Below are 112,323 nucleotides of genomic sequence, written 5' to 3'. Positions count from 1 at the left end.
GGGCAGAGCTCGGGCATGGCGTTCATCAACCTCAAACCGTGGAGCGAGCGCACCGAGCCGGGCCAGGGCGTGTTCGAGCTGGCGCAGCGCGCCCAGCAGCGCTTCTTCGGCTTCCGCGACGCCATGGTGTTCGCCTTCGCCCCGCCGGCGGTGATGGAGCTGGGCAATGCCACCGGCTTCAACGTGTTCCTCCAGGACCGCGCCGGCGTCGGCCACCAGGTGCTCAGCCAGGCGCGCGACCAGTTCCTCCAACTGGCCGGGCAGAACCCCAAGCTGGCCGGCGTGCGCCCCAACGGCCTGCGCGACGAGCCGCAGTACCAGTTGCTGATCGATGACGAGAAGGCGCGTGCCCAGGGCGTGTCGCTGGCCGAGATCGACCAGACCCTGTCGATCGCCTGGGGCGGCAGCTACGTCAACGACTTCATCGACCGCGGCCGGGTGAAGAAGGTCTACCTGCAGGGCGAGGCCTCCGCGCGGATGAATCCCGAGGACCTCGACAAGTGGTTCGTGCGCAACGCCGAGGGCCAGATGGTGCCGTTCAGCGCCTTCGCCAGCGGCCAGTGGATCTACGGCCCGCCCAAGCTGTCGCGCTACAACGGCGTGTCGGCGATGGAGATCCTCGGCGCCGCCGCCCCGGGCTACAGCTCGGGCGAGGCGATGGCCGAGGTGGAGAAGATCGCCGCCGAGCTGCCGCCGGGCGTCGGCCTGGCCTGGACCGGGCTGTCCTACGAGGAGCGTCTGGCCGGCGACCAGGCTACCGCGTTGTACGCCCTGTCGCTGTTGGTGGTGTTCCTCTGCCTGGCGGCGCTGTACGAGAGCTGGTCGATCCCGTTCTCGGTGATGCTGGTGGTGCCGCTGGGGGTGATCGGCGCGCTGCTGGCCACCTACGGTCGCGGCCTGTCCAACGACGTGTACTTCCAGATCGGCCTGCTCACCACCATCGGCCTGTCGGCGCGCAACGCGATCCTCATCGTCGAGTTCGCCAAGTCGCTGCACGAGCAGGGCATGAGCCTGGTCGACGCCGCGGCGGAGGCCTGCCGCATGCGTCTGCGGCCGATCGTGATGACCTCGCTGGCGTTCATCCTCGGCGTGGTGCCGCTGGCCGTCTCCAGCGGCGCCGGCGCCGGCAGCAAGCACGCCATCGGCACCGGGGTGATCGGCGGCATGCTCTCCGCGCTGGTGCTGGCGATCTTCTGGATCCCGCTGTTCTACGTACTGGTCTGCTCGCTGACCGAGCGCAAGCGCAAGCCGGGCGTGCAGGCCGAGAAGGAGTCCGCGCTGTGAACAAGTCGATCCTGACCCTGAGCCTCCTGCTGGGCCTCGGCGGCTGCTCGCTGATACCCGACTACCAGCGCCCCGAGGCGCCGGTGGCCGCCGCCTGGCCGTCCGAGGGCGTGTATGCCGGTGCGGCGGGCAGCGCGGCGAGCGCGCTGCCCGCCTGGCGCGGCTTCTTCCGCGACCCGGCGCTGCAGCGTCTTATCGAGGTGGCGCTGGACAACAACCGCGACCTGCGCGTGGCGGCGCTCAACGTGCAGGCCTACCAGGCGCTGTACCGCATCCAGCGCGCCGAGCTGTTCCCGCAGCTCGACGCCCGCGGCAGCGGCACCCGCCAGCGCCTGCCGGCCGACCTGACCCGCACCGGCTCCGCCGCGACCAACGGCGAGTACGGCGCCACCGTCGGCGTCACCGACTGGGAACTGGACCTGTTCGGTCGCCTGCGCAGCCTCAACCAGGCGGCGCTGGAGCAGTACTTCGCCACCGAGCAGGCGCGGCGCAGCACGCAGATCGGCCTGGTGGCCAGCGTCGCCGACGCCTGGCTGCGTCTGCAGGCCGACCGCGAGCTGCTGGCGCTCAGCGAGGAGACCCTGAAGACCTACGAGCAGAGCCTGGCGCTGACCCAGCGCAGCTTCGACGTCGGCGTCGCCTCGGCGCTGGAGCTGAGCCAGTCGCGCAGCGCGGTGGAGGGCGCGCGGGTCAACGTCGCCCAGTACCAGCGCCTGCTCGCCCAGGACCACAACGCCCTGCAGCTGCTGCTCGGCAGTGCGCTGCCGGCCGACCTGCCGGCGGCCGCGCCGCTGGAGCAGGTGCAACTGGCCGAGCTGCCGGTGGGCCTGCCCTCCGACCTGCTGCAGCGGCGCCCGGACATCCTCGCCGCCGAGCACCAGCTCAGGGCGGCCAACGCCGACATCGGTGCGGCGCGCGCGGCGTTCTTCCCGAGCATCGGCCTGACCGCCCGCGCCGGCAGCGCCAGCACCGAGCTGTCCGGACTGTTCAAGGGCGGCAGCGGCACCTGGCTGTTCCAGCCGTCGATCAACCTGCCGATCTTCACCGCCGGCAGCCTCAAGGGCAGCCTGGACTACGCCAGGCTGCAGAAGCAGGTCGAGGTGGCGCAGTACGAGCAGGCGATCCAGACCGCGTTCAGCGAGGTCGCCGACGGCCTCGCCGCGCGCAGCACCTACGTCGCGCAGCTCGCGGCGCAGCGCCAGCTGGTGGCGGCCAACGCCGAGTACCGGCGCCTGGCCGAGCGCCGCTACCGCACCGGGGTCGACAGCCAGCTGACCCTGCTCGACGCCCAGCGCCAGCTGTTCGGCTCGCAGCAGCAACTGATCGGCGACCGCCTGGCCCAGCTGTCCAGCGAGATCGCTCTGTTCAAGGCGCTCGGCGGCGGGGTGGAGTAACGTCGGGCCACGCATGGCGCGGCAGTCCCCGGCAGAAGGCGCCCCTCGCGGGCGCCTTCTGCGTTTCTGGCCGCTACTCGCGCTCGGCCAGCAGCAGGATGTTGCGCGGGGTCAGCCGGTAGTCGCAGAACTGGCCGAGCTGTACCCGATAGCCCTGCTCCTCCAGGTACAGCGCCCGGTCCAGCAGCAGCCACAGCTCCAGCGGCCGGCGGAACAGGCCGCGCACCAGCTCGAGGTTGCGCACCGCGGCCAGGCGCTGCCAGCCGGCGGCCTCCAGCGCCGTCCAGTCGCGCTCGCCGGGTGCCGGCAGCTCCTTCAGTTCGGCCAGTTCGCGGCACCAGGCGGCGAACGGCTTGTCCAGCCAGGCCGGCGCCAGCGAGGGCACCGGCAGGTAGTCGTCCACCCCGCGCAGCTCGCGCTGCAGCAGGTCGAAGGCCAGTCGGCGGGCCATCGACTGGTCGCGCTGGCGGCGTACCCGCGCCCCGGCGGTGACCGTCTCGGCCAGCGGCAGGCGCAGGTCGTCGCGGCTGAGATGCAGCGCCGAGGCCTGCGCCGGCTGCGACAGCGGCCGGTAGACGTCGGTGGCGATACGGTTGTAGCAGCAGGGCGCTACCGCCAGCTGGCGGCAGCCCTTGGCGCTGGCCAGCTCCAGCAGGCGCACGTGCAGCTCGCCGCAGGCGTGCAGGGCCACCGGGGTGTGCCCAGCTTGCAGGCGTTCGCTGGCGCCGGCGGCCAGCACGTCCTGTTCGAGGTGCCGCGCCGGCAGGGCGAGGCGATCGCTGAGGCGCTGGCCGTCCGCGACCAGCGCGGCGTCGTATTCCAGGCAGGTCAGCGGCGTGCCGGCGTGGGCCAGGCGGCGGCCCAGGTGGCCCTTGCCGGAGCACCAGTCCAGCCAGTGGCGCGGCGGCTCGCGGAACTGCAGGCGGCTGGCGAAGGCGTCGATCTGCTGCCACTTGCGTCCCGGCACGTCGACGCTGAACTGCGCCGGCAACGGCGCCACGGCGCCAGCCGGCAGGTCGCCGACCGCGGCCAGCTGCGCGGCGTGCGCGGCCAGCTGCGGGAAGGGCGCCGGGGCGTCCAGTTGCTCGGGGTGGTTGTGCACCGCGTCGGCCTGCTCCAGCGTGCGTCCGCGCAGCCAGGCGGCCAGCGCGGGGTAGTCGCGCTCCCAGCCGAGGGTCAGGGCGGTGAACGGCTTGTCGCGCCACAGCATCTGGTGTTCGCGCAGGAAGGCGTCCAGCTCGGCGAAGCGCTGGCGCAGCAGGGGGCCTTGGAGGATGTCGGACACGGCGGGCGGCGACGGGCAGTGGGCGGGCGGCGATTATAGCGGCGACGTGGTGCGCATGGCGCACCCTACGGTTCGGCGGTGGTCGCCGGTAGGGTGCGCCGCGCGCCCCAGGGCACCGCTTCTCAGCGGGCGCGCGCCGCGTCGATGCGCAGCCAGCGCTCGATGCCGCGGAAGATCCAGGTCAGGCCGATGGTGATGACCAGGTACAGCGCCCCGGCGTAGACGAAGAAGAACATCTGCTCGTAGGTGCGCGAGCTGATGGTGCGCGCCATGCCCATGATGTCGTAGAGGGTCACGGTGTAGACCACCGCGCTGGCCTTGAGCATCAGGATCACTTCGTTGGTGTAGGCCGGCAGGCCGATGCGTGCGGCGCGCGGCAGGATGATGTGCCACAGCGCCTGGCGCTGCGACATGCCCAGCGCGCGCGCCGCCTCCACCTCGCCGACCGGCACGGCGTGGATCGCGCCGCGCATGATCTCGGCGATGTAGGCCGCGGTGTGCAGGGTCATGGTCGCCAGCGCGCACCAGTACGGGTCGCGCAGGAATGGCCACAGCGCGCTCTTGCGCACCTCCGGGAACTGCGCCAGGCCGTAGTAGACGATGAACAGCTGCAGCAACAGCGGGGTGCCGCGGAAGAAGAAGATGTACGCCGAGGGCAGCGCGCGCACATGCCAGTGCCGCGAGGCGCGGGCGATGCCCAGCGGCAGGGCGACGATCAGCCCGGCGACCACGGCGATCGCCACCAGCTCGAGGGTCAGGGCGACGCCGTCGAGCATCTTCGGGGTCCATTTGACCAGCAGTTCCCAGCCGCTCATAGCTCGTTCCTCGCGATGCCGCGGCCGGCGCGTTTTTCCAGCTGGTGCAGGACCAGCATGACGATCACGGTGAGGCCGAGGTAGATGGCCGCGGCGCTCATGTAGAAGGTGAAGGGGGCCTTGGTGGCGTTGGAGGCGACGCTCGCCTTGCGCATGATCTCCTCCAGCGAGATCAGCGACACCAGCGCGGTGTCCTTGAGCAGGATCATGTACAGGTTGCCGAGGCCGGGCAGCGCGGTGCGCCACAGCTGCGGCAGGATGATGCGCCAGAAGATCCGCAGGCCGGACAGGCCGAGTGCCTGGCCCGCCTCGCGCTGGCCCTTGGGAATGGCCAGCAGCGCGCCGCGGAACACCTCGGTGGCGTAGGCGCCGAAGCACAGGCCCAGCGCCAGGGTGCCGGCGGCGAACGGATTCAGTGCCAGCTCGGGGTAGCCGAACGCCGCGCCGACGGCGTTGAGGCCGCTCACCGTGCCGTAGTAGATCATCAGCACCCACAGGGTTTCCGGCACGCCGCGCACCAGCGTGGTGTAGCCGCCGCCGAGCAGGCGCAGGGGCAGGCTGGCCGAGGTCTTGGCCAGGGCGCCGAGCAGGCCGAGGAGCAGCCCGACGCCGACGGCGGCGACGGACAGCTTGATGGTCATCCAGGTGCCGGCGGCCAGCGCCGGCCCGAAGCCTTGAAGGTCAGGAATCATGGTTTGTCGGCGGCGCGCCAGCGTGAAGATGGCGCGCCGCTAGCGGCTCAGTAGATGCTGAAGGGGAAGTACTTGTCGTTGATCTGCTTGTAGGTGCCGTCCTCGACGATCGCCTTGAGGGCGGCGTTGAGCTTGTCGCGCAGGGCGTCGTCGCCCTTGCGCACGGCGAGGCCGATCTTGTCGTCGTCGTACACCGGCTCGCCCTTGAACTCGAAGTCCTTGCCGGCGTCGCTCTTCAGCCATTCCCAGTTGACCAGCTTGTCGGCCAGCACGCCGTCGACGCGGCCGGCGGCCAGGTCGAGGTAGGCGTTTTCCTGGGTGTCGTAGAGCTTCACCTCGACCACGTCGCCGAGGTTGTCCTCCAGCCAGGTGCCGGCGATGGTGGCGCGCTGCGCGCCGATCACCTTGCCGTCGAGGCTGGCCTCGTCGGTCTTGAAGTCGACCGACTTGGGCGCGATGAACTGCAGCTTGTTGGTGTAGTACGGGTCGCTGAAGTCGACCGCCTGCTTGCGCTCGTCGGTGATCGACATGGAAGCGGCGATGAAGTCGAACTTCCTGGCGTTGAGCGCCGGGATGATGCCGTCCCAGTCGGAGGTGACGATCTCGCACTCGGCCTGCATCTTCACGCACAGCGCCTTGGCGATCTCCACGTCGAAGCCGACCACGTTGCCGCTGGCGTCGATCTGGTTGAAGGGCGGGTAGGCGCCTTCGGTGCCGATGCGCAGCTTGTCGGCGGCCAGCGCCGGGGTGGCGAGGACCAGGGCTGCGGCCATGGCCAGCAGCGAGTTGCGGATTTTCATGGGTAGGGCTCCTTGTTTGGCTGTCCGTCGCCCGGCCGCGGCGCGGGCGCGTCGGCCGAGTTGTTATTTGAGGCTAGACATGAACTGGCGGCAGCGCTCCGAGCTCGGGCTGCCGAACACCCGGTCCGGCGGCCCCTGCTCCTCGACCAGGCCCTGGTGGAGGAACACCACCTCGCTGGACACCTGGCGGGCGAAGTTCATCTCGTGGGTGACCAGCAGCATGGTGCGGCCTTCCTCGGCCAGCGCGCGGATCACGTTGAGCACTTCCTGGACCATCTCCGGATCGAGCGCCGAGGTCGGCTCGTCGAACAGGATCACCTTGGGCTCCATGCACAGGGTGCGGGCGATGGCCGCGCGCTGCTGCTGGCCGCCGGACAGTTGGGTCGGGTAGCTGTCGCGCTTGGCGGCGATGCCGACCTTGGCCAGCAGCGCCTCGGCGCGCTCGGTGGCCTCGGCCTTCGACAGGCCGAGCACGCGGCGCGGCGCCTCGATCACGTTGTCGAGGATGGTCATGTGCGGCCACAGGTTGAAGTTCTGGAACACGAAGCCGAGCTGGCTGCGCAGGCGGTTGATCTGCCGGCTGTCGGCGGCGACCAGCGCGCCGTCCTTGCCCGGCTTGAGCCTGAGTTCCTCGCCGGCGACGAAGATCTGCCCCGCGTGCGGGCTTTCCAGCAGGTTGATGCAGCGCAGGAAGGTGGACTTGCCGGAACCGGAGGAGCCGAGGATGGAAATGACGTCGCCGTCGCGCGCGGTCAGCGAGATGCCCTTGAGCACCTCGAGGTCGCCGTAGCGTTTGTGCAGGTTGCGGATTTCCAGTGCCGGAGTGGCTGCGGCCATGGGGGGATTCCTGATGTCGTTGTGCGGATCAAGCTAGCACAGCGGCCGACGCCGTCGCCATGGGGCGCCCGGGCGGCCTGCTGCGGTTTTCTGCGTGCGTTGCCGGGGCGCCTCAGCGCCGCTGCAGCAGCACGCCGCTCTCCATGTGGTGGGTCCAGGGGAACTGGTCGAACAGCGCGCAGCGCACGATGCGGTGGGTGTCGTGCAGCTGGGCGAGGTTGGCGGCCAGGGTCTCGGGGTTGCAGGAGATGTACAGGATGCTGTCGAAGCGCCGGGTCAGCTCGCAGGTGTCCGGGTCCATGCCGGCGCGTGGCGGGTCGACGAACACGCTGCCGAACTGGTAGCCCTTGAGGTCGATGCCGGCCAGGCGGCGGAACGGGCGCACCTCGTTGAGCGCCTGGGTCAGCTCCTCGGCGGACAGGCGCACCAGCTCGATGTTGCCGATGCCGTTGCCTTCGATGTTGGCCAGCGCGGCGTTGACCGAGGTCTTGCTGATCTCGGTGGCCAGCACGCGGCGCACCCGGGTGGCCAGCGGCAGGGTGAAGTTGCCGTTGCCGCAGTAAAGCTCCAGCAGATCGTCGCTGCGCTCGCCGAGGGCGTCGAAGGCCCAGTTGAGCATCTTCTGGCAGACCACGCCGTTGGGCTGGGTGAAGGCGCCTTCCGGCTGGCGGTAGCGGAAGCTCCGCCCGGCCACGCTCAGCTCCTCTTCCACGTAGTCGCGGCCGATGACGATGCGCTTGCCGCGCGAGCGGCCGATCAGGCTGACGCCCAGCTGCGCGGCGACCTGCTCGGCCTCGGCCTGCCAGGCCGCGTCCAGCGGGCGGTGGTAGCACAGGGTGATCAGCGCGTCGCCCGCCAGGGTGGTGAGGAACTCGACCTGGAACAGCTTGTGCAACAGCACCTCGCTGGCCTGCCAGGCGGCCTTCAGCTGCGGCATCAGTTCATTGATGCGCTGGCTGGCCACCGGGAACTGCTCGATCAGCACCGGGGTGTGCTTGTCGCCCTCGAACATCGCGTAGTGGCGGCCGTCCGCCTCGCGCCACAGGCGGAATTCGGCGCGCAGGCGGTAGTGCTCGGCCGGCGAGTCGAACACCTCCGGCTCGGGGGCAGCGAACGGCGCCAGCAGCTCCTGCAGGCGGGCCTTCTTCGCGGCGAGCTGGGCGGCGTAGTGGGTCGGGTCGAGGGAGGGACTGTGCATGGCGGACTCGTGTGCGAAAGGGGAAACCGGTCAGGCGAAGAAGCCCAGCTTGACCACGAACAGGATCGACAGCACCCACATGGCGCTGTTCAGCTCGCGGGCGCGGCCGCAGCACAGCTTGATCGCCGTCCAGCTGATGAAGCCGAGGGCGATGCCGTTGGCGATGGAGAAGGTCAGCGGCATGGCCAGCGCGGCGATCAGCACCGGCGCGGCTTCGCTGAGGTCGTCCCAGGCGATGTCGGCCAGGCCGCCGGCCATCAGCACGGCGACGAAGAACAGCGCCGGGGCGGTGGCGTAGTCGGGCACCGCGGCGGCCAGCGGCGAGAAGAACAGGCTGAGCAGGAACAGCGCGGCGACCACGCAGGCGGTCAGCCCGGTGCGCCCGCCGGCGCTGATGCCGGCGGCCGACTCGATGAAGCTGGTGGTGGTCGAGGTGCCCAGCGCGGCGCCGGCCATGGTCGCCGTGCTGTCGGCCAGCAGGGCGCGGCCCAGGCGCGGCAGCCTGCCGTCGGTGTCGACCAGGCCGGCCTTCTGCGCCACGCCGATCAGGGTGCCGGAGGTGTCGAACAGGTCGACGAACAGGAAGGCGAAGATCACGCTGACCAGGCCGACGTCCAGCGCGCCGGCGATGTCCAGTTGCAGCAGGGTCGGCATCAGGCTCGGCGGCGGCGCCACCACGCGGTCCAGCTCGGTCAGGCCGAGGGCCAGCGCCGCGGCGGTGACGGCGAGGATGCCGATCATCACCGCCCCGGTGACGCGGTGGTGGACCAGCGCGACGGTGAGCAGGAAGCCGAGGCCGGCGAGCAGCGGGCCGGGCTGGCCGAGGTCGCCGAGGGCGACCAGGGTGGCCGGGTGGTCGACGACGATGCCGGTGTTCTTCAGCGCGATCAGCGCGAGGAACAGGCCGATGCCGGCGCTGATCGCCGTGCGCAGCGGCAGCGGGATGCTGTGGATGATCCACTCGCGGATGCGGAAGATCGACAGGGCGAAGAACAGCACGCCGGAGAGGAACACCGCGCCGAGCGCCACCTGCCACGTGTAGCCCATGGTCAGCACCACGGTGTAGGTGAAGAAGGCGTTGAGGCCCATGCCGGGGGCGAGGGCGATCGGGTAGTTGGCCAAGAGGCCCATGACCAGCGAGCCGATCGCGGCGGCCAGGCAGGTGGCGACGAACACCGCGCCCTGATCCATGCCGGTCTTGGCGAGGATGCTCGGGTTGACGAACAGCACGTAGGCCATGGTCAGGAAGGTGGTGATCCCGGCGAGGATCTCGGTGCGCACCGTGGTCTGGTGGGCCTTGAGGTGGAACAGTCTTTCCAGCATGGGGTTCTCCGGTGCTCGGCCTGCGCGAGCGGAACGCCGGGGTCGGCGCCAACGGCGCCCCCGCTGCCTTGTGGGCGGCAGGGGCGGGAAAAAAGGCACGCATCATACCAGCGCCGCGGCGCCTGGTGAAATTCTGCCCAGCTCAGCCCTTGCGCGCGCGCAGGATGACGAACTTGGGATTGGCGCCGACCTGGCTGACCTCGCGGAACAGGCGCTTGAGCTTGGCGTGGTAGCCGAGGTGGCGGTTGCCGACGATCCACAGCTCGCCGCCGCGCCCCAGCGCGGCGTGGGCCTGCTGGAACATGCGCCAGGCGAGGAAGTCGCCGACCACCTGCTGCTGGTGGAACGGTGGGTTGCACAGCACCAGGTCCAGCGAGGCCGGCGGCTGGCCGGCCAGGCCGTCGGCGGCGCGGATGGTGACGGGGCGCCCGCCCAGCGCGGCGCGCCAGTTCTCCTCGGCCGACTGCACGGCCATGAACGACTCGTCGACCAGGGTGTACTCGGCCTCGGGATTGGCCAGCGCGCTGGCGATGGCCAGCACGCCGTTGCCGCAGCCGAGATCCGCCACCCGCGCGGGGCCGAGGCCGCTCGGCAGCAAGGGCAGGAAGGCGCGGGTGCCGATGTCCAGGCCCTCGCGGCAGAACACGTTGGCGTGGTTGACCAGCTCCAGCCGCGGCTCGTCCAGGCGGTAGCGGGTCGGGTAGGGCGACAGCGGCGCCGGCCGGGCCTCGGGCGTGCACAGCAGCAGGCGCGCCTTCTTCACCGCCAGCGAGGCCTGCACCGGGCCGAGGTACTGCTCCAGCAGGTCGCCGGCGGCGCGCGGCAGGTGCTTGAGCATGCCGGCGGCCACCACCCGCGCGCCCGCGGCGAGCTGGCCGTGCAGGCGGATCAGCTGCTCCTCGAGCAGCGCCAGGGTCTTGGGCACGCGCAGCAGCACCCAGTCGAACGGACCCTGCGGCGTCTGGCTGGCCGGCACGAACTGCACCGCGTCCGCCGCCAGGCCGTTGCGCGCCAGGTTCTTCTGCAGCGCCAGGGCGCCGAGGAAGGAGTCGCCGCTGCTGACCACCCGGGCGTGCGGCGCCAGGGCGCAGGCCAGCGCGCCGAAGCCGTCGTTGAGCAGCAGCACGCGGCTGCCTTGGGCCAGGCCCTGCGCGTGCAGGTGCGCCAGCAGGTACTCGTCGGCGGCGTCGAAGGCCTGCAGCGGGTCGTGGCGCTGCTCGGGCTGGCGCAGCAGGTCGAGTTGGGCGAAGGGGGAGACGAACAGGGGCATGGGCGGGGGATTTGCGCTATATGAAGGAAGCCGCCGCGCCGGCGGCAGCGGAGGGAGGCAAGTATGACGGCCAGCGCAGAGAAGTTCACCCGCCAGCGCCTGCTCGAGGTGTGGCGCTGGTCGCCGAGCCTGTTCAGCCTGCGCTGCACGCGCGATCCGGGCTTCCGCTTCCGCGCCGGCCAGTTCGCCCGCCTCGGCGTGCGCAAGGCCGGCGGCGGCATCGTCTGGCGCGCCTACTCGATGGTCTCGGCGCCGCACGACGAGTTCCTCGAGTTCTTCTCCATCGAGGTGCCGGACGGCGAGTTCACCGGCGAGCTGAAGCAGCTGGCGGTCGGCGCCGAGCTGCTCATCGAGCGCCAGGCCTACGGCTATCTCACCCTCGACCGCTTCGTCGACGGTCGCGACCTCTGGCTGCTGGCCAGCGGCACCGGCGTGGCGCCCTTCCTGTCGATCCTCCAGGACCCCGAGGTATGGCAGCGCTTCGAGCGCATCGTGCTGGCCTACAGCGTGCGCAGCGCCGCCGAGCTGGCCTACCAGGCGCTGATCGCCGACCTGGCGCGCCGCGAGTGGCTGGAAGGAGCGGCGCACAAGCTGGTCTACCTGCCGGTGGTGACCCGCGAAAACCTGCCCGGCTGCCTGCAGGCCCGCCTCACTGCGCTGCTCGACAGCGGCGAGCTGGAGCGTGCCGCGGGGCTGCCCATCACCCCCGGGGATTCGCGGCTGATGCTGTGCGGCAACCCGGCGATGGTCGAGGAGCTGCATGCGCGGCTCAAGGCGCGCGGCCTGCAGCTCAGCCTCAGCCGGCGGCCGGGGCAGCTGGCGCTGGAGAACTATTGGTAAAGAACTACTGGTAAAAGGCTGGTTACGTTTTTCTCGCCGGACTGTCACACGCTGGCCTTATGATGGCGGCCTTGTTTCCGATCGAATGGTTCCGATGGACAGCGACAGTAGTTGCAGGCCGCCCGTGGCATCCGCACCGCGGGTGGCCTTCTCCCCGCTCTACCCCGTCTCCTGGCGTGCTTCCTGCATCGCCGTCATCCCGTATTGCGTATGCCCGCCTGCCCCCGGTAGCGCGGGCTGCCTTCGTTCTGCCGAGAGAGTCTGACCGCTATGGAATGGATCGCCGATCCGACGGCCTGGATGGGCCTGCTGACCCTGATCGTCCTGGAAATCGTGCTGGGCATCGACAACCTGGTGTTCATCGCCATCCTCGCCGACAAGCTGCCGCCGCAGCAGCGCGACCGGGCGCGGCTGATCGGCCTGTCGCTGGCGCTGCTGATGCGCCTGGGCCTGCTGGCCAGCATGGCCTGGCTGGTCACCCTCACCGAGCCGCTGTTCGAGGTGCTCGGCCAGAGCTTCTCCGGCCGCGACCTGATCATGCTGTTCGGTGGCGTGTTCCTGCTGTTCAAGGCCACCATGGAGCTGCACGAGCGTCTCGAGGGGCATGCCCAGTACAGCACCGGCAGTCGGACCTATGCGCAGTTCTGGCCGATCGTCGCGCAGATCGTGGTGCTCGATGCGGTGTTCTCCCTGGATGCGGTGATCACCGCGGTGGGCATGGTCGAGCAGCTGTCGGTGATGATGGTCGCGGTGATCATCTCCATCGGCCTGATGATGGTGGCCAGCAAGCCGCTGACCGCCTTCGTCAACGCCCGCCCGACGGTGATCATGCTGTGCCTGGGCTTCTTGATGATGATCGGCTTCAGCCTGACCGCCGAGGGCTTCGGTTTCCACATTCCCAAGGGCTACCTGTACGCGGCGATCGGCTTCTCGATCCTCATCGAGGTGTTCAACCAACTGGCCCGCCACCGCCGCAAGCGCAGCCTGCAGGAGGGCGCGCGCAGCCACCGCGAGCGCACCGCCCACGCCGTGCTGCGCCTGCTCGGCGGCAAGCCGGTGGCCGCCGACGAGGTCGGCGAGGAGATCGCCGACCTGCTGGAGGGCAGCGATGCCGGCGCGGCCGAGCCGTTCGACCGCCGCGAGCGGGTGATGATCAGCGGCGTGCTGCACCTGGCCGAGCGTTCGATCCGCACGGCGATGACCGAGCGCCACGCGGTCGACCACATCGACCTGGAAGCCGGCGCGGCGCAGATCCAGCAGGCCCTGCTCGAATCGCCGCACTCGCGCCTGCTGGTGCTGCGTGGTGGTGCGGTGGACGAGCCGCTCGGCTACGTGCACAAGAAGGAACTGCTCAGGGAGCTGCTGCGCGGTGCGCAGCCGGACATCGAAGGCCTGCTGCGCGCGCCGCTCAACCTGCCGGACAGCTGCACGGTGCTCGGCGCGCTGGAGCAGATGCGCGAGGCCCAGGCCCACGTGGCCTTCGTGGTCAACGAGTTCGGCGAGTTCCAGGGCCTGTTGACTCTCACCGACATCCTCGAGGCGATCGCCGGCGAGCTGCCGGATGCCAGCGAGGTGGCGGGCCCGGACATCGAGCCGTGCGCCGAGGGCTACCGGGTCAGCGGCGCCATCAACCTCAGCCTGCTGCGCGAGCGCCTGGGCTTCCAGGCGCGGCCGACCGAGGACTACCAGACCCTCGCCGGCCTGGCGCTGAGCCTGCTCGACCGCCTGCCGGCGATCGGCGACGCGCTGGAGTTCGCCGGCTGGCAGCTGCGGGTGATCGAGGTGCGGGAGCGAAGGGTCAGTCGCCTGCTGCTCAAGCCGCCGGCCCAGATGGCGTGAAAGCTGCTGCGCTTGCTCATGCTGCGTTGAAATCGGCTTCGGACAGTGGCTTGCCACTGAACGCCCGCAAGGGCGGCCCCGAAGGGGCGAGCGCAGCGAGTCATGCTCATTTGCAACCAGCAAACTCCGCTTCCTCAGCCGATTTCGCGGGGCCGCCCAGGCCTTGCCTGACCTGCGCTCGCGACGCTTTCACACCATCTGGGGGTATGGCTCAACAAGGCCAGAAACGACAACGGCGCCCATCGGGCGCCGTTGTGCGTTGTGCGGAAGGGCTATTTGTTCTGCTGCGCCTTGAGCAGGTCGCGGATCTCGCAGAGCAGCTCCTGGTCCTTGGTCGGTGCCGGCGGCGCGGCGGGGGCGGCCTCCTCCTCGCGCTTGAGCTTGTTGATCGCCTTGATGCCGATGAAGATGGCGAAGGCGATGATGGTGAAGTCGATGATGGTCTGGATGAACTTGCCGTAGGCCAGCAGCACCGCCGGCGTCTCGCCCTCGGCGGCCTTGAGGGTGATCGCCAGATCGCTGAAGTCGACCCCGCCGATGATCATGCCCAGCGGCGGCATGATCACGTCGCCGACCAGCGACGAGACGATCTTGCCGAAGGCGGCGCCGATGATGATGCCGACCGCCATGTCGATCATGTTGCCCTTGACGGCGAAGGCCTTGAATTCTTGCAGCAGGCTCATGGTTCACTCCCTGAGGTTTGGATTGCGGCCAGTATAGTCCGAGCGTGGCGGTTGGACATGCGCTGCGCTGGGTGGTTCAGCCGCCGCGGGCGGCCTGGCGCAGGCGCTCGGCGATCTGCTCGGTGAGGGTCACCCGCTGGTTCTTCAGGGTCTGCAGGGCCGCGTCGTCGAGCGGCTCGCGGCCGTCCTCGACGGCGTAGATGCGCTTGTCCAGCGCCTCGTAGCGTTCGGCCAGCTGGCCGAAATGGCTGTCGCTGGCCAGCAGCGCGCGCAACTGCTCCTGATGCTCGGGGAATTCGCGGTGCAGTGGATGACGTGCGTGGGGCATGACGATCACTCCCGGCTGGATGAGGTCCCTTGAGCCTAGCTCATCGGCCGCCGGCGTCATGGCATCGGCTCAGTGGGTCGGCGGGTTGATCAGGTAGCTCAGCAGCTCGTCCTCGCCATCGGCCGGGAAGATCGGCACGGCGCGCAGCGGCAGCTGCGCCAGCAGGGCCTGCCAGAACGCGCAGGCCTGGGCGTCCTGGCGGTAGAAGCGCACCACCCAGGGCGTGCCGTCGCCCATCAGCTGGGCGACCAGGGCGCGGCCGATGCCGTGGCGGCGGTAGCGGCGCAGGATGAACAGGTCGGCGAACTCGGCCGCGTCGATGCCCGGCAGCTCGCAGCGCTCGATCAGCAGGAAGCCGGCGATGAAGCCGTCGGCGAGGATCAGCCGGGCGCTCCAGCCCGGCTCCTGCCAGTAGCGCGCCAGGTGCTCCTCGTGGATGTAGAAGCGCCCGTCGGTCTCGACGTCCTCGCCTTCCCAGTCCGACGAGTCGTAGGCGTAGAACTGGTAGAGGTTGCGGATCAGCGGCAGTTGCGCGGCGCTGGCGGGGACGAGCTGGATCTGCATGGCGGGGCGACTCGGGCGCGGACGGAGCGCTATTATCGCGCTTTTCCGGACGGAGACCGCCATGGCCAAGGCCAAGCGCATGTACGGCTGCAGCGAGTGCGGCGCCACCTTCCCCAAGTGGGCCGGCCAGTGCGGCGAATGCGGGGCGTGGAACACCCTGATCGAGACCGTGCTGGAGGGGACGGCGACGCCCAGCGGCCGCGGCGGCTGGGCCGGCCAGCAGGCCAACGTCAGGACCCTCGCCGAGGTCAGCGTCGAGGAGACGCCGCGCTTCTCCACCGCCTCCAGCGAGCTGGACCGCGTGCTCGGCGGCGGCCTGGTCGACGGCTCGGTGGTGCTGATCGGCGGCGACCCGGGCATCGGCAAGTCGACCATCCTGCTGCAGACCCTGTGCCGCATCGCCGAGCGCATGCCGGCGCTGTACGTCACCGGCGAGGAGTCGCAGCAGCAGGTGGCGATGCGCGCGCGCCGCCTCGGCCTGCCCGAGGACAAGCTCAAGGTGATGACCGAGACCAACATCGAGACCATCATCGCCACCGCGCGCCAGGAGAAGCCGCGGGTGATGGTGATCGACTCGATCCAGACCATCTTCACCGAGCAGCTGCAGTCGGCGCCGGGCGGCGTCGCCCAGGTGCGCGAGAGCGCGGCGCTCTTGGTGCGCTTCGCCAAGCAGAGCGGCACCGCGGTGTTCCTGGTCGGCCACGTCACCAAGGAAGGTGCGCTGGCCGGCCCGCGGGTGCTCGAGCACATGGTCGACACCGTGCTGTACTTCGAGGGCGAGTCGGACGGCCGCCTGCGCCTGCTGCGCGCGGTGAAGAACCGCTTCGGCGCGGTCAACGAGCTGGGCGTGTTCGCCATGACCGACCGCGGCCTCAAGGAGGTCAGCAACCCCTCGGCGATCTTCCTCACCCGCGCCCAGGAGGAGGTGCCGGGCAGCGTGGTGATGGCCACCTGGGAGGGCTCGCGGCCGATGCTGGTGGAGGTGCAGGCGCTGGTCGACACCAGCCACATGGCCAACCCGCGCCGGGTGACCCTCGGCCTCGACCCCAACCGCCTGGCCATGCTGCTGGCCGTGCTGCACCGCCACGGCAGCATTCCCACCTACGACCAGGACGTGTTCCTCAACGTGGTCGGCGGGGTCAAGGTGCTGGAGACCGCCTCGGACCTGGCGCTGCTCGCCGCGGTGATCTCCAGCCTGCGCAACAAGCCGCTGCCGCACGACCTGCTGGTGTTCGGCGAGATCGGCCTGTCCGGCGAGATCCGCCCGGTGCCCAGCGGCCAGGAGCGCTTGAAGGAAGCCGCCAAGCACGGCTTCAAGCGCGCCATCGTGCCCAGGGGCAACGCGCCCAAGGAGTCGCCGGCGGGGCTGGAGGTGGTGGCGGTGACGCGCCTGGAGCAGGCGCTGGATGCGCTGTTCGAGTAGCGCCGGCTAGCCGCGCAGCAGGGCGCTCAGCTCGCGCTCGAGCAGCTCTCGGCTGCCCAGGTTGAGCTCGATGAGGCGGCGCAGGTGGGTGATCGAGTCGAGGTCGATCTCCCGGCAGTAGAAGCCGAGCAGGTCGTCGCTCTGGTGGGCCAGGCTCACCGTCATGCGCACCTCGACCTGCGGGGCGAGCTGGAGACTGGCGTGGATCGCGGTGTCGGGCTGCATTGCCCAGCCGGCCGGGCGGCTGACCAGCAGGCCCTTCAGGGACAGGTCATGCAGCTGCACGGTCCAGCGCTGCGCGCCGTGCCGCAGTTCGGCGTCGGCCTCGAAGGGGATGCGCTGGAAACGGCGACGCTCGTGGGACTGCTCGGGCATGACGGGGCTCCTCGATGGTTTGCGGCGGCACTATAAGCCATGTCGGGTCGGTGCGGCTGGGGTGCGGGCAAAAAGAAACCCGGCCGGGGCCGGGTTTCTTCAGTGCGCAGCGTGAGCCTTACTTGCCGTACACCGGCAGGCGGGCGCAGACGGCCTTGACCTTCTCGCGCACGGCGTCGATCACCGACTCGTCGCCCATGTTCTGCAGGATGTCGCAGATCCAGCCGGCCAGCTCGCGGCACTCGGCTTCGCCGAAACCGCGGGTGGTCACCGCCGGGGTGCCGATGCGCAGGCCGGAGGTGACGAAGGGCGAACGCGGGTCGTTCGGCACGGCGTTCTTGTTGACGGTGATGAAGGCGCGACCCAGGGCGGCGTCCGCGTCCTTGCCGGTGATGTCCTGCTTGATCAGGCTGAGCAGGAACAGGTGGTTCTGGGTGCCGCCGGAAACCACGTCGAAGCCGCGCTCGACGAACACCTCGGCCATGGCCTGGGCGTTCTTCACCACCTGCTGCTGGTAGGCCTTGAACTCGGGGCTCAGCGCTTCCTTGAAGCACACCGCCTTGGCGGCGATCACGTGCATCAGCGGGCCGCCCTGGCCGCCCGGGAACACGGCGGAGTTCAGCTTCTTCTCGATCTCCTCGTTGGCCTTGGCGAGGATCAGGCCGCCGCGCGGGCCGCGCAGGGTCTTGTGGGTGGTGGTGGTGACCACGTCGGCGAACGGCACCGGGTTCGGGTACACGCCGGCGGCGACCAGACCGGCCACGTGGGCCATGTCGACGAACAGGTAGGCACCGACCTTGTCGGCGATCTCGCGGAAGCGGGCGAAGTCCAGCACCTGCGAGTAGGCGGAGAAGCCGGCGATGATCATCTTCGGCTGGTGCTCGACGGCCAGGCGCTCGACCTCGTCGTAGTCGATCAGGCCGGTTTCCGGGTTCAGGCCGTACTGCACGGCGTTGTAGATCTTGCCGGAGAAGTTGACGCTGGCGCCGTGGGTCAGGTGGCCGCCGTGGGCCAGGCTCATGCCCAGCACGGTGTCGCCCGGCTTGACCAGCGCCTGGAACACCGCGGCGTTGGCCTGGGAGCCGGCGTGCGGCTGGACGTTGGCGTAGTCGGCGCCGAACAGCTCTTTGGCGCGGTCGATGGCCAGCTGCTCGACGATGTCGACGTATTCGCAACCGCCGTAGTAGCGCTTGTGCGGGTAGCCTTCGGCGTACTTGTTGGTCAGCACGCTGCCCTGGGCTTCCATCACCGCCGGGCTGGTGTAGTTTTCAGAGGCGATCAGCTCGATGTGCTCTTCCTGGCGCTGGGCTTCTTGCTCCATGGCGGCAAACAGGTCGGCGTCATAGCGGGCGAGGGTCAAATCACGGCTGAACATGGCGGTCCTCTGGGGATCGGGGCGAATAGGGAGATAAGAGCGGTATTCTACCCGAATGCCGCCGGGCTGGCACATGAATGGGCGTCACGCGTCAGACAAGCGGCCCTCATGCGCCCGCCGCGGCCCGCCAGTCCCGCTGGTTTGCCCTGTCCGGCGCATTCGGGTAGCTTTGCGCCACGCGTGCGAGGCCCCTGCGGCGCGGAGTTCGCCGCCGGCCTTGCCCCCACCGTCGTCAACCATTCAGGTCCGTCATGGCTCAATACGTTTTCACCATGCATCGGCTCGGCAAGGTCGTGCCGCCGAAGCGTCAGATTCTCAAGGACATCTCCCTGTCGTTCTTCCCCGGCGCCAAGATCGGCGTGCTCGGCCTGAACGGCGCGGGCAAGTCGACCCTGCTGCGCATCATGGCCGGCGTCGATACCGAGTTCGAAGGCGAGGCCCGGCCGATGCCCGGGATCAAGATCGGCTACCTGCCACAGGAGCCGCAGCTCGATCCGGAGAAGAGCGTGCGCGAGATCGTCGAGGAGGCGGTGGGCGAGATCAAGCAGGCCCAGGCCCGCCTCGACGAGGTGTACGCCGCCTACGCCGAGCCGGACGCCGACTTCGACGCGCTGGCCGCCGAGCAGGCCAAGCTGGAAGCCATCCTGCAGGCCGCCGACGGCCACAACCTCGAGCGCCAGCTGGAAGTCGCCGCCGACGCCCTGCGCCTGCCGGCCTGGGACGCCAGGATCGAGCACCTCTCCGGTGGCGAGAAGCGCCGCGTGGCGCTGTGCCGCCTGCTGCTGTCGGCTCCCGACATGCTGCTGCTGGACGAACCGACCAACCACCTGGACGCCGACTCGGTGGCCTGGCTGGAGCGCTTCCTCCACGACTTCCCCGGCACCGTGGTGGCGATCACCCACGACCGCTACTTCCTCGACAACGTCGCCGGCTGGATCCTCGAACTGGACCGTGGCGAGGGCATCCCCTTCGAGGGCAACTACTCGCAGTGGCTGGAATCCAAGGCCGCCCGTCTGGCCCAGGAGGCCAAGCAGGAAGCCGCCCATGCCAAGGCGATGAAGGCCGAGCTGGAGTGGGTGCGCCAGGGGGCCAAGGCCCGCCAGGCCAAGTCCAAGGCGCGCCTGCAGCGTTTCGAGGAGATGCAGTCGCAGGAATTCCAGAAGCGCAGCGAGACCAACGAGATCTACATTCCGGCCGGTCCGCGCCTGGGCGACAAGGTCATCGAGTTCAACGGCGTGAGCAAGGGCTACGGCGATCGCCAGCTGATCGACAACCTGACCTTCAGCGTGCCCAAGGGCGCCATCGTCGGGGTGATCGGCGGCAACGGCGCGGGCAAGTCGACCCTGTTCCGCATGATCCTCGGCAAGGAGCAGCCGGACGCCGGCAGCATCGACATCGGCGAGACCGTGCAGATCGCCAGCGTCGACCAGAGCCGCGAGCACCTCGACGGCAGCAAGACCGTGTGGGAGCAGGTCTCCGACGGCTTCGACATGATCAAGGTGGGCAACTACGAGGTGCCCTCGCGCGGCTACGTCGGTCGCTTCAACTTCAAGGGCGCCGACCAGCAGAAGTTCGTCAAGGACCTCTCCGGCGGTGAGCGCGGGCGCCTGCACCTGGCGCTGACCCTCAAGCAGGGCGGCAACGTGCTGCTGCTCGACGAACCGTCCAACGACCTCGACGTGGAAACCCTGCGCGCCCTGGAAGAGGCGCTGCTCGACTTCCCCGGCGCGGCCATCGTGATCTCCCACGACCGCTGGTTCCTCGACCGCATCGCCACCCACATCCTCTCCTACGAGGACGATGCCCAGGTGTACTTCTTCGAAGGCAACTACACCGAGTTCGAGGCCGACCGCAAGAAGCGCCTCGGCGACGCGGCGGCCCAGCCGCACCGGGTGCGCTACAAGAAGCTGGCCTGAACGGCCGCCGGATGAAGAAACGGAGCCTCAGGGCTCCGTTTTTTCTTGCCGGCCTCTGGCTGCACGCCAGTCGAGCATGTCAGCCGAGCATCTCCAGCTCCGGCGTCGTGGCCGCCTTGGGCTGTTCCCCGGCGCCATCGTGCAGCATCACCCGGTTGCGCCCGGCGTGCTTGGCGCGGTACAGCGCGGCGTCGGCGTCGCTGGCCAGCGCCTTGGCCTCCTGTTCGCCGTGCAGCTCGGCGATGCCGCAGCTGAAGCTGCAGCTCAGATCCTGCGCCTGGGTGGGGAACTTGATCTCGGCGAAGCGCCGGCGGATCTCGTCGAGCACCCGCGCCGCGGTGGCCGCGTCGGTGTCCGGCAGCACCACGGCGAACTCCTCGCCGCCGTAGCGGCCGATGTGGTCGGTCTTGCGCAGGCGCTGCTTGAGGAACAGCGCCAGGCTCTTGATCACCCGGTCGCCCATCGGGTGGCCGTAGCGGTCGTTGACCTGCTTGAAGTGGTCGATGTCGAGCATGGCGAAGGCCAGCGGCCGCTGCTCGCGGCGGGCGCGCACCCGGGCGTCCTCGAGCAGCTGGAGGATGTGGGTGTGGTTGTACAGCCCGGTCAGGCTGTCGCGCACCATGCGCGCCTTGAGGTTGCGCGCACGGGCGGCGCGGTTGCGCACGGTGGCGATCAGGTGGCGGGCCTTGATCGGCTTGGTCAGGAAGTCGTCGCCGCCCTCGCTCATGGCGTCGAGCTGCTTGTCGATGTCGCCCTCGGCCGACAGGTAGATGATCGGCACGCTGACGTAGCGCTCGTGGTGGCGGATCACCTTGGCCAGCTCGGTTCCCAGGCACTCGGGCATGTACATGTCGAGGATGATCAGGTCGGGCTGGAACTCGCCGAGTTCGGCCATCACGCGGATCGGGTCGGTCAGGCTGCGGGTGATGATCCCGGCGCTGTTGAGCATGCGCTCGGTGAAGATGGTCTGCGCCCGCGAGTCGTCGACGATCAGCACCTTGTAGGGTTCGTGCTGGGTCAGCCGGGTCAGGTCCTCGAGGCGTTCGAGCAGGGCCGAGGCATCCAGGCTGCCGCAGAAGAAGTCCTCGCCGCCGGCGCGCACCGCCGCCAGGCGGGTGCGGGTGTCGGCCTCGTGCTCGCTGAAGAACAGCACCGGCAGCTTTTCGCCCAGGCCCTGCTGGGCTTCCTCGATCAGCAGCAGGCCGCCGCCGGCTCCGGCGAAGTCGATCTCCATGACGATGGCCGCCGGGTGGCGCTGGCGCATGGTCAGGCGGAAGTCGTCGGCGCCGTCCAGCGGCAGCGCGGTGAAGCCGAAGAACTCCAGCTGGCGGGCCAGGCGCTCGCTGCGCTCGGCGTCGCACAGCCCCAGGTAGATCGGCTTGCGCAGGCGGCTGAGGATGCCCGCGTCGCAGTCGTCGCCCTGGCGCAGGCCGGTGCGCGCCAGGCGCTGCATCAGGCTGTCGAGCTCGCTGATCAGGTGGCTGCTCAGGCGGCCGCGGTTGGCGTCGACGGCCTGCAGGCACTGCTCGATGGCGGCGGCCAGCTGGACGTGGCGCGGCTGCTGGAAGCGCTCGGCGAAATGGCCGAGGCGCCGGGTGGCGGCGCTCAGCTGGGCCATGTAGGTGGTGTTCCACTCGCTGCGCTGCAGGCTCAGCCACAGCTCGAGCACTTCGCGCGCCTGGTGGATCACCCGCTGGGCGAAGTGCTGCTTGAGGCGATCGCTGCTGTGCTCTTCGTGCTCGTTCATGCTGCCGGGTTCCGTGGCTGAGTGTCGGCGTGCAGGGTTTCCGCTGACTGCGGTCACCGGTCCTTTGAACGGCTCAGTATAACCTCGCAGTGTTGCCGGAATGCGTCGATTGTCGCATTCCGATGGTGCCTTGTGGTGGCGGCGCTGCCGTTGATCGGCGTCAGTGCAAACCGGCGGCGGGCCGTCCAATTGAAGACGATGCCGATCCTGCGGAGCAGCCGGGATGGCCGCCATTGCCGCCCCCCATGCCGCCCTCGATGCCCTGGCCTCCGAGCGGCGCAGAGCTGAGCCGCTCGAGACTGGCCCCGGCCGCCGGTTGCAGCCGTTCTTGTCATTCCCTGGCTGCGGGTCAACAATCGGCGGCAGTCCGCCCGTCGTCGCGCTGCGCTTGCCCGCCGCCCGGCCGGGTCGCCCGGCGCGGCCGCTCGCCGCGCCTGCCCGTCACCTGTGTGGAACCCCCTCGATGGCCGATTTCCAGCAATCCCTGCGCCTGCTGCCCGAGCAGCTGGGCAGCCAGTTCAGCGCCGAGCTGCTCAACTTCAACAGTACCGACGAACTCGAGCCGTTCCGCGGCGTGCTCGGCCAGGAGCGCGCGGTGGCCGCCCTGCAGTTCGGCGTGGCCATGCCGCGCCCCGGCTACAACGTGTTCGTCATGGGCGAGTCGGGCACCGGGCGCTTCTCCTTCGTGCGCCGCTACCTCAAGGCCGAGGCCAAGCGCCAGGTCACCCCGTGCGACTGGGTCTACGTCAACAACTTCGACGAGCCGCGCGAGCCGCGTGCGCTGCGCCTCGACCAGGGCAGCGCCCAGGGGCTGATGGCCGACATCGACCAGTTGATCGACAATCTGCTGGCCACCTTCCCGGCGGTGTTCGAGACGCCCACCTACCAGCAGAAGAAGAGCGCCATCGACCGCGCCTTCAACCAGCGCTACGACCGCGCCCTGGATATCATCGAGAAGCAGGCCCTGGAGCGCGGTATCGCCCTGTACCGCGACAGCGCCAACATCGCCTTCACCCCGATGCAGGACGGCAAGGCGCTGGACGAGGCCGAGTTCGCCCAGCTGCCGGAAGCCGAGCGCGAGCGCTTCCACGACGACATCGCCGAGCTGGAGGAGCGCCTCAACGAGGAGCTGGTCGGCCTGCCGCAATGGAAGCGCGAGTCGAGCAACCAGCTGCGCCAGCTCAACGAGGAGACCATCACCCTGGCCCTGCAGCCGCTGCTGGCGCCGCTGTCGGCCAAGTATGCGGAGAACGTCGGCGTCTGCACCTGGCTGCAGGCCCTGCAGCTCAACCTGCTGAAGACCGTGGTCGACCAGCTGGTCGAGGACAACCGTCCGGATGCGCAGAAGCGCCAGGGGCTGGTGGAGTTCTATGCGCCCAGCCTGGTGGTCGGCCATGTCCACAACGGCGGCGCGCCGGTGGTGTTCGAGCCGCACCCGACCTACGACAACCTGTTCGGCCGCATCGAGTACAGCTCCGACCAGGGCGCGCTGTACACCAGCTATCGCCAGCTGCGCCCCGGTGCGCTGCACCGCGCCAACGGCGGCTTCCTGATCCTCGAGGCCGAGCGGCTGCTCTCCGAGCCGTTCGTCTGGGACGCGCTCAAGCGCGCCCTGCACTCGCGCCAGCTGAAGATGGAGTCGCCGCTGGCCGAGCTCGGCCGCATCGCCACCGTCACCCTCACCCCGCAGGTGATCCCGCTGCAGGTCAAGGTGGTGATCGTCGGCTCGCGCGAGGTCTACTACGCCTTGCAGGACCTCGACCCGGACTTCCAGGAGCTGTTCCGCGTGCTCGCCGACTTCGACGAGGACATCCCGCTGCTCGAGGACAGCCTCGAGCAGTTCGCCCAGCTGCTGAAGACGCGCACCTCCGAGGAGGGCCTGGCGCCGCTGACCAACGATGCCGTGGCGCGCCTGGCGACCTACAGCGCGCGCCTGGCCGAGCACCAGGGGCGGCTGTCGGCGCGCATCGGCGACCTGTTCCAGCTGGTCAGCGAGGCCGACTTCATCCGCCAACTGGCCGGCGAGGCGCTCACCGACGTCGGCCACATCGAGCGCGCGCTCAAGGCCAAGGCCACCCGCACCGGCCGGGTATCGGCGCGCATCCTCGACGACATGCTGGCCGGGGTGATCCTGATCGACACCGCCGGCGCCGCCATGGGCAAGTGCAACGGCCTGACCGTGCTGGAAGTCGGCGACTCGGCGTTCGGCGTGCCGGCGCGCATCTCCGCCACCGTCTATCCCGGCAGCTCGGGCATCGTCGACATCGAGCGCGAGGTCAGCCTCGGCCAGCCGATCCACTCCAAGGGGGTGATGATCCTCACCGGCTATCTCGGCAGCCGCTACGCCCAGGAGTTCCCCCTGGAGATCTCGGCGAGCATCGCCCTCGAGCAGTCCTATGGCTACGTCGACGGCGACAGCGCCTCGCTCGGCGAGGTGTGCACGCTGATCTCGGCCCTGTCGCGGGTGCCGCTCAAGCAGTGCTTCGCCATCACCGGCTCGATCAACCAGTTCGGCGAGGTGCAGGCGGTCGGCGGAGTCAACGAGAAGATCGAGGGCTTCTTCCGCCTGTGCGAGGCGCGCGGCCTCACCGGCGAGCAGGGGGTGATCATTCCCCACGCCAACGTGTGCAACCTGATGCTCGACGAGCGGGTGATCCAGGCGGTGCGCGCCGGGCAGTTCAGCGTCTACGCCGTGCGCACGGTGGACGAGGCGCTGAGCCTGCTGGTCGGCGAGCTGGCCGGCAGCGCCGACGAGTGCGGCATGTTCCCCGCCGGCTGCGTCAACGCGCGGGTGGTCGAGCGCCTGCGCGAGATCGCCGAGATCGAGGAGGAAACGGAAGCGGAGGAGGGCGAGAGCGCCGCCAGGGACGAGCCCCAGGCCAGGAGCCCGGCCGCCGCGCAGCCGCCGCGCCAGGCCCGTCGTCGCCGCTACTGAGACGCCCCGGGCGCGTTCTGGCGGTTTTCTGTACAGCCGGCCGCGGGCTGCCGCGGCTGGCCGGTTGCGCCCATCTGCCCCCGTCTCATGCACAAGGTTATCCACAGATCGCGGGGATAACTGGCGACTTTCCAGCAGGGCCCCGGGCGACTAGGATCAAGTCAGGACCCTGCGAGGAGAGTCGCCATGTCGCGTCACTTCTGTCTGACCCGGCGCAGCCCGGGCATCGTCACGCGCATCGAATGCACGATCCGCCCGCTGGCCGGTGGCCAGGGCCTGTGGACGCTGCTCTGCGCTGCCGGCCTGAATGCCTGCCAGCCCTCGGCGGTCAAGGCGCAAGGCCCGTTCCACGGCCTCGCCGAGGCGCAGGAGGTGCTCGCCGAAATCGTCGAGAATCTGCACAACCAGGGCTATCAGACGGTCGCCGAACCGCCGATCTGGTGCCTGCACCTGCAGGCCGAACTGCGCCGGCAGAATGCCGGGCGCGGCCATCCGGCCGGCGGCTTCCGCCTGGTGCCCTAGGACGGCAGCCGCCGCTCGGGCCAGCTACGCACGGCCTGCCGTTCGTCGTCGTGCGCCATTCATCCAGAATCCTTCCACACAGTTATCCACAGCCTGCGGCGCTGCCCGGGCTGCAGGAAGGAGCGGACGGGCGGTATACTCGCCGCTCCCTTGTTCACCGCCGTGCCCCTTTCATGGAACGACTCATCGAAAACACCATGTACGCCGCGCGCTGGCTGCTGGCGCCGATCTATTTCGGCCTGTCGCTGGCGCTGCTGGCCCTGGCCCTGAAGTTCTTCCAGGAAATCTTCCACGTCCTGCCCCACGTGTTCGAGCTGGCCGAGGCCGAGCTGATCCTGGTGCTGCTGTCGCTGATCGACATGGCGCTGGTCGGCGGCCTGCTGGTGATGGTGATGTTCTCCGGCTACGAGAACTTCGTTTCCCAGCTCGACATCGCCGACGGCAGGGAGAAGCTCGAGTGGCTGGGCAAGATGGACGCCGGCTCGCTCAAGCTCAAGGTGGCCTCGTCCATCGTGGCGATCTCCTCGATCCACCTGCTGCGCATGTTCATGGACGCGCAGAAGATCCCCAACGACAAGCTGCTGTGGTACGTGATCATCCACATGACCTTCGTGGTCTCGGCCTTCGCCATGGCCTACGTGGACAAGCTGACCAAGCACTGACCCGGCCTTGCGTGCTCCCGCCACCGCCCGTCTCGCCTCCGGCAGACGGGCGGTGGCGTTTTTGCCTTGCAGAAGCGTCTTGCTGTACGAATGCTGTACGCTATGTGCTTTGCGTATAGATATGCTGCGAGGTGGCCGCCCCATGAACCTGCACGATGTATCCAGGCATGCCCGGACCGGGCGCGCGGTAGCCCCGGAGGGCGACATCCGCGTTCGCGAAGCGCAGCTGGACGGCCGTCCGCCGCGTCTGGCCGTCGGGCCGTGAGCATCGCCGCCCTGCGCCTGGTCCTCGGCGACCAGCTGTCCTTCGACCTGGCTGCGCTGGACGGCCTCGATCCGGCGCGCGACCGCGTACTGCTCGCCGAGGTGGCCGAGGAAGCCGGCCACGTGCCGCACCATCCGCAGAAGATCGCCTTCCTGTTCAGCGCCATGCGCCACTTCGCGGAAGGCCTGCGCGAGCGCGGCGTGGCGGTGGACTACGTGACCCTCGACGATCCGCACAACAGCGGCTCGCTGGCCGGCGAGCTGGCGCGCTTCGCGGCCCGGCACCGGCCCCAGAGCATCCACGTCACCGAGGCCGGCGACTGGCGGGTCGAGCAGGCGCTCAAGGCCAGCGGCCTGCCGATCGTCTGGCATGCCGACATCCGCTTTCTCTGCGCGCGCGCCGAGTTCGCCCGCTGGGCGCAGGGCAAGAAGCAGCTGCGCATGGAGTTCTTCTATCGCGAGATGCGCAAGCGGACCGGCCTGCTGCTGCACCCGGACGGCACGCCCGAGGGCGGCGCCTGGAACTTCGACGCCGACAACCGCAAGGCGCTGCCCCGCGGCCTGCGCGGCCCCCTGCCGCTGCGCTGCGCGCCGGACGCCATCAGCCGCGAGGTGCTGGCGCTGGTGGCCGAACGCTTCGCCCACCACTACGGTCGCCTCGACGGCTTCGACTATCCGGTGACCCACGCCGAGGCCGAGCAGCTCTGGGCGCATTTCCTCGATTTCGGCCTGGCCGCCTTCGGCGACTACCAGGATGCCATGGCCGAGGGCGAGCCGTTCCTGTTCCATGCCAGGATCGGCGCCGCGCTCAACGTCGGCCTGCTCGACGTGCGCCGGCTGTGCGCCGACGTGGAAACGGCCTACCGGCAGGGGCGGGTGGCGCTGAACGCCGCCGAGGGCTTCATCCGCCAGCTGATCGGCTGGCGCGAGTACGTGCGCGGCATCTACTGGCTGCAGATGCCGGACTACGCGCAGCGCAACGCCTTCGCCAGCACGCGGGCGCTGCCGGAGTTCTACTGGAGCGGGCAGACGCGGATGAACTGCCTGCGCCAGGTGATCGGCCAGACCCTCGAGCACGCCTACGCCCACCATATCCAGCGGCTGATGGTCACCGGCAACTTCGCCCTGCTCGCCGGCATCGCGCCGCCGGCGCTGTGCGGCTGGTACCTGGCGGTGTACATGGATGCCTTCGACTGGGTGGAGCTGCCCAACGTGCTGGGCATGGTGCTGCACGCCGACGGCGGCTACCTGGGCTCCAAGCCCTACTGCGCCAGCGGCCAGTACATCAGGCGCATGTCCGACTACTGCCAGGGCTGCGCCTACAAGGTGAGCGAAAGCACCACGGACGACGCCTGCCCGTTCAACGCGCTGTACTGGCACTTCCTGATCCGCCACCGCGACCGGCTGGAGGGCAATCCACGGATGGGCATGGTCTACCGGAACCTGGCGCGCATGGACGAAGCCAGGCGCCAGGCACTGTGGCAGCGCGGCGAGGCGCTGCTGGCGCGGCTGGATGGCGGGGAGGCGCTGTGAGGAAGAAGGCCGATCTGCCGGTGAAGGTCTGCGCGGTGTGCGGCCTGCCGTTCGCCTGGCGCAGGAAGTGGGCGCGCTGCTGGGACGAGGTGCGCTACTGCTCGGAGCGCTGCCGGCGCGGGCGCGGCAGGACGGGGTAGCCGGCGCCAGCCTGCGCTGCCCGGGCGCCGGGCGTCTGTGCTAGTCTGCCCGGCCTTTTCACCCCTTGCGTGGAGTTCCCATGTCCCAACTCGACCTTTCCACCGACGAAGCCCGGGTCAGCTACGGCATCGGCCGTCAGCTCGGCGGCCAGCTGCGCGACAACCCGCCGCCCGGCGTCAGCCTGGACGCCATCCTCGCCGGCCTGGCCGACGCCTTCAGCGGCGCCGACAGCCGCGTGGCCAACGACGCGCTGACCGCCAGCTTCCAGGTGATCCGCGAGCGCATGCAGGCCGAGCAGGCGGCCAAGGCCGAGGCTGCCGCCGCCGCCGGTCGCGACTACCTGGCCGAGAACGCCAAGCGCGAGGGCGTCACCGTGCTGGCCTCCGGCCTGCAGTTCGAGGTGCTGGTGCAGGGCGAGGGCGCCAAGCCGAGCGCCGACGATCACGTGCGCACCCACTACCACGGCACCCTGATCGACGGCACCGTGTTCGACAGCTCCTACGAGCGCGGCCAGCCGGCGGAATTCCCGGTCGGCGGCGTGATCCCGGGCTGGGTTGAGGCCCTGCAGCTGATGAACGCCGGCAGCAAGTGGCGCCTGCACGTGCCGAGCGAACTGGCCTACGGCGCCCAGGCGGTCGGCAGCATCCCGCCGCACAGCGTGCTGGTGTTCGACGTCGAGCTGCTGGACATCCTGTAAGGTCGTTCACGATCTGCTGCGCGTCGGCCATGCTGCGTTGCGATCGGCTTCGGACTGCTCATTTACAACTCGTAAACTCCGCGTCCTCAGCCGCTCGCGCCTTGCCTGGCTCTAGCTCGCGAGATCGTGAGCTTCCCGCGCCTAGCTGGGAAAGCGAAAACGCCCGTCGCGGCCAGGCCGGACGGGCGTTCTGTCGTGTGCGGGAAGCTCAGTGGGTGCGCGCGACGGCGAATTCGGTCAGCTCCACCAGGGCGTCGCGGTACTCGCTGGCCGGCAGCACGTCGAGGCTGGCGATGGCCCGGGCTGCGTAGTCGCGGGCCTTCTGCGCGGTGTAGTCGAGGGCGCCGGCGGCTTCCACGGCGGCGCGGATGCTTTCCAGGTCTTCGATGCCGCCCTGCTGGATGGCCTTGCGCACCAGCGCGGCCTGCTCGGGACTGCCTGCGCGCATGGTGTGGATCAGCGGCAGGGTCGGCTTGCCCTCGGCCAGATCGTCGCCGACGTTCTTGCCCAGGGTGGCGGCGTCGCCGCGGTAGTCGAGCAGGTCGTCGACCAGTTGGAAGGCGACGCCGAGGGCGTCACCGAAGGTGCGCAGCGCATCGACCTGCGCGGCGCTGGCGCCGGCCAGCAGCGCGGCGCTGTGGGTGGAGGCCTCGAACAGCATCGCGGTCTTGCCGCGGATGACCTCCATGTAGATCTCCTCGGTGGTGCTGGCGTCGCGGATCTTCGACAGCTGCAGCACCTCGCCCTCGGCGATCACCCGGGTGGCGTTGGCCAGCACCTGCATCACCGGCAGCTCGCCGAGCTCGACCAGCATCTCGAAGGAGCGCGCGTAGAGGAAATCGCCGACCAGCACGCTGGGCGCGTTGCCCCACAGCGCGTTGGCGGTGGAGCGGCCGCGGCGCATGCCGGACTTGTCGACCACGTCGTCGTGCAGCAGGGTGGCGGTGTGCAGGAACTCGATGGTGGCGGCCAGCAGCTCGAGGCGCTCGCCGCGGGCGCCGAGGGCGTTGCCGGCCAGCAGCACCAGCAGCGGACGCAGGCGCTTGCCGCCGGCGGAGGTGATGTAGTCGCCGATCTTCTCCACCAGCGGCACGCGCGAGGCGAGCTGGCGACGGATGATGCCGTCGACGGCGGTGAAATCGTCCGCCACCACGCGGTAAAAGGCCTGGGGTTGCATCGGCTGACAGGGCTCCTCTTTAATTGCGCGGCATGCTAGGTGTCGGGTCCGGCACTGTCAAGGCGAGCCGGAGGCGCACTTGCCAGGCCGCGCGGCCTTGCGTACAATCGCCGGCCCGAACATCCCTGGCATTCCCTGCCTTACGCAATGCAGTGGCGACCCTTCCGGCGCCATGCAGCCATGCTGGCCAATAACTCCTCCACCAAAGCGCCAGGTGAGCAGGTCTAACGGAGACATCCCATGTACGCAGTAATTGTTACCGGCGGCAAGCAATACAAGGTCGCTGAAGGCGAATTCCTCAAGATCGAAAAGCTCGACGTGGCGACCGGCGAAAGCGTGGCTTTCGAACAGGTCCTGCTGGTCGGCAACGGTGACGACGTCAAGATCGGTGCTCCGGTCGTCGAAGGCGCCAAGGTGACCGCCGAAGTGATCGCCCAGGGCCGTCACGACAAGGTGCGCATCATCAAGTTCCGTCGCCGCAAGCACCACATGAAGCGTCAGGGCCACCGTCAGTGGTTCACCGAAATCAAGATCACCGGCATCCAGGCCTGATCCCCCTCTTTTTCCGGAGTATTGACTCATGGCACACAAAAAAGCTGGCGGTTCTACCCGTAACGGCCGCGATTCCGAAAGTAAACGCCTTGGCGTGAAGATGTACGGCAGCCAGGCCGTCGTTGCCGGCAACATCCTCGTGCGTCAGCGCGGCACCAAGTTCCACGCCGGCGTCGGCGTCGGCATGGGCAAGGACCACACCCTGTTCGCCAAGGTGAACGGCGTGGTGAAGTTCGAGACCAAGGGTGCCTTCGGTCGCAAATACGTGAGCATCGTGACCAACTGATCGCGCGCTTGCCGAAAAAGCCCTGTCTGCCGACAGGGCTTTTTTATTTGTACTTCCCTTGCTCTAATGACCCGCCGATGGTGGGAGGCGTTACCCATGAAATTCGTCGATGAAGTGTCCATCCATGTGCAGGCCGGTGACGGTGGCAACGGCTGCATGAGTTTTCGCCGCGAAAAATTCGTGCCATTTGGTGGTCCGGATGGCGGCGATGGCGGTGACGGCGGCTCGATCTTTCTCGAGGCCGACAGCAACCTCAATACCCTGGTCGATTACCGCTACACCCGCCGCTTCGATGCCCAGCGCGGCAAGAACGGCGGCAGCAAGGACTGCACCGGGCACAAGGGCGAGGACCTGGTCCTGCCGGTGCCGGTCGGCACCACGGTGATCGATGCCTCCACCCAGGAGATCATCGGCGACCTGACCCAGCCCGGCCAGCGTCTGCTGGTGGCCAAGGGTGGCTGGCATGGCCTGGGCAACACCCGCTTCAAGTCGAGCACCAACCGGGCGCCGCGGCAGACCAGCCATGGCAAGCCGGGCGAGGCGCGCGACCTCAAGCTGGAACTCAAGGTGCTGGCCGACGTCGGCCTGCTCGGCATGCCCAATGCCGGCAAGAGCACCCTGATCCGCGCGGTGTCCGCCGCCAAGCCCAAGGTCGCCGACTACCCGTTCACCACCCTGGTGCCCAACCTCGGCGTGGTCAGCGTGGGCCGCCTGAAGAGCTTCGTGATCGCCGACATTCCCGGCCTGATCGAGGGTGCTTCCGAAGGCGCCGGTCTCGGCATCCGCTTCCTCAAGCACCTGGCGCGCACCCGTCTGCTGCTGCATCTCGTCGACATGGCGCCGCTGGACGACTCCGATCCGGCCGAAGCCGCCGCGGCGATCATCAACGAGCTGGGCCGCTTCAGTCCGGCGCTGACCCAGCGCGACCGCTGGCTGGTGCTGAACAAGGCCGACCAGTTGCTCGACGAGGAGCGCGAGGAGCGCATGCGCGAGGTGATCGCGCGTCTCGACTGGCAGGGCCCGGTCTACGTGATCTCGGCGCTGGAGCGCGAGGGCACCGACAAGCTGTGCGGCGACATCATGAACTACATCGACGAGCGCACCCGGCGCATCGCCGAGGAGCCGGAGTTCGCCGAGGCGATCGCCGCACTGGACCAGCAGATTGAGGACGAGGCCCGCGCCCGCCTGCAGGCGCTCGACGATGCCCGCGCCCTGCGCCGCGCCGGCGTGCGCAGTGCCGACGAGGAGGTCGAGGAGGAAGACGACTTCGACGACGAGGACGACGAGGACGGTCCGGAGATCTTCTACGTCCGTTAAGAGCCTGTCGCGATCCCCGGCCCGGCGCAGCCGCCCGGGCGCCGGGATCGCATGACCGACGCGGGGCCGCCTGCGGCTCCGCTCAAGCTGAATTGCAAGGTTGCAGAACATGCGTGAGAAGGTGAGCAAGGCCCGCCGCTGGGTGGTGAAGATCGGCAGTGCGCTGCTGACCGCCGACGGCCGCGGCCTCGACCGCGGCGCCATGGCGGTGTGGGTCGAGCAGATGGTGGCGCTGCGCCGCGCCGGCGTGGAGCTGGTGCTGGTGTCCTCCGGGGCGGTGGCGGCGGGGATGAGCCGGCTGGGCTGGAATGCCCGGCCGAGCACCATCCACGAGCTGCAGGCCGCCGCCGCGGTGGGCCAGATGGGCCTGGTGCAGGCCTGGGAATCCAGCTTCGCCGAGCACGGCCTGCAGACCGCCCAGGTGCTGCTGACCCACGACGACCTCTCCGACCGCAAGCGCTACCTCAACGCGCGCAGCACCCTGCGCACCCTGGTCGACCTCGGCGTGATCCCGGTGATCAACGAGAACGACACCGTGGTCACCGACGAGATCCGCTTCGGCGACAACGACACCCTGGCCGCGCTGGTCGCCAACCTGGTCGAGGCCGACCTGCTGGTGATCCTCACCGACCGCGACGGCATGTTCGACGCCGACCCGCGCCACAACCCCGACGCCCAACTGATCTACGAGGCGCGCGCCGACGACCCCAGCCTCGACGCGGTGGCCGGTGGCACCGGCGGTGCCCTCGGCCGCGGCGGCATGCAGACCAAGCTGCGCGCCGCGCGCCTGGCGGCGCGTTCCGGGGCCAACAGCATCATCGTCGGCGGGCGCATCGAGCGCGTGCTCGACCGCCTCAAGGGCGGCGAGCGCCTCGGCACCCTGCTGACCCCCGAGCGCGGCCGCCATGCCGCGCGCAAGCAGTGGCTGGCCGGCCACCTGCAGATGCGCGGCGCCCTGACCCTCGACGCCGGCGCGGTGCGCGCGCTGGTCGAGCAGCGCAAGAGCCTGCTGCCGGTGGGCGTCACCGCGGTGGAGGGCAACTTCCGCCGCGGCGAGATGGTCGCCTGCCTCGGTCCGGACGGCCGCGAGGTGGCCCGCGGACTGGTCAACTACAGCGCCAGCGATGCCCAGCGCATCGCCGGCCTGGGCACCGAAGCCATCGAGCAGGTGCTCGGCTACATCGACGAGCCGGAGCTGGTGCACCGCGACAACCTGGTACTGGTGTGAGGACGATGATGACCGCTAGCAAGCTGCTCAGGCCGCTGGCCGCCGCCCTGGCGCTGCTCGCCGCTGGCGCGCAGGCCGAGACCATCGGCGAAGTGTCGACCGTGTTCAAGCTGCTCGGCCCCAACCACAAGATCGTGATCGAGGCGTTCGACGATCCCAAGGTGGAAGGGGTGACCTGCTACCTGTCGCGGGCCAAGACCGGCGGCATCAAGGGCGGCCTGGGCCTGGCCGAGGACCGCGCCGAGGCGTCGATCGCCTGTCGTCAGGTCGGGCCGATCCGCTTCCGGGAGAAGCTGGAGGAGGGCGAGGAGGTGTTCCAGGAACGCACCTCGCTGGTGTTCAAGACCATGCAGGTGGTGCGCTTCTTCGACGCGAAGCGCAACACGCTGGTGTACATGGTCTACAGCGACCGGGTCATCGAGGGCAGCCCGCAGAACTCGGTCACCGCCATCCCGATCCTGCCGTGGACGAAGGCGGCGAACTGATTGCGCTGGCGTAGGGTGGGTTAGGCCGAAGGCCGTAACCCACCGAGCCGGTCGCGAGGCCGGCCATGGCGATGCCTGGCGGCATCGATGGTGGGTTACGCCGCTGCGCGGCTAGCCCACCCTACGCAGGCAGCAGAAACAAAAAAGCCGGTCGGGTTGCCCCGACCGGCTTTTTCACGTCCGCAGTTCCCGTCAGAAGCCGACGTTCTGCACCAGCGCCAGCAGCGGCTGCGGGTAGACGCCGAGCAGCAGGGTCAGGCCGGCCACCGCCAGCAGCATGACGCCGCCGGTCTGCTGGGCCCAGTGCTGCGGCGCATCGCGGCGCTGCAGGCTGGGCTCGACCAGGAACAGGCTGACCATCACCCGCAGGTAGTAGTACACGGCGATGGCGCTGCCGAGGATCAGCGCGCCGAGCAGCCACCACTGCTGGTTCTCGACGCCGGCGGCGACCACGTAGAACTTGCCGATGAAGCCGGCGGTCAGCGGGATGCCGGCCAGCGACAGCATCATCACCGCCAGCACCGCGGTCAGGTACGGGCGGCGCCAGAACAGGCCGCGGTACTCGAACAGCGCGTCGGTGTCGCGGCCCTGGTAGGGGGTGGACATCAGGGTGATTACCCCGAAGGCGCCCAGGCTGGTCAGCACGTAGGTGAGCAGGTAGACGCCGATGGCCTCGCTGGCGAGGCCCTTGCTGGCGATCAGGGCGATCAGCAGGTAGCCGAAGTGGGCGATCGACGAGTAGCCGAGCAGGCGCTTGAGGTTGCTCTGCAGCAGCGCCAGCAGGTTGCCGACCAGGATCGAGGCGATCGCCAGCAGGCTGAGCAGCTGGCCCAGCCAGCCGTCGGCGAAGGCCGGCGACACCTGGTACAGACGCAGCAGCACGGCGAACACGGCGACCTTGCTGGCGGTGGCGAGGAACGCCGACACCGGCGCCGGGGCGCCCTCGTAGACGTCCGGAGTCCACAGGTGGAAGGGTGCCAGCGACAGCTTGAAGGCCAGGCCGATCAGCATCATGCCCACGCCGATCTGCACCAGCTGGCCGAGGCCGTCGGCGGCCAGCGAGGCGCCGATGCCGGCGAAGCTCAGGCTGCCGGACTCGGCGTACAGCAGGGCCATGCCGAACAGCAGGAAGGCCGAGCCCGCGGCCGACAGCACCATGTACTTGATGCCGGCTTCCAGCGAGCGGCGGTTGAAGAAGGCGTAGGCGATCAGGCCGTAGGTCGGCACCGACAGCAGCTCTAGGCCGATGAACAGGCCGGCCAGGTGCTGAGCGCTGACCAGCACGATGCCGCCGGCGCAGGCCAGCAGCATCAGCAGGTACAGCTCCTCGCGGTTGCCCGGGTAGCCCTTGCCCGACGCGCCGCCGAGGTAGGCGTGGGTCAGGGTCAGGCAGGCCAGGGTGGCGGCGATGATCAGCGCGCTGTAGTAGAGGGCGAAGCTGTCGATGCGCAGCAGCGGAGTGACTTCCAGCGGCGTCACGCCGAGGGCGGGGAGGATCGCCAGCAGGGCCAGGTTGAGGCCGGCCACCGAGAGCAGGAAGGTCTGCCCGTGGTGGCGCTTCCAGGCGATCGCCAGCATGACGATGACGGCGGTGGCGCCGGTGACCAGCAGCGGCAGCAGGGCGGTCAGGTGTTGAGTGGTGAATTCCATGGCGTGACTTACCGGGCCGATTCGAGTTGGGAAGAGGCGGCGCCCAGCCAGTGCTGCACGCCCTGCATGCTGGCGGCCGAGGTATCGAGCACCGGCTGCGGGTAGACGCCGAGCAGGATCAGCAGCACCGCCAGGCCCAGCACCATGACCAGTTCGCGCAGGTTCAGGCCGGGCAGGGCGCTCTCGGCCTTGGCCGGGCCGAAGTAGGCGCGGTGGATCATGCACAGCGAGTAGACCGAGCCGAACACCAGGCCGGTGGCGGCCAGCACGGCGATCCACGGCTGCACCTGGAAGGTGCCGAGCAGGATCAGGATCTCGCCGACGAAGTTGCCGGTGCCGGGCAGGCCCAGCGCCGCGGCGGCGAAGAACAGGCTGATCGCCGGCAGCCAGGGCATGCGCCCCCACAGGCCGCCCATGGCGCGGAAGTCGCGGGTGTGCAGGCGCTCGTAGAGCTGACCACAGAGGATGAACAGCGCCGCGGCGGACAGGCCGTGGGCGATCATCTGCACCACCGCGCCCTGCAGCGCCAGCTGGCTGCCGGAGTAGATGGCGATCAGCACGAAGCCCATGTGCGACACGCTGGAGTAGGCCACCAGGCGCTTGATGTCGCTCTGGCCGAAGGCCAGCAGCGCACCGTAGCCGATGGCGAACACGCCGAGGCCCATGGCGATCGGCGCGAACTCCGCCGAGGCGTTGGGGAACAGCGGCAGGCAGAAGCGGATCAGGCCGTAGGCGGCGGTCTTCAGCAGGATGCCGGCCAGATCCACGGAGCCTGCGGTCGGCGCCTGGGCGTGGGCGTCCGGCAGCCAGGAGTGCACCGGCACCACCGGGAACTTCACCGCGAAGGCGGCGAAGAAGCCGAGCATCAGCAGGTACTCGGTGCCCGGGGCCAGCTCGGTCTGCAGCAGTTCGCCGTAGCTGAAGGTCAGCTCGCCGCTCTGGCTGTAGTGGACGAAGGCCAGGGCGAGGATCGCCACCAGCATGATCAGGCCGCTGGCCTGGGTGTAGATGAAGAACTTGGTGGCGGCGGTGATGCGGCTCTTGCCGCTGCTGCCGCTATGACCCCAGAGCGCGATGAGGAAGTACATCGGCACCAGCATCATTTCCCAGAAGAAGAAGAACAGGAACAGGTCGATGGCGAGGAACACGCCGACCACCGCGCCGAGGATCCACAGCAGGTTGAGGTGGAAGAAGCCGACGCGCTTGGTGATCTCCTTCCACGAGCAGAGTACCGAGAGCACGCCGAGCAGGCCGGTGAGGACGATCATCAGCACCGACAGGCCGTCCAGCGCCAGGTGGATGGAGATGCCGAAGCGCTCGATCCACGGGATCTGGAACTCGCTGGCCCAGGCCAGCTCGCCGCCGGGCGCCGGGGCCAGGCTGAAGTCGGCGCTGCCCCACAGCCACAGGCCGAGGACCAGCAGCAGGGTCATGCTCAGCAGCGCGATCCAGCGCGGCAGGACGGCGCCGAAGCGCTCGGCCTGCCAGCACAGCAGGCCGCCGATGAAGGGAATCAGGATTAGCCAGGGCAGAATCATGACGGGCCGTTTTCCTTAATTCAGAAGCAGAAGGGCAGCGAGCACGAACACGGCCCCGCCGACGATGGAGGTGGCGTACCAGCGCAGGTTGCCGGTCTGGCTCTGGCGCAGGGCGAAGTGGCCGCCGCGGGCGAGCAGCGGCAGCAGGCCGATGCTGAGGTCGACCGGGTCACGGTTGAGCAGGCGGCAGAGCAGCAGGTAGGGCTGCACGAACAGCTTGTCGTACAGCCAGTCGAAGCCCCAGGCCGCGAACCACCAGGCGCCGAGCAGGCGGCCCGGCGCGCTCTGCGCGACGCTGGTCACCAGGCGGCGCTGGCCGAGGAACAGCAGCGCGGCGATGCCGATGCCGAGCACCGCGATGGCGCCGGACAGCAGCTCCAGACCGTGCTTGGCCTCGCCGCCGGCATGGCCGACGCTCTGCGGCAGCACGCCGGCCAGCGGCGGGGTGATCAGCGCGCCGACGAAGGTCGACAGCACGATCAGCGCCGCCAGCGGCAGGTTGTGGGCGAGGCCGTGGCCGGCATGCGCCTCGGTCTTCGCCTCGCCGTGGAAGGCGATGAAGATCAGCCGGAAGGTGTAGATCGAGGTCAGGAAGGCACCGGCCAGACCCGCGTAGAGCAGGCCGCTGTGGCCACTGGCGAAGGCTTCCCAGAGGATCTCGTCCTTGGAGTAGAAGCCGGCGGTCAAGAGCGGCAGGGCGGCCAGCGCCGCGCCGCCGACGATGAAGCTGGCATAGGCCAGCGGCAGCTTCTTCCACAGGCCGCCCATCCGGAAGATGTTCTGCTCGTGGTGGCAGGCGTGGATCACCGCGCCGGAGGCGAGGAACAGCAAGGCCTTGAAGAACGCGTGGGTCATCAGGTGGAAGATCGCCGCGTCCCAGGCGCCGACGCCGAGGGCGAGGAACATGTAGCCGATCTGGCTCATGGTCGAGTAGGCGAGGATGCGCTTGATGTCGGTCTGCACCAGGGCGGCGAAGCCGGCCAGCACCAGGGTCACGCCGCCGACGATGCCGACCAGCTCGAGGATCTCCGGGGTGAGCAGGAACAGGCCGTGGGTGCGGGCGATCAGGTAGACGCCGGCGGTGACCATGGTCGCCGCGTGGATCAGCGCCGAGACCGGGGTCGGGCCGGCCATGGCGTCGGCCAGCCAGGTCTGCAGCGGCAGCTGGGCGGACTTGCCGACCGCGCCGCCGAGCAGCATCAGGGTGGCCAGCCACAGCCAGGTGTCACCGGCCGCGTACTTCTGCGGTGCCAGCACCAGCAGCTCCTGGATGTTCAGGGTGCCGAGGTTGAGCAGCAGGATGAACAGGCCGATGGCCATGAACACGTCGCCGATGCGGGTGACGATGAACGCCTTGAGCGCCGCGTTGCCGTTCTTCACTTCCTTGAAGTAGAAGCCGATCAGCAGGTACGAGCACAGGCCCACGCCTTCCCAGCCGAAGTAGAGGAACAGCAGGTTGTCGCCCAGCACCAGGAACAGCATGCTGGCGATGAACAGGTTGGTGTAGGCGAAGAAGCGCGAGTAGCCCTCCTCGCCGCGCATGTACCAGCTGGCGAACAGGTGGATCAGGAAGCCGACGCCGGTGACCACGCCGAGCATGGTGACCGACAGGCCGTCCAGGTACAGGGTGAAGTTCGGCGCGAAGCCGGCGACGTTCATCCACTGCCACAGCAGCTGGGTGTAGACGCCGCCTTCCGGCGGCGCGACGTTGAACTGCCAGATGACCCAGGCGGCGGTGAGCGCCGACAGGCCCACCGAGCCGACGCCGATCAGCGCGGCCAGGTTCTCGGACAGACGGCCGCGGGAGAAGGCCAGCAGCAGCCAGCCGAGCAGCGGGAACAGACAGGTGAGGAATAGTAGGTTCATCCGCGCATCTCGCTGGCAGCGTCGATATCGAGGGTATGGAAGCGGCGATGCAGCTGCAGCAGGATCGCCAGGCCGATGCTGGCCTCGGCGGCGGCCAGGGTGATCACCAGAATGAACAGGATCTGCCCGTCGGGCTGGATCCAGCGGCTGCCGGCGACCACGAAGGCCAGCGCGCAGGCGTTCATCATCACTTCCAGGCTCATCAGCACGAACAGGATGTTGCGCCGCACCATCAGGCCGACCAGGCCCAGGCTGAACAGCACGGCGGCCAGGGCAAGGCCGTGCTCCATGGGAATCGCATTCATGCGGTGGGCTCCTTGGCTTCGGGGCGGCCGAGGTGGTAGGCGGCGACCAGCGCTGCCAGCAGCAGCATGGAGGCCAGCTCTACCGCCAGCAGGTAGGGACCGTACAGGTGGACGCCGACCGCCTTGGCGTCGACGGTCTCGGTGCCGATGGCGGCGCCGCCGGCATCGCCCAGCAGCACGTACAGCAGCAGGGCCAGCAGCGCGCCGGAGAGCAGGCCGGGGCCGACCCAGGCGCCGGGCGTCAGCCACGCGCGCTCCTGCTCGGCGGTGGCCGGGCCGAGGTTGAGCATCATCACCACGAAGACGAACAGCACCATGATGGCGCCGGCGTAGACGATGATCTCCAGCACGCCGGCGAAGGGCGCGCCGAGGGCGAAGAAGGTCATCGACACGGCGAGCAGCGAGACCACCAGGTAGAGCAGCGCGTGCACCGGGTTGGTGTGGGTGATCACCCGCAGGGTGGCCGCCACGGCCACCCCGGCGGCGAAGTAGAAGGCGAATTCCATCTTTCTTCCGTCCTTTAAGGCAGCAGGCCTTTCACGTTGATCGGCTCGGCCTCGTTCTGGTGCGAGCCTTTCGGCTTGCCCGCGGTGGCCATGCCGGAGACGCGGTAGAAGTTGTAGTCCGGGTTCTTGCCCGGGCCCGAGATCAGCAGGTCTTCCTTCTCGTAGACGAGGTCCTGGCGCTTGTACTCGGCCATCTCGAAGTCCGGGGTGAGCTGGATCGCGGTGGTCGGGCAGGCCTCCTCGCACAGGCCGCAGAAGATGCAGCGCGAGAAGTTGATGCGGAAGAACTCGGGGTACCAGCGGCCGTCCTCGCGCTCGGCCTTCTGCAGGCTGATGCAGCCCACCGGGCAGGCCACCGCGCACAGGTTGCAGGCCACGCAGCGCTCGTCGCCGTCGGGGTCGCGGGTCAGCACGATGCGGCCGCGATAGCGCGGCGGCAGGTATACCGGCTCCTCGGGGTACTGCAGGGTGTCGCGCTTGCGGAAGGCGTGGGAGAACACCATCACCAGGCTGCGCAGCTGGGTCCAGGTACCGCAGAGGACGTCCAGAATGTATTTGAACATGGCGTGTTTTCTCCTTACTGGGCAGCCAGCACCAGGGCGCCGGTCACCAGCAGGTTGAGCAGGGTCAGCGGCAGGCAGAACTTCCAGCCGAAGGCCATCACCTGGTCATAGCGCGGACGCGGGATGGACGCGCGCAGCAGGATGAACAGCATGATGAAGAAGCAGGTCTTCAGGGCGAACCAGACGAACGACAGCTGCGGCAGGATGCCGAACGGGCCGTGCCAGCCACCGAAGAACAGGGTCACCAGGAGCGCCGACACCAGCACGATGCCGATGTACTCGCCGACGAAGAACATGCCCCACTTCATCCCCGCGTACTCGATGTGGTAGCCGTCGGCCAGTTCCTGCTCGGCCTCCGGCTGGTCGAACGGGTGACGGTGGGTCACCGCCACGCCGGCGATGAAGAAGGTGCAGAAGCCGAGGAACTGCGGGATGACGAACCACAGGTTCTGCGCCTGGTAGTCGACGATGTCGCGCATGTTGAACGAGCCCACCTGCGCCACGATGCCCATCAGCGACAGGCCCATGAACACCTCGTAGGAGAGCGTCTGCGCCGAGGCGCGCAGCGAGCCGAGCAGGGCGAACTTGTTGTTGCTCGACCAGCCGGCGAACAGCACCGCGTAGACGGTCAGGCCGGCCATGGCGAAGAAGAACAGCAGGCCGATGTTCAGGTCCGCCACGCCCCAGGTCTCGGTCACCGGGATCACCGCGAAGGCGATCAGCAGCGCACTCATGGCGACGATCGGCGCCAGGGTGAAGATCAGCCTGTCGGCGAACGGCGGGGTCCAGTCCTCCTTGAAGAACATCTTCAGCATGTCGGCGGCCAGCTGAAACAGGCCGAACGGACCGACCCGGTTGGGGCCGTGGCGGTCCTGCCAGAGGCCGAGCAGGCGGCGCTCGACGAAGCTGAGGAAGGCGCCGCAGACCACCACGGCGAGCAGGATGACGATGGCCTTGAGCACGCCGACGATCACGGCGAGCACTTCCGGAGTGAGCCAGCTCATTGCGCCACCTCCTGCAGGGCTTCGGCGAACAGCGTGCCGGCCAGCGGCGGGATGCCGTCGAAGCCGGCGGGCAGGCCGAGCAGGCCGTCGGCCAGCTCGTCGATCACCCTGAGCGGCAGGCGCAGCTCGCGGCCGCCGACCTTGAGGCTGAGCAGGGCGCCGTCGGCGAGGCCGAGACGCGCGGCGGCGTCGCTGCCGAGGGCGGCGTAGGCGGCCGGGATGCGCTCCTGCACCGGCGCGGCGCGCGAGGAAGTCTCGTCGCTGCCGAACAGGTGGTGCAGGGCGACCACCTGCCAGCGGCCGACGGCGCTGAGCGGCGCGGCCGGGGCGCTGAACCACTCGGTGCGGTTGGCCGGGGCGTCGAACAGGCGCACGCCGGGGTCGCCGGCGCGCAGGTGGCCGCCGACCTCGTCCTGGAACTTGTTCCAGGCCTGCGGCGAGTTCCAGCCCGGCGACCAGGCGAAGGGGATCTGCTGGCGGGCCTCGGCGCTGCCGGCGTAGCCCTCCATGGAGAAGGCGAATGGCGAATCGGCATCCTGCGGCTGGCGCGGCTCGTGCACGCTGATGTTGGCGCGCATCGAGGTGCGGCCGCTGTAGCGGTGCGGCTCGCGGGCCAGCTTGAGGCCCTTGATGCGGAACGCGGCCTTGGGCGCGGCAGCGACGATGCCGGCCAGCTGCGGCTGCACGGCGGCGCAGGCGGCGGTGACCTGGTCCAGCTGGGTCCAGTCGACGCGCTGACCCTTGAGGGTGCTGTGCAGGGCGTGCAGCCAGCGCCAGCCCTCGCGCACCAGGACCTCGCTGTCGTAGTAGCTGGGGTCGAACACCTGGAAGAAGCGCTGGGCGCGGCCTTCCTGGCTGACCAGGGTGCCGTCGCCTTCGGCGAAGCTGGCCGCCGGCAGCACCAGGTCGGCGCGGGCGGCGGTGGCGGTGTGCTGGTGGTCGGCGACGATCAGCACCTTGGCGGCGTTCAGCGCGGCGTCCACCTTGGCAGCGGCGGCGCGGCGATACAGGTCGTTCTCCAGCACCACCACGGCGTCGGCCTGGCCAGAGGTCAGGGCCTCCAGCGCGGCGTCGAGCGACTCGCCGCCCAGCAGGGTCAGACCGAGGCTGTTGGCCTCGGCGGCAACCAGGCTGATGCCGGCTTGCTTCTCGCGCTGCTTCAGCGCCTTGGCGATATTGCCAGCGGCTTCGAGCAGTGCCTGCGAGCCCAGCGAGGCGCCGGCGACGATCAGCGGGCGCTTGCCGGCGACCAGGGCGGCGGCGATGCGCTCGGCCAGGGCGGCGGCCTCGGCATCCAGGCCGCTGACGGCCGGGGCGCTCGGGTCGATGGCGTGGGCCACGGCGAAGCCGAGGCGGGCCAGGTCGTCCGGCGCGGCGTGCACGCACTCCTCGGCGACGTCGTCGAGGCGGGTGCTGGTGACGCTGGCGATGAACAGCGGGTTCAGTGCATGTTGCGCGACGTTCTGCACCGCCAGCTGGTGCCACTCGGGGATCTTCGCCGCGGCGGCGATCTCGGTGGCCTTGCCTCGGGCGGCCTGGCGCAGGGCCAGGGCGATGCGCGGCGCGGTCTGGGTGAGGTCCTCGCCGAGCACGAACACGGCGTCGAACTCTTCCATCTCGCGCAGCGACGGCGTCGGCAGCGGGCCGTTGTCCAGCAGCTCGCGGATCAGGCGCAGGTTGGCCAGCTCGCCGGCGGCGATGCCGCTGTAGAAGTTGCCGGCGCCGACCAGCTCGCGCAGGGCGAAGTTGCTTTCCAGGCTGGCGCGCGGCGAGCCGATGCCGATCACCTTGCGGCCCTTGAGCAGTTCGGCGGCCTTATCCAGCGCGGCGTCGATGCCGAGCTTCTGGCTGCCCTGCTGTTCATTCTGCAGCAGGGGCTGGCGCGGACGGTCCTCGCGGTTGACGTAGCCGTAGCCGAAGCGGCCGCGGTCGCAGAGGAAGTAGTGGTTCACCGAGCCGTTGAAGCGGTTCTCGATGCGACGGATCTCGCCGTAGCGCTCGCCGGGGCTGGTGTTGCAGCCGACGCTGCACTGCTGGCAGATGCTCGGCGCGAACTGCATGTCCCACTTGCGGTTGTAGCGCTCGGAGTGGGTCTTGTCGGTGAACACCCCGGTCGGGCAGACCTCGACCAGGTTGCCGGAGAACTCGCTCTCCAGCACGCCGTCCTCGACGCGGCCGAAGTAGACGTTGTCGTGGGCGCCGTAGACGCCCAGATCCTCGCCGCCGGCGTAGTCCTTGTAGTAGCGCACGCAGCGGTAGCAGGCGATGCAGCGGTTCATCTCGTGGGCGATGAACGGGCCGAGGTCCTGGTTCTGGTGGGTGCGCTTGGTGAAGCGGTAGCGGCGCTTGTTGTGGCCGGTCATCACCGTCATGTCCTGCAGGTGACAGTGACCGCCTTCCTCGCACACCGGGCAGTCGTGCGGGTGGTTGGTCATCAGCCATTCGACGACGCTTTCGCGGAAGTGCTTGGCTTCCTCGTCGTCGATGGAGATCCAGGTCTTGTCGCTGGCGGGGGTCATGCAGGACATGACGATGCGCCCGCGCTTGTCGTTCTCGTCGTTGTACTGCTTCACCGCGCACTGGCGGCAGGCGCCGACGCTGCCCAGCGCCGGGTGCCAGCAGAAGTAGGGAATGTCGAGACCGAGGGACAGACAGGCCTGCAACAGGTTGTCTGCGCCGTCGACGTCGTACGAATTGCCGTCTACGTGGATGGTGGCCATGGTTCAGGTTTCTTCTTTGCCCGCTCGCGCGGACTGGCTAATGGAATTCCGTGGTGCCGCACGCCCTCTGGGCACGCAGCGCCGGGGGCGGGGAAATGCGCCATGCGCAACGTCCCGCCACCCGGCTTGCATCCTCTTGTGCCGACGCTTCAGGCGCCGGCGATCTGTACCGCTTCGCCGCGTGCCGCGCTGCCCTTGGCCACGCCGGCCTCGAACTCCTCGCGGAAGTACTTGATCGCGCTGCCCAGCGGCTCCACCGCACCGGGTGCGTGGGCGCAGAAGGTCTTGCCCGGGCCGAGGAAGTTGACCAGGCCGAGGAGGATCTCGATGTCCTCGGCGCTGCCCTGGCCGCGCTCCAGGGCGCGCAGGGTCTTCACGCTCCACGGCAGGCCGTCGCGGCAGGGAGTGCACCAGCCGCACGACTCGCGGGCGAAGAACTCCTCCATGTTGCGCAGCAGCGACACCATGCTGACGGTGTGGTCGACGGCCAGGGCGAGGCCGGTACCCATGCGGGTACCGACCTGGCCGATGCCGGCGCTGTGCATCTGCGCGGACAGGTGCTCGGGCAGCAGGAAGCCGGTACCGGCGCCGCCGGGCTGCCAGCATTTCAGGCGGTAGCCGTCGCGCATGCCGCCGGCGTAGTCCTCGAACAGCTCCTGGGCGGTGATGCCGAACGGCAGCTCCCAGATGCCGGGATTCTTCACCTTGCCGGAGAAGCCCATCAGCTTGGTGCCGTGGTCGGTGCTGCCCGCCCTGGCCAGCGAGTGGTACCACTTGACGCCGTTGCCGATGATCGCCGGCACGTTGCACAGCGACTCGACGTTGTTGACGCAGGTCGGCTTGCCCCACACGCCGACCGCGGCGGGGAACGGCGGCTTGGCGCGCGGGTTGGCGCGGCGGCCTTCCAGCGAGTTGATCAGCGCGGTTTCCTCGCCGCAGATGTAGCGGCCGGCGCCGGTGTGCACGAACAGCTCGAAGTCGAAGCCGCTGCCCTGGATGTTGCTGCCGAGCAGGCCGGCGGCCTTGGCTTCCTCGATGGCGCGGTTGAGGTTGGCGGCGGCGTCGACGTATTCGCCGCGCAGGAAGATGTAGCCGCGGTAGGCCTTGAGCGCGCGCGCGCTGATCAGCATGCCCTCGATCAGCAGATGGGGCAGCTGCTCCATCAGCAGGCGGTCCTTCCAGGTGTTGGGCTCCATCTCGTCCGCGTTGCACAGCAGGTAGCGGGTCTTGATGGACTCGTCGGCCGGCATCAGGCTCCACTTCACCCCGGTGGGGAAGCCGGCGCCGCCGCGGCCCTTGAGGCCGGATTCCTTGACCTCGTTGACGATGTCCGCCTCGGCCATGTCCCTGAGCGCCTTGCGCGCGGCCGTGTAGCCGTCCTTGCGCTGGTACTCGTCGAGCCACACCGGCTGGGCGTCGTCGCGCAGGCGCCAGGTCAGCGGGTGGGTTTCCGGGCTGCGCGCGACGGTGTTGAGCGGACCGATGGACGTCAGGGTCTTCATGCGTAGTCCTCCAGCAGCTTGGCGACGTTGTCGGCAGTCACGTTGCCGAAGGTGTCGTCGTCGATCATCAGCGCCGGGGCCTTGTCGCAGTTGCCCAGGCAGCACACCGGCAGCAGGGTGAAGCGGCCGTCGCCGCTGGTCTGGCCGGGGGCGATGCCCAGCTGCTGCTGGATCGCGCCGAGTACCGATTCATGCCCGCCGATGAAGCAGGTCATGCTGTCGCACACGCGGATGATGTGGCGGCCGACCGGCTGGCGGAAGATCTGGCTGTAGAAGGTGGCCACGCCCTCGACGTCGCTGGCCGGGATGCCGAGCACCGCGGCGATGGCGTGGATGGCGCCGTCCGGCACCCAGCCGCGCTGCTTCTGGACGATCTTCAGCGCCTCGATGGACGCCGCGCGCGGGTCCTCGTAGTGGTGCATCTCGTGCTCGATGGCCGAGCGCTCGGTCTCGCTGAGGGCGAAACGGTCGGTCTGGATCAGGTTCTGCGAAGAAACAGGGGTCTGGCTCATTGTCAGCGGTCCACGTCAGCCATCACGAAGTCGATACTGCCCAGATAGGCGATCAGGTCCGGCACCATGCTGCCGCGGATCACCGCGGGAATCTGCTGCAGGTGGGCGAAGCTGGGGGTGCGGATCCGCGTGCGGTAGCTCATGGTGCTGCCGTCGCTGGTCAGGTAGTAGCTGTTGATGCCCTTGGTCGCCTCGATCATCTGGAAGGCCTCGTTGGCCGGCATCACCGGACCCCAGGAAACCTGCAGGAAGTGGGTGATCAGGGTCTCGATGTGCTGCAGCGTGCGTTCCTTGGGCGGCGGCGTGGTCAGCGGGTGGTCCGCCTTGTACGGGCCTTCCGGCATGTTGTTCAGGCACTGCTCGATGATGCGCAGGCTCTCGCGCATCTCGCCCATCTTGACCATGCAACGGGCATAGGCGTCGCCTTCGTGGGCCAGCGGCACCTCGAACTCGAAGTTCTCGTAGCCGGAGTACGGGCGCGCCTTGCGCAGGTCGAAGTCGAAGCCGGTGGCGCGCAGGCCGGCGCCGGTGACGCCCCACTCCAGCGCTTCCTTGGTGTTGTACTGGGCGACGCCCCTGGTGCGGCCGATCAGGATGCTGTTCTTCAGCGCGGCCTTCTCGTACTCGACCAGGCGCTTGGGCATCCAGTCGAGGAATTCGCGCACCAGGCGATCCCAGCCGCGCGGCAGGTCGTGGGCGACGCCGCCGATGCGGTACCAGGCCGGGTGCAGGCGGAAGCCGGTGATGGCCTCGACCACCTTGTAGGCGCGCTGGCGGTCGGTGAAGGTGAAGAACACCGGGGTCATGGCGCCGACGTCCTGGATGTAGGTGCCCAGGTACAGCAGGTGGTTCAGGATGCGGAAGAACTCCGCCATCATGATGCGGATGACGTCGACGCGCTGCGGCACCTTGATGCCGGCGAGCTTCTCCACCGCCAGCACGTAGGGCAGGTTGTTCATCACCCCGCCGAGGTAGTCGATGCGGTCGGTGTAGGGGATGAAGCTGTGCCAGCTCTGCCGCTCGGCCATCTTCTCGGCGCCGCGGTGGTGGTAGCCGATCTCCGGCACGCAGTCGACGATCTCCTCGCCGTCCAGCTGCAGGATGATGCGGAAGGCGCCGTGGGCCGAGGGGTGGTTCGGGCCCAGGTTGAGGAACATGAAGTCGGTGTGCTCGCCGCCGCGCTTCATGCCCCAGTCCTCGGGCCTGAAGCGCAGGGCTTCCTGCTCCAGGTCCTGCTTGGCGGCGGACAGGCTGAACGGGTCGAACTCGGTGGCGCGCGCCGGGTAGTCCTTGCGCAGCGGGTGACCTTCCCAGGTCGGCGGCATCAGCAGGCGGGTCAGGTGCGGGTGGCCGCTGAAGGTGATGCCGTAGAGGTCCCAGACCTCGCGCTCGTACCAGTTGGCGTTGGGCCAGATGCCGGTGGCGGTCGGCACGTTGAGGTCGCCCTCGCTCAGGGCGACCTTGATCATCACGTCGCTGTTCCGCTCCATCGAGATCAGGTGGTAGAACACGCTGAAGTCGGCGGCGGGCAGGCCGCGGCGCTGGGTGCGCAGGCGCTCGTCGACGCCGTGCAGGTCGTAGAGCATGACGTAGGGCTTGCTCACGTCACGCAGGAAGCGCAGCACCTCGATCAGGCGCGCGCGCGGCACCCAGATTACCGGCATGCCGGTGCGGGTGGGCTGGAGGGTGAAGGTGTCGGCGCCGAAACGCGCCTGCAGTTCGATGACGATATCCTGGTCGTCGGCCTTGTACGGCGGGACGGCCAGCAGGGTGTCTGCTGTCATGGTTCTCGATCGCTCGGTCAACGGATGGGCACGCCCGCACCTGGCGGGCGGGGGCTCATACTTCGTCGGGGCTGCGCAGGTTGGTTACCTGGATGCGTTGTTCACGGCGCACGTCGCGCTGCGCCGGCATTTCGGCGCGGTAGATGCCCTGGTCGCCAACCACCCAGGACAGCGGACGGCGCTCCTCGCCGATGGAGTCCTGCAGCAGCATCAGCGCCTGCAGGAACGCCTCGGGGCGGGGCGGACAGCCGGGAACGTAGACGTCGACGGGGAGGAACTTGTCCACCCCCTGGACGACCGAGTAGATGTCGTACATGCCGCCGGAGTTGGCGCATGCACCCATGGAGATGACCCACTTGGGTTCCAGCATCTGTTCGTACAGGCGCTGGATGACCGGCGCCATCTTCACGAAGCAGGTGCCGGCGACGACCATGAAGTCGGCCTGGCGCGGTGAGGCGCGGATCACTTCGGCGCCGAAGCGGGCGATGTCGTGGGGCGCGGTGAACGCCGTGGTCATCTCCACGTAGCAGCAGGACAGGCCGAAGTTGTACGGCCACAGGGAGTTCTTGCGCCCCCAGTTGACCGCCTTGTGCAGGACGTCTTCCAGTTTGCCCATGAAGACGCTCTTGTGCACCTGGTCTTCTAGCTGGGAGTCGGAAACGGTTTCCCGCTGGCCGATCGGATACTGGTCATTGACCGCATCCGGATCGATCCGGGTAAGTTCATATCGCATTGCCAAAGCCTCATTGTTTCAGCTTCGCCTGCCGCTTGCGGCGTGCTTCGGGCGCCCAGTCGAGCGCGCCGATACGCCAAAGGTAGACAAGACCCGCCAACAGAATTGCTATGAAAACGGTAGCTTCGATGAGGCCCGCCCAGCCGCTTTCGCGCACCGAGACGGCCCAGGCAAAGAGGAAGAGGGCTTCGACGTCGAAGATCACGAAGAGCATCGCGACCAGATAGAATTTGGCGGAGAGGCGCAGGCGCGCGCTGCCGGTGGGCACCACGCCGGCTTCGAACGGTTCGTTCTTGCTGCGCCCCCAGGCGCGGCTGCCGAGCAGGCTGGAGACGCCGAGCATGAAGGCGATCAGGCCGAAGACGCCGAGCAGGAAGACGGCGAAACTCCAGTTGTGGGCGAGCAGAGCGGTCGATTCGGTCATGCCGGAGACTCTTCGAGGGCTTTGGGCGGGCTGCGGGACGCTCTGGCGCGCCACAAGCGCGCGAAGAATGCGGCACTGTGTCGCAGCTTGCAATAAATTTTTGCAATTCTATGCCGGTTATCCGGACAAGTAAATTCATCCCTTGGAAGGGTCTCTTGCGGGGCTGGCAATAATGCGACCTGGTGTCGCAGGCAGGGTAAAAAAAGACCCCGCCGAAGCGGGGTCGAACGTGCCATGGTACGAGCTTGAAGCGTGTCGGGCTCAGACCGCCTGTCCGGGGACTCTGGCCCGGGTGACCCGGTCCACCAGATAGACCAGGCCGTGGTAGTCGATGCCGGAATGCTGCGACAGGCCGATCTCGCAGGTGCGGCTGGTGGACACCCCTTCACTGCACTGCTGCACGGCGTCCTGCAGCGAGCGCAGCGCGTGGGCATTGAGCTCCGGCTGGTTGAAGCCCTTGTCGCCGGCGAAGCCGCAGCAGTGGATGCCTTCCGGCACCACCACCTGGCGGGTGCAGCGGCCGACGATGTCGATCAGCCCCTGCGCCTCGCCCAGGTGCTGGGTGCTGCAGGTGACGTGCACCGCCACCGGCTCGGCCTGCGGGACGAACTCCAGGCGGTCGAGCAGCTGCTCGCGGATGAACTTCACCGGATCGAAGATCTGCAGGCGCTCGTCGGCAAGATCCTGCACCAGGCGCAGGGTGCACGGGCTGGTGTCGCAGTAGATCGGGTCGAGGCCGCCGCGACTGGCCTCGAGCAGCGCGTCGAGCAGCTCGCGGCGCTTGGCCTCGGCCTGCTCGGGATAGCCCTTGGAGGCGAACGGCTGGCCGCAGCACAGGTTGTCCAGGTTGTCCGGGAACACCACGGCGAAGCCGGCCTTCTCCAGCAGGGCGCGGGTCTTGTCGAGCAGCGGCGTCTGCTCGGCGTCGCCGGCCGCCGGGCCCATGGCGCGCGACACGCAGGCGGCCAGATACACCACCCGCGGCTTTTCCGTCTGTTGCGGCGCGGCCGGCAACTGCAGGCGCACCGGCTGCGGCATGGCGGCGGTCCACTGCGGCAGGCGCTCGCCGGACAGCCGGCGCAGACCGGCGCTCAGCGCGGCCAGGCGCGGCGCGCCGAGCAGGCGGCGCGCCGTGTCGGCGGCGGCCAGGGTCAGGCGGGTGCCCTTGAGCGCGCTGGCGAAGTGTCCGGCCAGCCAGGTCGCGGTGCCCGGGTGATCCGCCTCGGCGGCGCGCAGCTTGCGCACCAGGTCGCCGGTGTTGATCCCCACCGGGCAGCGCTGCGCGCACAGGCCGGTGGCGGCGCAGGTGTCGAGGCCGTGGTAGCGGTAGGCGCGCTCCAGCTCGCTGGTGTCGATGCCGGCGCGCTTCCTGGCCTGGATGTCGCGCCAGATGACGATGCGCTGGCGCGGGGTCAGGGTCAGGCCGCGCGACGGGCAGACCGGCTCGCAGAAGCCGCACTCGATGCACTTGTCGACGATCTCGTCGGCGGCCGGCAGCGGCTTGAGGTTCTTCAGGTGGATCTCGGGATCCTCGGAGAGCACCACGTCGGGGTTGAGGATGCCGCGCGGGTCGAGCAGGCGCTTGATCTTCCACATCAGCTGGTAGGCCTCTTCGCCCCACTCCAGCTCGACGAAGGGCGCCATGTTGCGCCCGGTGCCATGCTCGGCCTTCAGCGCGCCGCCGAACTCCACCGCCACCAGTTGGGCGACGTCCTGCATGAACGCCTCGTAGCGGGCCTTCTCCGCGTCGCTGTCGAAGCCCTGGGTGAACACGAAGTGCAGGTTGCCCTCCAGCGCATGGCCGAAGATGATCGCCTCGTCGTAGCGGTGCTTGTCCAGCAGCGCCAGCAGGCGGTTGACGCCCTCGGCCAGCTGTTCGACCGGGAAGGTGACGTCCTCGATGATCACCGTGGTGCCGGTACGGCGCACCGCGCCGACCGCCGGGAAGGTGTCCTTGCGGATCTTCCACAGCTGGTTGTAGACCACCGGGTCCTCGCTGAAGTCGACCTGCTTTTCCACCGGGAAGCCGGCGATGGACGCCATGATTTGCGCGATCTGCTCGTGCAGCAGGCTCTGGCTGGCGGCGCGCGACTCGATCAGCAGCGCGCAGGCGCCGGCGGACAGCTCCCTGACCCACGCCGGCATGCCCTTCATGTTCTCCACCGAGCGCAGGCTGCGCCGGTCGAGCAGCTCGACGGCGGACACCGGCTGCTGGCGCAGCACCGGCACGGCGCGGCAGCAGTTCGCCACGTCGGGGAACACGATCAGCGCGCTGGCCTTGTGCGGGTAGTCCGGCACGGTGTCGTAGGTCACCGCGCTGATGAAGCCCAGGGTGCCCTCCGAGCCGACCATCAGGTGGTTGAGGATGTCCAGCGGGTCGTCGTAGTCGATGAGCGCGTTGAGCGAGAAGCCGGTGGTGTTCTTCAGCCGGTACTTGTGACGGATCCTGTCGGCCAGCGCCGTGTTGGCACGGGTCTGCCGGCCCAGCTCGGCCAGCTCGGCCAGCAGCGTGGCGTGGCTCTGCCTGAAGGCGCGCACGCTGGCCGCATCCTCGCTGTCCACCACGGTGCCGTCGGCCAGCACCAGGCGCAGGCCGGCGAGGGTCTTGTAGCTGTTCTGCGCGGTGCCGCAGCACATGCCGCTGGAATTGTTGGCGACGATGCCGCCGATCTTCGCCGCGTTGATCGACGCCGGGTCCGGACCGATCTTGCGCTGCAGCGGCGCCAGCACGGCGTTGGCCTGGGCGCCGATCACCCCCGGCTGCAGGCGGATCTGCGCGCCGCCGCCGCGGATCTCGCGGCCGTTCCAGTTGTCGCCGAGCACGATCAGCACCGAATCGCTGATCGCCTGGCCGGACAGGCTGGTGCCGGCGGCGCGGAAGGTCACCGCCACGCGCTCGGCATGGGCCAGTCTGAGCAGCTCGACCACCTCGGCTTCGGATTCGACGCGCAGCACCAGCTGGGGGATCAGCCGGTAGAAGCTGGCGTCGGTGCCGAAGGCCAGGGTGGACAGCGGGTCGTCGAAGCGCCGCTCGCGCGGGATCAGTCGCTCGACGGCGGACAGGAAGGCGGCCGGCAGACTCATGCGTCCTCCAGGATCAGCACGATCAGGTCCTTGGGTCCGTGGGCGCCGTAGGCCAGCACCTGCTCGATGTCGGCGGTCTTCGACGGCCCGGACACCAGCAGGGCGTTGGTCGGCATGCCGGCGGCCCACTGCTGTTCCTGCATCACCTCGTAGAGGTTGTCGCGGATCGTGCTGGCCCTGAGCAGGGCGAAGTGCACCGGCGGCACCAGGCTCATCAGGCGCGGCTCGTGGCGGTCCGGCCAGAGGATCAGGGTGCCGGTGGCGGCGATGGCGCCGAGGGTGCCGGTCAGACTGGCCGGGGTGTCATCGAACAGCTCGGCCTTCCACGCCTCCACCGGGCGGTCGTAGGCCTTGAGCGCCGGCAGCCCGTCGCGGCCTGCGAAGTGCGCGGCCAGCTGGGCGCCGTGGGCGGTGCCCGGGGCGATCAGCAGGCTGGGCAGTTGTTTGTCGGCGAGCAGCCGCTCGACCAGCGCCGGCCACTCGGTCGTGGTGGTCAGGTGGGTCTCGGTGTGCACCGCTTCCATCAGTTGGCGCAGGCGGTTGACGCGCTCGCCGGCCGGGTAGCGCCACGGCTCGGTCACCAGGCTCACGTCGTAGTCGTCGGCGAGCGGGCGGGTGCCTTCGAGGCTCCTGCGCAGCTTGGCGAGGATATTGGCTTTGGCAGACATCACTTGCCCTCCAGGTGCTCGCGGGCCAGCTCGTGCAGCGAGCGGGCGGCGGGTTTCGGTGCGCTGTGGTTCTGCGTCCACGGGCCGAGCTGGTTCGGCGTCAGGCCGCGCAGGCGGGTGGCGAAGAAGCCGAAGGTGCGGTACAGCAGCGGCGAGGTGTTGAGCAGCCGCCAGCCCTTCCACAGCAGGCGTTCGCCGGCCGAGTACTTGCTGCCCTGGCCGCGCATCACCCGGTGCGGGGCGTCCGGACTCTTGACGTTCTCCTCGCGCAGGCGGCGCAGCAGCGCGGGGATCGGGATCTTCACCGGGCAGACCTCGCCGCAGGCGCCGCACAGTGAGGACGCCGACGGGTGGTCCGGAGTGTTCTCCAGGCCCATCAGGTGCGGCGAGATGATCTTGCCGATCGGCCCCGGATACACGGTGCCGTAGGCCTGGCCGCCGATGCGGGTGTACACCGGGCAGTGGTTCATGCAGGCGCCGCAGCGGATGCAGTTGAGGGTCTGGCGCAGTTCGCCGTCGGCGAAGGCCTGGCTGCGGCCGTTGTCGAGCAGCACCAGGTGGACTTCCTGCGGGCCGTCCAGCTCGTCGGCCTTGCGCGGCCCGGAGATCATGTTGACGTAGGTGGTGATGCCCTGGCCGAGCGCCGAGCGGGTCAAGAGCGACAGCAGCGGCACCACGTCGCGCAGGTTCTCGACGACTTTTTCTATCCCGGTGACGGCGATATGCACCGGCGGCACGGTGGTCGACATGCGGCCGTTGCCCTCGTTCTCCACCAGCAGCAGGGTGCCGGTCTCGGCCACCGCGAAGTTGACCCCGGAGACGCCGATGTCGGCCTCGAAGAACTTCTTGCGCAGCACACGCCGACCGGTCTGGATCAACTGGTCGACGTCTTCGGTATAGGGTTCGCCGAGCCGGTCGTGGAACAGGTCGGCGACCTGCCGGGCGTTCTTGTGGATCGCCGGCATGATGATGTGGGTGGGCTTCTCGTGATCGAGCTGGATGATGTACTCGCCCATGTCGGACTCCAGGGCCTCGATGCCCTCGGCTTCCAGCACATGGTTCATGTCCATCTCTTCGCTGACCATCGACTTGCCCTTGATCACTTGCCGCGCCTCGTGGGCGCGGATGATCGACAGGACGATGGCGTTGGCCTCGTCCACCGTCTCCGCCCAGTGCACCTTCACACCGTTGCGGGTCAGGTTGGCTTCCAGCCGCTCGAGCAGCTCGGGCAGCTGCGACAGCGCGCGGGCACGCACGTGGTTGCCCATCTCGCGCAGGTGCTCGCGCTCGTGCTCGTCGGGCATCGACGCCAGGCGCTTGGCCATCAGCGAGTCCATGGCCTTGCGCATGTTGCCGCGCAGCTGGGCGTCGCCGAGGGCGGCGTGGGCGTTGTGCTTGAGTTCGCGGCTGGGAATCTCCACCGCGGGGATGCGGACCTGGCTGTTCATCGGGCACCTCCGGTGCGCTGCCAGAGGAAGCTGGCCAGGTGCTGGCCGCGCAGCGATGCGTTCTGCTTCTCGAAGGCGCCGTTGATGTTGAGCAGGCAGCCGCAGTCGGCGCTGACCACCTGGGCGGCGCCGGTTTCCTGCAGGGCGCGGGTCTTGTCGGCGACCATGGCGCCGGAGATGTCCGGCATGCGCACGCTGAAGGTGCCGCCGAAGCCGCAGCACTCGCTCTCGTGGTCGTGGTCGACGCGCTCGACCCTGGTCAGCTGGGCGAGCAGGGCGCGGCCGTGCAGGTGGGTGTTCATCTCGCGGCGCGCCGAGCAGGAGGTGTGCAGGGCGATCCTGGTCGGCGCGCCCTGGTCCTGCAGCTCGACCTTGCAGATATAGAGGAGGAACTCGGCCAGTTCGAAGGTGCGCTCGGCCAGCGCCTGGGCGCGGGCGAGGGTGGCCGGCTCGTCCTTGAACAGCTCGGCGTAGTGGTGGCGGATCATCCCGGCGCAGGAGCCTGACGGCACCACCAGCGGCCAGTCCTGTTCGAACAGGGCGAGCTGGGCGCGCGCCACCTCGCGGGCCTCGTCGGTGTAGCCGGAGGTGTAGGCCGGCTGGCCGCAGCAGCTCTGCCCCTGCGGGAAGTGCACGCGGATGCCCTCGCGCTCGAGCAGGCGGATGGCGTCCATCCCGGCCTCGGGGAAGAACAGGTCGAGCACGCAGGTGCCGAACAGGTAGACGTTGGCCGGCTTGTGCGCCGGGTACTGGCGCGGCGTCGGCAGCGGCGGCGCCACGCGGGTGGCGTTGGGCGCGGCGTTGTAGAACAGGTCGCTCATGGCGGGGCTCCGGTTGGGCCGGTTGTCCATCCAGCTTATATACAGGGGGCGGCAACGGCGAAATCCGCGCGCAGGCGGATTTCGCACGATCGGCGGTTGCCGGTCAGCGGGCGACCACCAGCGGGTCGCTGACGCCGAGCACGTAGATCGCGAACAGGGCGATCAGGCCGGTGAACAGCACGTAGTAGAAGGTCGGCCACACGGTCTTGCGCAGGGTGGTGCCCTCGCGGCCGAGCAGGCCGACGGTGGCCGAGGCGGCCACCACGTTGTGGATCGCCACCATGTTGCCGGCGGCGGCGCCGATGGCTTGCACGGCGACGATCAGCGCGCCGGAGATGCCGAGGGTCTCGGCCACGCCGAACTGGAACTGGCTGAGCATCATGTTGCTCACCGTGTTGGAGCCGGCGATGAAGGCGCCCAGGGCGCCGACGCTCGGCGCCAGCAGCGGGTAGATGCCGCCGACGCTGTCGGCCACCCACTGCGCCATGGCGATCGGCATGCTCGGCAGCTCGGCGGCGTTGACCCCGGAGTTGATCAGGATGCGCACCATCGGCACGGTGAACAGCAGCACGAAGCCGGCGCCGAGCAGCACCTTGCTCGACTCGCCGACCGCGGCGGTCAGCTCGCGCAGCTTCATGCCGTGCAGGAAGAAGGTGGCGATGACCACGGCGACCAGGATGCCGCCCGGCAGGTACAGCGGCATGAAGTCGGCCTTGATGCCCTTCTCGCCGAGCAGGTCGGGGAATACCAGCACTACCGACTTGAGCGCGGCGCCGACTTCCGGGAACACCCGGCTGATCACCAGCAGGGCGCCGACCAGCACGTAGGGCAGCCAGGCGCGCAGGGTGCTCATCGGGCGCTGGGTGAGGCTGTCGAGCTTCATCTCCACGCTGCCCAGCCACTCGCTCGGCCAGTCCTTGGCATCGGCGAAGTCCCAGGTCTTCTTCGGTACCAGGAAGCCGAAGTGGGCGGCGGTGGTGACAATGGCCAGACCAATCAGCCCGCCGGCCAGCGAGGGGAACTCCGGACCGAGGAGCACGCCGGTGGCGACGTAGGGCAGGGTGAAGGCCAGGCCGCCGAAGATGGCGAACGGCAGCACCTCGAAGCCGGCCTTCCAGCTCTTCTCCTTGCCGAAGAAGCGGGTCAGCATCAGCACCATGATCAGCGGCATCAGGGTGCCGACGGTGGCGTGGATGATCGCCACGTTGCTGGTGATCAGCTGCAGGAACTGCTCCCAGCTGGAGCCCTGCTCGACCAGGCGCGCGCCGAGGCTGGCGGTGTCCAGGCCGCTGTTGACGCCGATGATGATCGGCGTGCCGACCGCGCCGAAGGACACCGGGGTGCTCTGCACCAGCATGCCGAGCAGTACCGCGGCCAGCGCCGGGAAGCCGATGGCCACCAGCAGCGGCGCGGCGATGGCCGCCGGGGTGCCGAAGCCGGAGGCGCCCTCGATGAAGCAGCCGAACAGCCAGGCGATGATGATGGCCTGGATGCGGCGGTCGGGGCTGATGGTGGCGAAGCCGGCGCGGATCGCGGTGATGCCGCCGGAGTGCTTGAGGGTATTGAGCAGCAGGATGGCGCCGAAGATGATCCACAGCACGCCGATGGTGATGATCAGGCCCTGCACGGTGGAGGCGAGCACGCGGTTGAGGCTCATGTCCCACACGTACAGGCCGATGCCGGCGGTGAGCAGGTAGACCAGCGGCATGGCGCGCTTGGCCGGCCAGCGCAGGCCGACCAGCAGGATGGCGGCGAGCAGGATCGGGGAGAAGGCGAGCAGCGCAAGGATTCCGGGTTGCATGGCGATACCTCGGATCAGCGCGCGGTGCGCAGGCAGGTGGACAGGGTGTAACGGGCGAGCGGAGCAGACATGGCTGGACCTCGTTGGCCGGTTCTTGGACTTGTTGGCCTGAATTGGTAATACCAATTTACAGGCGGCGCCGGTCAGGTTAAAAAGTCAGCGGGGATGCTGTCAATTCACCCCGCTACGACTTTCGTCGGGCGGCGCCGCTCTGTAAGGTTGGCGCCGACGGCGCTAGGCTTGCCGGCCGCCCCGATGGGGCGGGCGTTTGGTGGTCAAACCAGTGGAGAGGGGAGCAATGGGATTCGGTCCGGTTCGGCAGCGCCGTCTGTCGGATGACATCGTCGAGCGCCTCGAGGCGATGATCCTCGAGGGCTCGCTCAAGTCCGGCGAGCGCCTGCCGCCGGAGCGCGCGCTGGCCGAGCAGTTCGGCGTGTCGCGGCCCTCGCTGCGCGAGGCGATCCAGAAGCTGGCGGCACGTGGTCTGCTGGTCAGCCGCCAGGGTGGTGGCACCTTTGTTGCCGAGGCGCTCGGCGCGACCTTCAGCGATCCGCTGCTGCAGCTGCTGGAGACCAGCAGCGAGGCGCAGCGCGACCTGCTGGAGTTCCGCCACACCCTGGAGGGCGCCTGCGCCTACTACGCCGCGCAGCGCGCCACGCCGGTCGACCACGCGCGCCTGCGCGAGGCCTTCGAGCGCCTGCAGGCCTGCTATGCGGCGTCGCGGCCGGGCGGTGGGGCGGAGGAGGGGCTGGCCGACGCCAGCTTCCACCTGGCGATCGCCGAGGCCAGCCACAACGCCGTGCTGCTGCACACTATCAAGGGGCTGTTCGACCTGCTCAAGCGAAACGTGGTGACCAATATCGGCGGCATGTACGCGCAGCGCGGCGAGACCCGCGAGATGCTGATGCGTCAGCACCGCGAGCTGTACGAGGCGATCGTCGAGGGGCGCGCCGAGGACGCGCGGGCGATTTCCAGCCGGCACATCCACTACGTGCAGGAGGTGCTGGCCGAGGTGCAGCAGGAGGCACGGCGCGAGGCGCGGGCGCGGCGCCGGCAGGGCTTGCCGGAGGGCTAGGCAGGGGCTGGCGCCGACCGCGGAGGGCGGCGCCGGGCAGGCTCAGTCGTCCTTGCCCTTGCTGCGGATGGCGCGCTGGATCTCGCGGTCGGAGTCGCGCTCCTTCGCCACGGCGCGCTTGTCGAATTCCTTCTTGCCCTTGGCCAGGGCGATCTCGCACTTGACCAGGTGCTTCTTCCAGTACAGGGCGAGGGCGACGCAGGCGTAGCCCTTCTGCTGCACGGCGCCGAACAGCTTGCCCAGTTCCTGCTTGTGCAGCAGCAGCTTGCGGGTGCGCGTCGGGTCGGCGATGACGTGGGTGCTTGCGGCGTTCAGCGGAGTGATGTGGCTGCCGAACAGCCAGGCCTCGCCGTCCTTGAGCAGCACGTAGCTGTCGGTGAGCTGGCCCTTGCCGGCGCGCAGGCTCTTGATCTCCCAGCCTGCGAGGGCGATGCCCGCCTCGAAGCGCTGGTCGATGTGATAGTCGTGCAACGCCTTCTTGTTGAGGGCGATGGTGCCGGCGGGGTGTTTTTTCTGTTTAGCCATAGGCCGCGCATTATAGGGACTTGCCGCGCGCAGCGCCATGCGTCTCGCGCGGTGTGGCGCTTGAGCCGTGCCGGCGAAATCCGGACAATGCGCGGATATTTTCCGGCGAGTCCTGCATGAGCACGCACATCCAACGTTCGGCCCTGCTGCCCTATCCGGCGCAGGCGCTGTATGACCTGGTCAACGACGTGGCCAGCTATCCGCAGTTCCTGCCCTGGTGCTCGGCGACCGAGGTGCTGGAGAGCGGCCCGACGCGCATGCGCGCCACCCTCAAGGTGGGGCGTGCCGGGATCAGCCAGCAGTTCACCACCTGCAATACCCTGGTGCCGGGCGAGTCGATCGAGATGAAGCTGGAGCAGGGGCCGTTCAGCGCCCTGTACGGCCTGTGGCAGTTCCAGGCGCTGAGCGACAGCGCCTGCAAGATCACCCTTGACCTGACCTTCGACTACTCCGGGGCGCTGGTCAAGGCCACCCTCGGGCCGTTGTTCAACCAGGCGGCGACCACCATGGTCGACGCCTTCTGCCAGAGAGCCAGGCAGCTGTATGGATAAGCCGGACAGCATCGCGGTGGAGGTGGTCTACGCCCTCGCCGACAGGCAGAAACTGCTGCGCCTCAGCGTGCCGCGTGGTACCAGCATGCGCGAGGCCGCCGAGCGCTCGGGGATCGCCGCGTTCTTTCCCGGCCTGGATGTGGCCAGCGCGCCCATGGGCATCTTCGGCAAGGCGGTGCCCAGGCCGGAGGAGCGGGTGCTGGAGGAAGGCGAGCGGGTGGAAATCTACCGGCCGCTGATCGCCGATCCCAAGGAGGCGCGCAAGCAGCGCGCGGCCAAGGTGGCCAGGGCCAAGGGCGGCGAGGACGCCTGACGCCCGTAAACGCAAACGCCCGAGACAGGTCTCGGGCGTTCTGCTATCTGCGCCGGGGGGTTCACTCGGCGTCGACATCCAGCGGCGCGGGCGTCGGCACCGGCACTGCCTTGGTCTCGTCGACTTCGCGCTGGATCTGCTCGAGCAGCGAGCCGGCTGCCGGGGTGGGTTCGACGACTTCGGGCGCTGCGGGGCGAGTGCCTTCGGTCGGAGCCTGCTCGACCACCTGGGTATCGCTGTCGCTGCCGAGAATGGCCTCGTCGCGGCTCTGGCCGGGCATGAAGTCGCCGGACAGGCCGACCAGCTGGTCGTTGCCGTCGAACATCAGGCTGATGCGCTCCTGCTGGCGCGCGCCGCCGCCGGGCTGGATGCTGTACAGGTAGTCCCAGCGGTTGGCGTGGAAGGTATCTGTGATCAGCGGGTTGCCCATGATAAACCGCACCTGGCGCCGGGTCATTCCGGGGCGCAACTGGTCTATCATGTCCTGAGTAACCACGTTGCCCTGCTGGATATCGATCTTGTACACCCCCGGAAACGAACAGCCGGCGAGTGCTGCAAGTCCCAGGAAGGTGAGGCCGGTCAGCATGAGCTTGGCTTTTTGCATCGGTGGGTCTCTTCCACTATCTTGGCGGGCAACAGAAACGGGATCATACCCGCATTGAGGGGGGCTGCGAAGCGCTCCCCCGCGAGAAAGCTGAACATGGTTGAAAACAACGAACTGCGCAAAGTCGGCCTCAAGGTCACCCTGCCCCGGATCAAGATCCTGCAGATGCTGGACTCTTCCGATAACCGTCACATGAGCGCCGAGGATGTGTACAAGGCGCTGATGGAGGCTGGCGAGGACGTCGGTCTGGCCACCGTCTACCGGGTGCTGACCCAGTTCGAGGCGGCCGGCCTGGTGGAGCGCCACAACTTCGACGGCGGCCATGCGGTGTTCGAGCTGTCCGACGGTGCCCACCACGACCACATGATCAACGTCGACAGCGGCGAGGTGATCGAATTCATAGATCCGCAGATCGAGAAGCTGCAGCGTGAGATCGCCGCCCAGCACGGTTACGAACTGGTCGACCACAATCTGGTGCTCTACGTGCGCAAGAAGGACTGAGGTCCGGACCGGACGACAAGGGCGACCCCGCGGGGTCGCCCTTGTCGTTTGTGGGGGGCGCTGTTTCAGGTCCGGGCGCTGGTGATCATCTTGCGGGCGTGGGCCAGAGACTCGCGGGTCAGATCGAGGCCGCCGAGCATGCGTGCCACTTCCTCGATGCGCTGGTGCGGTCCGAGCACCGCGACTGCGGTGCGCGTCGCGTCGCTGCCGCGCTGCTTGTGCACGAACAGGTGCTGATGGCCCTGGGCGGCGACCTGCGGCAGGTGGGTGACGGTGATCACCTGGCCGCGCTCGCCCAGGCGGCGCAGCAGCTGGCCGACCACTTCGGCGGTGGGGCCGCCGATGCCGACGTCGACTTCGTCGAACACCAGGGTCGGGGTGCGCGAGGTCTGCGCGGTGATCACCTGGATGGCCAGGCTGATGCGCGACAGCTCGCCGCCGGAGGCGACCCTGGCGATGTTCTTCAGCGGCTGGCCGGGGTTGGCGCTGACCTGGAACTCCACCTGCTCCTGGCCGTGCGGCTGCGGTTCCTCGCCGGCCTGCGGCTGCAGGGCGATGGCGAAGCGCCCGCCGGGCATGCCCAGGCGCTGCATTTCCGTTTCCACCGCAGCGGCCAGGCGACCGGCGGCGTCGCGGCGCCGTGCGCTCAGTTCGCCGGCCCGTTCCTGGTAGTGGCGGGCGTACGCCGCCAGCTCCTCGCCGAGTCGCTCGATGGCTTCGTCGCCGGCATGCAGTCCGGCCAGCTCGTCGCGCAGGCGCTGCTGCAGTTCGGCCAGTTCGGCCGGCTGCACGCGGTGCTTGCGCGCCAGGCTGTAGATGCTGTCCAGGCGCTCCTCGACCTGCTGCAGGCGGCGCGGGTCGGCGTCGAAGTGGTCGATGAAGCGGTTGAGGCTGCTCACCGCCTCCTCGACCTGGATCTGCGCGCTGGCCAGCAGGGTGATCGCTTCCTCCAGTGCCGCCGGCTGGCCCTGGCCGGCGGAGAGACGCTGCACGCTGCAGCGCAGGCTGCCCAGCACGGTGCCGCCGTCGTTCTCGCTGCAGATGTCGATGACCTGGCGGCAGGCGCCGAGCAGCGCCTCGGCGTTGCCCAGGGTGCGCTGCTCCTGTTCCAGCGCTTCCAGCTCGCCGGCGCCGAGGGTGAGGTTGTCCAGCTCCTCGAGCTGGTAGCTGAGCAGCTGCTGGCGGGCGCGCTGCTCCTCGCTGCTCTGGCTCAGGCGCTGCAGTTCGCTGCGCGTCTGCCGCCAGCGCTGGGCGGCCAGCTGCACCTGGCGCGCCAGTTCGCCGGCGCCGGCGTAGGCGTCGAGCAGGCGGCGGTGGGTGTCGGGCTTGAGCAGCGACTGGTGCTCGTGCTGGCTGTGGATGTCGATCAGCAGCTCGCCGAGGCTCTTCAGGTCGCCGAGCGGGCAGGGCGTGCCGTTGATGTAGGCGCGCGAGCGGCCTTCGACGGTGATCACCCGGCGCAGGATGCACGGGCCGTCGTTGTCCAGGTCGCGTTCGGCCAGCCACTGGCGGGCCTCGGCGATCTCGCCGAGCTCGAAGCTGGCGAGGATGTCGGCCTTGTCGGCGCCGGGGCGCACCACGCCGCTGTCGGCGCGATCGCCCAGCGCCAGGCCGAGGGCGTCGAGCATGATCGACTTGCCGGCGCCGGTCTCGCCGGTGATGACGCTCATGCCGGGGCGCAGCTCGAGATCGAGCTGCTCGACGATGGCGTAGTTGCGGATCGACAGGTGCGCGAGCATGGCGCGGGACCTCGCGGGTGGTTGTCTGTGTATTTGTACAGTATGTGTTGATTTATACAGTAGTCCACTTTGCGACGGCAATCCCCCTTGAAGCCGGCGCGGGCGCCCCCATATAGCGGGCTGAATCGCGGGCAGCGCCCGACCGTTGTTTTCAAGGAGACATCCATGGCTGACGAACAGAAGCTTGATCCGCAGGGCCCCGAGGCCGAGGTGCAGGGCGAGGCAACCGCCGCCGGCGAAGACCTGGCGCAGCGCGTGCAGGCGCTCGAGGAGCAGCTGGCCGAGGCCCGTGACCAGGCCCTGCGCGCCGTTGCCGAACTGCAGAACGTGCGCCGCCGCGCCGAGCAGGACGTCGAGAAGGCGCACAAGTTCGCCCTGGAGAAGTTCGCCGGAGACCTGCTGCTGGTGGTCGACAGCCTGGAGCGCGGCCTCGAGCTGTCCGATCCGGCCGACGAGGCGCTGCGCCCGATGCGCGAGGGCATGGAGCTGACCCTCAAGGCCTTCCACGACACCCTCAAGCGCTACCAGGTCGAGGCGCTCGACCCGCACGGCGAGCCGTTCAACCCCGAGCACCACCAGGCGATGGCCATGCAGCCGAGCGACAGCGTCGAGCCGGGCAGCGTGCTCAAGGTGTTCCAGAAGGGCTACCTGCTCAACGGTCGGCTGCTGCGCCCGGCCATGGTGGTGGTCAGCAAGGCCGAATGAACCAATCGCCGGGAATGCCCTTGAAAGCCGTCGGGGCATCCCCATCTGTAGTGCCAAGCATCTGAGTCATCCGGGCAGCCGCCGTGCGGCTGCCGGAATCCAAGTTTCGGGAGAGTGAATATGGGCAAAATCATCGGTATCGACCTGGGCACCACCAACTCCTGCGTGTCCGTTCTGGAGAACGGCGTCGCCAAGGTGATCGAGAACGCCGAAGGTGCGCGCACCACCCCGTCGATCATCGCCTACACCAACGACGGCGAGATCCTGGTCGGTCAGAGCGCCAAGCGCCAGGCCGTCACCAACCCGCACAACACCCTGTTCGCGGTGAAGCGCCTGATCGGCCGTCGCTTCGAAGAGGACGTGGTGCAGAAGGACATCAAGCTGGTGCCCTACAAGATCGCCAAGGCCGACAACGGCGACGCCTGGGTGGAAGTGAAGGGCCAGAAGATGGCGCCGCCGCAGATCAGCGCCGAAGTGCTGAAGAAGATGAAGAAGACCGCCGAGGACTACCTCGGCGAGGCGGTCACCGAGGCGGTGATCACCGTGCCGGCCTACTTCAACGACAGCCAGCGCCAGGCCACCAAGGACGCCGGCCGCATCGCCGGCCTCGACGTCAAGCGCATCATCAACGAGCCGACCGCCGCGGCGCTGGCCTACGGCATGGACAAGGCCAAGGGCGACCACACCATCATCGTCTACGACCTGGGTGGCGGCACCTTCGACGTGTCGGTGATCGAGATCGCCGAGGTCGACGGCGAGCACCAGTTCGAGGTGCTGGCCACCAACGGCGACACCTTCCTCGGTGGCGAAGACTTCGACATGCGCCTGATCGACTACCTCGTCGACGAGTTCAGGAAGGAAAGCGGCATCGACCTCAAGGGCGACCCGCTGGCCATGCAGCGCCTGAAGGAAGCCGCCGAGAAGGCCAAGATCGAGCTGTCCTCCAGCCAGCAGACCGACGTCAACCTGCCGTACATCACCGCCGACGCCACCGGTCCCAAGCACCTCAACGTGAAGATCTCTCGCGCCAAGCTGGAAGCGCTGGTCGAGGACCTGGTCGCGCGCACCATCGAGCCGTGCCGCATCGCCCTGAAGGACGCCGGCATCGACGCCGGCAAGATCGACGAGGTGATCCTGGTCGGCGGCCAGACCCGCATGCCGATGGTGCAGCAGAAGGTCGCCGAGTTCTTCGGCAAGGAGCCGCGCAAGGACGTCAACCCGGACGAGGCCGTGGCCATGGGCGCCGCCATCCAGGGCGCCGTGCTGGCCGGCGACGTCAAGGACGTGCTGCTGCTCGACGTCTCCCCGCTGACCCTGGGCATCGAGACCCTGGGCGGGGTGATGACCGCGCTGATCGAGAAGAACACCACTATCCCGACCAAGAAGTCGCAGGTGTTCTCCACCGCCGACGACAACCAGAGCGCGGTGACCATCCACGTGCTGCAGGGCGAGCGCAAGCAGGCCGGGCAGAACAAGTCGCTGGGCCGCTTCGACCTCGCCGACATCCCGCCGGCGCCGCGCGGCGTGCCGCAGATCGAGGTCACCTTCGACATCGACGCCAACGGCATCCTGCACGTGTCCGCCAAGGACAAGGCCACCGGCAAGCAGCAGTCCATCGTGATCAAGGCCAACTCCGGCCTGTCCGAGGAAGAGATCCAGCAGATGGTCCGCGACGCCGAGGCCAACGCCGAGGAAGACCGCAAGTTCGAGGAACTGGTCGCCGCGCGCAACCAGGGCGACCAGCTGGTGCACGCCACCCGCAAGATGGTCACCGAGGCCGGCGACAAGGCGACCGCCGAGGAGAAGGCGGCCATCGAGACCGCGCTGGGCGAGCTGGAAGCGGCCGTGAAGGGCGACGACAAGGCGACCATCGAGGCCAAGATCAACGCCCTGTCCGCGGCGTCCGCGCCGCTGGCGCAGAAGCTGTACGCCGAGCAGGCCCAAGACGCCACCCAGCAGGGCGGCGGCGCCAAGCAGGACAAGGCGCCCGGCGACGACGTGGTCGACGCCGAGTTCGAAGAGGTCAAGGACAACAAGTAAGCGTCACGCTTGCTTCCGCCCCGGCCTGCCGCCCCTGCGGCGGGCCTGAACCGCCGCGCGGGAGCTTGCTCCCGCGTCGGCGTGTCTGGGGAAGATGAAACCGGAGTGCACGAGATCCATGGCAAAACGTGACTATTACGAGGTGCTCGGCGTCGAGCGCGGCGCCAGCGAGGCAGAGCTGAAGAAGGCCTACCGTCGCCTGGCGATGAAGTATCACCCCGACCGCAATCCCGACGACAAGGCGGCCGAGGAGAAATTCAAGGAGGCCAACGAGGCCTACGAGGTGCTCTCCGACGCCAGCAAGCGTGCGTCCTACGACCAGTACGGCCATGCCGGGGTCGATCCGAGCATGGGTGGCGGTGCCGGCTTCGGTGCCGGTGGCGCCAACTTCTCCGACATCTTCGGCGACGTGTTCAGCGACTTCTTCGGTGGTGGGCGCGGCGGTGCGCGCGGTGGCCCGCAGCGCGGCAGCGACCTGCGCTACACCCTCGAGCTGGACCTCGAGGAGGCGGTGCGCGGCACCACGGTGACCATCCGCGTGCCGACCCTGGTGGCGTGCAAGACCTGCGACGGCAGCGGCGCCAAGAAGGGCAGCTCGCCGGTGACCTGCACCACCTGTGGTGGCGTCGGCCAGGTGCGCATGCAGCAGGGCTTCTTCTCGGTGCAGCAGGCCTGCCCGCGCTGCCACGGCAGCGGCAAGATGATTTCCGATCCCTGCGGCAGCTGCCACGGTCAGGGGCGCGTCGAGGAGCACAAGACCCTGTCGGTCAAGGTGCCGGCCGGCGTCGACAGTGGCGACCGCATCCGTCTGTCCGGCGAGGGCGAGGCCGGAACCCTGGGCGGCCCGTCCGGCGACCTGTACGTCGTGGTCAATGTGCGCGAACATGCGATCTTCCAGCGCGACGGCAAGCACCTGTACTGCGAAGTACCGATCAGCTTCGCCGATGCGGCGCTGGGCGGCGAGCTCGAGGTGCCGACCCTCGACGGCCGGGTCAAGCTGAAGATCCCCGAGGCGACCCAGACCGGCAAGCTGTTCCGCCTGCGCGGCAAGGGGGTGACCCCGGTGCGTGGCGGCGGGGCCGGCGACCTGATGTGCCGGGTGGTGGTGGAGACCCCGGTCAACCTGGACAAGCGCCAGCGCGAACTGCTCGAGGAGTTCCGCAGCACCCTGCAGGGCGACAGCTCGCACTCGCCCAAGGCCAGTGGCTGGTTCGAGGGTGTGAAGCGCTTCTTCGACGATCTTTAACCGAACAGGACGGCGGCGCGGGCCGCCCTCCGGAGCAGAGTTATGCGACGTATTGCAGTGATGGGCGCCGCCGGGCGCATGGGCAAGACGCTGGTCGAGGCGGTGCAGCAGGCGCCCGGCGCCGTGCTGAGCGCGGCGGTGGATCGTCCGGACAGCAGCCTGATCGGCGCCGATGCCGGCGAGCTGGCCGGTGTCGGCCGCCTTGGCGTGGCCCTGGCCAGCGATCTCGCCCAGGTGCTGGATGACTTCGACGTGCTGATCGACTTCACCCATCCGAGCGTCACCCTGAAGAATCTCGAAGTCTGCCGCGCGGCCGGCAAGGCCATGGTCATCGGCACCACCGGCTTCACGCCGGAGGAGAAGCAGCGGCTGGCCGAGGCGGCGCGCGAGATTCCCATCGTGTTCGCCGCCAACTTCAGCGTCGGCGTCAACCTGTGCCTGAAGCTGCTGGATACCGCGGCGCGCGTGCTGGGCGACGAGGTGGACATCGAGATCATCGAGGCCCATCACCGTCACAAGGTCGACGCGCCGTCCGGCACCGCCCTGCGCATGGGCGAGGTGGTGGCCAGCGCCCTGGGGCGTGACCTGCGCAAGGTCGCGGTCTACGGCCGCGAGGGTCAGACCGGTGCGCGCGAGCGCGAGACCATCGGCTTCGCCACCGTGCGTGCCGGCGACGTGGTCGGCGACCACACCGTGCTGTTCGCCGCCGACGGCGAGCGGGTCGAGATCACCCACAAGGCCTCCAGTCGGATGACCTTCGCCAAGGGCGCGGTGCGCTCGGCGCTGTGGCTGGAAGGGCGTGCGCCGGCGCTGTACGACATGCAGGATGTGCTCGATCTGCGCTGAACGGCCCGCGGCGGCCGGCGGTCGCCTGCACTGCAAGGGTGCATGGGCTGCGGTCGCCCGGCCGACCGGCCCTTTCCGTTGGCTGATTTTTGCTCTAAAATGCCGCTTTAGTGTGTCCACTACGAGCATGCAAGCAATATGACAAAGAAGCGGGGTGATGTGGTTCTCACGTCATTCCGCTTTTTTGCAACCTGAATTTGCATGAACCGCTTCAATCTACGGGAGGTCTTCTTGACTAAGCCAGCCATACTCGCGCTTGCCGACGGCAGCATTTTCCGCGGTGAAGCCATCGGCGCTGACGGCCAGACCGTCGGCGAGGTGGTCTTCAACACCGCCATGACCGGCTATCAGGAAATTCTCACCGATCCTTCCTACTGCCAGCAGATCGTCACTCTGACCTACCCGCACATCGGCAACACCGGCACCACGCCGGAGGACGCCGAGTCGAACAAGGTGTGGGCCGCCGGCCTGATCATCCGCGACCTGCCGCTGCTGGCCAGCAGCTGGCGCAACCGGCAGTCGCTGCCGGACTACCTGAAGGAGCACGGTACCGTCGCCATCGCCGGCATCGACACCCGCCGCCTGACCCGCATCCTGCGCGAGAAGGGCTCGCAGAACGGCTGCATCCTCGCCGGCGACGACGCCACCGAGGAGAAGGCGCTGGAACTGGCGCGCAGCTTCCCCGGCCTCAAGGGCATGGACCTGGCCAAGGTGGTCAGCTGCAGCGAGACCTACGAGTGGCGCTCCAGCGTGTGGAGCCTGGAAAGCGACAGCCACCCGGAAATCCCCGCCAGCGAGCTGCCCTACCACGTGGTGGCCTACGACTTCGGCGTCAAGCTGAACATCCTGCGCATGCTGGTGGCGCGCGGCTGCCGCGTGACCGTGGTGCCGGCGCAGACCCCGGCCAGCACCGTGCTGGCGATGAATCCGGACGGCGTGTTCCTGTCCAACGGCCCGGGCGACCCCGAGCCGTGCGACTACGCCATCCAGGCGATCAAGGACGTGCTGGAGACCGAGATCCCGGTGTTCGGCATCTGCCTCGGCCACCAGCTGCTGGCCCTGGCCTCCGGCGCCAAGACCATGAAGATGGGCCACGGCCACCACGGCGCCAACCACCCGGTGCAGGATCTGGACAGCGGCGTGGTGATGATCACCAGCCAGAACCACGGCTTCTGCGCCGACGAGACCAGCCTGCCGGGCAACCTGCGCGCCACCCACAAATCGCTGTTCGACGGCACTCTGCAAGGCATCGAGCGTACCGACAAGGTCGCCTTCAGCTTCCAGGGCCACCCGGAAGCCAGCCCGGGCCCGCACGACGTGGCCCCGCTGTTCGACCGCTTCATCGCCGAAATGGCCAAGCGTCGCTGAGTTTGCCGACAGATCAACGGATTCGTGTGAGAGACCATGCCAAAACGTACAGACATTAAAAGTATCCTGATCCTCGGCGCCGGCCCCATCGTCATCGGCCAGGCCTGCGAGTTCGACTATTCCGGCGCCCAGGCCTGCAAGGCCCTGCGCGAGGAAGGCTTCCGCGTCATCCTGGTGAACTCCAACCCGGCCACCATCATGACCGACCCGGCCATGGCCGACGCCACCTACATCGAGCCGATCAAATGGCAGACCGTGGCCAAGATCATCGAGAAGGAGCGTCCCGACGCCCTGCTGCCGACCATGGGCGGCCAGACCGCGCTGAACTGCGCGCTGGATCTGGAAAAGCACGGCGTGCTGGCCAAGTTCGGCGTCGAGATGATCGGCGCCAACGCCGACACCATCGACAAGGCCGAGGACCGCTCGCGCTTCGACAAGGCCATGCGCGACATCGGCCTGGCCTGTCCGCGCTCCGGCATCGCCCACAACATGGACGAAGCCTACGGCGTGCTCGACAAGGTCGGCTTCCCCTGCATCATCCGCCCGTCGTTCACCATGGGCGGCACCGGTGGCGGCATCGCCTACAACCGTGAAGAGTTCGAGGAAATCTGCACCCGCGGTCTCGACCTGTCGCCGACCAGCGAGCTGCTGATCGACGAGTCGCTGATCGGCTGGAAGGAATACGAGATGGAGGTGGTCCGCGACAAGAAGGATAACTGCATCATCGTCTGTGCCATCGAGAACTTCGATCCGATGGGCGTGCACACCGGCGACTCGATCACCGTCGCGCCGGCGCAGACCCTGACCGACAAGGAATACCAGATCATGCGCAACGCCTCGCTGGCGGTGCTGCGCGAGATCGGCGTGGAAACCGGCGGCTCCAACGTCCAGTTCGGCATCAACCCGAAGGACGGCCGCATGGTGGTGATCGAGATGAACCCGCGCGTGTCGCGTTCCTCGGCACTGGCTTCCAAGGCCACCGGCTTCCCGATCGCCAAGATCGCCGCCAAGCTGGCGGTCGGCTACACCCTCGACGAGCTGTCCAACGACATCACCGGCGGCCGCACCCCGGCCTCCTTCGAGCCGTCGATCGACTACGTGGTCACCAAGATCCCGCGCTTCGCCTTCGAGAAGTTCCCCAAGGCCGACGCCCGCCTGACCACCCAGATGAAGTCGGTCGGTGAAGTGATGGCCATCGGTCGCACCTTCCAGGAGTCGGTGCAGAAGGCCCTGCGCGGCCTGGAAGTCGGCGCCACCGGCTTCGATCCGAAGCTGGAACTGACCGATCCGGATGCCCAGAGCATCCTCAGGCGCGAGCTGACCGTGCCGGGCGCCGAGCGCATCTGGTACGTCGCCGACGCCTTCCGCGCCGGCCTGAGCATCGACGACGTCTATGCGCTGACCAAGATCGACCACTGGTTCCTGGTGCAGATCGAGGACCTGGTCAAGGACGAGGAACAGGTCAAGACCCTCGGCCTGTCCAGTCTCGACCGCGACCTGATGTGGAAGCTCAAGCGCAAGGGCTTCTCCGACGCCCGTCTGGCCAAGCTGCTCGGCGTCACCGAGAAGAACCTGCGCAGCCACCGCCAGAAGCTCAAGGTCGTGCCGGTGTACAAGCGCGTCGATACCTGCGCCGCCGAGTTCGCCACCGACACCGCCTACATGTACTCGACCTACGAGGAAGAGTGCGAGGCCAACCCGTCGTCGCGCGACAAGATCATGATCCTCGGCGGCGGTCCGAACCGCATCGGCCAGGGCATCGAGTTCGACTACTGCTGCGTCCATGCCGCCCTCGCCATGCGCGAAGACGGCTACGAGACCATCATGGTCAACTGCAACCCGGAAACCGTCTCCACCGACTACGACACCTCCGACCGCCTGTACTTCGAGCCGGTGACCCTGGAGGACGTGCTGGAGATCGTCCGCGTCGAGCAGCCCAAGGGCGTCATCGTGCAGTTCGGCGGCCAGACCCCGCTGAAGATCTGCCGTGCCCTGGAAGAGGCCGGCGTGCCGATCATCGGCACCACCCCGGACGCCATCGACCGCGCCGAGGACCGCGAGCGCTTCCAGCAGATGGTCCAGCGCCTCGGCCTGCGCCAGCCGGCCAACGCCACCGCGCGCAGCGAGGACGAGGCCCTGGCCCACTCCAAGGTCATCGGCTATCCGCTGGTGGTGCGTCCGTCCTACGTGCTGGGCGGCCGGGCGATGGAGATCGTCTACCAGGAAGAAGAACTCAAGCGCTACATGCGCGAAGCGGTGAAGGTGTCCAACGACAGCCCGGTGCTGCTCGACCACTTCCTCAACTGCGCCATCGAGGTCGACATCGACGCGGTGTGCGACGGCCAGACCGTGGTGATTGGCGCGATCATGCAGCACATCGAGCAGGCCGGCGTGCACTCCGGCGACTCCGCCTGCTCGCTGCCGCCGTACTCGCTGCCCAAGCACATCCAGGACGAGATCCGCAGCCAGGTCAAGAAGATGGCCCTGGAGCTCGGCGTGGTCGGCCTGATGAACGTGCAGATGGCCGTGCAGGGCGAGGACATCTACGTCATCGAGGTCAACCCGCGCGCCTCGCGTACCGTGCCGTTCGTCTCCAAGTGCGTCGGCGAGTCGCTGGCCAAGGTCGCCGCCCGCGTGATGGCCGGCAAGAGCCTCGAGGAAGTCGGCTTCACCGCCGAGGTGATCCCGCCGTACTACAGCGTCAAGGAAGCGGTGTTCCCGTTCGCCAAGTTCCCCGGCGTCGACCCGATCCTCGGCCCGGAGATGAAGTCCACCGGCGAGGTGATGGGCGTGGGCGACAGCTTCGCCGAGGCCTTCGCCAAGGCCCAGCTCGGCGCCAGCGAGATCCTGCCGACCGGCGGCACCGCGTTCATCAGCGTGCGCGAGGACGACAAGCGCTTCGTCGCCCAGGTCGCCCGCGACCTGATCGACCTCGGTTTCGAAGTGGTGGCCACCGCCGGTACCGCCAAGGTGATCGAGGCCGAAGGCCTGCCGGTGCGCCGCGTCAACAAGGTGACCGAGGGCCGTCCGCACGTGGTCGACATGATCAAGAACGACGAGGTCAATCTGATCATCAACACCACCGAAGGCCGTCAGTCGATCGCCGACTCCTTCTCCATCCGTCGCAACGCCCTGCAGCACAAGATCTGCATCACCACCACCATCGCCGGTGGCCAGGCGATCTGTGAAGCGCTCAAGTTCGGTCCCGAGAAGACCGTGCGCCGTCTGCAGGATCTCCATGCAGGAATCAAGGCATGAGCAAGTTCCCGATGACCGTCCAGGGCGCGCGCGCCCTGGAGGACGAGCTGAAGCATCTGAAGACCGTGCTGCGCCCGCAGATCACCCAGGCCATCGCCGAAGCGCGCGAGCTGGGTGACCTGAAGGAAAACGCCGAATACCATGCCGCCCGCGAACAGCAGGGCATGGTCGAGGCGCGCATCCGCGACATCGAAGGTCGCCTGCAGAACGCCCAGATCATCGACGTGACGGCCATCCCCCACACCGGCAAGGTGATCTTCGGCACCACCGTGGAGATCGCCAACTGCGACACCGACGAGAGCGTGACCTACCAGATCGTCGGCGACGACGAGGCTGACATCAAGGCCGGCAAGCTCTCGGTCAGCTCGCCCATCGCCCGCGCCCTGGTGGGCAAGGAGGAGGGTGACGTGGTGGTGGTGCAGACCCCGAGCGGCAAGGTCGAGTACGAGATCGTCGAGGTGCGCCATCTCTGACGCGCTCCGCTCCCGCATGCCGCCGCGCGCCGGCGCCATCAGCTGGCGTCTGGCGCAGACCTTCTGGGTCGGCGGCCTGTGGCTGCTGTATTTCGTGCTGCTGCCGGCGCTGGAGCATTACGGTCTGGCGCCGCTGCTGCTGGAGGATATCGCCGCCAGCCTGATTCCGCTGCTGCTGGCCTTCGCCGGTTTCTGCGCGCTGCTGCAGAAGCTGGTGCTGGCCCAGGTACAGGGGATGCGCGGGTTGTGGGCGGATTTTCGCGGCCAGCTGCTGCTGGCGGTGCTGCTGCTGGTGGGTGGCTACTTCGTCGGGCCCTGGCTGGGCCTGGCGGGAGGCAGCTGGCAGTCGTTCTGCTACATGGCGGTGGCGGCCTGCGGCCTGGTGCTGGTGTTGCAGCCGGTGCCCGGCGAGCAGTGAAGGGACGGGCGCTGCCGGTGGCAGCGCCCGTTTGCGTCTTACAGCGCGTGGCGCACGATGTTGGACAGCTGGCGGTTCTGCTTGGCCGCCTTGCGGTAGACCAGCGCCATCTTGCCGATGACCTGTACCAGTTCGCAGCGTGCCTGCTGGCACAGCTCGTCGATCAGGGCGCGGCGATCATCGCGCTCGGTGAGGGCGAACTTGATCTTGATCAGCTCGTGATCGTTGAGCGCGCGCTCCAGTTCGGCCAGCACGCCTTCGGTCAGCCCGTTTTCCGCCACGATCAATACCGGATTCAGGTGGTGGCCGATAGATTTGTACTGTTTCTTCTGCTCGTTGGTGAGCGGCATAATCTGACCCTTGCGTCTGATCCAGTTGAAAGCGGCGGCTAGTGTACCCGAGTGTCCCCTGAGCCGCACAGATGAGGTACCCCGTGGCCCGTTCCAAGACCAGCCCGCGTTGGCTGAAAGAGCATTTCGACGATCCCTGCGTGAAGATGGCGCAGAAGGACGGCTACCGTTCGCGCGATCAGTATCTGCTCGCACGCGGGTTCTGCGGCGCCTAGACTGCAGGCAATGGCCCGGTGCCGGGTCAAACGACGTTACAACCCGCTCTGCCAGCAATCGGGCGGCTGTAGTAAGTTAGGTCGGTAGAGAACCGGCCGTCATGTGAAGCGGTTTCCAGGCGGGGCCGGTCAGCGAGGGTAGTCAATTGAACGACATGGCAAAGAACCTGATCCTGTGGCTGATCATCGCAGCCGTGCTGGTGACGGTGATGAACAACTTCTCCACTCCGAACGAGCCGCAGTCGCTCAACTATTCGGAGTTCATCCAGGAGGTCAAGGACGGCAAGGTCGAGCGTGTGACCGTCGACGGTTACATCATCACCGGCCGCCGTGTCGACGGCGAACCCTTCCGCACCGTGCGCCCGGCGATCCAGGACAACGGCCTGATCGGCGACCTGATCGACAGCAAGGTGGTGATCGAGGGCAAGCAGCCCGAGCAGCAGAGCATCTGGAGCCAGCTGCTGGTGGCCAGCTTCCCGATCCTGGTGATCATCGCCGTGTTCATGTTCTTCATGCGCCAGATGCAGGGCGGCGGCGGCGGTCGCGGCGGCCCGATGAGCTTCGGCAAGAGCAAGGCGCGCCTGCTCTCCGAGGACCAGGTGAAGACCACCCTGGCCGACGTCGCCGGCTGCGACGAGGCCAAGGAGGAGGTCGGCGAGCTGGTCGAGTTCCTTCGTGATCCGGGCAAGTTCCAGCGCCTTGGCGGGCGTATCCCGCGCGGCGTGCTGATGGTCGGCCCGCCCGGTACCGGCAAGACCCTGCTGGCCAAGGCCATCGCCGGCGAGGCCAAGGTGCCGTTCTTCACCATCTCCGGTTCCGACTTCGTCGAGATGTTCGTCGGCGTCGGTGCCTCGCGCGTGCGCGACATGTTCGAGCAGGCCAAGAAGCATGCGCCCTGCATCATCTTCATCGACGAGATCGACGCGGTCGGCCGCCATCGCGGCGCCGGTCTCGGCGGCGGGCACGACGAGCGCGAGCAGACCCTCAACCAGCTGCTGGTGGAGATGGACGGCTTTGAGATGAACGACGGCATCATCGTCATCGCCGCCACCAACCGCCCGGACGTGCTCGACCCGGCGCTGCTGCGCCCGGGCCGCTTCGACCGCCAGGTGGTGGTCGGCCTGCCGGACGTGCGCGGTCGCGAACAGATCCTCAAGGTGCACATGCGCAAGGTGCCGCTGGGCGACGACGTCGAGCCTTCGGTGATCGCCCGCGGCACCCCCGGCTTCTCCGGCGCCGACCTGGCCAACCTGGTCAACGAGGCCTCGCTGTTCGCCGCGCGCAACGGCAAGCGCCTGGTCGAGATGAAGGAGTTCGAGCTGGCCAAGGACAAGATCATGATGGGCGCCGAGCGCCGCTCCATGGTCATGACCGAGGACGAGAAGCTGATGACCGCCTACCACGAGTCTGGCCACGCCATCCTCGGCTGCCTGTTCCCCTCCGACCCGGTGCACAAGGTCACCATCATCCCGCGCGGCCGCGCCCTGGGTGTGACCATTTCCCTGCCCGAGCGCGACCACCACGGCTACAGCCGCATCTGGCTGCACAACAAGCTGAAGATGATCTTCGGTGGGCGCATCGCCGAGGAGATCATCTTCGGTCACGACAAGGTCACCAACGGCGCTACCGGCGATATCGGCCAGGCCACCCGCATCGCGCGGACCATGGTCACCCAGTGGGGCATGTCCGACAAGCTGGGCTTCCTGTCCTACGCCGACGAGGAGGAAGAGGTGTTCCTCGGCCGCTCGGCCGGACGCGGCAGCAACGTTTCCGCGGAAACCGCGCGGCTGATCGACGAGGAGGTGCGTGCGGTGATCGACGGCAACTACACCCAGGCCGAGCAGGCCCTGCGCGACAACCTCGACAAGCTGCACGCCATGGCCGATGCGCTGATGAAGTACGAGACCATCGATGCCGAGCAGGTCGCCGACATCATGGACGGCCGCGAGCCGCGCGAACCCAAGGGCTGGGGCGACTCCGGCAGCGGCTCCGCGGGAGGCAGCCGGCCGCAGGCCGAGGCCGGTCCGCGGGCCGACAAGCCGATCGGCGGCCCGGCCGGAGAGCACTGATCCTTCGATGAGCAAGCATCCCCACCTCGACCGGCTGCCCTGTGGCAGCCGGTTTCTCGATCTGTCCCGTCCGCAGGTGATGGGCATCCTCAACGTCACCCCCGACTCCTTCTCCGACGGTGGCCGCTTCGGTCGCCTGGATGCCGCGCTGCGGCACGCCGAGTCGATGGTGCGCGCCGGCGCCACGCTGATCGATATCGGCGGCGAGTCGACACGTCCGGGAGCACCACCGGTTTCCGAGCAGGAGGAGCTGGAGCGGGTCTGTCCGGCGGTCGAGGCCATCGCCCGCGAGCTGGACGTGATCATTTCCGTCGACACCTCCACCGCCGCGGTGATGCGCGATTCGGCGCGCCTCGGCGCCGGCCTGCTCAACGACGTGCGCTCGCTGCAGCGCCCCGGTGCCCTCGCCGCGGCGGCCGAAAGCGGCCTGCCGGTGTGCCTGATGCACATGCGCGGCGAGCCGGGCAACATGCAGGACGATCCGCAGTACCCGGACATTCATGCCGAGGTGCGCGACTTCCTCGCCGAGCGCATCGCCGCCTGCGAGGGCGCCGGCATCGCTCGCGAGCGCGTCGTGCTGGATCCCGGGTTTGGCTTCGCCAAGACCCTGGAGCACAATCTGCGCCTGTTCCAGCATCTGGAGCGGCTGCATGCCTTCGGCCTGCCGCTGCTGGTCGGCGTGTCGCGCAAGAGCATGATCGGCAAGGTGCTGGACAGGCCGGTGGGCGAGCGCCTGTACGGCAGTCTGGCTCTGGCCGCCCTGGCGGTGGCCAAGGGAGCGCAGATCATCCGCGTGCACGATGTCGCCGAGACCGTGGACGTGGTCCGCATGATTGCCGCCGTGGAATGGGCGGAGTGACGAGAACAGAAGCAGGAAGACAGGATGGCTAGAAAATATTTCGGTACCGACGGTATCCGCGGTCGCGTGGGCGAGTTTCCCATCACCCCCGAGTTCATGCTCAAGCTGGGCTGGGCCGCCGGCATGGCGTTTCGTCGCCAGGGCCACTGCAAGGTGCTGATCGGCAAGGACACGCGCATCTCCGGCTACATGTTCGAGTCCGCCCTGCAGGCCGGTCTGATCGCCGCCGGGGCCGACGTTATGCTGCTCGGGCCGATGCCCACTCCCGCGGTGGCCTACCTGACCCGCACCTTCCACGCCGACGCCGGCATCGTCATCAGCGCTTCGCACAATCCCCACGACGACAACGGCATCAAGTTCTTTTCCGGCAAGGGCACCAAGCTGCCGGACGAAGTGGAGCTGATGATCGAGGAACTGCTCGATGCGCCGATGCACGTGGTCGAGTCGGCGCAGCTGGGCAAGGCCTCGCGGATCAACGACGCCGCCGGCCGCTACATCGAGTTCTGCAAGAGCAGCGTGCCGACCAGCACCGATTTCTCCGGCCTCAAGCTGGTGCTCGACTGCGCCCACGGCGCCACCTACAAGGTCGCGCCCAGCGTGTTCCGCGAGCTGGGCGCCGAGGTGGCGGTGATCGCCGCGCAGCCGGACGGCGTCAACATCAACGCGGGAGTCGGCTCCACGCACATGGGTGCGCTGCAGCAGGCGGTACTCGAGCAGGGGGCCGACATGGGCATCGCCTTCGACGGCGACGGCGACCGTGTGCTGATGGTCGACCATACCGGTGCCGTGGTCGATGGCGACGAGCTGCTGTACATCGTCGCCAGCGACCTCCAGGAGCGCGACCGCCTGCCGGAAGGCACCGGCGTCGTCGGCACCCTGATGAGCAACCTGGGTCTCGAACTGGCCCTTGCGGCGCGCAACATCCCGTTCGTGCGCGCCAAGGTCGGCGACCGCTACGTGATGGCCGAGATGCTCGAGCGCGGCTGGGTGCTGGGCGGCGAGAACTCCGGACACATCGTCTGCAAGCAGCACGTCACCACCGGCGACGCGATTGTTGCCGCGTTGCAGGTCCTGCTGGCCCTGCGTCGACGCGAGCAGAGCCTGGCCGAGGCGCGCCACGGTCTGCACAAGTGCCCGCAGGTACTCATCAACGTGCGCTTCGGCGGTGGTCAGGACCCGGTGGCGCACCCGCAGGTTCAGGAAGCCTGTGCGCGGGTGACCGAGGCCATGGCCGGTCGCGGCCGCGTGCTGTTGCGCAAGTCGGGTACCGAGCCGCTGGTGCGGGTGATGGTCGAGGGCGACGACGAGGCAGTGGTGCGTGCCCATGCGGAAACCCTCGCTGCCCTCGTGAAAGAGGTATGTGCTTGATTTCGCTTGCCAGTTTGCCTGCGCTTGAGTAACATCTGCGCCCACTTTGGACGACGAGGTTTAGCATGCGCCGCCCCCTGGTCGCTGGTAACTGGAAGATGCATGGCACACAGGCCAGCGTTTCCGAGCTGATCAAAGGTTTGCGCATGCTGGCCCTGCCGGCGGGTGTCGATGTGGCGGTGATGCCGCCCTGTCTGTACGTGACCCAGGCAATTGCCGGGCTGTCGGGCAAGCAGATCGCCGTCGGTGCGCAGAATTGCGCGGTCGAGCCGATGCAGGGTGCGCTGACTGGCGAGATTTCCGCCAGTCAGTTGGCCGATGCGGGTTGCAGCTATGTGCTGGTGGGGCATTCCGAACGCCGCCAGTTGCTGGGCGAGGGCGATGCGATCGTCTGTCGCAAGTTCTCCGCAGCGCAGATGCATGGGTTGGTCCCGGTGCTGTGCGTCGGCGAGACGCGCGAGCAGCGCGAGGCCGGCCAGACCCTGGCGGTGGTGATGCAGCAGCTCGGCGCGGTGATCGATGAGCTCGGAGTCGGAGCCTTCGCCAGGGCGGTGGTCGCCTACGAGCCGGTCTGGGCCATTGGCACCGGGCTGACGGCGACTCCGCAGCAGGCCCAGGAGGTGCACGCTGCGATTCGCGCCCACTTGGCGGCGGAGAATGCCAGCGTGGCGGCAGGTGTCAGGATTGTTTATGGCGGCAGCGTGAAGGCCGCCAGCGCGGCCGAGTTGTTCGGCATGCCGGATATCGATGGGGGGCTGATCGGTGGAGCCTCCCTCAATGCGGACGAGTTCGGCGCGATCTGTCGTGCCGCGGGAAGCTGAAGATGCTTGAGACTGTGGTGATCGTTGTGCATTTGCTGGTGGCGCTGGGGCTGGTTGGCCTGGTGCTGGTGCAGCAGGGCAAGGGTGCCGATGCCGGCGCTTCGTTCGGTGCGGGTGCTTCGGCAACCGTGTTCGGTAGTCAGGGTTCGGCTACCTTCCTGAGTCGTTTTACTGCTATACTTGCTGCTGTTTTTTTTGCTACCAGCCTCGGTTTGGCCTTTTTTGCCAAAGACAAAGCTGATATGCTTAATCAAAGCGGTCTGCCGGATCCGGCAGTGCTAGAAGTTCCAAGCAAGCCTGCTGCAGATGATGTGCCAGTGCTTGAAGCGCAAAAGCCCCAGTCCTCGGATGTTCCGGCAACTGAAGGACAGAAGCAGTAACGGGTAGTTTGCGACAAAGAGTTTGCCGAGGTGGTGGAATTGGTAGACACGCTACCTTGAGGTGGTAGTGGCCATAGGCTGTAGGGGTTCGAGTCCCCTCCTCGGTACCAAACACGACAAAGCCCGCTGATGCGGGCTTTGTCGTTACCGGAACTTCAGTTGACCGCCAGGGGCGGGCACTGTATAGTTCATCATCTTTGACGCGGGGTGGAGCAGTCTGGTAGCTCGTCGGGCTCATAACCCGAAGGTCGTAGGTTCAAATCCTGCCCCCGCAACCAGTTTTTCAAAAGGCCCCTTTTAAGGGGCCTTTTGCTAGTTGGACAGTCTGTACCACTCTCCATTCTGGCGAGTGGTCACCTACGGGATGGGCGCTTCGCCCATTTTTTGTTTGCACAGCATGCGGAGGCGATCAGGTGTCGAGCAAGCTAGAACAGTTGCAGGCCTTGCTGGCCCCGGTAGTCGAGGCCCTCGGCTACCAGTGCTGGGGCATCGAATTCATTTCCCAGGGGCGGCACTCCCTGCTGCGGGTCTACATCGATAATCCCGATGGCATCCTGATCGACGACTGCGAAAAGGTCAGTCGCCAGATCAGCGGTGTGCTGGATGTCGAGGACCCGATCAGCGGCGAGTACACCCTGGAAGTTTCTTCACCGGGAATGGATCGCCCCTTGTTCACCCTCGAGCAGTTCGCTGCCCATGCCGGCGCGCAGGTGAAGATCAGGCTGCGCTCGCCCTACGAGGGTCGACGCAATTTCCAGGGCGTGCTGTGTGGCGTCGAGGAGCAGGATGTGGTGGTCCAGGTCGACAACCATGAATACCTGCTGCCGATCGAGTCGATCGACAAGGCCAACATCATTCCCCGTTTTGACTGAGGCGCGGATCCGGCGGATCCCAATGGATTGCGAAAGGCGAGGCGTACGATGAGCAAAGAAGTACTGCTGGTAGTAGAGTCGGTGTCCAATGAAAAGGGCGTACCGGCCGGCGTGATTTTCGAAGCGCTGGAACTGGCTCTGGCCACTGCCACCAAGAAACGTTACGAGGACGAGGTCGACGTGCGCGTGTCGATCAATCGTCACAATGGCAACTATGAAACCTTCCGCCGCTGGACCGTGGTCGAGGAAGAGGCCCTGGAGAATCCGGCGGCCGAGCTGACCCTCGCCGAGGCGCAGGAGAAGCAGGAAGGCGCCAAGGTCGGCGACCTGATCGAGGAGAAGATCGAGTCGATCGAGTTCGGCCGCATCGCCGCGCAGACCGCCAAGCAGGTCATCGTGCAGAAGGTCCGCGAGGCCGAGCGCGCCCAGGTGGTCGACGCCTACCGCGAGCGGGTCGGCGAGATCATCTCCGGAACCGTGAAGAAGGCCTCCCGCGACAGCGTGATCGTCGATCTGGGCAACAATGCCGAGGCCCTGCTGGCCCGCGAGCACATCATCCCGCGCGAGTCGTTCCGCGTCGGTACCCGCGTGCGCGCCCTGCTCAAGGAAATCCGCAGCGAGAACCGCGGCCCGCAGCTGATCCTGTCGCGCACCGCGCCGGAAATGATCATCGAGCTGTTCAGCATCGAGGTGCCGGAGATCGCCGAAGGGCTGATCGAGATCATGGCTGCCGCCCGTGACCCGGGTTCGCGCGCCAAGATCGCCGTGCGCTCCAAGGACAAGCGCATCGACCCGCAGGGTGCCTGCATCGGCATGCGCGGTTCGCGCGTGCAGGCCGTGTCCGGCGAGCTGGGCGGCGAGCGCGTCGACATCGTGCTGTGGGACGACAACCCGGCGCAGTTCGTGATCAATGCCATGGCTCCGGCCGAAGTGGCGGCGATCATCGTCGACGAGGACACCCACACCATGGACATCGCCGTGGCGGCCGACAACCTGGCCCAGGCCATCGGCCGCAGCGGGCAGAACGTGCGCCTGGCCAGCCAGCTGACCGGCTGGACCCTCAACGTGATGACCGAGGCCGACATCCAGGCCAAGCAGCAGGCCGAGACCGGCGACATCCTGCAGCGCTTCATCGACGAGCTGGAGGTGGACGAGGAACTGGCAGAGGTGCTGGTGGAGGAGGGTTTCACCACCCTGGAAGAGATTGCCTACGTGCCCATGGAAGAGATGCTCAGCATCGAGGGCTTTGATGAAGAGATCGTCAATGAGCTGCGCGCCCGTGCCAAGGATCGCCTGCTGACCAAGGCGATCGCCACTGAAGAGAAGCTCGCGGACGCCCATCCGGCAGATGACTTGCTGGAACTGGACGGCATGACCAAGGAGCTGGCTGTCGAGCTGGCCCTGCGTGGCGTGCCCACCCGCGAAGACCTGGCCGAGCAGTCGATTGACGACCTGCTCGAGATCGACGGCATGACTGAAGAGCGTGCCGGCAAGCTGATCATGGCCGCCCGAGCCCATTGGTTCGAGTAAGTGGTCGCGGCCTGAGGAGAGAAGTGCATGACGCAAGTCACGGTGAAAGAACTGGCCCAGGTGGTCGATACACCGGTAGAGCGCCTGCTGCAGCAAATGCGTGAGGCAGGTCTGCCGCACAACCGCGCCGAGCAAGTAGTGACCGACGAAGAGAAGCAGAAGCTATTGGCGCACCTGAAGAGCAGCCACGGTGAAAAGCTGGAAGAACCCAGCAAGATCACCCTGAAGCGCAAGACCACCAGCACCCTGCGGGTGGCTGGCAGCAAGACCATCAGCGTCGAAGTGCGCAAGAAGAAGACCTTCGTCAAGCCGGAAGCGGCCGAAGCGGTGGTCGCGCCCAAGCGCGAGGTGGACGACAAGCGTGTTGCCGAGGAGCGTGCGGCAGCCGAGCGCGCCGCCGCCGAGGTCGCGCGCCAGAAGGCCGAGGCCCCGGCCCCCGCGCCGGCCCGGCCGGAGTCGCGCCGGCGTGTCGACGACGCCGAGGAAGCCCGCCTGCGTGCAGTGGCCGCCCGCCAGGCTGCCGCCGAAGCTGCCGCTGTGGCGGCAGCCCAGGTCGAGGCCGCCAAGCCGGCCACTACCGAGCGCGCCAAGGAAGAGGCTCGCCGCGCGGCACCCAAGCGCAACGAGGACGACGAGCGTCGCGATCGCAAGCAGGCCCAGCATCGCCCGTCGCTGAAGGAAAAGGCGCCGACTCCGCGCGTCGCTCCGCGCAGCGATGACGAGGACGGTTTTGCCCGTCGTGGCGGCCGTGGCGGCAAGGGCAAGCTGAAGAAGCGCAACCAGCATGGCTTCCAGAGCCCGACCGGCCCGATCGTACGTGAAGTGAGCATCGGCGAGACCATCACCGTGGCCGAACTGGCCGCGCAGATGTCGGTCAAGGGCGCCGAAGTGGTCAAGTTCATGTTCAAGATGGGCTCTCCGGTGACCATCAACCAGGTGCTCGACCAGGAAACCGCGCAGCTGGTGGCCGAAGAGATGGGCCACAAGGTCAAGCTGGTCAGCGAGAACGCCCTGGAAGAGCAACTGGCCGAATCCCTCAAGTTCGAGGGCGAGGCCGCGTCGCGCGCACCGGTGGTCACCGTCATGGGTCACGTCGACCATGGCAAGACCTCGCTGCTCGACTACATCCGCCGCACCAAGGTGGCGACCGGCGAGGCGGGTGGCATCACCCAGCACATCGGCGCCTACCACGTGGAAACCGATCGCGGCATGATCACCTTCCTCGACACCCCCGGCCACGCCGCGTTCACCCAGATGCGTGCCCGTGGTGCCCAGGCGACCGACGTGGTCATCCTGGTGGTGGCGGCCGACGACGGCGTGATGCCGCAGACCCAGGAAGCCGTGCAGCACGCGAAAGCGGCTGGCGTGCCGATCGTGGTCGCGGTGAACAAGATCGACAAGCCGGACGCCAATCCGGACAACATCAAGAACGGCCTGGCCGCGCTGGATGTGATCCCGGAAGAGTGGGGCGGCGATGCGCCGTTCGTGCACGTGTCGGCCAAGGTCGGTACCGGCATCGACGAGCTGCTCGAAGCCGTGCTGCTGCAGGCCGAAGTCCTCGAGCTGAAGGCCACGCCGTCGGCCCCGGGCCGTGGCGTGGTGGTCGAGTCGCGCCTGGACAAGGGCCGCGGTCCGGTGGCTACCGTGCTGGTCCAGGACGGTACCCTGCGCCAGGGCGACATGGTGCTGGTCGGCGTCAACTATGGCCGCGTGCGCGCCATGCTCGACGAGAACGGCAAGCCGATCAAGGAAGCCGGTCCGTCCATCCCGGTCGAGATCCTCGGCCTCGATGGCACCCCGGATGCCGGCGACGAGCTGACCGTGGTCGCCGACGAGAAGAAGGCCCGCGAAGTCGCGCTGTTCCGTCAGGGCAAGTTCCGCGAGGTCAAGCTGGCCCGCGCCCACGCCGGCAAGCTGGAAAACATCTTCGAGACCATGGGTCAGGAAGAGAAGAAGACCCTCAACGTGGTCCTCAAGACCGACGTGCGCGGCTCCCTGGAGGCCCTGCAGGGCTCGCTGGAAGGCCTCGGCAACGAGGAAGTCCAGGTGCGCGTGGTCGGCGGCGGCGTCGGTGGCATCACCGAGAGCGACGCCAACCTGGCGCTGGCTTCCAGCGCGGTGATCTTCGGCTTCAACGTGCGTGCCGACGCCGGCGCGCGCAAGATCGTCGAGCAGGAAGGTCTGGACCTGCGCTACTACAACGTCATCTACGACATCATCGAGGACGTCAAGAAGGCGCTCACCGGTATGCTCGGCAGCGACGTGCGCGAGAACATCCTCGGCATCGCCGAAGTGCGTGACGTGTTCCGTTCGCCGAAGTTCGGCGCCATCGCCGGCTGCATGGTGCTGGAAGGTACCGTCCATCGCAACCGTCCGATCCGCGTGCTGCGCGACGACGTGGTGGTCTTCGAGGGCGAGCTGGAATCGCTGCGCCGCTTCAAGGACGACGTCGCCGAAGTGCGTAACGGCATGGAGTGCGGTATCGGCGTGAAGAGCTACAACGACGTCCGCGTCGGCGACAAGATCGAAGTCTTCGAGAAGGTCCAGGTAGCGCGCAGCCTCTAAGCGCCAGCGAGTGCTGCAAGCGCCAAGCCGGAAGCTCCTGTAGGATGCTTCCGGCTTGTGCGTTTCGGCTTCAGGGTTTTTTACGGATTACAGTCATGGCCAAAGAATACAGCCGCACCCAGCGGATCGGTGACCAGATGCAGCGCGAGCTCGCGCAGCTGATCCAGCGCGAGATCAAGGATCCGCGTCTGGGCCTGGTGACCCTGACCGGCATCGACGTCAGCCGCGACCTGGCCCACGCCAAGGTGTTTTTCACCGTGATGGGGCAGGACGACAACGCCGAGAAGATCGCCCTCAACCAGGAGATCCTCAAGGATGCCGCCGGTTACCTGCGCATGCTGCTCGGTCGCGCGATCAAGCTGCGTACCATCCCGCAGCTGCATTTCCTCTACGACGAGAGCGTGCGCCGCGGCGCCCAGCTGTCGGCGCTGATCGAGCGCGCGGTGGCCGAGGACCGTCGTCACCAGGACACGGACAAGGAGTAAGGCGTGGCCCAGGTCAAACGCATCCGCCGCGCAGTCAGCGGTATCCTGATCCTCGACAAGCCGCGCGGCTTCAGCTCCAACGCCGCCCTGCAGAAGGTGCGCTGGCTGCTCAACGCCGAGAAGGCCGGCCACACCGGTAGCCTCGACCCGCTGGCCACCGGGGTGCTGCCGCTGTGCTTCGGCGAGGCGACCAAGTTCTCCCAGTACCTGCTGGACGCCGAGAAGGGCTACGCCACGGTCATGCACCTCGGCGTCACCACCACCACCGGCGATGCCGAGGGCGAGGTGCTCGAGCGCCGCGAGGTGAACTTCGACCGCGAACAGCTGGAGGCCCTGCTGCCGCGTTTCCGCGGTGCCATCCAGCAGGTGCCGCCGATGTACTCGGCGCTGAAGAAGGATGGTCAGCCGCTGTACAAGCTGGCGCGCGCCGGCGAGGTGGTGGAGCGCGAGGCGCGTTCTGTTACTATTGACCGGCTCGAGCTGACCCGCTTCGCGCCGCCGTTCGCCGATCTGGAAGTCAGCTGCAGCAAGGGCACCTACATCCGCACCCTGGTCGAGGATCTCGGCCAGGCGCTGGGCTGCGGGGCACATGTCGCCGAGCTGCGCCGCACCCAGGCCGGTCCGTTCAGCCTGGCGCAGGCGATCAGCCTCGACGAGCTGATCGCCGCCCACGAGCAGGGTGGCGCCGAGGCACTGGATCGCTTCCTCCTCCCGGTGGACTGCGGTCTGGAGCACTGGCCGGCAGTGCAGCTGTCGGAGCACAGCGCCTACTACTGGCTGCACGGGCAGCCGGTGCGGGCTCCCGAAGCGCCGAAGTTCGGCATGCTGCGGGTACGCGATCACCAAGGTCGCTTCATCGGTATCGGTGAGGCGACCGACGACGGGCGCATTGCGCCGCGTCGACTGATTCGGTCCTGAGGACCGGACGAGGGTGGCTGTCAGCAGGCACGGTCACTCCTCCACTCATGAAAACGGGGTACTTCCCCGGCCTGTTACCTCAGAGGAAAGTCCATCATGGCACTGAGCGTCCAAGAGAAAGCCCAGATCGTTAACGAGTATCAGCAAGCTGCTGGCGATACCGGTTCCCCGGAAGTGCAGGTTGCCCTGCTGACCGCCAACATCAACAAGCTGCAGGATCACTTCAAGGCCAACGCCAAGGACCACCACAGCCGTCGTGGTCTGATCCGCATGGTCAACCAGCGCCGCAAGCTGCTGGACTACCTGAAGGGTAAGGACACCACTCGTTACAGCGCCCTGATCGCGCGCCTGGGCCTGCGTCGCTAAGACGTGGCTCGCCGAAGCCGGGAGCTGGCGGTTCGGAGCGACAGGTGGGCCTTGGCCCGCCTCCGCCCCGGGGCGCCAGCTCCCGGTTTTCCCAGGGCATCCACGAAAGGCCGTGGCAGTCGCCTTTCGTAGATGACTTGCCGAGCGCGCCAGCGGGCGCGACTCCAGAGCTCCAGCGATTTCCCCAAGGCAACACAGAGAAGGAAAACACCGTGAATCCGGTTATCAAGCAGTTCCAGTTCGGTCAGACGACCTTCACCCTCGAGACCGGGCGCATCGCCCGGCAGGCCAGCGGCGCGGTGCTGGTCAGCACCGACGATGTCAGCGTGCTGGTCACCGTGGTCGGCGCCAAGCAGGCCGATCCGGGCAAGGGCTTCTTCCCGCTGTCCGTGCACTACCAGGAAAAGACCTACGCCGCCGGCCGCATCCCGGGTGGCTTCTTCAAGCGTGAAGGCCGTCCGAGCGAGAAGGAAACCCTGACCTCGCGCCTGATCGACCGCCCGATCCGCCCGCTGTTCCCCGAAGGCTTCATGAACGAAGTGCAGGTCGTCTGCACCGTCGTGTCGACCAACAAGAAGTCCGATCCGGACATCGCCGCGATGATCGGCACCTCCGCCGCCCTGGCCGTCTCCGGCATCCCGTTCGACGGTCCGATCGGCGCCGCCCGCGTCGGCTACCATGACGAACTGGGCTACATCCTCAACCCGAGCTACGAGCAGCTGCAGAGCTCGCGCCTGGACATGGTGGTGGCCGGTACCGAAGACGCCGTGCTGATGGTCGAGTCGGAAGCCGAAGAGCTGACCGAAGACCAGATGCTGGGCGCCGTGCTGTTCGCCCACGAGGAATTCCAGAACGCCATCCGCGCCATCAAGGAATTCGCCGCCGAAGCCGGCAAGCCGCGCTGGGACTGGCAGGCTCCGCAGGCCAACACCGTGCTGATCGACGCCATCAAGGCCGAGTTCGGCGAGGCGATCTCCAACGCCTACACCATCACCGTCAAGCAGCAGCGCTACGCCGCCCTCGACGCCCTGCGCGAGCAGGTGATCGCCAAGTTCGCCGGTGACGGCGAAGGCCAGTTCCCGGCCGGCGAAGTCAAGGAAGTGTTCGGCCTGCTCGAATACCGCACCGTGCGCGAGAACATCGTCAACGGCAAGCCGCGCATCGACGGCCGCGATACCCGCACCGTGCGCCCGCTGGCCATCGAGGTCGGCGTGCTGGGCAAGACCCACGGCTCCGCGCTGTTCACCCGTGGCGAGACCCAGGCCCTGGTGGTCGCCACCCTCGGCACCGCCCGTGACGCCCAGCTGCTGGACACCCTGGAAGGCGAGCGCAAGGACGCCTTCATGCTGCACTACAACTTCCCGCCGTTCTCGGTCGGCGAGTGCGGCCGCATGGGCAGCCCGGGTCGTCGCGAAATCGGCCACGGCCGTCTGGCACGTCGCGGCGTCGCCGCCATGCTGCCGAGCCAGGCCGACTTCCCCTACACCATCCGCGTGGTGTCGGAAATCACCGAATCCAACGGCTCCAGCTCGATGGCTTCCGTGTGCGGCGCTTCCCTGGCGCTGATGGACGCCGGTGTGCCGGTCAAGGCGCCGGTGGCCGGTATCGCCATGGGTCTGGTCAAGGAGGGCGACAAGTTCGCCGTGCTGACCGACATCCTCGGTGACGAAGACCACCTCGGCGACATGGACTTCAAGGTGGCCGGTACCGACAAGGGCGTCACCGCCCTGCAGATGGACATCAAGATCCAGGGCATCACCGAAGAGATCATGGAGATCGCGCTGAACCAGGCTCTGGAAGCGCGTCTGAACATCCTCGGCCAGATGAACCAGGTGATCGCCAAGCCGCGCGCCGAGCTGTCGGAAAACGCGCCGACCATGATCCAGATGAAGATCGACTCGGACAAGATCCGCGACGTGATCGGCAAGGGTGGCGCCACCATCCGCGGCATCTGCGAAGAGACCAAGGCCTCGATCGACATCGAGGACGACGGCAGCGTGAAGATCTACGGCGAGACCAAGGAAGCCGCCGAGGCTGCCCGTCAGCGCGTGCTGGGCATCACCGCCGAGGCCGAGATCGGCAAGATCTACGTCGGCAAAGTCGAGCGCATCGTCGACTTCGGCGCCTTCGTCAACATCCTGCCGGGCAAGGACGGTCTGGTGCACATCTCGCAGATCAGCGACAAGCGCATCGAGAAGGTCACCGACGTGCTCAAGGAAGGCGAGGAAGTGAAGGTGCTGGTGCTGGACGTGGACAACCGCGGTCGCATCAAGCTGTCGATCAAGGACGTGGCGGCTGCCGAAGCCTCCGGCGTCTGATCGAGCTGAGCGCATGACAGAAAAGGCCCTTCGGGGCCTTTTCTGTTTTCCGGGATCGGCGAGGGCGAGGCTCAGTAGCGGCGCTGGCTGCGGATCTCGGTGAGGCGGTTGCCCTCGAAGCGCAGGAAGTAGTACATGCCGCTGCGCGGTCCGTAGATCCACTCGTCGATGCGGACCTCCTCGTAGTTGCCCCAGTCGTCGCCGCGCTGGCGGTAGCCGATGATGCTGCGGCTGGCCGGCTCGCCGCACTTCTCCTGGACCTCGAGGGCGTGATCGCCGGTGCTGATCAGGGCGCTGCCACAGCGCAGGGTGGCGGCTCCGGCCGGAACGGCGAGCAGCAGCAGGGTCAGGGGCAGGAAGGCTTTCACTGGAATCATCCCGATGGTGGCTGGGGGGCATTCTGCGGGCCGAGGCGGCCGCTGTCGATTGGACCGCGCAGTCGCATGCTCATTCGCTGTCCAGATGCAGAGGCACGACGATGCGGCCGCCGGTGCCGGCGCCCTCGACGCTACCGACATCCAGCAGGTAGATGCGCTCGTCGGCCAGGCCGCCCTGCTCGACCAGCCAGGCCTTGATCGCGCGGGCGCGGTCCTGGGCCAGCTGGCGCTGCAGCAGCGCGCTCTGCGCCCAGGAGTCGAGCACGGCCTGGCGCAGGCGGACGGCGCGCTCGGGCTTCTTCAGCTCGCGCCATTCGGCCGGCGGCTGCTGGCCGAGGCGGGCGCGGTAGATGCCCTCGAGCAGGATCGCCTGCATGTCTTCCGGCACCTGGAGCTGGCTGGCCTCGGCCGGCACCTTGTCGCCGCGCCGCTGCAGCATGCGGTACCAGGTCTCCTGGTATTCGCGGGTCAGGCGCTGTTCGGCCAGCGGCGGGCCGTCGAGCGCGGCCACGCTCATGCCCTCGACCTCCAGGCGCAGGGCCGGGCGCTGTCCCAGCGCCTTGGCCAGCTTGCCGAGGCTGGCGCGGGCCTGCTCGTCCAGTTCGCTGGAGCCGGCGGCGAAGGGCACGCTGTCGAGCGGCTCCTCGCCGCCGTCGAGCAGGCCGGCGATCAGCTTGAACGGTGCCTGCACCGCGCGCAGCATCAGGTTGCGCAGAGTCTGCCAGACGATCGGCACCACGCTGAACTCGGGATTGTTGAGGTCGCCCTGCACCGGCAGGGCGATGGCGATGTTGCCGTCGGTGTCCTTGAGCAGCGCCACCGCCAGGCGCACCGGCAGGTCGGTGGCGCTGGGGCTGTCGACCCGCTCGCCGAGCTGCAGGTCCTCCAGCAGTACCTTGTTGTCGGCGTTCAACTGGCCCTTGGTGATCCGGTAGTGCAGGTCGAGATTGAGACGGCCCTTGCGGATCTTGTAGCCGGCGAACTTGCCGGCGTAGGGCGTCAGGGTGGTCAGCTCGACGCGCTGGAAGCGGGTGGCGATGTCCAGCTGCTCCAGCGGTGCGAAGGGCGTCAGCTGACCCTTGATGCTCACCGGCGCGTAGCGGTCGACCTTGCCGCGGATGTCCACGCTGGCCGGCTTGCGCGACTGGTTGTCCAGGGTGCCGATGCGCCCGTTGAGTTGCTGGATGGCGGTGGCGAAGTTGGGGGTGAGCGAGAAGTCGGCGAAGTTGGCCGAGCCGTCGGCGATGTCGATGCCGCCCACCACCAGGTGCAGCGGCGGCTCCGGGCGGGTCGGTGCCGCCTTGGGCGGCTGCGGGATCAGCAGCTCCTTGACGTTGGTGCTGAGATCCTCGTTGATGATGAAGCGCGCGTAGGGCTGCTGCAGGCGCACGCGGTCGATGCGCAGCTGCTCGCCGTGGCGGTAGTCGAGGCCGTCGAGGTCGAGGGTCTGCCACCTGACGAAGTCGCGCCCCTTGAGGGTGTCCAGGGTGTGCAGCTGGCTGACCCTGGCCTTGCCGGCGAGGCGCAACGCCAGCGGCGCGGCGTTCTGCAGGTCGACCGCCAGTTCGGCGCCGAGCAGGCCGCTGCGCAGCTCCAGGTGGATGAACGGGCTGAGGTAGGCCTGCGCCAGGCGCAGGTCGAGGTCGCTCGCCTGCACCTTGAGCTGGCTGGCGAGCGGCCTGAGGCGCACCTGGCCGCTGGCCGCCAGCTGGCCATGGGCGCCGATGCCGCTGGCCAGCCTGAGGGTGAAGGGCTGCTCGCCAGTGCTGGTGGCATCCTGCAGGTCGAGATCCAGCGGGCCGATGTCCAGCGCCACGGCGGGGCTGGGCACGCGGTCCGCGAGGTGGGCGCGCCAGTCGCGCAGCTGGATGTCCCTGAGCTGCACCTGCCAGGGGCCGGCCGATGGCGCCGAGGCGTCCGTGCCGGCAGTCTGTTCCGTGGCCGTGGCCGGCGCGGCAGGCGTTGCACTGGCGTTGGCCGCTTCGCCGGCCGCGACCGGCTGCTCCGCCGTGCCGACGGGGCGCTCGCTGCTGCCGGCGGCCGCGGCGTGGCGCTGGAGCTGCGCCAGCTGCTGCTCGACCAGCGTCTGCCAGTCGAGGCGGCCATCCGCTTCGCGCGCGGCCCAGGCCTCCAGGCCCTGGCTGCGCAGCTGGCCGATCACCAGCTGGCGGGCGCCCAGGTCCAGGCTGGCATTGCCGGCTTCCAGGCTGGCCAGCCTGAGCAGCGGCTGCTCGCCCGGACGGTGCAGCTGCAGCGCCGCCAGGTGCGCCTGGCCGTCGCTCAGGATCAGCTGCGGTCCCGGGCTCAGACGCAGCTGGGCGCTGGCGAGGTCGAGGCGTTCGGCATCGAGCAGGGGCTGGCCATCGGCCTGCTGCAGGCGCAGGCCGCTGAGCTGCAGCTGGCTGTTGTCCAGCTGCAGATGCAGGCCCTCGCGCAGCTCGAGGCGGAAGTCGCTGGCCACGCTGGCCTGCCCTTGGGTCAGCTCCAGCGGCAGCGCGCGGCGCACGTAGGGCCACCAGGTGGTCAGGCCGATCTCGGCCACCTGCAGCCGCCCTTCGGCGCGCACGGGCTGCAGGCCCAGGCGGCCCTGCAGGTCGAGGTTGGCGCCGCTCGAGCCGCTGGCCTTGAGGCTGAACTCGCCGTTGTCCTCCGCGCGGGTGCCGATGTGGCGCAGTTCGAGGTCGAGGGCCTCGTAGCGCAGTTCGACCGGCGGCTGCGGGCGCTCGTCGAGCAGATGCAGGCTGCCGCCGCTCAGGGCCAGGCGGTCGACCAGCAGCGGGAAGGGCTCGCCGGCCGGCTTTTCTTCCGCGGCGCCCTTCGCCGGCAACCTGAACAGGCGCAGCAGGTTGAACGGCCGGTCGGCGGCGAACAGCAGCTCGACGTGCGGCCGCTCCAGCAGCAGTTCGCGCAGGTGCAGGGCGCCCTGCCACAGGCTGTCGACCTGCAGGTCGGCGTACAGGCGGGCGAAGGCCAGCTGTTCCGCCCCGGCCTCGCCCACACGCAGGCCGTGCAGGGTCAGCTCGAGGCTGAACGGGTTGAGCTCGATGCGCTCGAGGCGGGCCGGCACGGTGGCGTACTCGGCCAGCTTCTGGTTGGCCAGCTTGAGGCCGGCCCAGGGCAGCACGAGGAAGCCGAGCAGGGCGTACAGCAGGGGGGCGAGAACCAGCGCGGCGAGACCGCGTTTCAATCCTTTGGACATGGCCGGGCGCTTCTATCGGGCGTGAGCTGCCTTGGAGTATGGCATGCCCGGCCGGTTCCGATCCTTGCCGGCGCCGGCAGTTTGCCGCGGCAGGCCGGCGCCCGGCACGGTTCAGAGATGGAGGATCAGGGTCTTCAGCGGCGGGCGGCCGTCGAAGGAGGGGAAGTCGGCGGCCGGCGCCAGCACCTCGACCTCGCGCACCGGGCGGCCGTTCTTCGCCGCGCAGCGCAGCACCTGCTCGCGCCAGTCGTCCAGCTCGACCCTGGCGAGGTTGTTGCAGCACACCAGGGTGCCGCCCGCGGCGGTGGCCAGCAGCGCCGGCTTGAGCAGGCTCTGGTAGTCGCGCAGCAGGTCGACGGTGCCGAAGGCGCTGCGCGCCCAGGCCGGCGGATCGAGGAACACCAGGTCGAACTGCTCGGCGGCCAGGCGCGGGTAGCTCGGCAGGCGCTGGCCGCGGCGGTGCGCCACCGGCAGGCCGGCCAGCTGGCGGATCGCCGGGAAGTAGTCGGACTGGATGAAGTGCATTTCCGGCAGGGCCGGATTGAGCGCGCCATTCTCGCGGCCGACCGCCAGGTTGCCCTCGGCGAAGTCGAGGTTGACCACGCGGCGTGCGCCGCCGGCCGCGGCGCACAGGCCGACGCCGCAGGTGTAGGCGAACAGGTTGAGCACCGACCTGCCGGCGCTGTGGCGCCTGACCCAGCCGCGGGCGTTGCGCAGGTCGAGGAACAGCAGCGGGTCCTGTCCCGGGTGGCGGGCGCGCACCCGGTAGTTCAGCCCCCACTCGTGGCCGACCAGGTCGGCCAGCGCCTCGGGGGTAGGCTGGCAGACCGGATCCGTGCGGTCGATGCGCGAGTTGGGCTGCGAGCGGTCGTTGTACACCGCCAGCAGTTCGCTGCCGAGAAAGGCCTGGCAGGCGGCGAACAGCTCGAGCAGGGCATCGCGCTCGAGCGGCTGGTGGAAGCTCTGCACCAGCAGCTGCGGGCCGTAGCGGTCGACGGTCAGGCCCGGCGCGCCCTCCTGGCTGCCGTGGAACAGGCGGTAGCAGTCGGTGCCCTGGCCGTGCAGTTCGGCGATCAGGGCCTGACGGCGCTCGAAGGCGGCGCGCAGCGCCTGGTTCAAGGCGGACATGGCGCGTCTCCTCGGGGATGGGGAGCGGCAGTTTACCAGCGCCCGCGCGGGCTGCCGCCGCTTTTCCACGCGCCGGCGCGACGCTCAGCGGTGGATGCGCTGCTCGATCAGGTTGTCCACCACGGTCGGGTCGGCCAGGGTCGACAGGTCGCCGAGGTTGTCCAGCTCGTTGCCGGCGATCTTGCGCAGGATGCGCCGCAGGATCTTGCCCGAGCGGGTCTTCGGCAGACCCGGCGCCCACTGGATCAGATCCGGGCGGGCGAAGTGGCCGACCTCGCGGGCGACCAGCTCGGCGAGTTCCTGGCGCAGGCCCTCGCTGGGCTGGCTGTCCGTCATCAGGGTGACGAAGGCGTAGATGCCCTGGCCCTTGAGGTCGTGCGGGTAGCCGACCACCGCGGCCTCGGCCACCGCGTCGTGCAGCACCAGCGCGCTCTCCACCTCGGCGCTGCCCAGGCGGTGGCCGGAGACGTTGAGCACGTCGTCGACCCGCCCGGTGATCCACCAGTCGCCGTCCTCGTCGCGGCGCGCGCCGTCGCCGGTGAAGTAGTAGCCGGGGTAGTGCCTGAAGTAGGTGTCGAGCAGGCGCTGGTGGTCGCCGAAGACCGTGCGGATCTGGCTCGGCCAGCTGGCCTTGAGCGCCAGCAGCCCCGCTCCGGGACCTTCGATCTCGCGGCCCTGCTCGTCGAGCAGCACCGGCTGCACGCCGAAGAACGGCCGGGTCGCCGAACCGGGCTTGAGGGTGGTGGCGCCGGGCAGCGGGGCGATCATGATGGCGCCGGTCTCGGTCTGCCACCAGGTGTCGACGATCGGGCAGCGGCTGTCGCCGACCACGTGGTAGTACCACTCCCAGGCCTCCGGGTTGATCGGCTCGCCCACCGAGCCGAGCAGGCGCAGGCTCGCGCGCGAGGTCCGGCGCACCGGTGCCTCGCCCTCGCGCATCAGCGCGCGCAGGGCGGTGGGCGCGGTGTAGAAGATGTTGACCTTGTGCCTGTCGACGATCTGCCAGGGCCGCGCGGCATCCGGGTAGGCGGGCACGCCCTCGTACAGCAGGGTGATCGCGCCATTGGCCAGCGGCCCGTACACCCCGTAGCTGTGCCCGGTGACCCAGCCGACGTCGGCGGTGCACCAGAACACCTCGCCGTCGCGGTAGTCGAACACGTACCTGTGGGTCATGGCCGCGGCCAGCAGGTAGCCGCCGGTGCAGTGCAGCACGCCCTTGGGCTTGCCGGTCGAGCCCGAGGTGTAGAGGATGAACAGCGGGTCCTCGGCGTCCATCGGCTCGGCCGGGCAGTCGCCGTCGACCTGGCCGAGCAGCTCGTGGTACCAGTGGTCGCGCCCGGCCAGCCAGTCGATGCCGGCGTGGCGGTGGGCGACCACGATCACGCCGGTCACGTTCGGGCAGTCCCGCAGGGCGTGGTCGACGTTGGCCTTCAGCGGGATGCGCTTGCCGCCGCGCACGCCCTCGTCGGCGGTGATCACCAGCCGGCAGTCGGCGTCCTGGATGCGGTCGCGCAGGGCGTCGGGGGCGAAGCCGCCGAAAACCACCGAGTGCACCGCGCCGATCCGCGCGCAGGCGAGCATGGCGCAGGCCGCCGCCGGGATCATCGGCAGGTAGATGCACACCCGGTCGCCCTTCCTCACCCCCAGCAGCTTCAGCGCATTGGCCAGCCGGCAGACCTGCTCATGCAGCTCGCGGTAGCTGAGGTGGCGGGACTGTCCCGGTTCGTCGCCTTCCCAGATGATCGCGGTCTGCTCGCCGCGGCTGGCCAGGTGGCGGTCCAGGCAGTTGTAGGCGGCGTTGAGCTGGCCGCCGCGGAACCAGCTGGCCTGGCCGCGGGCGAAGTCGCCGTGGTGCACGCTGCGCCAGGGCCTGAACCAGTCGAGGAACTGGCGGGCCTGCTCGCTCCAGAACTGCTCGGGGTGGTCGATGGACTGCCGGTACAGGCGCCGGTAGTCCTCGGCGTGCAGCCAGGCATGGCGGTAGGCGGCGGCATCGACCGGGTGGGGGCGGATGTCGAACATGGCGCAGCTCCTGGAAGGCTGTCCGCGATGTCCTTCAGCGTGGACCCGGATGGGGAGCGTCGCAAGGGCGGCCCGCCGCACGGGCGGCCGCCCCGGGCTCAGCCGCGGTGGCGGGAGCGGAAGTGGTCGATCAGGCCCTGGGTCGAGCCGTCCTCGGCGGGGCTGGAGTCCTCGCCGGTGAGGCGGGCGTAGAGGGTCTTGCCCAGCTCCTTGCCCAGCTCGACGCCCCACTGGTCGAAGGCGTTGATGCCCCAGATCACGCTCTGGGCGAACACCTTGTGCTCGTAGAGGGCGATCAGCGCGCCGAGACGCTGCGGGCTGATCCGCTCGAGGACGATGGTGTTGCTCGGCCGGTTGCCGGGGATCACCTTGTGCGGCGCCAGGCGCTGCACCTCGCTCTCGGCCAGGCCGGCGGCGCGCAGCTCGGCCTCGGCCTCGGCGAGGGTCTTGCCGCACATCAGCGCCTGGCTCTGCGACAGGCAGTTGGCGAACAGCCACTGGTGGTGGTCGGCCAGCGGATGGTAGCTGGTCACCGGCACGATGAAGTCGGCCGGGATCATCAGGGTGCCCTGGTGCAGCAGCTGGTGGTAGGCGTGCTGGCCGTTGCAGCCGACCCCGCCCCAGATCACCGGGCCGGTGCCGCAGCTCACCGGGCTGCCGTCCTGGCGCACGCGCTTGCCGTTGGACTCCATGTCCAGCTGCTGCAGGTGCTGGTTGAAATTGCGCAGGTTGTGGTCGTAGGGCAGGATCGCGTGGCTCTGCGCGCCCCAGAAGTCGCCGTACCAGACGCCGAGCAGGGCCAGCAGCACCGGCATGTTGGCTTCGAAGGGCGCGGTGAGGAAGTGGCGGTCCATCTTGTAGGCGCCGGCCAGCAGTTCCTTGAAGTTGCCCATGCCGATGGCCAGGGCGATCGGCAGGCCGATCGCCGACCACAGCGAGTAGCGCCCGCCCACCCAGTCCCACATCGGGAAGATGTTCTCTTCGGCGATGCCGAACTCGACCGCCGCCTTGCGGTTGCTGGACACGGCGATGAAGTGGCGGTGCAGGTCGGCCTCGCCGGCGCCCTGGGCGAGCACCCAGCGCCGCGCGGCCTGGGCGTTCTTCAGCGTCTCCAGGGTGCCGAAGGACTTCGAGGAGACGATGAACAGGGTGGTTTCCGCGCGCAGCCTGGCGGTCACCTCGTGGAACTCGCTGCCGTCGACGTTGGCCAGGTAGTGGCAGCGCACGCCGCGCTGGGCGAACGGCAGCAGGGCCTCGGAGACCAGCTGCGGGCCGAGGAAGGAGCCGCCAATGCCGATGTTGACCACGTCGGTGATCGGCTTCTCGGTCCAGCCGCGCCACAGGCCGTTGTGGATGCGCTGCACCAGCTCGGTCATCTGCCCGAGCACCTGATGCACCCCCGGCATCACGTCGACGCCATCGACCAGCACCTTGTCGCCCACCGGGCGGCGCAGGGCGGTGTGCAGCGCCGGGCGGTTCTCCGAGGCGTTCACCGCGGCGCCGTCGAACAGCGCCGCGATGGCCGGGCGCAGCTTCATCTGTTCGGCCAGCGCCAGCAACTGCGCCAGGCTGCCCTCGTCGATCAGGTTCTTCGAGTAGTCGAGGAACAGGCCGGCCTGGCTCAGCGAGTAGCGCTGGAAGCGCTGCGGATCGGCGGCGAAGGCCTGGCGCAGGCTGAAGTCGTGCATGCGCTCGCGCTGCGCGCGCAGGGCCTGCCAGGCGGGCTGTTGGGTGGCATCCAGCGGCTTGAGGTAGTGTTCCATCGACTGACTCGGGTTTCGTTCGGCTAGGGGCGAATGCAACAAGCCCGGAGCGGGTCCGGGCTTGTCGGGACTGCACGGCAGGCGGTCAGGCCACCTGCACGGGGATCGCGTGGCTGGTGTGGCTGAGCTCGTTGCCCGGGTTGAAGTACAGCATGTACGGCTTGTGCTGGCTCAGCTCGGCCTCGCTGTACTGGGCGTAGGTGCAGATGATCAGGCGGTGGCCGACGCCGGCCTTGTGGGCGGCGGCGCCGTTGACCGAGATCACCTTGGAGCCGTCCTCGGCGCGGATCGCGTAGGTGGTGAAGCGCTCGCCGTTGTCGACGTTGTAGATCTGGATCTGCTCGTATTCGCGGATGCCGGCCAGGTCCAGCCATTCGCCGTCGATGGCGCAGGAGCCTTCGTAGTCCAGGACGGCGTGGGTCACCTGGACACGGTGCAGCTTGGCTTTGAGCATGATGGAGTGCATGGCGGGTTCCTCGTCAGGCCGTGGCGTCGAGATCCACGAGCAGGTTGTCGATCAGCCGGGTGGTGCCCAGGCGGGCGGCGGCCAGAATCACCAGCTGGCGGTCGGCGGAGGTGGCCGGGCGCAGGGTGAGCGGATTGCGGATTTCCAGGTAGTCCGGAACGAAGCCGGCATTCTGCAGCTGGGCGCCGGCCTCGGCCAGCAGGGCGGCGTGGTCGGTCTGCCCGCCACGCAGGGCCGCGGCCAGCTCGCTGAGGGTACGGTACAGCTGCGGCGCCACGGCGCGCTGCTCGTCGTCGAGATAACCGTTGCGCGATGACAGCGCCAGGCCGTCGGCGCCGCGCACGGTCGGCTCGCCGAAGATCTGGATCGGCAGGTTGAGGTCGCGCACCAGCTTGCGGATCACCGCCAGCTGCTGGAAGTCCTTCTCGCCGAAGATCGCCAGGTCGGGCTGGACCATGTGGAACAGCTTGGTCACCACCGTGGCCACGCCGTCGAAGTGGCCGGGCCGGCTGGCGCCGCACAGGCCCTCGCTGACGCCCGGCACGCTGACGATGGTCTGCCCGCTCATGCCGTCGGGGTACATCTCCTCGGCGGTCGGCGCGAACAGCAGGTTGCAGCCGGCCTCGAGCAGCTTCTCCTGGTCGGCGGCGAGGGTGCGCGGGTATTTGTCGAGGTCCTCGCCGGCGCCGAACTGCAGCGGGTTGACGAAGATGCTGGCGACCACGAAGTCGGCGCGCTGGGCGGCCTTGGTCACCAGCGCGGCGTGGCCGGCGTGCAGGTTGCCCATGGTCGGCACCAGGCCGATGCGCTTGCCTTCGCTGCGCGCGCGCGCGACGGCGGCGCGCAGTTCGCGGACGGTCTTGACGGTGATCATGCGGAGAAACCGTGTTCGGGGGCGGGGAACTGGCCGCTCTTGACGGCCTGGGTGTAGGCGGTCAGGGCGTCCTGGATGCTGGCCTGGCCGGCCATGAAGTTGCGCACGAACTTGGCCGGGCGCGGATTGAGGCCGAGCATGTCGTGGATGACCAGTACCTGGCCGTCGGTGTCGACGCCGGCGCCGATGCCGATCACCGGGATGTTCGCCGCGCGGCTGATCTCGGCGGCCAGCGCGCTGGGCACGCATTCGAGCAGCAGCATGGCGGCGCCGGCCTGCTCGAGGGCCCGGGCGGCCTCGCGCATCTCGCGGGCGCGAGCCTCGTCGCGGCCCTGCACCTTGTAGCCGCCGAACACGTTGACCGACTGCGGGGTGAGGCCCAGGTGCACGCAGGCCGGAATACCGTTCTCGGCCAGGCGCTGCACGGTCTCGCACAGCCAGGCGCCGCCTTCCAGCTTGACCATGTGCGCGCCGGCGCGCATCAGCGCCGCGCTGCTCTCCAGCGCCTGCTCGAGGGTGGCGTAGCTCATGAACGGCAGGTCGCTGAGGATCAGCGCCCCCCGGTTGCCGCGCTTGACGCAGGCAGTGTGGTAGGCCATGTCGGCGACGCTGACCGGCAGGGTACTGTCGTGACCCTGCAGGACGTTGCCGAGCGAGTCGCCGACCAGCAGCACCTCGACCCCGGCGGCGCAGGCGGCGGTGGCGAAGGTGGCGTCGTAGCTGGTCAGCATGACGATCTTCTCGCCGTTCTGCTTGAGCGTACGCAGAGTGGTGAGGGTGACATCAGCCATCAAGAAATCCTCGTGGTGCACCGCAAAAGGGCGCGGGCAAACGGTGCCTATAGTCCCGATGGGGGGCGGTGAAGTCAATCGGCGCCATTTTCTGCCGCTCTCGGCCCGTTGGCCCGTTCGAGGCGCTCCAGCCCGACGAACGGACAGTCGGCGAGCAGTGCCTGCAGCGGCTGGCCGTCGGGCAGGCGCAGATCCGGGGCGATCTCCGCCAGCGGATAGAGGACGAAGGCGCGGGCGTGCATATGGTAGTGCGGCACGCTCAGGCGCTCCTCGTCCAGTTGCAGGTCGCCGAACAGCAGGATGTCCAGGTCCAGGGTGCGCGGTCCCCAGCGCTCGGCCTTGCGCTCGCGGCCCTGCTCGCGCTCGATGGCCTGCAGGGCGTCGAGCAGCGCGAGCGGGGCGAGGTCGCAGTCCAGCGCCGCCACCGCGTTGACGTAACGCGGCTGGTCGGCCGGGCCGAGCGGGTCGCTGGCGTACAGCGAGGACACCGCGGCCAGCCTGCACTGCGGCAGGCGGCCGAGGGCTTCGAGGGCGGCCTCGAGTTGCTGCACCGGCTCGGCCAGGTTGCTGCCCAGGCCGATGTAGACGCGGGTCATCGCCGGCTCACTCCTGCCCGTGGCCGCTCGGCGCATCGCTGCGGCGCTTGCGCGGGCTGCGCCGGCGCTTGCGCGGCGCGGCCTTGTCGCGGCCCTCGCCCTCGCTGAGGGCGCGGATCATGCCGCGGCGCTCGCTGTCGCTGGCGTCCTGGTAGCGCGTCCACCAGTCGCCGAGGCCGCCGGTTTCCTCGCCGGCCTCCTCGCGCAGCAGCAGGAAGTCGTAGCCGGCGCGGAAGCGCGGATTCTCCAGCAGCAGGTCGGCGCGCTTGCCGTGGCGGCGCGGCAGGCGCTCCTGCATGTCCCAGATCTCGCGCAGCGGCAGGGTGAAGCGCTTGGGGATGGCGGTGCGCCGGCACTGCTCGCTGATCACCTCGTGGGCGGCTTCCTGCAGGGCCGGCAGCGCCGGCATGCCGCGCGCCTGCAGCGCCGCGGCGCGTGCCGGCAGGGCCGGCCAGAGCAGGGCGGCGAACAGGAACGCCGGGGTCACTGGCTTGCCCAGGCGGATGCGCTCGTCGGTGTTGGCCAGCGCCTGGCGGATCAGCGCGCCGGCGTACTCCGGTTCGGCCTTCAGCGCCGCGGCGCTGGCCGGGAACAGCGGGGCGAACAGGCCGTAGTCGCAGAGCATCTCGAAGGTGCGCTCGCCCTGGCCGGACAGCAGCAGCTTGAGCACCTCGTCGAACAGGCGCGCCGAGGGAATGTCGTTGAGCAGCGGCGCCAGGCGGCGGATCGGTGCGGCGCTGTGCTTCTCGATGTCGAAGTCGAGCTTGGCGGCGAAGCGCACCGCGCGCAGCATGCGCACCGGGTCCTCGAGGTAGCGCTGCTCGGGATCGCCGATCAGGCGCACCAGGCGGCTGCGGATGTCGTGCACGCCGCGGGCGTAGTCGAGGATGCGCTCGCTGGCCGGGTCGTAGTAGAGGGCGTTGATGGTGAAGTCGCGGCGCTGGGCGTCGTCTTCCTGGCTGCCGTAGACGTTGTCGCGCAGGATGCGCCCGCTCTCGTGGCGCGCGGCCTGGGCGCTGTCCTCGTCGTCTTCGCCCTGCGGGTGGTGGGCGCGGAAGGTGGCCACCTCGATGATCTCGCGGCCGAAGTGCACGTGCACCAGCTTGAAGCGGCGGCCGATCACCCGTGCGTTGCGGAACTCGGCGCGCACCTGCTCGGGAGTGGCGCTGGTGGCCACGTCGAAGTCCTTGGGCGTGATGCCCAGCAGCAGGTCGCGCACGCAGCCGCCGACCAGGAAGGCCTGGTAGCCGGCCTGCTGCAGGCGCTCGACCACGTTCACCGCGTTGCGGCTGATCTGCTCGCGCTGCAGCGCGTGCTGGCTGCTGCCGAGCACCTCCGGCGTGGTGCGAACGGCGCGGGCGCGGCGCAGGGGAGAACGGATGGACTGGAACAGCTTCTTCAGCATGGGCGACAGGGTACCGGGATAGGGCGGGAGCGGGGACGGCCCCGCGCGATGGTGGCGGATTCTAGCACTGGCTGGCGGCGATGGTGAACGCGGGGGCGGTAGCGGCCACCCCGGCAGGCGGCGGTGGGGCAACGCCTCAGCCGTCGGTGGCGGCGCCCGACTTGCGACGCGGGATGCCCAGGCGCTGGCGGCGCTCCCACAGGCACTTGCGACTGATGCCGAGCTTGCGCGCCAGCTCGGTCTCGGTCATGTGGTCCTGGTGCTCGAGGACGAAGTGCTGGAAGTAGTCCTCCAGCGACAGGTTCTCCGCCGGCTCGCTGCCGCTGCTGGTCGGCAGGCTGTGCAGCTCGCCGGCGAAGTCGTCCTCCAGCTCCAGCTCGACGTCGATGCCCAGCAGGTCGAGCGGGATGCTGTTGCCCTCGCAGAGGATCACCGCGCGCTCGATGGCGTTCTCCAGCTCGCGCACGTTGCCCGGCCAGTTGTAGTGGCGGATCGCCCGCAGCGCCTCGGGCGAGAACTGCAGGGCCTCGCGGCCCATGCGTGCGCACTGGCGTGCCAGGAACACGCGGGCGATGTCCAGCACGTCGTCCTCGCGCTCGCGCAGCGCCGGCAGGCGCAGCGAGATGACGTGCAGGCGGTAGTAGAGGTCCTCGCGGAACTGGCCGTTCTTGGCCAGGTTCTTCAGGTCGCGGTGGGTGGCGGCGATCAGGCGCACGTCGACCTTCTGCGACTGCACCGAGCCGACCCGGCGGATCTCGCCCTCCTGCAGCACGCGCAGCAGGCGCGCCTGGGCCTCCAGCGGCAGCTCGCCGATCTCGTCGAGGAACAGGGTGCCGCCGTCGGCGGCCTCGACCAGACCGGTGCGCCCGGCGGTGGCGCCGGTGAAGGCGCCCTTCTCGTGGCCGAACAGCTCCGACTCGATCAGGGTCTCGGGGATGGCCGCGCAGTTCACCGAGATCAGCGGCGCCTTGGCGCGCCGCGACAGGTTGTGCAGGGCGCGCGCCACCAGCTCCTTGCCGGTGCCGGACTCGCCCTGGATCAGCACGGTGGAGTCGGTCGGCGCGACCTTGCGGATCTTGCCGAACAGGTCCTGCATCGCCGCGCAGCGGCCGATGATGCCGATTTCGCCGGCGGGCTCGGCGCTGTCGCCGGCGGGCGCCGGGGCGCTGGCGCCCGGTACGGCAGCCGGTTGCTGGCGCTCGCGGAGGATGCGCGCCACCGCCTGGAGCATCTCGTCGTGGTCGAACGGCTTGGCGATGTAGTCGATGGCGCCGAGCTTCATCGAGTCGACGGCCGAGCGCAGGCTGGCATAGCTGGTCATGATCAGCACCGGCGTGCCGCCGGCCAGGCCGATCAGCTCGGTGCCGGGGGCGCCGGGCAGGCGCAGGTCGCTGACCACCAGGTCGAAGGCGGGGATGCTGTAGCGCTCCTGGGCTTCCTGCACCGAGCCAGCCTCGCTGACCTGGTACTGGTTGCGCTCCAGCAGGCGGCGCAGCGCCGAGCGGATGATGGTTTCGTCTTCGACGATGAGAATATGTGCCATGTCTGTTCAGCTCTCGCGACGTGCTCGGAAGCGTCTGGATCCTGTCGGTGCCGGTCTCTGCAGACGGCTTGGCGAGGGCGCGCCGGGCTTCCGGCGGGGTGGCCGCCCGGGCGTTGCGCGTGCAGTGTCCATCGGCTTCACGGGGTGTCGGCAGCCAGCGGGCCGCCATAGCGCGGCAGGCTGATCCGGATGCGCGTGCCGCGCTGGCGTTCCGGGTCTGCCGGGCTGTCGATGGTTATCTGTCCATAATGCTCCTCGACGATCGAATAGACCAGTGCGAGGCCCAGGCCGGTCCCTTTGCCGGGGTCCTTGGTGGTGAAGAAGGGTTCGAACAGGCGCTCGACGATCGACTGCGGGATGCCCGGCCCCTCGTCCTCGACCATCAGCTCGACGCTGTCGGCGCCGGCCTCGCTGCGCACGCGGATGGCGCCGCCGGGCGGCGAGGCGTCGCGGGCGTTGGACAGCAGGTTGATCAGCACCTGGGCCAGGCGCTGCGGGTCGCCCTCGACCCAGTGCTGCGGGTCGCACAGGTTGAAGTAGTGCACGTCGTAGTCGCGGTTGAGCGACAGCAGGCCGATCGCCTCGCGCGTCACGTCGGCCAGGCACACCGGCTCGCTGGCCTGCTGGCGGCCGCCGGCGTGGGCGAAGCTCATCAGCGACTGGACGATGCGGGTGATGCGCTTGGTCTGCTCGATGATCTGCGCGCAGGTCTCGCTGATCTCGGCGTCGCCTTCGCGCTCCTCGCGCAGGTTCTGCGCCAGGCAGGCGATGCCGGTGACCGGGTTGCCGATCTCGTGGGCCACGCCGGCGGCGAGGCGGCCGATCGAGGCCAGGCGCTCGGAGTGGATCAGGCGATCCTCCAGCAACTGGGTCTCGGTGAGGTCCTCGACCAGCAGCACCAGGCCGCTGGTGCCGGGGGCCAGCGGCTCGTCGATGGCCGCCTTGTGCAGGTTGAGCCAGCGGGTCTGGCCGTCGAGGGCCAGGCGCTGCTTGTGCAGGTGCTCGTCGGGCGCTTCGCTGAAGGCGGTGAGCAGGCCGCACCAGGGCTCGGGCAGGGTGGCCAGGCGCGAGCCGACCACGCGCTGCGCCTCGATGCCGGTGAGTTCCTCCATGGCGCGGTTCCACTTGAGGATCTCCTGGTCCTGGGCCAGCGAGCAGACCCCCATCGGCAGCTCCTGCAGGGTCTGCCGGTGGTAGCGGCGCAGGGCGTCGAGTTCGGCGGCCAGGCCGGTCAGGCGCGACTGGTAGTCCTCCAGGCGGCTCTCGATGAAATGGATGTCCTCGGTGACATAGGTGTCGTCGGCGGCCTTGTAGGGCAGGAAGCTCTCGACGATGTCCTGGGCCACGCTCGGCCCCATCAGCCCGGACAGGTTGGCCTCGATGCGGTCGCGCAGGCGGCGCAGGGCGTAGGGGCGCTGCTCGTCGAAGGGCAGGCCGAGGTCGCGCAGGGCCTGCTCCACCTCGCGCTGGGCGGTGCGCGCGCCGAGCGGCTTGGCCAGCTCGGCGGCGAATTCCTGCGGCGAGGCGGCGACCAGCTCGCGGCGCTGCGGGCGGCGCACGTTGTCCACCGCGCAGGTCTCGGCGGCGCCCTGTTCCTCGGCGCTCGGCTCGCTGAACAGCGAGACCAGGGTGAACACCAGCACGTTGACCGCCAGCGAGGCGATCGCCGCCAGGTGCCAGCTGGTGTCGTCGAGCACGTAGACCATGTCCAGCAGCGGCAGGTAGAAGCCGGGCAGGTTGCCGATCAGCGGCAGCAGCATGCTGATGATCCACACGCTGGCGCCGGCCAGCAGCCCGGCGATGAAGCCGCGGCGGTTGGCCGCCGGCCAGTACAGCACCGACAGCGCGCCGGGGAGGAACTGCAGGGTGGCGACGAAGGATACGGTGCCCAGGTGCGACAGCTCCTGGCCCGAGTCGATCAGCAGGTAGAAGCCGTAGCTGCCGGTGATGATCGCGACGATCAGGCCGCGGCGGGTCCACTTCAGCCAGCGGTAGATGTTGCCCTCGGCCGGCGGCTGGTACAGCGGCAGCACCACGTGGTTGAGCACCATGCCCGACAGCGCCAGGGTGACCACGATGAGCAGGCCGCTGGAGGCGGACAGCCCGCCGATGTAGGCGGCCAGCACCAGCCAGGGGTTGCCGACGTCCATGCCGATGCCCAGGGTGAAGTATTCCGGGCTGGTGGCGACGCCGAGCTTGAGGCCGGCCCACAGGATCGGCGGCACCGCCAGGCTCATCAGCAGCAGGAACAGCGGCAGCGCCCAGCTGGCGCTGACCAGCGCGCGCGGGTTGAGGTTCTCGGCGAAGGCCATGTGGAACATGTGCGGCATGACGATGGCGGCGGCGAAGAACACCAGCAGCAGGGTGCGCCAGGGACCTTCCTGCAGCGGCGTGTGCAGGGTGGTCAGCGCCTGCTGGTTCTGCAGCAGCCACTGCTCGAGGCCGGCCGGACCGTCGAACACGCCATACAGGGCGTACAGGCCGATGGCGCTCATCGCGCACAGCTTGACCAGCGACTCGAAGGCGATCGCCAGCACCAGGCCCTCGTGGCGCTCGCGGGTGGCGATGCGCCGCGAGCCGAAGAGGATGGTGAACAGCGTGATCAGCGCACAGAAGCCCAGCGCCACGCGGGTCTGCACGCGTTCGCCGGTGATGATGCCGATGCTGTCGGCGACCGCCTGGATCTGCAGGGCGAGCAGCGGCAGCACGGCCACCAGCATGAACAGGGTGGTCAGGGTGCCGGCCCAGGTGCTGCGGAAGCGGAAGGCGAACAGGTCGGCCAGCGAGGACAGCTGGTAGGTGCGGGTCAGGCGCAGGATCGGGTAGAGCAGCACCGGGGCGAGCAGGAAGGCGCCGGACAGGCCCAGGTAGATGGCCAGGAAGCCGTAGCCGTACTGGTAGGCCAGGCCCACCGCGCCGTAGAACGCCCAGGCGCTGGCGTACACGCCCAGCGACAGGGTGTAGACCAGCGGGTGGCGCACCAGCGCGCGCGGCAGGGGGCTGCGTTCGGTCAGCCAGGCGAGGCCGAACAGCACCACCAGATAGACCGAGCTGATCAGCAGCAGATGGGAAACGTCAAAGCTCGTCGGCATCGCGCTGGCTCTGGAGGATGAAGGTGACGACGATCAGGATCAGCCAGAGCATGTACGGCCGGTACCAGGCGCCGTTGGGGTCGATCCACCAGTCCATGATGGCCGGGGAGAACAGGTAGATCCCCACCACCAGGAGCAGGACCAGCCGGTAGATATACATGAGGTGCCTCGTCTTGGGATGCCCGGATGGTAACGGAGGTGCGGGAGAAGCAGAAGCCGGTAACGGTCGGGTTGCGCCGTCAGTGCAGCTGTGCTTCGGCGAGGCCGGTCCGGCGCGGGATGGCGGCCGGCTGCCAGTGGCGTACGCCCCAGGCCAGCACCTCGGCGGCGCTGCCCTGCTCCAGTCCTGCCGGCGGCTGCTGGCCGAGGGCGCGCAGGGCGCGGGCGAGCAGGGCGGGCGCCTGGTCGGCGGGCAGCGGTGGCGAGCGGTAGGACTTGCCGAGCTTGTGGCCGTCGGGCTGCAGCAGCAGGGGGATGTGCAGGTAGCGCGGCTGCGGCAGGCCGAGCAGTTCCTGCAGGTACAGCTGGCGCGGGGTGGAGTCGAGCAGGTCGGCGCCGCGCACGATGTCGGTGACGCCCTGCCAGGCGTCGTCGAGCACCACCGCCAGCTGGTAGGCGTACAGGCCGTCGCGGCGGCGGATGATGAAGTCGCCGACCTCGCGGGCCAGGTTCTGTGCATATGCGCCCTGCACGCGGTCGACGAAGCGGTACTCGGCATCCGGCACGCGCAGGCGGATCGCGGCGTCCGCCAGCGGCCGAGCGGCATCGCGGCAGGTGCCGGGGTAGATGGCGTGGCCTTCGAGCTGCTTGCGCGAGCAGCTGCACGGATAGGCCAGGCCTCGGTCCAGCAGGTCGGCCACCGCGGCGGCGTAGGCGCCGTGGCGGTCGCTCTGCCGTTCCACCGGACCGTCCCATTCGAAGCCGTAGGTCTCCAGGGTGCGCAGGATGGCGTCCTGGGCGCCGGGCACCTCGCGCGGCGGATCGAGGTCCTCCATGCGCAGCAGCCAGCGGCCGCCGGCGGCGCGGGCGTCGAGCCAGGAGGCGAGGGCGGCGACCAGCGAGCCGAAGTGCAGGTAGCCGCTGGGCGTGGGGGCGAAGCGGCCGGTGTAGGCGGTGGCTGGGCTCATCGGCGGGCATTCGGCTGGAAGGGCGGAGCGACAGCGGCCCGTGCCGCGCGGGTCGGCAGGGGCCGGAAACAGCACGGGGCGCCGTGGCGCCCCGTCGCGGGTCAGGAACCCAGCTGCTTTTCCTTGATCTCGGCGAGGGTCTTGCAGTCGATGCACAGGGTGGCGGTCGGCCGCGCCTCGAGACGGCGGATGCCGATCTCGACGCCGCAGGAGTCGCACCAGCCGTACTCGTTGTCCTCGATCAGCTGCAGGGTCTCGTCGATCTTCTTGATCAGCTTGCGCTCGCGGTCGCGGGTGCGCAGCTCCAGGCTGAACTCCTCTTCCTGGCTGGCGCGGTCGGCCGGATCGGGGAAGTTGGCGGCCTCGTCCTGCATGTGGTGCACGGTGCGGTCGACTTCCTCCATCAGCTGCTTCTTCCAGCCGTTGAGGATGCCGACGAAGTGGGCGCGCATCTTGTCGCCCATGTACTCCTCGCCGGGAGTCTCCTGGTAGGGCTCGAAGCTGCGGATCTGGGTGCTTTTGTCTTGGGTATTGGTCGGCATGATCTGTCCGCCTCTCACGTTCGCTGATCCCGTGCGCAGGTTGTGTCCATCAGCGGCATTTTAGCCGTCCCTGCGGTTGCAAGCGGGCGAACCTACCAGAATCGCCGGGTGGATGCCAGTCCGGGGCGCACACGCTCTGCCACGGCGTGTGACAGTTGGCTAGAATCCGCTTTTGCCCTATCGAGGAGGGCCGCATGGCTCCGTCCTACAGTGCGCGCAGTCGCGCCATCGAACCCTTCCACGTCATGGCCCTGCTGGCGCGCGCCAACGAGCTGCAGGCCGCCGGCCACGACGTCATCCACCTGGAGATCGGCGAGCCGGACTTCGCCACCGCCGAGCCCATCGTGCGCGCCGGCCAGGCCGCGCTGGCCGCCGGGCAGACCCGCTACACCGCGGCGCGCGGCCTGCCGGCGCTGCGCGAGGCGCTGGCCGGCTTCTACGCCAGCCGCTACGGGGTGAGCGTGAGTCCCGAGCGCATCCTGATCACCCCCGGCGGCAGCGGCGCGCTGCTGCTGGCCAGCGCCCTGCTGGTCGATCCGGGCAAGCACTGGCTGCTCGCCGATCCCGGCTATCCGTGCAACCGCCACTTCCTGCGCCTGGTCGAGGGCGATGCCCGGCTGGTGCCGGTGGGGCCCGAGGACAACTACCAGCTGAGCCCCGCGCTGATCGAGCGCCACTGGGAGGCCGACAGCGTCGGCGCGCTGGTCGCCTCGCCGGCCAACCCGACCGGCACCGTGCTGTCGCGCGCCGAGCTGGCCGCGCTGTCGGCCGCGCTGCGCGCGCGCGGCGGCCACCTGGTGGTCGACGAGATCTACCACGGCCTGACCTACGGCCTCGATGCCCCCAGCGTGCTGGAAGTCGACGACGGCGCCTTCGTGCTCAACAGCTTCTCCAAGTATTTCGGCATGACCGGCTGGCGCCTCGGCTGGCTGGTGGCGCCGCAGGATGCGGTGCCGGAGCTGGAGAAGCTGGCGCAGAACCTCTACATCAGCGCGCCGACCGTGGCCCAGCACGCCGCACTGGCCTGCTTCGAGGCGGAGACCCTGGCGATCCTCGAGGCGCGCCGCGCCGAGTTCGCCCGCCGCCGCGACTACCTGCTGCCGGCCCTGCGCGCGCTGGGCTTTCGCATCGCCGTCGAGCCGCAGGGCGCCTTCTACCTGTACGCCGACGTCTCGGCGTTCGGCGGCGACTCCTACGCGCTGTGCCGGCATCTGCTGGAGACCGAGCACGTGGCCATCACCCCGGGGCTGGACTTCGGCCGCCACCTGGCCGACCGCCACGTGCGCTTCGCCTACACCCAGGGCGTGCCGCGCCTGGAGCAGGCGGTCGAGCGCATCGCCCGCGGCCTGAGGACCTGGCGGCCCGATGCGCTTTGACCCGCCGCTGGAGGAGGGGCGCCTGCTGCGTCGCTACAAGCGCTTCCTCGCCGACATCGAGACCGCGGCCGGCGAGACGCTGACCATCCACTGCCCGAACACCGGCTCGATGCTCAACTGCATGGCCGAGGGCGGGCGGGTGTGGTTCAGTCGCTCGAATGATCCGAAGCGCAAGCTGCCCGGCACCTGGGAGCTGAGCGAGACGCCGCAGGGCCGCCTGGCCTGCGTCAACACCGCCAGAGCCAATGCTCTGGTCGAGGAGGCGCTGCGCGCCGGCGTCATCGCCGAGCTGGCCGGGTTCGCCGGGCTGCGCCGCGAGGTGCGCTACGGCGTGGAGAACAGCCGCGCCGACTTCCGCCTCGACTATGCCGAAGGCGTCGCCTTCGTCGAGGTGAAGAGCGTCACCCTGGGCTTTCCCGGCACGCCGGTGGCGGCCTTCCCCGATGCGCGCACCGAGCGCGGCAGCAAGCACCTGCGCGAGCTGGCCGCCCTGGCGCGCCAGGGCGTGCGGGCGGTGCAGCTGTACTGCGTCAACCTGGCGGGCGCCCGGGCGGTGCGGCCGGCGCAGGAGATCGACCCGCACTACGCCGCGGCGCTGCGCGAGGCGCTGGCGGCCGGGGTGGAGGTGCTGGCCTACGGCGCCGAGCTGTCGCCGCAGGAGATCCGTCTGGCCCGGCGCCTGGAGGTGCTGCTCTAGCCAGCGGCTACAGGGTGACCCAGATACCGCCGTCCTGCTCGCGGCAGGCCAGCGCCGCGAGGCTTTCCCCGGCGCAGGGCCCGGCCACGCACTCGCCGCTCTCGATGAGGAACAGCGCGCCATGGGTGGCGCACTGGATCAGGCTGCCGCTGTCGTCGAGGAACTGGTCGGGCTGCCACTCCAGCGGAATGCCGCGGTGCGGGCAGCGGTTGCGGTAGGCGTACACCCGGCCCTCGCGGCGCACCAGCAGCAGGCTGGTACCGGCAATGCTGGCGCCCCGGCTGGCGCCTTCGGGTAGTTGCTGGCTGTCGCACAGGCGCTGCTGATCCATTCCGATTCCCCCCTCGTGTCTGCCGATTATCCCCAGCGTCGCGCATTCCTGCCAGGTCGGGGCTGGCCGCGGCCGCTGCGGGCTCTTATCCTGCAGCGCTGATTTCCCCGGCAGAGCCTTGCGCCATGCATTCCCCCGTCCCCGGCCGCGTGCTGATCCCCGCCCTGCTGCTGCTGCTGGCGCTGGCCTTCTGGCTGGCGCTGGCGCTCGGCCCGGTGAGCCTGTCGCTGGGCGACAGCCTGCGCGCCCTGCTGCGCCTGGCCGGCCTGCCGCTGGCGGGCGCGGGGCTGGAGCAGGCCGAGCTGATCGTCGGCCAGATCCGCCTGCCGCGCGCCCTGCTCGGCCTCGCCGTGGGCGCGGTGCTGGCGCTGTGCGGGGTGGCGATGCAGGGACTGTTCCGCAACCCGCTGGCCGATCCCGGCCTGGTCGGCGTGTCCAGCGGTGCGGCCCTCGGTGCGGCGCTGGCCATCGTCGGTGCTGCGCTGCTCGGTGGCGCGCCGGCCTGGCTGGCGCCCTGGCTGCTGTCGGTCTGCGCCTTCGCCGGCGGGCTTGGTGTCACCGCGCTGGTCTATCGTCTCGGCCGCCACGACGGCGAGACGCGGGTGGCGACCATGCTGCTGGCTGGTGTCGCCGTCACCGCGCTGGCGGGGGCCGGCATCGGCCTGTTCAGCTACCTGGCCGACGACGCCACCCTGCGCAGCCTGACCTTCTGGAACCTCGGCAGCCTCAACGGCGCCAGCTACGCGCGGCTGTGGCCGCTGCTGCCGGTGGCGGCGGCTGTGGCGCTGTGGCTGCCGCGCCGCGCCGCGGCGCTGAACGCCCTGCTGCTCGGCGAGTCGGAGGCCCGCCACCTCGGCTTCGAGGTCGAGCGGCTCAAGCGCGAGCTGGTGCTGTGCACCGCGCTGGGCGTCGGCGCGGCGGTGGCGGCGGCGGGGATGATCGGCTTCGTCGGCCTGGTGGTGCCGCACCTGGTGCGCCTGCTCAGCGGCCCCGACCATCGCCTGCTGCTGCCGGCCGCCGCACTGGCCGGTGCCGCCCTGCTGCTGCTCGCCGACCTTGCCGCACGCCTGCTGCTGGCGCCGGCTGAGCTGCCGCTGGGCACCCTCACCGCGCTGCTCGGCGCGCCCTTCTTCCTCTACCTGCTGCGCCGGGAGCGATTCTGATGCTGTGCGCCGAAGGCCTGCAGGTGTGCCGTGGCGGCTGCCCGGTGCTGAGCGGGATCGACCTGCAGCTGCGCCCCGGCGAGCTGTTCGGCGTGCTCGGCCCCAACGGCGCCGGCAAGAGCACCCTGCTCGGCGCGCTGTGCGGCGAACTGGCGCCTTCCGCCGGACGGGTGCTGCTGGACGGCCGCCCGCTGGCCGCTTGGGCCGGGCGCGAGCGGGCGCAACGGCTCGCCGTGCTGCCGCAGAGTTCGACGCTGAGCTTCGCCTTCCGCGTCGACGAGGTGGTGGCCATGGGCCGCCTGCCCCATGCCAGCGGCCGCCAGCGCGATGGCGAGATCGTCGCCGCGGCACTGGCGGCGGCGGACATCGCCCACCTGGGCGGACGCAGCTACCTGGCGCTGTCCGGCGGCGAGCGCCAGCGCGTGCACCTGGCGCGGGTGCTCGCCCAGCTGTGGCCGGGCGCGGCAGGCCAGGTGCTGCTGCTCGACGAGCCGACCGCGATGCTCGACCCGCTGCACCAGCACGCCATCCTGCAGGCGGTGCAGGCGCTGGCCGCGCGCGGCGTGGCGGTGCTGGTGATCCTCCATGATCTCAACCTGGCGGCGCGCTACTGCGACCGCCTGCTGCTGCTCGCCGGCGGCCGCGTGCAGGCCCTGGGCACCCCGGGCGAGGTGCTGCAGCCCGAGCCCATCCGCGCCGTGTTCGGTCTCGAGGTGCTGGTGCAGCGCCACCCCGAGCGCGGCCATCCGCTGATCATCGCCCGCTGAGGAAGAACGTCGATGCGCATCCTGCTGCTGCTCTGCCTGACCCTGCTGGCCGCCTGCCAGTCCTCTCCGCCGTTGCCGCCGCTGCCGCAATGGCAGGGCCCCGAGGGGCGCGGGCATGCCGAGCTGGGGGCGATCGTCGACCTGCGCAGCGGCGAGCGGCTGACCCCGGCGCAACTGGTCGAGCGCCTGGCGCCGGCCAGACGCCTGCTGGTCGGCGAGCGGCACGACAATGCCGACCACCACGCCCTGCAGCTGTGGCTGCTGCGGGCGCTGGAGCGCCGCCGCGCACCGGGCAGCCTGCTGCTGGAGATGCTCGAACCCGACCAGCAGGCGTCGGTCGACGCCGTGCGCGCCCGGGTGGCGCGCAGCCAGTGGCCGGCCGACCTGCCGGCGGCACTGGCCTGGCAGAAGGGCTGGGACTGGCAGCAGTACGGTGCGCTGGTGCGCCATGCCCTGGCCCGGCCGGAGCCGCTGCTGGCCGCCAACCTGACCCGCGCCGAGGTGATGCGGGTCTATCGCGAGGGTGCGCCGTTGCCGGGGGCGTCCGCGGGTGCAGCGGCGGTGCGCGAGGCGCTGCTCGGGCAGATCCGCGAGGCGCACTGCGATCTGCTGCCGCCGGGGCAGCTGCCGGCCATGCTGGCGGTGCAGCAGCAGCGCGACCGGCGCATGGCCGAGCGCCTGCTGGCGGCGCCGACCCCGGCGGTCCTGCTGGCGGGTGGCTATCACGTACGTCGCGATCTCGGCGTGCCGCTGCACCTGGCCGATCTGGGCGCGGGCGGGGGTGTGCTGGTGCTGCAGCTGGCGGAAGTCGGCCAGCCGGTCGGTGCCGACCAGGCCGACTTCGTCTGGTACACCCCGGCGCCGCCGCCGCAGGATCATTGCGCCGGCCTGCGCCCGGCGCGCTGAGGAGGGGCCATTCCGCCAGGCAAAAAAAGGGTTCATCGCATTTTCCCGGGGAAGGCGGCCTTGATTTTCAGGAAAAAGTAATCGGCGTCCCTGAAGCCATAGGCCATGCGCTTGATCACCTTGATCCGGTTGTTCACCCCCTCCAGCAGGCTGGTGTGCATGTGGAATCGTGCACTGGCGAGGATGCCCCGGGCATAGCGCTGGAGGTTGCGGGCAAAGCGTTGTAGCGGCGCCAAGCCGCTCTCCCGGGCATGTCTCAGCCAGATTCGCCAGCGCCGCCAGCCCTCCCGCACGCTGGGCGCATACCAGACCTCCTTCAACGCATCCTTGAGCACATAGACCGTAGCCAGTGGCTGGTTGGCCGCCAGCAATTCCTGCAGCCGAACGGCATGGTCCTCCTTCAGGTTCTCCCGGTTGCGCAGCAGCAGCCAACGACTCTGTTTGACCACTTGGCGAGCGGGCTTGTCATGGCGCAAGGCATTGGCCTGGTCTACCCGGATGCGGTCGATCACGTCGCGTCCGTAGCGGGCGACCACATGGAACAAGTCGTACACAACCTCGGCCTGAGGGCAGTGCTGTTTCACTTCCAGGTCGAAGGCCGTATTCATGTCCATCGCCACAGCCTCGATCTGCTGGCAGCGCTCACCGAGTTGCTCGAAGAACG

At 68.8% G+C, this 112,323-nt stretch carries 100 protein-coding genes, 2 tRNA genes and 1 pseudogene (1 of these 103 only partly in view); 49 read left to right on the top strand and 54 right to left on the bottom strand.

Features of this window, described 5'->3' with window-relative positions; genetic code table 11:
• Both RA210_RS16545 and adeC read left to right on the top strand, forming a co-directional pair.
• Positions 1–1,284, top strand: the end of a protein-coding gene (locus RA210_RS16545) for an efflux RND transporter permease subunit (RefSeq protein ID WP_201487321.1). It extends 1,857 nt beyond the left edge of the window; only the last 1,284 of its 3,141 coding nucleotides appear in the window; the start codon falls outside the window, past its left edge; its stop codon occupies positions 1,282–1,284.
• Complete coding sequence (gene adeC, locus RA210_RS16540; protein WP_201487320.1) at positions 1,281–2,678, top strand: AdeC/AdeK/OprM family multidrug efflux complex outer membrane factor; 1,398 nt, start codon at positions 1,281–1,283, stop codon at positions 2,676–2,678. Before RA210_RS16545 ends, adeC begins: the two co-directional genes overlap by 4 nt.
• A 73-nt stretch (positions 2,679–2,751) precedes the next feature.
• Here the strand turns inward: adeC and RA210_RS16535 are convergent, their stop codons facing one another.
• The 8 genes from RA210_RS16535 to RA210_RS16500 form a co-directional block, all read right to left on the bottom strand.
• The gene (locus RA210_RS16535; RefSeq protein WP_236574786.1) at positions 2,752–3,963 is read right to left on the bottom strand and encodes a methyltransferase; all 1,212 of its coding nucleotides are present in this window, start codon (positions 3,961–3,963) and stop codon (positions 2,752–2,754) included.
• 122 nt (positions 3,964–4,085) lie between these two features.
• The gene (locus RA210_RS16530) at positions 4,086–4,778 is read right to left on the bottom strand and encodes an ABC transporter permease (RefSeq protein ID WP_136491219.1); all 693 of its coding nucleotides are present in this window, start codon (positions 4,776–4,778) and stop codon (positions 4,086–4,088) included.
• Positions 4,775–5,470 carry an ABC transporter permease gene (locus tag RA210_RS16525; protein ID WP_136491218.1) on the bottom strand — a complete coding sequence of 232 codons (696 nt, stop codon included), beginning with the start codon at positions 5,468–5,470 and terminating at the stop codon, positions 4,775–4,777. Before RA210_RS16525 ends, RA210_RS16530 begins: the two co-directional genes overlap by 4 nt.
• A gap of 47 nt (positions 5,471–5,517) precedes the next feature.
• On the bottom strand, positions 5,518–6,270 hold the full coding sequence (locus RA210_RS16520) for an ABC transporter substrate-binding protein (protein WP_136491217.1): 753 nt from the start codon (positions 6,268–6,270) through the stop codon (positions 5,518–5,520).
• Positions 6,271–6,333: 63 nt separating this feature from the next.
• Positions 6,334–7,107, bottom strand: coding sequence for an ABC transporter ATP-binding protein (locus tag RA210_RS16515; protein WP_201487319.1), 774 nt, complete (start codon positions 7,105–7,107; stop codon positions 6,334–6,336).
• Positions 7,108–7,219: 112 nt separating this feature from the next.
• On the bottom strand, positions 7,220–8,305 hold the full coding sequence (gene trmA / locus RA210_RS16510; RefSeq protein WP_201487318.1) for a tRNA (uridine(54)-C5)-methyltransferase TrmA: 1,086 nt from the start codon (positions 8,303–8,305) through the stop codon (positions 7,220–7,222).
• Positions 8,306–8,335: 30 nt separating this feature from the next.
• Entirely contained in the window at positions 8,336–9,628 is a 1,293-nt protein-coding gene (locus RA210_RS16505; protein ID WP_201487317.1) for an NCS2 family permease, read from the bottom strand.
• A 142-nt stretch (positions 9,629–9,770) separates the two neighbouring features.
• Positions 9,771–10,898, bottom strand: a complete 1,128-nt coding sequence (locus RA210_RS16500; protein ID WP_201487316.1) for a methyltransferase — start codon at positions 10,896–10,898, stop codon at positions 9,771–9,773.
• A 63-nt stretch (positions 10,899–10,961) separates the two neighbouring features.
• On the opposite strand from RA210_RS16500, the gene RA210_RS16495 reads away from it, so the two are divergent.
• Together RA210_RS16495 and RA210_RS16490 are read left to right on the top strand one after the other, a co-directional pair.
• Complete coding sequence (locus tag RA210_RS16495) at positions 10,962–11,738, top strand: ferredoxin--NADP reductase (RefSeq protein ID WP_201487315.1); 777 nt, start codon at positions 10,962–10,964, stop codon at positions 11,736–11,738.
• A gap of 270 nt (positions 11,739–12,008) precedes the next feature.
• Entirely contained in the window at positions 12,009–13,577 is a 1,569-nt protein-coding gene (locus RA210_RS16490; protein WP_201487314.1) for a TerC family protein, read from the top strand.
• 272 nt (positions 13,578–13,849) lie between these two features.
• On the opposite strand, the gene mscL is transcribed toward RA210_RS16490, so the two are convergent.
• From mscL to RA210_RS16475, 3 genes are all read right to left on the bottom strand, one after another.
• Positions 13,850–14,260: a large-conductance mechanosensitive channel protein MscL gene (gene mscL, locus RA210_RS16485; RefSeq protein WP_136489934.1), complete on the bottom strand. Its 411-nt coding sequence runs from the start codon at positions 14,258–14,260 to the stop codon at positions 13,850–13,852.
• A gap of 76 nt (positions 14,261–14,336) precedes the next feature.
• Positions 14,337–14,588: a YdcH family protein gene (locus tag RA210_RS16480; protein WP_201487313.1), complete on the bottom strand. Its 252-nt coding sequence runs from the start codon at positions 14,586–14,588 to the stop codon at positions 14,337–14,339.
• Positions 14,589–14,657: 69 nt separating this feature from the next.
• A complete protein-coding gene (locus RA210_RS16475; protein WP_136489936.1) occupies positions 14,658–15,152 on the bottom strand; it encodes a GNAT family N-acetyltransferase in 495 nt (164 codons plus the stop codon).
• Between the two features lie 61 nt (positions 15,153–15,213).
• Here RA210_RS16475 and radA point away from each other — a divergent pair, with 61 nt between their 5' ends.
• On the top strand, positions 15,214–16,575 hold the full coding sequence (gene radA / locus RA210_RS16470) for a DNA repair protein RadA (RefSeq protein ID WP_136489937.1): 1,362 nt from the start codon (positions 15,214–15,216) through the stop codon (positions 16,573–16,575).
• A 6-nt stretch (positions 16,576–16,581) separates the two neighbouring features.
• Here radA and RA210_RS16465 read toward each other — a convergent pair whose 3' ends face one another.
• The gene (locus tag RA210_RS16465) at positions 16,582–16,950 is read right to left on the bottom strand and encodes a PilZ domain-containing protein (RefSeq protein ID WP_136489938.1); all 369 of its coding nucleotides are present in this window, start codon (positions 16,948–16,950) and stop codon (positions 16,582–16,584) included.
• A 118-nt stretch (positions 16,951–17,068) separates the two neighbouring features.
• The gene (gene glyA / locus RA210_RS16460) at positions 17,069–18,325 is read right to left on the bottom strand and encodes a serine hydroxymethyltransferase (protein ID WP_136489939.1); all 1,257 of its coding nucleotides are present in this window, start codon (positions 18,323–18,325) and stop codon (positions 17,069–17,071) included.
• A 251-nt stretch (positions 18,326–18,576) separates the two neighbouring features.
• Between glyA and ettA the strand changes: the two genes are divergently transcribed.
• Entirely contained in the window at positions 18,577–20,241 is a 1,665-nt protein-coding gene (gene ettA / locus RA210_RS16455) for an energy-dependent translational throttle protein EttA (protein ID WP_136489940.1), read from the top strand.
• A gap of 79 nt (positions 20,242–20,320) precedes the next feature.
• On the opposite strand, the gene RA210_RS16450 is transcribed toward ettA, so the two are convergent.
• Positions 20,321–21,988, bottom strand: a complete 1,668-nt coding sequence (locus RA210_RS16450) for a diguanylate cyclase (protein ID WP_136489941.1) — start codon at positions 21,986–21,988, stop codon at positions 20,321–20,323.
• Positions 21,989–22,451: 463 nt separating this feature from the next.
• Here RA210_RS16450 and RA210_RS16445 point away from each other — a divergent pair, with 463 nt between their 5' ends.
• The 6 genes from RA210_RS16445 to RA210_RS16420 all read left to right on the top strand — a co-directional run bounded on the left by RA210_RS16445 (position 22,452) and on the right by RA210_RS16420 (position 28,742).
• Positions 22,452–24,923 (top strand): Lon protease family protein, encoded by a 2,472-nt coding sequence (locus tag RA210_RS16445; RefSeq protein WP_201487312.1) that lies wholly within the window; start codon positions 22,452–22,454, stop codon positions 24,921–24,923.
• Positions 24,924–25,109: 186 nt separating this feature from the next.
• On the top strand, positions 25,110–25,445 hold the full coding sequence (locus tag RA210_RS16440) for a PA4575 family protein (protein ID WP_136489943.1): 336 nt from the start codon (positions 25,110–25,112) through the stop codon (positions 25,443–25,445).
• Positions 25,446–25,618: 173 nt separating this feature from the next.
• On the top strand, positions 25,619–26,107 hold the full coding sequence (locus RA210_RS16435) for a TIGR00645 family protein (RefSeq protein ID WP_136489944.1): 489 nt from the start codon (positions 25,619–25,621) through the stop codon (positions 26,105–26,107).
• 261 nt (positions 26,108–26,368) lie between these two features.
• Positions 26,369–27,904: a cryptochrome/photolyase family protein gene (locus tag RA210_RS16430; RefSeq protein ID WP_201487311.1), complete on the top strand. Its 1,536-nt coding sequence runs from the start codon at positions 26,369–26,371 to the stop codon at positions 27,902–27,904.
• Complete coding sequence (locus tag RA210_RS16425; RefSeq protein WP_136489946.1) at positions 27,901–28,044, top strand: DUF2256 domain-containing protein; 144 nt, start codon at positions 27,901–27,903, stop codon at positions 28,042–28,044. The genes RA210_RS16430 and RA210_RS16425 overlap by 4 nt, the downstream gene beginning before the upstream one ends.
• 80 nt (positions 28,045–28,124) lie before the next feature.
• Positions 28,125–28,742: an FKBP-type peptidyl-prolyl cis-trans isomerase gene (locus tag RA210_RS16420; protein WP_201487310.1), complete on the top strand. Its 618-nt coding sequence runs from the start codon at positions 28,125–28,127 to the stop codon at positions 28,740–28,742.
• A 208-nt stretch (positions 28,743–28,950) separates the two neighbouring features.
• Here the strand turns inward: RA210_RS16420 and RA210_RS16415 are convergent, their stop codons facing one another.
• Positions 28,951–29,919: a polyprenyl synthetase family protein gene (locus tag RA210_RS16415; RefSeq protein ID WP_136489948.1), complete on the bottom strand. Its 969-nt coding sequence runs from the start codon at positions 29,917–29,919 to the stop codon at positions 28,951–28,953.
• A gap of 240 nt (positions 29,920–30,159) precedes the next feature.
• Here RA210_RS16415 and rplU point away from each other — a divergent pair, with 240 nt between their 5' ends.
• The 5 genes from rplU to RA210_RS16390 all read left to right on the top strand — a co-directional run bounded on the left by rplU (position 30,160) and on the right by RA210_RS16390 (position 33,787).
• Complete coding sequence (gene rplU, locus RA210_RS16410; RefSeq protein ID WP_136489950.1) at positions 30,160–30,471, top strand: 50S ribosomal protein L21; 312 nt, start codon at positions 30,160–30,162, stop codon at positions 30,469–30,471.
• 28 nt (positions 30,472–30,499) lie between these two features.
• Entirely contained in the window at positions 30,500–30,757 is a 258-nt protein-coding gene (gene rpmA, locus RA210_RS16405) for a 50S ribosomal protein L27 (protein ID WP_136489951.1), read from the top strand.
• A gap of 96 nt (positions 30,758–30,853) precedes the next feature.
• Positions 30,854–32,074 (top strand): Obg family GTPase CgtA, encoded by a 1,221-nt coding sequence (gene cgtA / locus RA210_RS16400; protein ID WP_136489952.1) that lies wholly within the window; start codon positions 30,854–30,856, stop codon positions 32,072–32,074.
• A gap of 109 nt (positions 32,075–32,183) precedes the next feature.
• Positions 32,184–33,302 (top strand): glutamate 5-kinase, encoded by a 1,119-nt coding sequence (gene proB / locus RA210_RS16395; RefSeq protein ID WP_201487309.1) that lies wholly within the window; start codon positions 32,184–32,186, stop codon positions 33,300–33,302.
• A gap of 8 nt (positions 33,303–33,310) precedes the next feature.
• The gene (locus tag RA210_RS16390) at positions 33,311–33,787 is read left to right on the top strand and encodes a CreA family protein (protein ID WP_201487308.1); all 477 of its coding nucleotides are present in this window, start codon (positions 33,311–33,313) and stop codon (positions 33,785–33,787) included.
• A 192-nt stretch (positions 33,788–33,979) separates the two neighbouring features.
• On the opposite strand, the gene nuoN is transcribed toward RA210_RS16390, so the two are convergent.
• The 18 genes from nuoN to RA210_RS16300 all read right to left on the bottom strand — a co-directional run bounded on the left by nuoN (position 33,980) and on the right by RA210_RS16300 (position 56,716).
• A complete protein-coding gene (gene nuoN, locus RA210_RS16385; RefSeq protein ID WP_201487307.1) occupies positions 33,980–35,437 on the bottom strand; it encodes an NADH-quinone oxidoreductase subunit NuoN in 1,458 nt (485 codons plus the stop codon).
• A gap of 8 nt (positions 35,438–35,445) precedes the next feature.
• Positions 35,446–36,975 carry an NADH-quinone oxidoreductase subunit M gene (gene nuoM / locus RA210_RS16380; protein WP_201487306.1) on the bottom strand — a complete coding sequence of 510 codons (1,530 nt, stop codon included), beginning with the start codon at positions 36,973–36,975 and terminating at the stop codon, positions 35,446–35,448.
• A 15-nt stretch (positions 36,976–36,990) separates the two neighbouring features.
• Complete coding sequence (gene nuoL, locus RA210_RS16375) at positions 36,991–38,841, bottom strand: NADH-quinone oxidoreductase subunit L (protein WP_201487305.1); 1,851 nt, start codon at positions 38,839–38,841, stop codon at positions 36,991–36,993.
• Positions 38,838–39,146, bottom strand: a complete 309-nt coding sequence (gene nuoK, locus RA210_RS16370; protein WP_136489958.1) for an NADH-quinone oxidoreductase subunit NuoK — start codon at positions 39,144–39,146, stop codon at positions 38,838–38,840. The genes nuoL and nuoK overlap by 4 nt, the downstream gene beginning before the upstream one ends.
• Positions 39,143–39,652: an NADH-quinone oxidoreductase subunit J gene (gene nuoJ, locus RA210_RS16365; protein ID WP_201487304.1), complete on the bottom strand. Its 510-nt coding sequence runs from the start codon at positions 39,650–39,652 to the stop codon at positions 39,143–39,145. Before nuoJ ends, nuoK begins: the two co-directional genes overlap by 4 nt.
• Before the next feature lie 14 nt (positions 39,653–39,666).
• The gene (nuoI, locus tag RA210_RS16360) at positions 39,667–40,215 is read right to left on the bottom strand and encodes an NADH-quinone oxidoreductase subunit NuoI (RefSeq protein WP_201487303.1); all 549 of its coding nucleotides are present in this window, start codon (positions 40,213–40,215) and stop codon (positions 39,667–39,669) included.
• Between the two features lie 14 nt (positions 40,216–40,229).
• Positions 40,230–41,219 carry an NADH-quinone oxidoreductase subunit NuoH gene (gene nuoH, locus RA210_RS16355; RefSeq protein ID WP_201487302.1) on the bottom strand — a complete coding sequence of 330 codons (990 nt, stop codon included), beginning with the start codon at positions 41,217–41,219 and terminating at the stop codon, positions 40,230–40,232.
• Complete coding sequence (gene nuoG, locus RA210_RS16350; RefSeq protein WP_201487301.1) at positions 41,216–43,939, bottom strand: NADH-quinone oxidoreductase subunit NuoG; 2,724 nt, start codon at positions 43,937–43,939, stop codon at positions 41,216–41,218. Before nuoG ends, nuoH begins: the two co-directional genes overlap by 4 nt.
• 149 nt (positions 43,940–44,088) lie before the next feature.
• On the bottom strand, positions 44,089–45,441 hold the full coding sequence (nuoF, locus tag RA210_RS16345) for an NADH-quinone oxidoreductase subunit NuoF (RefSeq protein ID WP_201487300.1): 1,353 nt from the start codon (positions 45,439–45,441) through the stop codon (positions 44,089–44,091).
• Positions 45,438–45,953 carry an NADH-quinone oxidoreductase subunit NuoE gene (nuoE, locus tag RA210_RS16340; RefSeq protein ID WP_136489963.1) on the bottom strand — a complete coding sequence of 172 codons (516 nt, stop codon included), beginning with the start codon at positions 45,951–45,953 and terminating at the stop codon, positions 45,438–45,440. The genes nuoF and nuoE overlap by 4 nt, the downstream gene beginning before the upstream one ends.
• 2 nt (positions 45,954–45,955) lie before the next feature.
• A complete protein-coding gene (gene nuoC / locus RA210_RS16335) occupies positions 45,956–47,737 on the bottom strand; it encodes an NADH-quinone oxidoreductase subunit C/D (RefSeq protein ID WP_201487299.1) in 1,782 nt (593 codons plus the stop codon).
• A 55-nt stretch (positions 47,738–47,792) separates the two neighbouring features.
• Complete coding sequence (locus RA210_RS16330) at positions 47,793–48,470, bottom strand: NADH-quinone oxidoreductase subunit B (RefSeq protein WP_090351601.1); 678 nt, start codon at positions 48,468–48,470, stop codon at positions 47,793–47,795.
• Between the two features lie 10 nt (positions 48,471–48,480).
• Positions 48,481–48,894, bottom strand: coding sequence for an NADH-quinone oxidoreductase subunit A (locus RA210_RS16325; RefSeq protein ID WP_090351603.1), 414 nt, complete (start codon positions 48,892–48,894; stop codon positions 48,481–48,483).
• A 261-nt stretch (positions 48,895–49,155) separates the two neighbouring features.
• A complete protein-coding gene (locus tag RA210_RS16320) occupies positions 49,156–51,978 on the bottom strand; it encodes an FAD-binding and (Fe-S)-binding domain-containing protein (protein ID WP_201487298.1) in 2,823 nt (940 codons plus the stop codon).
• Positions 51,975–52,646, bottom strand: a complete 672-nt coding sequence (locus RA210_RS16315; RefSeq protein WP_201487297.1) for a LutC/YkgG family protein — start codon at positions 52,644–52,646, stop codon at positions 51,975–51,977. Before RA210_RS16315 ends, RA210_RS16320 begins: the two co-directional genes overlap by 4 nt.
• Positions 52,646–54,094 (bottom strand): LutB/LldF family L-lactate oxidation iron-sulfur protein, encoded by a 1,449-nt coding sequence (locus RA210_RS16310; RefSeq protein ID WP_201487296.1) that lies wholly within the window; start codon positions 54,092–54,094, stop codon positions 52,646–52,648. Before RA210_RS16310 ends, RA210_RS16315 begins: the two co-directional genes overlap by 1 nt.
• The gene (locus tag RA210_RS16305) at positions 54,091–54,915 is read right to left on the bottom strand and encodes a (Fe-S)-binding protein (RefSeq protein ID WP_136490494.1); all 825 of its coding nucleotides are present in this window, start codon (positions 54,913–54,915) and stop codon (positions 54,091–54,093) included. The genes RA210_RS16310 and RA210_RS16305 overlap by 4 nt, the downstream gene beginning before the upstream one ends.
• A 103-nt stretch (positions 54,916–55,018) precedes the next feature.
• Positions 55,019–56,716 (bottom strand): L-lactate permease, encoded by a 1,698-nt coding sequence (locus RA210_RS16300; RefSeq protein ID WP_201487295.1) that lies wholly within the window; start codon positions 56,714–56,716, stop codon positions 55,019–55,021.
• A gap of 298 nt (positions 56,717–57,014) precedes the next feature.
• Here RA210_RS16300 and RA210_RS16295 point away from each other — a divergent pair, with 298 nt between their 5' ends.
• Positions 57,015–57,791, top strand: a complete 777-nt coding sequence (locus tag RA210_RS16295) for a GntR family transcriptional regulator (protein ID WP_136490492.1) — start codon at positions 57,015–57,017, stop codon at positions 57,789–57,791.
• A 42-nt stretch (positions 57,792–57,833) separates the two neighbouring features.
• Here RA210_RS16295 and smpB read toward each other — a convergent pair whose 3' ends face one another.
• The gene (gene smpB, locus RA210_RS16290) at positions 57,834–58,316 is read right to left on the bottom strand and encodes an SsrA-binding protein SmpB (protein ID WP_136490491.1); all 483 of its coding nucleotides are present in this window, start codon (positions 58,314–58,316) and stop codon (positions 57,834–57,836) included.
• Positions 58,317–58,432: 116 nt separating this feature from the next.
• Between smpB and RA210_RS16285 the strand changes: the two genes are divergently transcribed.
• Positions 58,433–58,867, top strand: a complete 435-nt coding sequence (locus RA210_RS16285) for a type II toxin-antitoxin system RatA family toxin (RefSeq protein WP_136490490.1) — start codon at positions 58,433–58,435, stop codon at positions 58,865–58,867.
• Positions 58,860–59,180: an RnfH family protein gene (locus RA210_RS16280; RefSeq protein WP_136490489.1), complete on the top strand. Its 321-nt coding sequence runs from the start codon at positions 58,860–58,862 to the stop codon at positions 59,178–59,180. Before RA210_RS16285 ends, RA210_RS16280 begins: the two co-directional genes overlap by 8 nt.
• Before the next feature lie 61 nt (positions 59,181–59,241).
• Here the strand turns inward: RA210_RS16280 and RA210_RS16275 are convergent, their stop codons facing one another.
• Positions 59,242–59,784 carry an outer membrane protein assembly factor BamE gene (locus RA210_RS16275; protein ID WP_136490488.1) on the bottom strand — a complete coding sequence of 181 codons (543 nt, stop codon included), beginning with the start codon at positions 59,782–59,784 and terminating at the stop codon, positions 59,242–59,244.
• A gap of 96 nt (positions 59,785–59,880) precedes the next feature.
• On the opposite strand from RA210_RS16275, the gene fur reads away from it, so the two are divergent.
• A complete protein-coding gene (fur, locus tag RA210_RS16270; protein ID WP_136490487.1) occupies positions 59,881–60,285 on the top strand; it encodes a ferric iron uptake transcriptional regulator in 405 nt (134 codons plus the stop codon).
• 65 nt (positions 60,286–60,350) lie between these two features.
• Here fur and recN read toward each other — a convergent pair whose 3' ends face one another.
• Positions 60,351–62,024, bottom strand: a complete 1,674-nt coding sequence (recN, locus tag RA210_RS16265) for a DNA repair protein RecN (protein WP_201487294.1) — start codon at positions 62,022–62,024, stop codon at positions 60,351–60,353.
• Positions 62,025–62,189: 165 nt separating this feature from the next.
• On the opposite strand from recN, the gene grpE reads away from it, so the two are divergent.
• From grpE to RA210_RS16225, 8 genes are all read left to right on the top strand, one after another.
• Entirely contained in the window at positions 62,190–62,729 is a 540-nt protein-coding gene (grpE, locus tag RA210_RS16260; RefSeq protein ID WP_201487293.1) for a nucleotide exchange factor GrpE, read from the top strand.
• 120 nt (positions 62,730–62,849) lie between these two features.
• The gene (gene dnaK, locus RA210_RS16255; RefSeq protein WP_136490484.1) at positions 62,850–64,769 is read left to right on the top strand and encodes a molecular chaperone DnaK; all 1,920 of its coding nucleotides are present in this window, start codon (positions 62,850–62,852) and stop codon (positions 64,767–64,769) included.
• A 118-nt stretch (positions 64,770–64,887) separates the two neighbouring features.
• Positions 64,888–66,015: a molecular chaperone DnaJ gene (gene dnaJ, locus RA210_RS16250; protein ID WP_136490483.1), complete on the top strand. Its 1,128-nt coding sequence runs from the start codon at positions 64,888–64,890 to the stop codon at positions 66,013–66,015.
• A gap of 42 nt (positions 66,016–66,057) precedes the next feature.
• Positions 66,058–66,861 (top strand): 4-hydroxy-tetrahydrodipicolinate reductase, encoded by an 804-nt coding sequence (gene dapB, locus RA210_RS16245; RefSeq protein ID WP_201487292.1) that lies wholly within the window; start codon positions 66,058–66,060, stop codon positions 66,859–66,861.
• A gap of 231 nt (positions 66,862–67,092) precedes the next feature.
• Positions 67,093–68,229, top strand: a complete 1,137-nt coding sequence (carA, locus tag RA210_RS16240) for a glutamine-hydrolyzing carbamoyl-phosphate synthase small subunit (protein WP_136490481.1) — start codon at positions 67,093–67,095, stop codon at positions 68,227–68,229.
• A gap of 36 nt (positions 68,230–68,265) precedes the next feature.
• The gene (gene carB / locus RA210_RS16235; protein ID WP_136490480.1) at positions 68,266–71,487 is read left to right on the top strand and encodes a carbamoyl-phosphate synthase large subunit; all 3,222 of its coding nucleotides are present in this window, start codon (positions 68,266–68,268) and stop codon (positions 71,485–71,487) included.
• Entirely contained in the window at positions 71,484–71,960 is a 477-nt protein-coding gene (gene greA / locus RA210_RS16230) for a transcription elongation factor GreA (protein ID WP_136490479.1), read from the top strand. The genes carB and greA overlap by 4 nt, the downstream gene beginning before the upstream one ends.
• Before the next feature lie 16 nt (positions 71,961–71,976).
• Positions 71,977–72,378 carry a DUF4149 domain-containing protein gene (locus RA210_RS16225; RefSeq protein ID WP_136490478.1) on the top strand — a complete coding sequence of 134 codons (402 nt, stop codon included), beginning with the start codon at positions 71,977–71,979 and terminating at the stop codon, positions 72,376–72,378.
• 38 nt (positions 72,379–72,416) lie between these two features.
• On the opposite strand, the gene yhbY is transcribed toward RA210_RS16225, so the two are convergent.
• Positions 72,417–72,728, bottom strand: coding sequence for a ribosome assembly RNA-binding protein YhbY (gene yhbY / locus RA210_RS16220; protein WP_136490477.1), 312 nt, complete (start codon positions 72,726–72,728; stop codon positions 72,417–72,419).
• 83 nt (positions 72,729–72,811) lie between these two features.
• Between yhbY and RA210_RS16215 the strand changes: the two are divergent.
• From RA210_RS16215 to pnp, 15 genes and pseudogenes are all read left to right on the top strand, one after another.
• Positions 72,812–72,919, top strand: a pseudogene (locus tag RA210_RS16215) (23S rRNA methyltransferase); the annotation flags it as partial.
• 179 nt (positions 72,920–73,098) lie between these two features.
• Positions 73,099–75,012, top strand: a complete 1,914-nt coding sequence (ftsH, locus tag RA210_RS16210) for an ATP-dependent zinc metalloprotease FtsH (RefSeq protein ID WP_168772529.1) — start codon at positions 73,099–73,101, stop codon at positions 75,010–75,012.
• 7 nt (positions 75,013–75,019) lie between these two features.
• Positions 75,020–75,871 carry a dihydropteroate synthase gene (gene folP, locus RA210_RS16205; protein ID WP_201487291.1) on the top strand — a complete coding sequence of 284 codons (852 nt, stop codon included), beginning with the start codon at positions 75,020–75,022 and terminating at the stop codon, positions 75,869–75,871.
• A 24-nt stretch (positions 75,872–75,895) separates the two neighbouring features.
• The gene (glmM, locus tag RA210_RS16200) at positions 75,896–77,239 is read left to right on the top strand and encodes a phosphoglucosamine mutase (protein ID WP_201487290.1); all 1,344 of its coding nucleotides are present in this window, start codon (positions 75,896–75,898) and stop codon (positions 77,237–77,239) included.
• Positions 77,240–77,304: 65 nt separating this feature from the next.
• A complete protein-coding gene (gene tpiA / locus RA210_RS16195) occupies positions 77,305–78,060 on the top strand; it encodes a triose-phosphate isomerase (protein WP_201487289.1) in 756 nt (251 codons plus the stop codon).
• A gap of 2 nt (positions 78,061–78,062) precedes the next feature.
• Positions 78,063–78,440, top strand: a complete 378-nt coding sequence (gene secG, locus RA210_RS16190; RefSeq protein WP_136490472.1) for a preprotein translocase subunit SecG — start codon at positions 78,063–78,065, stop codon at positions 78,438–78,440.
• A gap of 24 nt (positions 78,441–78,464) precedes the next feature.
• Positions 78,465–78,550, top strand: a tRNA-Leu gene (locus RA210_RS16185).
• A 91-nt stretch (positions 78,551–78,641) separates the two neighbouring features.
• Positions 78,642–78,718: transfer RNA gene (locus RA210_RS16180), tRNA-Met, on the top strand.
• Between the two features lie 135 nt (positions 78,719–78,853).
• Positions 78,854–79,312 carry a ribosome maturation factor RimP gene (gene rimP / locus RA210_RS16175; protein WP_136490471.1) on the top strand — a complete coding sequence of 153 codons (459 nt, stop codon included), beginning with the start codon at positions 78,854–78,856 and terminating at the stop codon, positions 79,310–79,312.
• Positions 79,313–79,360: 48 nt separating this feature from the next.
• Positions 79,361–80,842, top strand: coding sequence for a transcription termination factor NusA (nusA, locus tag RA210_RS16170; protein ID WP_136490470.1), 1,482 nt, complete (start codon positions 79,361–79,363; stop codon positions 80,840–80,842).
• Positions 80,843–80,869: 27 nt separating this feature from the next.
• Positions 80,870–83,407, top strand: a complete 2,538-nt coding sequence (infB, locus tag RA210_RS16165; RefSeq protein WP_201487288.1) for a translation initiation factor IF-2 — start codon at positions 80,870–80,872, stop codon at positions 83,405–83,407.
• Positions 83,408–83,502: 95 nt separating this feature from the next.
• Positions 83,503–83,892: a 30S ribosome-binding factor RbfA gene (gene rbfA, locus RA210_RS16160; protein ID WP_136489966.1), complete on the top strand. Its 390-nt coding sequence runs from the start codon at positions 83,503–83,505 to the stop codon at positions 83,890–83,892.
• 3 nt (positions 83,893–83,895) lie between these two features.
• Positions 83,896–84,810, top strand: coding sequence for a tRNA pseudouridine(55) synthase TruB (truB, locus tag RA210_RS16155; protein ID WP_136489967.1), 915 nt, complete (start codon positions 83,896–83,898; stop codon positions 84,808–84,810).
• A gap of 96 nt (positions 84,811–84,906) precedes the next feature.
• Positions 84,907–85,176 carry a 30S ribosomal protein S15 gene (gene rpsO, locus RA210_RS16150; protein WP_136489968.1) on the top strand — a complete coding sequence of 90 codons (270 nt, stop codon included), beginning with the start codon at positions 84,907–84,909 and terminating at the stop codon, positions 85,174–85,176.
• Positions 85,177–85,388: 212 nt separating this feature from the next.
• Positions 85,389–87,494, top strand: coding sequence for a polyribonucleotide nucleotidyltransferase (pnp, locus tag RA210_RS16145; RefSeq protein ID WP_201487287.1), 2,106 nt, complete (start codon positions 85,389–85,391; stop codon positions 87,492–87,494).
• A gap of 71 nt (positions 87,495–87,565) precedes the next feature.
• Here the strand turns inward: pnp and RA210_RS16140 are convergent, their stop codons facing one another.
• The 15 genes from RA210_RS16140 to dksA all read right to left on the bottom strand — a co-directional run bounded on the left by RA210_RS16140 (position 87,566) and on the right by dksA (position 106,419).
• Positions 87,566–87,871, bottom strand: coding sequence for a DUF2845 domain-containing protein (locus RA210_RS16140; protein WP_136489970.1), 306 nt, complete (start codon positions 87,869–87,871; stop codon positions 87,566–87,568).
• A gap of 70 nt (positions 87,872–87,941) precedes the next feature.
• A complete protein-coding gene (locus RA210_RS16135) occupies positions 87,942–91,070 on the bottom strand; it encodes a DUF748 domain-containing protein (protein WP_201487286.1) in 3,129 nt (1,042 codons plus the stop codon).
• Positions 91,071–91,181: 111 nt separating this feature from the next.
• Positions 91,182–92,198, bottom strand: coding sequence for a class I SAM-dependent rRNA methyltransferase (locus tag RA210_RS16130; RefSeq protein WP_201487285.1), 1,017 nt, complete (start codon positions 92,196–92,198; stop codon positions 91,182–91,184).
• An 84-nt stretch (positions 92,199–92,282) separates the two neighbouring features.
• Positions 92,283–94,220: an acetate--CoA ligase gene (gene acs / locus RA210_RS16125; protein ID WP_201487284.1), complete on the bottom strand. Its 1,938-nt coding sequence runs from the start codon at positions 94,218–94,220 to the stop codon at positions 92,283–92,285.
• Between the two features lie 98 nt (positions 94,221–94,318).
• Positions 94,319–95,983, bottom strand: a complete 1,665-nt coding sequence (pgi, locus tag RA210_RS16120) for a glucose-6-phosphate isomerase (protein WP_201487283.1) — start codon at positions 95,981–95,983, stop codon at positions 94,319–94,321.
• An 85-nt stretch (positions 95,984–96,068) separates the two neighbouring features.
• Complete coding sequence (gene panD / locus RA210_RS16115) at positions 96,069–96,449, bottom strand: aspartate 1-decarboxylase (RefSeq protein WP_136489975.1); 381 nt, start codon at positions 96,447–96,449, stop codon at positions 96,069–96,071.
• A 13-nt stretch (positions 96,450–96,462) separates the two neighbouring features.
• On the bottom strand, positions 96,463–97,323 hold the full coding sequence (panC, locus tag RA210_RS16110; protein WP_136489976.1) for a pantoate--beta-alanine ligase: 861 nt from the start codon (positions 97,321–97,323) through the stop codon (positions 96,463–96,465).
• Positions 97,320–98,114 (bottom strand): 3-methyl-2-oxobutanoate hydroxymethyltransferase, encoded by a 795-nt coding sequence (gene panB / locus RA210_RS16105; RefSeq protein ID WP_136489977.1) that lies wholly within the window; start codon positions 98,112–98,114, stop codon positions 97,320–97,322. Before panB ends, panC begins: the two co-directional genes overlap by 4 nt.
• 74 nt (positions 98,115–98,188) lie before the next feature.
• Positions 98,189–98,710 (bottom strand): 2-amino-4-hydroxy-6-hydroxymethyldihydropteridine diphosphokinase, encoded by a 522-nt coding sequence (gene folK / locus RA210_RS16100; RefSeq protein WP_136489978.1) that lies wholly within the window; start codon positions 98,708–98,710, stop codon positions 98,189–98,191.
• Between the two features lie 7 nt (positions 98,711–98,717).
• Entirely contained in the window at positions 98,718–100,115 is a 1,398-nt protein-coding gene (locus RA210_RS16095; protein WP_136489979.1) for a polynucleotide adenylyltransferase PcnB, read from the bottom strand.
• 136 nt (positions 100,116–100,251) lie between these two features.
• Positions 100,252–101,658: a sigma-54-dependent transcriptional regulator gene (locus RA210_RS16090; RefSeq protein WP_136489980.1), complete on the bottom strand. Its 1,407-nt coding sequence runs from the start codon at positions 101,656–101,658 to the stop codon at positions 100,252–100,254.
• Positions 101,659–101,795: 137 nt separating this feature from the next.
• Positions 101,796–104,750: a sensor histidine kinase gene (locus RA210_RS16085; RefSeq protein WP_201487282.1), complete on the bottom strand. Its 2,955-nt coding sequence runs from the start codon at positions 104,748–104,750 to the stop codon at positions 101,796–101,798.
• The gene (locus RA210_RS16080; RefSeq protein WP_136489982.1) at positions 104,734–104,910 is read right to left on the bottom strand and encodes a hypothetical protein; all 177 of its coding nucleotides are present in this window, start codon (positions 104,908–104,910) and stop codon (positions 104,734–104,736) included. The genes RA210_RS16085 and RA210_RS16080 overlap by 17 nt, the downstream gene beginning before the upstream one ends.
• Before the next feature lie 79 nt (positions 104,911–104,989).
• Entirely contained in the window at positions 104,990–105,877 is an 888-nt protein-coding gene (gene gluQRS / locus RA210_RS16075) for a tRNA glutamyl-Q(34) synthetase GluQRS (protein WP_136489983.1), read from the bottom strand.
• Positions 105,878–105,978: 101 nt separating this feature from the next.
• Positions 105,979–106,419 (bottom strand): RNA polymerase-binding protein DksA, encoded by a 441-nt coding sequence (gene dksA / locus RA210_RS16070; RefSeq protein ID WP_136489984.1) that lies wholly within the window; start codon positions 106,417–106,419, stop codon positions 105,979–105,981.
• 194 nt (positions 106,420–106,613) lie between these two features.
• On the opposite strand from dksA, the gene RA210_RS16065 reads away from it, so the two are divergent.
• The gene (locus tag RA210_RS16065) at positions 106,614–107,795 is read left to right on the top strand and encodes a pyridoxal phosphate-dependent aminotransferase (RefSeq protein ID WP_136489985.1); all 1,182 of its coding nucleotides are present in this window, start codon (positions 106,614–106,616) and stop codon (positions 107,793–107,795) included.
• Positions 107,785–108,492, top strand: a complete 708-nt coding sequence (sfsA, locus tag RA210_RS16060; protein ID WP_201487281.1) for a DNA/RNA nuclease SfsA — start codon at positions 107,785–107,787, stop codon at positions 108,490–108,492. The genes RA210_RS16065 and sfsA overlap by 11 nt, the downstream gene beginning before the upstream one ends.
• A 7-nt stretch (positions 108,493–108,499) precedes the next feature.
• On the opposite strand, the gene RA210_RS16055 is transcribed toward sfsA, so the two are convergent.
• On the bottom strand, positions 108,500–108,823 hold the full coding sequence (locus tag RA210_RS16055) for a Rieske (2Fe-2S) protein (protein WP_136489987.1): 324 nt from the start codon (positions 108,821–108,823) through the stop codon (positions 108,500–108,502).
• 125 nt (positions 108,824–108,948) lie between these two features.
• On the opposite strand from RA210_RS16055, the gene RA210_RS16050 reads away from it, so the two are divergent.
• The 3 genes from RA210_RS16050 to RA210_RS16040 are packed head-to-tail and all read left to right on the top strand — an operon-like array spanning position 108,949 to position 111,659.
• Positions 108,949–109,986: a FecCD family ABC transporter permease gene (locus RA210_RS16050; RefSeq protein WP_201487280.1), complete on the top strand. Its 1,038-nt coding sequence runs from the start codon at positions 108,949–108,951 to the stop codon at positions 109,984–109,986.
• Positions 109,986–110,753 carry a heme ABC transporter ATP-binding protein gene (locus RA210_RS16045; protein ID WP_201487279.1) on the top strand — a complete coding sequence of 256 codons (768 nt, stop codon included), beginning with the start codon at positions 109,986–109,988 and terminating at the stop codon, positions 110,751–110,753. The genes RA210_RS16050 and RA210_RS16045 overlap by 1 nt, the downstream gene beginning before the upstream one ends.
• A gap of 12 nt (positions 110,754–110,765) precedes the next feature.
• A complete protein-coding gene (locus tag RA210_RS16040; protein ID WP_201487278.1) occupies positions 110,766–111,659 on the top strand; it encodes a ChaN family lipoprotein in 894 nt (297 codons plus the stop codon).
• Positions 111,660–111,691: 32 nt separating this feature from the next.
• Here the strand turns inward: RA210_RS16040 and RA210_RS16035 are convergent.
• A partial coding sequence (locus RA210_RS16035; RefSeq protein WP_201487277.1) for an ISL3 family transposase occupies positions 111,692–112,323 on the bottom strand: 632 nt, incomplete at its 5' end.

It is taken from the genome of Pseudomonas sp. OF001, from assembly GCF_904426495.1.
Classification (GTDB): Bacteria; Pseudomonadota; Gammaproteobacteria; order Pseudomonadales; family Pseudomonadaceae; genus Geopseudomonas.
This window is presented reverse-complemented; position numbering and strand designations above follow the sequence as displayed.

Excerpts from the sequence above, each read along its gene's own strand:
- RA210_RS16530 (WP_136491219.1), bottom strand. The coding sequence starts at position 4,778 with ATGAGCGGCTGGGAACTGCTGGTCAAATGGACCCCGAAGATGCTCGAC.
- RA210_RS16525 (WP_136491218.1), bottom strand. The coding sequence starts at position 5,470 with ATGATTCCTGACCTTCAAGGCTTCGGGCCGGCGCTGGCCGCCGGCACC.
- RA210_RS16520 (WP_136491217.1), bottom strand. The coding sequence starts at position 6,270 with ATGAAAATCCGCAACTCGCTGCTGGCCATGGCCGCAGCCCTGGTCCTC.
- RA210_RS16515 (WP_201487319.1), bottom strand. The coding sequence starts at position 7,107 with ATGGCCGCAGCCACTCCGGCACTGGAAATCCGCAACCTGCACAAACGC.
- trmA (WP_201487318.1), bottom strand. The coding sequence starts at position 8,305 with ATGCACAGTCCCTCCCTCGACCCGACCCACTACGCCGCCCAGCTCGCC.
- RA210_RS16505 (WP_201487317.1), bottom strand. The coding sequence starts at position 9,628 with ATGCTGGAAAGACTGTTCCACCTCAAGGCCCACCAGACCACGGTGCGC.
- RA210_RS16500 (WP_201487316.1), bottom strand. The coding sequence starts at position 10,898 with ATGCCCCTGTTCGTCTCCCCCTTCGCCCAACTCGACCTGCTGCGCCAG.
- RA210_RS16495 (WP_201487315.1), top strand. The coding sequence starts at position 10,962 with ATGACGGCCAGCGCAGAGAAGTTCACCCGCCAGCGCCTGCTCGAGGTG.
- RA210_RS16490 (WP_201487314.1), top strand. The coding sequence starts at position 12,009 with ATGGAATGGATCGCCGATCCGACGGCCTGGATGGGCCTGCTGACCCTG.
- mscL (WP_136489934.1), bottom strand. The coding sequence starts at position 14,260 with ATGAGCCTGCTGCAAGAATTCAAGGCCTTCGCCGTCAAGGGCAACATG.
- RA210_RS16480 (WP_201487313.1), bottom strand. The coding sequence starts at position 14,588 with ATGCCCCACGCACGTCATCCACTGCACCGCGAATTCCCCGAGCATCAG.
- RA210_RS16475 (WP_136489936.1), bottom strand. The coding sequence starts at position 15,152 with ATGCAGATCCAGCTCGTCCCCGCCAGCGCCGCGCAACTGCCGCTGATC.
- radA (WP_136489937.1), top strand. The coding sequence starts at position 15,214 with ATGGCCAAGGCCAAGCGCATGTACGGCTGCAGCGAGTGCGGCGCCACC.
- RA210_RS16465 (WP_136489938.1), bottom strand. The coding sequence starts at position 16,950 with ATGCCCGAGCAGTCCCACGAGCGTCGCCGTTTCCAGCGCATCCCCTTC.
- glyA (WP_136489939.1), bottom strand. The coding sequence starts at position 18,325 with ATGTTCAGCCGTGATTTGACCCTCGCCCGCTATGACGCCGACCTGTTT.
- ettA (WP_136489940.1), top strand. The coding sequence starts at position 18,577 with ATGGCTCAATACGTTTTCACCATGCATCGGCTCGGCAAGGTCGTGCCG.
- RA210_RS16450 (WP_136489941.1), bottom strand. The coding sequence starts at position 21,988 with ATGAACGAGCACGAAGAGCACAGCAGCGATCGCCTCAAGCAGCACTTC.
- RA210_RS16445 (WP_201487312.1), top strand. The coding sequence starts at position 22,452 with ATGGCCGATTTCCAGCAATCCCTGCGCCTGCTGCCCGAGCAGCTGGGC.
- RA210_RS16440 (WP_136489943.1), top strand. The coding sequence starts at position 25,110 with ATGTCGCGTCACTTCTGTCTGACCCGGCGCAGCCCGGGCATCGTCACG.
- RA210_RS16435 (WP_136489944.1), top strand. The coding sequence starts at position 25,619 with ATGGAACGACTCATCGAAAACACCATGTACGCCGCGCGCTGGCTGCTG.
- RA210_RS16420 (WP_201487310.1), top strand. The coding sequence starts at position 28,125 with ATGTCCCAACTCGACCTTTCCACCGACGAAGCCCGGGTCAGCTACGGC.
- RA210_RS16415 (WP_136489948.1), bottom strand. The coding sequence starts at position 29,919 with ATGCAACCCCAGGCCTTTTACCGCGTGGTGGCGGACGATTTCACCGCC.
- rplU (WP_136489950.1), top strand. The coding sequence starts at position 30,160 with ATGTACGCAGTAATTGTTACCGGCGGCAAGCAATACAAGGTCGCTGAA.
- rpmA (WP_136489951.1), top strand. The coding sequence starts at position 30,500 with ATGGCACACAAAAAAGCTGGCGGTTCTACCCGTAACGGCCGCGATTCC.
- cgtA (WP_136489952.1), top strand. The coding sequence starts at position 30,854 with ATGAAATTCGTCGATGAAGTGTCCATCCATGTGCAGGCCGGTGACGGT.
- proB (WP_201487309.1), top strand. The coding sequence starts at position 32,184 with ATGCGTGAGAAGGTGAGCAAGGCCCGCCGCTGGGTGGTGAAGATCGGC.
- RA210_RS16390 (WP_201487308.1), top strand. The coding sequence starts at position 33,311 with ATGACCGCTAGCAAGCTGCTCAGGCCGCTGGCCGCCGCCCTGGCGCTG.
- nuoN (WP_201487307.1), bottom strand. The coding sequence starts at position 35,437 with ATGGAATTCACCACTCAACACCTGACCGCCCTGCTGCCGCTGCTGGTC.
- nuoM (WP_201487306.1), bottom strand. The coding sequence starts at position 36,975 with ATGATTCTGCCCTGGCTAATCCTGATTCCCTTCATCGGCGGCCTGCTG.
- nuoL (WP_201487305.1), bottom strand. The coding sequence starts at position 38,841 with ATGAACCTACTATTCCTCACCTGTCTGTTCCCGCTGCTCGGCTGGCTG.
- nuoK (WP_136489958.1), bottom strand. The coding sequence starts at position 39,146 with ATGAATGCGATTCCCATGGAGCACGGCCTTGCCCTGGCCGCCGTGCTG.
- nuoJ (WP_201487304.1), bottom strand. The coding sequence starts at position 39,652 with ATGGAATTCGCCTTCTACTTCGCCGCCGGGGTGGCCGTGGCGGCCACC.
- nuoI (WP_201487303.1), bottom strand. The coding sequence starts at position 40,215 with ATGTTCAAATACATTCTGGACGTCCTCTGCGGTACCTGGACCCAGCTG.
- nuoH (WP_201487302.1), bottom strand. The coding sequence starts at position 41,219 with ATGAGCTGGCTCACTCCGGAAGTGCTCGCCGTGATCGTCGGCGTGCTC.
- nuoG (WP_201487301.1), bottom strand. The coding sequence starts at position 43,939 with ATGGCCACCATCCACGTAGACGGCAATTCGTACGACGTCGACGGCGCA.
- nuoF (WP_201487300.1), bottom strand. The coding sequence starts at position 45,441 with ATGAAGACCCTGACGTCCATCGGTCCGCTCAACACCGTCGCGCGCAGC.
- nuoE (WP_136489963.1), bottom strand. The coding sequence starts at position 45,953 with ATGAGCCAGACCCCTGTTTCTTCGCAGAACCTGATCCAGACCGACCGT.
- nuoC (WP_201487299.1), bottom strand. The coding sequence starts at position 47,737 with ATGACAGCAGACACCCTGCTGGCCGTCCCGCCGTACAAGGCCGACGAC.
- RA210_RS16330 (WP_090351601.1), bottom strand. The coding sequence starts at position 48,470 with ATGCGATATGAACTTACCCGGATCGATCCGGATGCGGTCAATGACCAG.
- RA210_RS16325 (WP_090351603.1), bottom strand. The coding sequence starts at position 48,894 with ATGACCGAATCGACCGCTCTGCTCGCCCACAACTGGAGTTTCGCCGTC.
- RA210_RS16320 (WP_201487298.1), bottom strand. The coding sequence starts at position 51,978 with ATGAGTCTGCCGGCCGCCTTCCTGTCCGCCGTCGAGCGACTGATCCCG.
- RA210_RS16315 (WP_201487297.1), bottom strand. The coding sequence starts at position 52,646 with ATGTCTGCCAAAGCCAATATCCTCGCCAAGCTGCGCAGGAGCCTCGAA.
- RA210_RS16310 (WP_201487296.1), bottom strand. The coding sequence starts at position 54,094 with ATGAACAGCCAGGTCCGCATCCCCGCGGTGGAGATTCCCAGCCGCGAA.
- RA210_RS16305 (WP_136490494.1), bottom strand. The coding sequence starts at position 54,915 with ATGAGCGACCTGTTCTACAACGCCGCGCCCAACGCCACCCGCGTGGCG.
- RA210_RS16300 (WP_201487295.1), bottom strand. The coding sequence starts at position 56,716 with ATGCAACCCGGAATCCTTGCGCTGCTCGCCTTCTCCCCGATCCTGCTC.
- RA210_RS16295 (WP_136490492.1), top strand. The coding sequence starts at position 57,015 with ATGGGATTCGGTCCGGTTCGGCAGCGCCGTCTGTCGGATGACATCGTC.
- smpB (WP_136490491.1), bottom strand. The coding sequence starts at position 58,316 with ATGGCTAAACAGAAAAAACACCCCGCCGGCACCATCGCCCTCAACAAG.
- RA210_RS16285 (WP_136490490.1), top strand. The coding sequence starts at position 58,433 with ATGAGCACGCACATCCAACGTTCGGCCCTGCTGCCCTATCCGGCGCAG.
- RA210_RS16280 (WP_136490489.1), top strand. The coding sequence starts at position 58,860 with ATGGATAAGCCGGACAGCATCGCGGTGGAGGTGGTCTACGCCCTCGCC.
- RA210_RS16275 (WP_136490488.1), bottom strand. The coding sequence starts at position 59,784 with ATGCAAAAAGCCAAGCTCATGCTGACCGGCCTCACCTTCCTGGGACTT.
- fur (WP_136490487.1), top strand. The coding sequence starts at position 59,881 with ATGGTTGAAAACAACGAACTGCGCAAAGTCGGCCTCAAGGTCACCCTG.
- recN (WP_201487294.1), bottom strand. The coding sequence starts at position 62,024 with ATGCTCGCGCACCTGTCGATCCGCAACTACGCCATCGTCGAGCAGCTC.
- grpE (WP_201487293.1), top strand. The coding sequence starts at position 62,190 with ATGGCTGACGAACAGAAGCTTGATCCGCAGGGCCCCGAGGCCGAGGTG.
- dnaK (WP_136490484.1), top strand. The coding sequence starts at position 62,850 with ATGGGCAAAATCATCGGTATCGACCTGGGCACCACCAACTCCTGCGTG.
- dnaJ (WP_136490483.1), top strand. The coding sequence starts at position 64,888 with ATGGCAAAACGTGACTATTACGAGGTGCTCGGCGTCGAGCGCGGCGCC.
- dapB (WP_201487292.1), top strand. The coding sequence starts at position 66,058 with ATGCGACGTATTGCAGTGATGGGCGCCGCCGGGCGCATGGGCAAGACG.
- carB (WP_136490480.1), top strand. The coding sequence starts at position 68,266 with ATGCCAAAACGTACAGACATTAAAAGTATCCTGATCCTCGGCGCCGGC.
- greA (WP_136490479.1), top strand. The coding sequence starts at position 71,484 with ATGAGCAAGTTCCCGATGACCGTCCAGGGCGCGCGCGCCCTGGAGGAC.
- RA210_RS16225 (WP_136490478.1), top strand. The coding sequence starts at position 71,977 with ATGCCGCCGCGCGCCGGCGCCATCAGCTGGCGTCTGGCGCAGACCTTC.
- yhbY (WP_136490477.1), bottom strand. The coding sequence starts at position 72,728 with ATGCCGCTCACCAACGAGCAGAAGAAACAGTACAAATCTATCGGCCAC.
- ftsH (WP_168772529.1), top strand. The coding sequence starts at position 73,099 with ATGGCAAAGAACCTGATCCTGTGGCTGATCATCGCAGCCGTGCTGGTG.
- folP (WP_201487291.1), top strand. The coding sequence starts at position 75,020 with ATGAGCAAGCATCCCCACCTCGACCGGCTGCCCTGTGGCAGCCGGTTT.
- glmM (WP_201487290.1), top strand. The coding sequence starts at position 75,896 with ATGGCTAGAAAATATTTCGGTACCGACGGTATCCGCGGTCGCGTGGGC.
- tpiA (WP_201487289.1), top strand. The coding sequence starts at position 77,305 with ATGCGCCGCCCCCTGGTCGCTGGTAACTGGAAGATGCATGGCACACAG.
- secG (WP_136490472.1), top strand. The coding sequence starts at position 78,063 with ATGCTTGAGACTGTGGTGATCGTTGTGCATTTGCTGGTGGCGCTGGGG.
- nusA (WP_136490470.1), top strand. The coding sequence starts at position 79,361 with ATGAGCAAAGAAGTACTGCTGGTAGTAGAGTCGGTGTCCAATGAAAAG.
- infB (WP_201487288.1), top strand. The coding sequence starts at position 80,870 with ATGACGCAAGTCACGGTGAAAGAACTGGCCCAGGTGGTCGATACACCG.
- rbfA (WP_136489966.1), top strand. The coding sequence starts at position 83,503 with ATGGCCAAAGAATACAGCCGCACCCAGCGGATCGGTGACCAGATGCAG.
- rpsO (WP_136489968.1), top strand. The coding sequence starts at position 84,907 with ATGGCACTGAGCGTCCAAGAGAAAGCCCAGATCGTTAACGAGTATCAG.
- RA210_RS16140 (WP_136489970.1), bottom strand. The coding sequence starts at position 87,871 with ATGATTCCAGTGAAAGCCTTCCTGCCCCTGACCCTGCTGCTGCTCGCC.
- RA210_RS16135 (WP_201487286.1), bottom strand. The coding sequence starts at position 91,070 with ATGTCCAAAGGATTGAAACGCGGTCTCGCCGCGCTGGTTCTCGCCCCC.
- RA210_RS16130 (WP_201487285.1), bottom strand. The coding sequence starts at position 92,198 with ATGTCCGCCTTGAACCAGGCGCTGCGCGCCGCCTTCGAGCGCCGTCAG.
- acs (WP_201487284.1), bottom strand. The coding sequence starts at position 94,220 with ATGTTCGACATCCGCCCCCACCCGGTCGATGCCGCCGCCTACCGCCAT.
- pgi (WP_201487283.1), bottom strand. The coding sequence starts at position 95,983 with ATGGAACACTACCTCAAGCCGCTGGATGCCACCCAACAGCCCGCCTGG.
- panD (WP_136489975.1), bottom strand. The coding sequence starts at position 96,449 with ATGCACTCCATCATGCTCAAAGCCAAGCTGCACCGTGTCCAGGTGACC.
- panC (WP_136489976.1), bottom strand. The coding sequence starts at position 97,323 with ATGATCACCGTCAAGACCGTCCGCGAACTGCGCGCCGCCGTCGCGCGC.
- panB (WP_136489977.1), bottom strand. The coding sequence starts at position 98,114 with ATGGCTGATGTCACCCTCACCACTCTGCGTACGCTCAAGCAGAACGGC.
- folK (WP_136489978.1), bottom strand. The coding sequence starts at position 98,710 with ATGACCCGCGTCTACATCGGCCTGGGCAGCAACCTGGCCGAGCCGGTG.
- RA210_RS16095 (WP_136489979.1), bottom strand. The coding sequence starts at position 100,115 with ATGCTGAAGAAGCTGTTCCAGTCCATCCGTTCTCCCCTGCGCCGCGCC.
- RA210_RS16090 (WP_136489980.1), bottom strand. The coding sequence starts at position 101,658 with ATGGCACATATTCTCATCGTCGAAGACGAAACCATCATCCGCTCGGCG.
- RA210_RS16085 (WP_201487282.1), bottom strand. The coding sequence starts at position 104,750 with ATGCCGACGAGCTTTGACGTTTCCCATCTGCTGCTGATCAGCTCGGTC.
- RA210_RS16080 (WP_136489982.1), bottom strand. The coding sequence starts at position 104,910 with ATGTATATCTACCGGCTGGTCCTGCTCCTGGTGGTGGGGATCTACCTG.
- gluQRS (WP_136489983.1), bottom strand. The coding sequence starts at position 105,877 with ATGAGCCCAGCCACCGCCTACACCGGCCGCTTCGCCCCCACGCCCAGC.
- dksA (WP_136489984.1), bottom strand. The coding sequence starts at position 106,419 with ATGCCGACCAATACCCAAGACAAAAGCACCCAGATCCGCAGCTTCGAG.
- RA210_RS16065 (WP_136489985.1), top strand. The coding sequence starts at position 106,614 with ATGGCTCCGTCCTACAGTGCGCGCAGTCGCGCCATCGAACCCTTCCAC.
- sfsA (WP_201487281.1), top strand. The coding sequence starts at position 107,785 with ATGCGCTTTGACCCGCCGCTGGAGGAGGGGCGCCTGCTGCGTCGCTAC.
- RA210_RS16055 (WP_136489987.1), bottom strand. The coding sequence starts at position 108,823 with ATGGATCAGCAGCGCCTGTGCGACAGCCAGCAACTACCCGAAGGCGCC.
- RA210_RS16050 (WP_201487280.1), top strand. The coding sequence starts at position 108,949 with ATGCATTCCCCCGTCCCCGGCCGCGTGCTGATCCCCGCCCTGCTGCTG.
- RA210_RS16045 (WP_201487279.1), top strand. The coding sequence starts at position 109,986 with ATGCTGTGCGCCGAAGGCCTGCAGGTGTGCCGTGGCGGCTGCCCGGTG.
- RA210_RS16040 (WP_201487278.1), top strand. The coding sequence starts at position 110,766 with ATGCGCATCCTGCTGCTGCTCTGCCTGACCCTGCTGGCCGCCTGCCAG.